The sequence below is a fragment of the Neorhizobium phenanthreniclasticum genome, from assembly GCF_040066075.1.
Lineage (GTDB): Bacteria > Pseudomonadota > Alphaproteobacteria > Rhizobiales > Rhizobiaceae > Neorhizobium > Neorhizobium petrolearium.
The window spans coordinates 282,577-397,919 of the sequence record NZ_JBEAAL010000001.1; the positions used below are offsets into that span (position 1 = coordinate 282,577).

A 115,343-nucleotide genomic window follows, 5' to 3' on the forward strand; every position below is an offset into this window, starting at 1 on the left:
GAAGGCCTATCAGGTTGCCGAACGCGAAGCCTTCGAAGAGGTCGGCGTCAAGGGCAAGATAGGGAAGGAACCACTCGGCTACTACAACTATCGAAAGACACTCACCAACGGTCTGAAGATACCTGTCCAGGTGCAAGTTCATGCGCTGGAAGTGACCGAATGCCTCAAGAGCTTTCCCGAAAAGGGTTCGCGAACCCTGGAATGGGTTTCCTGCGAGGAAGCCGCCAATCGCGTCCACGAGCCGGAACTGAAGATTCTCCTCCTGCAGTTCGCCGAAAAAATGCAGCCGCGCATTCCGCCGCTGCCGACCAAGGCGGCGAGCTAAGCTCCGCACGTTCCAATATTGCCTTCATGAGCCATTGCCATTAGGCGGTGGGCCACGATTTCTTCGCGAGGTGGAGAATGGCCGGGCCACCGTTTTACACCTCGCGTATCACCCAGGGATGATTAAATGGGCCAAAGACGGCCGCGTCTGGCGAAGCCGACGCTCGACAAGGATCTGGAAAAGTTATCCTCGGTGGAGGAAGCCGCGCGGCAGACGTCGCGCCGGCTTGCCGCACCGGGTACGGCACTGCTTTTCATCGTCCTCGTCGCGATCTTTGCCGCATCCTACGTGACGGGCAAGCCCGGTGCCGTGGTCGTCATCGCCGCATCCGGAATTGCCGCCTACATGGCGATGAATATCGGCGCCAACGATGTGACGAACAATATCGGCGCCGCGGTCGGCGCACGTGCCATGAGCATGGCCTTCGGCCTTGGGCTTGCCGCCGTCTTCGAGGTGGCGGGCGCGGTGATCGCGGGCCGGGGTGTCGCCAACACAGTCGCCAACAACATCATGCAAGGCAGCATGATAGCCAGCCCGGAAATCCTGATCTGGGCCATGATGGCGGCTCTGCTCTCCGCCGCCATCCTTATCAATGTCGCAACCTGGTTCGGCGCGCCGGTCTCCACCACGCATTCCATCGTCGGCGGCGTCATGGGCGCCGGAATAGCGGCCGCCGGCCTTTCGGCGATCAACTGGGGAACGATCGCCGGCATCACCGCCAGCTGGGTTTTCTTACCAATCCTCGGTGCGGTCATCGCCGCAGCACTGCTCTTCCTCATCAAGGAAACCATCATCTACCAGGAGGACAAGATCGCCTCGGCCAAGAAATGGGTGCCGGTGCTGATCGGTCTCATGACGGGGGCTTTCGCAGGGTTTCTCTCGCTGATCGGATTGGGCCAGCTCGTGCATGTGTCGGTTCCGGTCGCAACACTGATTGCGGTGGCGACCGGCCTGGCTGCATGGCGGCTCCTGATCCCGGTGATTGCCCGGCAGGCCGAGGGGCTCGAAAACCGCAATCAATCACTCAGGAAACTTTTCCGCGTCCCCCTCGTCTTTTCCGCCGCGCTCATGTCCTTTGCGCATGGAGCCAATGACGTCTCCAACGCGATCGGGCCGCTTGCGGCCATTGTCGCGGCGGCGCAACGCGGCGTCACCGGAAGCGTCCACGTCCCGCTCTGGGAGCTGGTGATCGGCGGGCTGGGCATCTCGCTCGGACTGCTGCTGTTCGGACCGAAACTGGTCAGGCTGGTGGGTACAGAGATCACCAGGCTCAATCCGATGCGCGCCTATTGCGTGTCGCTCTCGACCGCGCTGACGGTGATCATCGCCTCGTGGATTGGCCTGCCGGTGTCTTCGACGCATATTGCCGTGGGCGCTGTGTTCGGCGTCGGCTTCTTCCGCGAGTGGTATACGCGCTATTCCCGCCGTCGTCTCGACTATATACGGATGCGCTCCGGCAAGGAGCTTGACATGACCGAGCCCTTCGAACGCAACGACGAAGAGTTAAAACGGCGTTTTCTGGTGCGGCGCTCGCATCTGCTGACCATCGTCGCCGCATGGGTGATCACGCTTCCCGCCGCAGCCACCCTTGCGGCAATGCTCGCGACGGCTATGTTCGCGCTGTTTATCTGACCAGGACGAACGGAATATCCATGCGCGCCAACTTCCGGATGCAAAGGCTGTTCATCGAAGCGCCGCTCGGGGCCGGCGTCCGGCACGAAGTATCGGCCGAGCAGTTCAACTATCTCGCCAATGTGCTCAGGATGGCCGAAGGGGCGGAAATTCTCGTCTTCAACGGCCGTGACGGCGAGTGGAAGACGAAGCTCACCTTTCCGACGCGCAAGAAGATCATACTGGAAGCATTCGAACAGACCCGGCCGCAGCCGCCTGCGCCTGACCTTTATTACCTGTTCGCGCCGCTGAAGGTCGGGCGGCTGGACTATATCGTCCAGAAAGCGGTGGAGATGGGCGCCGGGCTCCTGCAACCCGTCATGACCCAGCACGTGCAGGGCAAGATCACCAGCCTGGACCGGCTTCAGGCAAATGTGATCGAGGCCGCCGAACAGTGCGGCATATTGTCGATCCCCGGCGTGGCAGCGCCGAAGAAGCTCGGCGACCTTCTGGAAAAATGGCCGGCGGACCGGCGCATCGTCTTCTGCGACGAGGGCGACGAAGGACAGAACCCGCTGCCGATCCTTTCCACCGTCAAGGAGACGAAACTGGCGTTGCTGGTCGGCCCGGAAGGCGGGTTTTCCGAGGAGGAAAGGACAGCGCTGCGGTCCTTGCCCTTCGTCACGGCCATCCCACTCGGACCGAGGATTTTGCGCGCGGATACCGCAGCGGTGGCCGCGCTTGCGGTCATCCAGGCGGCGATCGGCGACTGGCGGTGACACGCTTGACACAGTGGCTTTGAAATTCTGAATCTATCTTGAAAGAAATTCACTTGCACCGCACATCATTCCGGTCCAAGCAGCCGGCATTCGTACGATTTTGGCGTCCAGATCCGGCATTCCGAACAAGGTAAATTTCATGGCGCGTGACACCACCGACCAGACACCGCTCTCCTCGGTGTCCGAGCTTTCCGCCTACCTGGCCAAGGGACCGCGGGCGAAGGAAGACTTCCGCATCGGTACGGAGCACGAGAAGTTCGCCTTTTTCCAGGCGGATCACCGCCCTGTTCCCTATTTTGGCGATGCCAGCATCTCCGCACTCCTGAAGGGCATGGAGGCGAAGCTCGGCTGGGAGCCGATCATGGATGGCGAGAACATCATCGGGCTCGGCGAGCATTCAGGTATGGGTGCCATCTCGATCGAACCGGGCGGCCAGTTCGAGCTTTCGGGCGCGCCGCTCGAGACCATCCACCAGACCTGTCGCGAATCAAACCAGCATCTGGCCCTCCTCAAGGAGATCGCCGAGCCGATGGGCATCCGCTTCCTCGGCATGGGCGGCAGCCCGAAATGGTCGTTTGAGGAAACGCCGCGCATGCCGAAATCCCGCTACGGGATCATGACGCGCTACATGCCGAAGGTCGGCTCGCAAGGCCTCGACATGATGTACCGCACCTGCACGATCCAGGTGAACCTCGACTTCTCCTCCGAAGAGGATATGGCCCGGAAGATGCGGGTTTCGATGAAGCTGCAGTCGATCGCGACCGCGCTTTTCGCCTCCTCCCCCTTTACCGAGGGAAAGCCGAACGGCCTGCTTTCCTGGCGCGGCGACATCTGGCGCGACACCGACAATCGGCGTGCCGGCATATTGCCTTTCGTCTTCAAGCCGGATTTCGGTTTCGACGACTATGTCGAATGGGCGCTCGATGTGCCGATGTATTTCGTCGTCCGGAACGGCAGATATCACGACTGCACGCATGTCACCTTCCGCCAGTTCATGAACGGCGCCCTGAAGGGCGAAATCAGCGACTGGGAGCCCACGATGGGCGACTGGACCAATCATCTCTCCACTCTTTTCCCGGAGGTGCGGCTGAAGCGCTTCCTCGAAATGCGCGGCGCCGATGGCGGTCCTTGGCGGCGCATCTGCGCGCTGCCGGCCTTCTGGGTCGGCCTGCTTTACGACGACACCGCGCTTGCCGATGCCGAAGCCCTGACGCAGGACTGGACCGTCGAGGACGTCACCGCCATGCGTGATACGGTGCCGGCAAAGGCGCTCAAGGCCGAGATCAAGGGCAGACCTGTCCTGGATGTCGCGCGCGAGGTCGTCGCCATTTCAAGGGCCGGCCTGAAGGCGCGCAACCGGCTGAACGGCGAAGGCCAGGACGAAAGCATATTTCTGCAGCCGATCGAGGAAGTGCTCGCCAAGAAGGCGACGATGGCTGAAGACATGCTGGCACTCTATCACGGCCGCTGGAACGGTTCCGTGGATCCTGTTTTCGAGGAATATCAGTATTGAGCAACTGAGACCGGTTCTAAAAACCGGTTTCCGCTTACGCTTTTCCGGCTATAGTGTTCGTTACACGCAAGCGGAAAGGATTCTTCATGCTGCCACTGTTCGATGTGATGCTCAGGGCTCAGAACGGCGAAGGCATGGAGGCAATCGCCAAACAATTCAATCTGGCGCAGGAGCAGGCGACCCAGGCCATGGCCGCGCTGATGCCCGCCTTCTCTTCCGGCCTCAAGCGCAGCGCGACCAACCCCTACGATCTGACCGCGCTGATGAGCAGCATGTTCTCGGGCGCCTATACCAAATATTTCGAGGACATGACGAAGGCCTTCACGCCCCAGGGCGTCGCGGACGGCAATGCGGTTCTCGAAAAAATCTTCGGCTCGAAGGAGGTTTCCCGCGCCATCGCCGCGCAGGCGGAACAGTTCACCGGCATTGCACAGGACACATTCAAGAGGATGATGCCGGTGATGGCCGATACGCTGATGGGCGGGCTGTTCAAGCAGATGACCGGCCAGATGCCGACCGCCAACGAGGCCTTTGCCGCCTCGCCGATCGGCCAGATGGCACAACAATGGCTCGAAAGCATGGGGCTGCAGCCGAAGACCAAGCCTCAGGCGGCCATCAATCCTTTCGACAATCCCTTCACGCAGGCCATGCGTTCGATGTGGGGGCTGGACAAGCCGGAACAGCCGCAGCCTCCAAGCAGCAGCAATCCCTTTGCCGACAACCCGTTCGCCAAGGCGTTCCAGGATATGATGGCCGGCGCCTTCCCGTCCCAGGCTCCGTCCGCGCCCGCGCCCGAAAAGCCGACAGAAAAGCCGGCGCCCGAGGCTAATCCCTATCGCGACGTTCTGAACAGCATGTTCGACAGCGGGCTTGAAGTGCAGAAGACCTATCAGAAGAACATGGAGGCGATCTTCGCGACGCTGCGCAATGGGGCCGATGACAAGCCCACCCCTGCCGAGACCACGCCGGGAAAGTAGCGCGCCTTTTCCTGCATGCCGTTGCCCCGAAACCGGCAACCACTTTCGGGCGGCATGCGTACAAAAAAGCCCGGCACGGATCGACCGGCCGGGCAAGAGGCAGGGCTATTGGCTATCACCCTGCGGGGAAAAGCGTGAAATCAGCGGTTGGCGGACCTCGCAAAGCGGGTGCGTGCCCGTTCCCGGGCCGCGCGCGTCAGAAGGAGCGACGGATCCTGAAGAGCGCCGGACCGGTCGAGCGCCATCACCACATCATGCCGTGTGAGGCCGATATCGTTGAGCTGGCGGTCGTCGAGATCATGGAGGCAATTGGACGCCAGACGATTGCGAAAGGCACGCCATACGGATTGCACTCGCAGCATCGCAATGGCCAGGCGGCCTTCGGGAATACGCTGTTCGCAGACGAGGTCGAGTTCGGTTCCGTATTTGGTCGTGCTCATCGGACTTTCCTTTCATCAGGCACGAGTTTGGCCGCTCCTTCCGCGGAGGTCCTACGGAAAGGCAGCCTTGGGAGGCGCCTCAGGGAGAAGGCGCCGTATCGATCGTTGATTTGCGATCTTGTTATCGCTGAAAACCTATTGATCAGTCCAACGAATGTTTCTAATGATTAGCATCAAACACTCTGATGGATGCCCGCCATGTCCGCTCCGCTCGATATCGACCAGTTGCATACATTCCTTGCCATCGTGGATACCGGCAGCTTCACCAAGGCTGCGGACCGGGTGTTCAAGACCCAGTCGGCCGTTTCGATGCAGATGCGCCGGCTGGAGGAACGGATCGGAAAGCAGCTCTTTGCCAAAGACGGTCGCGGCAACCGGCTGACCGCCGAGGGCGAAAAGCTTTTGAACTATGCGCGGCGTATCATCCGGCTCAACAACGAGGCGATCGCCGCCTTCGACGACAACCGTCTGGAAGGCACGCTGCGCATCGGCACGCCGGACGATTATGCCGACCGCTATATGCCCGAAATCATCGGCCGGTTTGCCAAGACACACCCGAATGTCGAACTTTATATCGTCTGCGAGCCCTCGGTCAGCCTGGCGGAAAAGATGGCGCGCGGCGAGCTCGACATCGCGCTTGTGACGCACAACCCGCGCCAGCGGATCTCCGATGTGGTGCGGACCGAGCCGCTCTGCTGGGTCGGATCAGCCAATCATCCGCTCAAGGACGATGCGCCTGTGCCGCTCGCCGTCGGCCGTCGCGATTGCCTCTGGCGGCAGCTTGCCTGCTCGGCACTCGATGCGGACGGCCGCGAATACCAGGTTCTGTTCACAAGCTGGTCCTCGACGGTGGTCGCTGCTGCGGTACTTGCCGGCATGGCCGTTTCAGTGTTGCCGGAATCGGCACTGCGACCGGGCATGAAGGTGCTGACTGCCGCCGACGGTTTTCCGCCGCTGCCGCCGGTGCAGATCGGCCTCATGAAACGGCCGGGCCTCTCTCCCTCGCTGATGAACGCCATCACCGACCACATCACCGCCTGCCTCGACAACATCTCGCCCGCGGTCATCCCCGACGACCTCGACGGCGAGGTGAAGGCTTTCCCCCGCCTCGCCCGTGCGAGGGCAGGTCAAGCCATGACCGGGTGGTGACTGGCGACAATCCGGCCTTGCTTTCCCGACAGGCTTCAAGCTAGATCACACGTATTCTCAGGGCGGGGCGGAATTCCCCACCGGCGGTATGCGGCGCAGGTCGCGAGCCCGCGAGCGCCTTCCAATGGAAGGGTCAGCAGATCAGGTGCGATGCCTGAGCCGACGGTCATAGTCCGGATGGAAGAGAACGGACGTACAGCACCCGCCATCGCGGGGGCTGATGACGTGCGTGATCGCCTTGGGTGACGTGTCGAGCCAAAGGAGATCACATGACACACACCCGCTTCGCTTTCGTCAAGGCAAACTGGCATCCGGAAATTGTAGAGAAGGCACTTGAGGGCTTTCTCGAACTTATCCCTGGCGAAGAGGTCGACATCTTCGATGTACCAGGTGCCTTCGAACTACCTCTCGCCGCGCGCGATCTCGCGGCTACAGGCAGATATGCCGCCGTGATCGCGGCCGCGCTGGTCGTCGACGGCGGTATCTACCGGCATGATTTCGTCGCAGCCGCGGTCGTCGATGGACTGATGCGCGCCGGCCTCGACACCGGCATTCCCGTCTTGTCGGTATCGCTGACGCCGCACCATTTTCATGAAACCGAACACCACCGGGGTGTCTTCACCACCCATTTCCTGGAAAAGGGACGCGAAGCCGCGCGTGCTGCGATGATGATCGTGAAAACGCGCCAGCGGATCGCAGGATGATGTCGGCGCAGGTTGAATCTCTCCTCCGAAATCGATAATTCATGACCGCATCTCACAAGAAGAATGATCGGAAAAAGTTATCGTGCTCACTCTCCGCCAGATGCGTTATTTCGATGCGCTCGCCTCCACCCGGCATTTCGGCAGAGCGGCGGCGCAAGTGCATGTGAGCCAGCCGGCTCTTTCAACCCAGATCATGGAAATGGAGGAGCATCTCGGCAGCAAGCTCGTCGAGCGTAGCCGCTCGGGCGTGCTCCTCACCCGCAAGGGAATGGAGGTACTCCAGCGCATTCGCACGATATTGACGGAGGTGGAGCGGCTGGAGGAAGCGGCACGCGACAGCGGCGGCATTCTCGACGGGCTGGTGCGGATCGGCATCATCCCCACGGTTGCGCCCTATCTCGTGCCTCGACTGGTGCCGTATCTCAGGGAAAGCTATCCGGGCATCGAGATCGAACTCAAGGAGGCGATCACCGACCGCCTGGTTTCCGATCTCATCGATGGACGGCTGGATGCGGTCATTGCCGCTCTGCCGATCGACGCCGAGAATGTCGAAACAAGGCCGCTGTTCTCCGACCGCTTCTTCATGGCCATGACGAACAATGACCGCGAAGTCCTGATGTCGCCGCTCACCGAAAACCAAGTGGATACGGAACGGCTTCTGCTGCTGGAAGAGGGCCATTGCCTGCGCGACCAGGCGCTCGCCGTCTGTGGTACGGCGGGAAAACGCAGCCTTGTCAATTTCGGCGCAACCTCCATGGCAACACTGCTTCAGATGGTATCGCACGACATGGGCATGACGCTGATCCCGGAAATGGCGATCCCCACGGAGACGACACGCAACGATCTCAGGATCGTGCCATTCGCCGACCCCGCGCCCTGCCGCGAGATCGGGCTCATATGGCGGAAATCGAGCGGCCGTGCCGAGGACATGGCCGCTCTGGGACAGGCGGTAACGCTCTGCGCTCCTGCAGGGGGTGTCAAGCCAGGTATTTCTTGAAGAAGTCCACCGTGCGGCTCCAGGCCAGGTCCGCGGCCGCCTTGTCATAGCGGGCCGATGACGTGTCGTTGTTGAAGGCATGGTTGGCGCCCTCATAGACGAAGATCTCGAAGGTTTTTCCGCCCTTCTCCAACGCCTCCCGGAAGGCGGGAATGCCTGCGTTGATGCGTTCGTCGAGCCCACCATAGTGCAGCATGAGCGGCGCCTTGATCGCCGGCACGTCTTCTGCTTTCGGCTGCGATCCGTAGTAGGCAACACCGGCGTTGAGGTTCGGCGACTTCACGGCAAGATTATTGACGGCTCCACCACCCCAGCAGAAGCCGACGGCACCGACCTTGCCGTTCGCGCCGCTGATGCCGGCGAGATAGACGCGGCTTGCCTCGCCATTGGCCGCAACCCCGTCGGCGTCAAGCGACGAGAACATCTGGCGCGCCTGATCCTCGTCGGCCGGCGTGCCGCCCTGCGGCGACAGGAAATCGACGGCCAGCGCGTTGAAACCCTCAAGCGCCATGCGGCGTGCGACGTCCCTGATATGGTTGTTGAGGCCGCGGTTCTCGTGAATGACAATCACCCCGCCCAATGATCCGGAAGCATTCTTCGGGCGCACGAGATAGGCCTTCATCGTCGCGCCGCCGGCGCCCGGATAGGTGACCTCCTCGGCCGTCAACCGCTCGTCATCGGCAGGAATAATATCCGCCCTGGCGCTGTTGGCGGCAAGCATCGGCGCAATCGCCGCCGCGGCCGCACCTGAACCGGCAAGCTGCGTCAGCTTCTCCATGAAGCGGCGACGGTCAAGGGTGAGATGGGTATACTCATCATAGGCGTTGATCATCGCCTGGGTGATCTTCGGAACTTCGTTGTCCATAGCGCTTTCCTCCTAGCGATCGCTCGGAGGAAAGCTAACGCCAGTCGACTGGCTTTCAGATGAAAAACCCTGTGATTTTCGCAGGATAGGCTACACTTGTTCGTGAGCACAAGTTGATCGCAACTGGCCTTCTTCCGCTCTGTCAGTTCAGAGCCAGCCAGACGGCGAGCCAAATCCACATCGCCAGCAAGGAGAAGAAACCGGCGATAAACAGCGGACGGCGATAGCGCAGCCGGTTGCTGGTGAGATGTACATAGGAATGGACATAACGGGAAAGAACGAAGATCCAGGAGAGGGCGACGGTGCCCCAATTGTCTGCGGTCGAGGCGTAGAGAGCGAGGCAGGCGCCGTGAAACAGGACCGGCAGTTCGAACTGGTTCTTGAGGTTGTTATGAACCAGCAGACTTTCAGGCGGTTCCTGGCGGTTCTCCCGAAACTGCCCTGCCTCGGCGCTGCCTGCCTTTACCGCTTCGTCGCGTTTCCTCGACAAGAGCCAATAAAGAAAGAATACCAGCGCGGCATGCGCGATCATCGGCCAGAGGGTGGCATTGGTGGAAAGCATCAGTCCTCCGGATCATCCGGTAGAAGCAATACAGTTCGTCTGCGGGAGACACAATGACACCCTCTAAAAGAGAATGGCGCCAGTTGGGCGCCATTCGTCTTCAGCCCCTTCGGCCAGAATTTACACGCCGGCGCCGGGATAATTCGGGCTCTCGCGGGTGATCGTCACGTCATGGGCATGGCTTTCGCGCAGGCCGGCCCCTGAAATACGCACGAAGGTGGCTCGCTCCTGGAATTCCTTGATCGTGGCGCCGCCGACATAACCCATAGCCGCCTTCAGGCCGCCGCCGAGCTGGTGCAGCACGCCGGAAACCGGGCCCTTGTAGGGCACCTGGCCCTCGATGCCTTCCGGCACGAGTTTCAGCGTGTCGCGGACTTCCGCCTGAAAATAACGATCGGCCGAGCCGCGCGCCATGGCGCCGACCGAACCCATGCCTCGATAGGATTTGAAGGACCGCCCCTGGTAGAGATAGACTTCGCCGGGGCTTTCGTCGGTGCCGGCCAGCAGCGAACCGACCATCACGGCCGAGGCACCGGCGGCGATCGCCTTGGCCATATCGCCGGAGAACTTGATGCCGCCATCGGCGATGACCGGGATGTTCCGCTCACGGGCCGCTTCGACGGCGGCCATGATCGCGGCAAGCTGCGGCACACCGACGCCCGCGACGATGCGGGTCGTGCAGATCGATCCCGGCCCGATGCCGACCTTCACCGCATCCGCGCCAGCATCGATCAATGCCTTGGTACCATCCGCGGTGGCGACGTTGCCGGCCATGATGCGCACCGAATTGGAGAGCGTCTTGACGCGGGTGACGGCATCAAGCACGCGCTGGGAATGACCATGGGCCGTATCGACCACGAGAAGATCGACGCCCGCCTCGATCAGCCGCTCGGCGCGCTCGTAACCGTCATCGCCAACGCTGATCGCGGCGGCCGCGCGGAGGCGTCCCTGCGCGTCCTTCGAGGCATTCGGATTGAGCTGCGACTTCTCGATATCCTTGACGGTGATGAGGCCGACGCAGCGGCCCTCGCCGTCGACGACCAGCAGTTTTTCGATGCGGTGCTTGTGCAGCAGGCGCTTGGCTTCCGTCTGATCGACGCTGCTTTCCTTGACCGTGATGAGGTTTTCGCGGGTCATCAGTTCGTAGATGCGCTGGGTGGGATCGGAGGCGAAGCGGACGTCGCGGTTGGTTAGGATGCCGACGAGCCGACCCGCCGTGTGGCCGCCGGAGCCACCGTTCTCGACCACCGGAATGCCGGAAATGCCATGCGCCTTCATGAGCGAAAGCGCCTCGGCAAGCGTCGCATCCGGGCCGATCGTCACGGGATTGACGACCATGCCGCTTTCGAACTTCTTGACCTGCCGGACTTCCTCGGCTTGTTCGATGGGGGTCAGGTTGCGGTGGATGACGCCGATGCCGCCTGCCTGCGCCATGGCGATTGCCAACCGGCTCTCGGTTACCGTATCCATGGCCGCCGACAGGATCGGCAGGTTGAGATCGATATCCTGGGCGATGGTCGTGGAGATGTTGGTCTGCCCCGGCATCACCTCGGAATGGCCGGGCTGCAGCAGCACGTCGTCAAAGGTGAGCGCGTCCGCGCCGGTGGCTGTTTCGATGATGCGTGCCATAACCAATTTCCTTCAGTTAATAGAAAATCGTCCCGGCGGGGGAGTGGCCGGAAGCGATCCTCACGGATGGGAAGTTGGCGAGGGCTCGTACCACGTCTTGGTGGCGATGGGAACAGCCGGTGAGGGCAAAAATGCCGACACCGGCATAATTTCATCGCCGCGTCATTCATCACCAAGGGGCGGATGTCATTTGCGTGAAGCGCAACGCTCGAAAGCAGGAAGGTGGTTGTTCTGCGAAGCAGCGCTCAGACGCTCGAATACGACTGTGATATCGGCGTAGGACGAAACCGCCGGCAGAAGCTCTTTTTGATAGAGATCGCGATTGGCGATCTCCGCCTCCACGCCCATGCGACAGGCTTCCGCCAATGTGGCCGGGACCTGAGCCTTGATGGCAGCGGAATTCAACTGATCGTTTCGCGGCACGTCCAGACCATAAATGCGCATCAGGTCGGAAAGCATCGCCGAATGCGTCCTTTCCGATTCGACAATGTTGGCAAACGGCCGGATGCTTCCGAATCTGGCCATGACCGCTTCATAAAATGCTTCCGCATGATATTCGTCGGAGAGCGCGCGGCTCAGAGCCTGCGAAGCGGCCTTGTCCAGCGTTGCAGCCGCGAGCGTGGGACCGGGTGAAGCGAATGCCAGGGCAAGGCTTGCGATAATGGCGGGAATGTATTGCATGACAGTATTTCTCCTGAGTTGGCGAGGAAAGACTGCCGTGGGTACAAAAACTTCCGCTTGACCTAGATCAACATTACAAAAATCTAATAATCCTACGATTTCGTAACAAAATATTCCCCCACACCGGGGATGCGGGAGAAAGATCATCCAAAGCAGATTCCCGGTCAAATATCGAACTGATAGCTCTTCGGCACGAAACGGTAGCCGGTCTCCTGTTTCTCGACGAAGCCCGCCGCGGGGAACGGCATATGATAGCCGAGGAAGGCTACCTTGTCGGTGGCCACCATATCGAAGACCTTCTTTCGAGAAGCCGCCGCCTCTGCCTTGTCCATATCGAAACGCACTTCCCAATCGGGACGTTCGAGCGACAGAATGTAATGATTGGCCGTATCGGCCGTCAGAACCAAACGCCTGCCTTCCGACTCGATGTTGAAGATCAGATGACCCGGCGTGTGCCCGGGCGCCAACAAGGCCGTAATTCCGGAGACGACTTCCCCACCGTCCTGCAGAAAGGTCATCTTGTCCGCATGAGGCTTCACATTGGAAAGTACAGCCTTGTGATTGCCCTCGGCGGGCGTGCCGGCGCGAGCCGTATCGGTCCAGAAATCGTATTCCGCCTGACCGGTAACATAGCGTGCCTTCGGAAAGGCCGGCTTGCCGTCCTCCATGATGCCGCCGATATGGTCGCCATGCATATGGGTGATGACGACGATCGAGATGTCTTCCGGCATGTATCCGGCAGCCGCAAGCCCCTCCACCAGGCGCCCGCCGCCCTGGGCGCGGGCCGCCTTGCCGAGACCGGTGTCGAATAGGATGACATCGCTGCCGGTATCGATCAGCGTCGGGGAGAAGCTGTTCACGAACTGGTCCGTCGGCAGGAAGTTCTGCGTAAGCAGTTCGCCCACAGTTTCCGGCGACTGGTCGGTGCCGAAGGTTTCGCCCGGATTGCCGGAGGGACGGGCGCCATCCTTGACCACCAGAACCTGAAAGCCGCCGACCTTGAACTGGTGAATGTCCGGAGGCGTTACGCGATCGATCTCCAGCGGTTTGTTCTCCTGCGCGAAAACATGGCTCCTGATGATCGCGGGGGAAGCGATAATTCCCAGGCCGGCGGTGCCAAGCAGCGCACGCCTGCCGATTTCAAAAGACGTCATGATCTTGTTCCCTCTTGTGCCATCGCAGAACCCGCCCCGAATCCGCGGATGGGGAAGAACATAACCGCCGTCTGCGACAGGGAAATCCGATCTCACGCAGACGTGACACAAAATGGCAAAAGGTGAGATTCTGCAATTGGCAGAAGGGATCAACAGGTTTACAGGGAGGCCGTTGCGCTGACCGCTGGCCCCTCATGAACCGTATCATCCCGCTTATCCTTGCCGTCGCCCTCTTCATGGAGCAGATGGACTCGACCGTCATCGCGACGGCGCTTCCAGCAATCGCCGCCGACCTCAATGTCGGACCGATCACGCTCAAACTGGCCCTGACCTCCTACATGGTGGCACTCGCCATGTTCATCCCGATCAGCGGCTGGATGGCCGACCGCTTCGGTGCGAAGAAAATCTTCCGGCTGGCGATCCTGGTCTTCGTCATAGGCTCGATCTTCTGCGCGGTTTCATCCTCGCTGATCGAATTCGTGCTGTCGCGCTTCCTGCAGGGCATGGGCGGCGCGATGATGACGCCGGTGGGCCGGCTCGTGCTGCTGCGCACGACCAAGCGCAGCGAACTCGTCTCTGCCATGGCATTGCTGACCATTCCCGCGCTCATCGGACCGCTCACCGGCCCGCCGATCGGCGGCTTCATCACCACCTATTTCACCTGGCACTGGATCTTCCTGATCAACGTGCCCGTCGGCCTTCTCGGCATATACCTTTCCACCATCTTCCTGCCGGACGTGGAGGCCACCAATCCGCCATCGATCGACTGGCGGGGCTTTCTGCTCACCTCGATCACCGCGGCAGGCACCGTCTTCGGGCTCTCCGTCATCAGCCTGCCGGCACTGCCTCCCGCTGTCGGCATCTCAGCCACGGCCATCGGGCTCGCCGCCGGCATCGCCTATTTCGCTTACGCGCGAAACCATCCGGCACCGATCCTCAACTTCAGGCTCTTCCAGAATGAAGCCTTCCGTGCGGCAAGCACCAGCGGCACCCTGTTCCGCATCTCGACTGGCGCCATTCCTTTCCTGATGCCGCTGATGCTGCAGCTCGGCTTTGGCCTCAACCCCTTCCAATCCGGCCTCATCACCTTCGCAGGGGCTCTTGGAGCGCTGATGGTGAAATTCGTCGCCCGCCGCGTCTTCGCACTCACGGGCTTCAAGGTGACGTTGATTGTTTCGGGCATTCTCGGCGCCGCCACGACCGCCGCCAACGGCTTTTTCACGCCGGAGACGTCGCATGCCCTCATCGTCGCCTTCCTGCTGATGTCGGGCTTCTGCCGTTCGTTCTTCTTCACCGGTTCGAACGCGCTCAGCTATTCGGAGATCAGCGACGAGCAGGCAAGCCAGGCGACGTCGATCGCCTCGGTGCTCCAGCAGATCAGCCTCGCGCTCGGCGTCGCCTTTGCGGCCTTCATCCTCGAAGCGTCGGCGGCCGTTTCGGGAGCGCATCTCCAGCTTGCCGATTTCCACCTCGCCTTCTTCCTGGTGGCCGCCCTTTCGCTTCTCTCGATCGGCCCGCTGCTCAGGCTCGATCCGATGACGGGCGCGGCCGTTTCCGGCCATCGCGCCGGAAGGATGCAACCGGAAGCGGGCGAATAAATCAGGCTTGGTCGTCTGCGCCGGCGTCTTCCGCTTTGCGACCTTTGAAATGCTTGGCAAGCAGGAACATTTCCACCGATTCAGCGCGCGAGGCGGCGGGCTTCACATGGATGACCTGCCTGAAATTCCGCTTCAGCATGTCGAGCAGTTCGCGCTCCGTGCCGCCCTGGAAGGTTTTTGCCAGAAAATGGCCACCCTCGCCCAACACCTCGACCGCAAAATGCGCAGCCACTTCGCAGAGATACATGGTGCGAAGATGGTCCGTCCTCTGGTGGCCGGTCGTGGGCGCTGCCATATCGGAGATGACGACGTCCGGCGTGCCGCCGATTGCTTCCACCAGAAGCCGCGGCGCCTCGGGATCGAGAAAATCGAGCTGCAGGATCTTCACGCCCGGCAGAGGCGCCATTTCCAGGAAATCGATCGCCGCAACGCGGATATCCTCGTCCGTCGAATTGGTGACCTTTGCCGCGATCTGCGACCAGCTTCCGGGAGCGGCTCCGAGATCGATGATCCGGCGAGCACCCTTCAGGATGTGATGCTTCTCGTCGATCTCCAGCAGCTTGAAGGCCGCACGGGCGCGATAACCTTCCAGCTTGGCGCGCTGGACGTAAGGATCGTTGATGTGGCGCTCGATCCAGCGGCGGGAGGAAGCCTTGAGCTTGCCCTTTTTGACCTTCTGGCCGAGTTTACGGCCGGTGCGATTGCCGGCGCCGGGAGATTTGGAGGGTGGTTTCGTCATCGCCTCGCCCCCGCTTCCTCATGTCCGCCGATACCCGGCCTGCGCGGCCGTACGCGACGCCAGACGCCGTCATCCGCCATCATATCCGTCAACAATCCCTCGCGCAGGCCGCGATCGGCCACCCGCATGCGCGGGCTTGGCCAGCGGCGCCGGATCGCCTCGAGGATGGCACAACCGGCGAGCACCAGATCGGCGCGATCCGGTCCGATGCACGGGTTGGCCGCCCGGCCGGCGAAATCCCAGGAAAGAAGCTTTGCCTGCATTGCGGTCACTTCCGCATCGGTCAGCCACAATCCGTCGACCTTGCGGCGATCATAGCGCGGCAGATCGAGATGCACGCCTGCGAGTGTGGTCACCGTGCCTGACGTACCGATCAGGTGGAAATCTTCAGCGCCCGGACGGTAAACCGGACCGAGCGGCGGGCAATCGAAACTCGCCAGCATGCCTTCGACTTCCGCCACCATGGCCGAAAAGACTTCCGGCGTCACATCCCGCCCCCCGTGACGTTCCGACAGGGTAACAACGCCTACCGGCAGGGATGTCCAATGGGTGATGTGGTTGGCGAGCCGGCTCGAACGGTTGTTGCCGATGCGGATGACGGCGATCTCCGACGAGCCGCCGCCGATATCGAAGAGCACGACCGAGCGCGCTTCGCGGCCGACCAGCGACGAGCAGCCGGAAACCGCAAGCCGGGCCTCCGTTTCCCGATCGATGATTTCCAGCTCCAGCCCTGTTTCCACCGTCACCCGGGCGAGAAACTCCTCGCCATTCACGGCAGAGCGGCAAGCCTCGGTGGCGATCAGCCGCATCCGGCGTACCGGCTTGTTGGCAAGCTTGGCAGCGCAGATGCGCAAGGCCTCGACTGCCCGATCCATAGCCTCCAGCGACAGCCTTCGGCTCGCTGCAAGCCCCTCACCCAGGCGAACGATGCGCGAAAAGGCATCCACCACCCGGAACTGGCCGGGCCGTGTCGGCTGGGCGATCAGAAGGCGGCAATTGTTGGTGCCGAGATCCAGCGCAGCATAGAGATCGTTGACATAGATGGGCCTGTCGCCCTGCGTATCCGGCGCGGACGCCTCACTCCCTGCCCTGCCTCGCATATCCCTGGCTTGTGTCGGCGCCGTTGCGGCAGGCGCCGGCATCCTTACGGCATTTGGGACCGCCTTTGCGGGGGCAAGCGGGCGCCCTTGCGGGCCACGACCACCACGATTCTTCTTGCGCCGGTTGCGGGATTTGCCGGAAGGCGGCTGGGCTTCGTTCTGGCCGTGGGCACGCTCTCCCGATACCGGAAATCCGGAGGCATGCGACGCCTCCTGAGAACCGCCGGATTTTGCGCGCCGACGCTTGCGCTTGCGCGCTGGCGGGCCTGTTTCCTGGGTATGGGGACGTCCGGCAGACGCGGCCGAATCGACCGAGTCCAAATGACCGAGCGACGCCGCGTTACGGCGTTTGCCGCCCCGCTTCGCCTTCTTGCGCCGGGAGGATCGCCCCTCTCCATGCGCTGCCGCCGACGCCCCGCCTTCCGGCGGCTTTGCGCCGCTATCGGGGTCCATCACTGTTTAAGTCCATCTTGCCGCGCAAAGCCTCAAAAAGGTATGCCGCTGGCGTCTGATTGTTTCGTTGGCGCAAAGATAACAGCATGATGCGCTTTCGCCAACGGCTTTTTGCCGGCTATCGCATAGCCTTCGATCCTCGCCTTTTTGGTGCCCGGCGAAGCCGGGCTTCGAAAGCCTGTTCGGGCGCTCAATTTTTTCGAAATCGGTATTTGCAATCCGTCCGCTTTTGTTTATAAGCGCCGCACACCAGCCGAGCCGCTTCACCGGCCGCTTCTGCTGGGGAATAGTTCAATGGTAGAACAGCGGACTCTGACTCCGTCGATCTTGGTTCGAATCCAGGTTCCCCAGCCACACCATCATCTTATTTATTTTTCAAAGGTTTATGGGGTCGAGGACTAGAGCGACCGGAACAGTTCTCCGCATCATTTTTCCGTATCACCGCTGATGTCGTATGATAGACATCATGGCTGATCTTCAGACCACGACCGCGATTTGAGCCAAAGGCAAACATTCGAGCGTGATGCAGTCGGAGTCCGCTTCCATCTTTACGCCCGTGCCTGAGCTGCGCTAGCCTGTTGGTGAGGTCGGCACATCTCCGGAAGTTATTGCTAGGTTTCGAAGCAATATCGAACTGATCCACTTCGCACCACTCGGAACCTGTTCCTCGTCTCCGGACTTGCCGGGTTGCTCAGAGGCAAAACCCGCCAGCGCGACGGCTCGAATACGAAGGGCACATAGAGAATGCGATAACGGCGTTTCCTTTCGAGGCTAGCGCTTCCGGCAATCTCTAGTTCTCGCGCGCTCAACTCGAATTCGCCACCTTGGTCAAGTGCTGATTTGACTTCATAGAGATATTCGTGTCGAGCGGTTTCGACCCGAAAGTCAAATCCGAGGCTGTCGTTGCCTTCGCCTCCAGTACAGAATGCGGCGCGGTTCGAGGAGACCCAGCACTCGTCAGTCATCTCCCTTGGATGTCGGCGCCGAAGATACTCCCGGGCCAACCATTCACTCGCGATCCCCATGGCTTTTCGCACGGATTCGGGCGGCTGATTGCGCCAATCAGTCCCGCCACCTCCACCTGTGCCAGCCCCCCGGCGCTCGCTGGTCAGTTGCTGTTGAATAGCAAGCCGGGGCGGGCGGCTGCGATTAAACCAACCTGTGTCCTTGGCAAGCGCAGCATCGGCGAGCCGCTCGAATACGGCGGCGAAGTCCTCCCCGCTCGCATCCAGCTTCGTTCCGCTAAATTCGATCGTGCGCTTTGCGACTTCAGCCTGACGCCGTGCATCACGCGCTTCCCGCTCCTCATGATTGAGGTCTGACTCAGTCAGACCGAGCTCCCCGATATCGTCCGATTCCGGCATATCGATCGGCCACGCTTCGACCGTTTGGAATAATGAAGGCAGCGATTTGACGTTAATGATTTCAAAATCGGTAAGCCCACGATCATGGAGCGCTCGCACGAGTGGCTGTGGATCCCCTGTATTCATCAACAGGGGTCGATCGCGACCCTCTTTGCGGCACCATGCGCGTATCACGCTTGCGAGGCGCGCGAAGTTCGAAACGATAATCCTCCGATTAGCAGAAACAACTGCCTCCAAATCCGGCAGCGCAATCGAAATATCGTCGGGACCGAGACGGTCATCAGCGCAGGAAATCGCGAAGGCCTCCACGAATTCCCGGTCTATCGTCTCGTTCTCCATCGGCCAGGCCGAATCGAACTGGATGAAATCAAGCGTCCGGAGAGCTACATACTCATGGAGCTTTCGCCCTTCGCGCCAATAAGCTGTGAACCGCCGACGAACGCGATCGACAAGTGCTGGCCTGAGCTCCACCATGAACACCGCGAACAACCGTCGGAAATCGGCTTCGCTGTTGAGGGGCAGGTACCCCAAAGCAGCTAGGGCTTGGCCGTATTCTTTAAAGTCAAAACCCATCCGACGGCGTATAACGGCCTGATCCTCCGTGTCCTCAATCGCAGAAAGTGCTCTGTCGGCGACGTCAGCGCCAAGCGCTTGGACGAGCCAATCTCGAAGCTTGAATGTCGGTCCCTGCCGTTCGTGTCGCTCCGACAACCTTTGCGCAGCCGCAGTACCCTGCAGAATTGCGATGATGGGTAGGATCGTGCGCACCTGCCGCTCGACACCACAGCGAGCTGCGGCGAAATGGTCCCGTACGACGCTGATATCCCGCCGAATTGCGCGCGCCAGCATGTCTTCGCTCGGGCTTGTCGATGCGTCCGAGTATCCTTCGCGTAGCAGCCGGCCTAGCACGGGTTCCAACGTATTGCGGCGAGAGCCGAGGAGCTTGGTAATCGCGGGCGCGGCGTCGAGTAGGAGATCGAGGTTTATCTCACCCTGCCTGCTCACCAGCAGCGTCGGCGTGCGCGGATGAGGCACCGCTTGGATGCGATCGCCACCCTGCGCCGCAACCTCAAGATCATCAATGATAAGCGAGAAATGCCCGCAGCGACGAAGTCTGATTTGCCTGATGCGACGGTCGATCTCATCGGCTGGCAGCGTGCGCAATTCGAGGGCGTCGCCGAGATACTCGTGCGCGAGGATCGCCACATCACTCAGCCAGGAAAGGCTACCACTCACGAGGTGGGGGTCGCTTGGGTCGGGCTGAAACACCTCACCGTCCACCAGAAGTTGGACATCCCCGGAATCCGCTGGCCTTGGGTCAAAACCTCCTGTCGCTGCCAAAAGGTCCCGTATCGTCTTGCCGTCGATTTGACCGATATCCAGCACGGGCTCGCCCCTATCTGCCAATGCTCGAGCCGCAAACCCTTCGCGTTCTGTAGTGACATGAATCACAGGCGGCGCCGACGTATTTCCCAGAAGAAGGTCCAAGCCGCCGGATCTTTCGACGACCAGCTCCAGGTCAGGCGGAAGGTTCAGCCGGTGTTCCGCTATATCGTTCCACGCGCGCCTCAGCTGATCACGAAGGTCTCGGCGCTCGGCTGCGGAAAGGTCAGGAAGAGCGACCGCCAGAGAAGCAAGGCGGGCGGGGGCAGACTGGGGCGCCGACCAGTCGCGCAACGCTATCCGCTCGTCGAAAAGAACCTGTGGAATGGATGAGCGACTTCCGGGCTCGGCCCAAAAACGCGGTACAAATCTGGGTGGAATCTGACGTAGGGCAGAGGTTGACCAACTTTGTCGGGGGGTATCAAAGGCCATTTCGTCGCGAAGAAGGCTCATGGGCCACTGGCCTTCTTGCAAAAAAATCAGCAGCGGGGTCGGTAGTTCGATCTTCTCAAATCCGCGCCAGTGCATGATGCTGAAGTTGAAATGCGCGTCGCCATTATCGCGTAGATATCCAACAATGAGATCCGAGAGCGCTTCCCGTGCCGGCAGAGGAAGCTTGTCATGTTCGATCTGCCCGGGGAGGCGCCACACTTCTCCGTTTAGGCGATACTCGGTCTGCGGATAGCCGAAGTTCAGCTTCCGCGCATGCGATATCCAATGAGCGCCCAGACCTAGCCTCGTTTGCACCGAGCGGAGAAAGTTATTCCAGTAGTTCGAAGGGGTGCCTTCGCGGCGTACCCGACCCGCTATCGGTTGAAGTCCGTCGCGAACTCCCAGAACAGCGAGGAATCGGAGCCAATCCTCGCGCCTATCGTCGGAGGCGCGCGGCCAGTCAGCAAAGCTAACGATCAGCTTGCCTTTTTGATCGTTTACATCCGCAGAGTGAGGTGCCGCTTCGTGCAAAAATCCCTCGAGGGTACGGCCTACCGTGGTCCAAGACGCAGATAACAGCGCTTCCGAGGCAGCGCACCAACCAGCGAGACATGGAACGGAGAGATTCGCCGCGCGCAGCGCAATCTCAACGGCTTTTCCGCCCAGATTTTGCCAGACGCGATATGCCCAGATAAGCGTCTCGCGCCGTTGTATGTCAGTCGCCGATGATCCTGACGCGCTCTTGAGACTGTTGAGTGTCTCAATGGGATCATAGCGCCGGAGCAGACCCGCGCGCTCGAACGAGAGCAGACTCGACTCTGAGATTTCTATCGATGGGCCGAGGAAGCGAAACTTTCGGGCCAAGGAAGACGGCGGGCTTGGCGGGCCTGCATTTCGCTTACCTCGCTCCCTTCCAATGCGGTGAAACACTGGAGGAGCACCCTGCATACCTTCAGCAGTCGCAATCAGAAGTTTGCCGTTGCTGTCGGGGAAAAGCTCTTCACCTTCAAGGGATGAAAGCGGGATGTTCGCTGTCGAATACAGCAGTGCCACATCATCGTAGAAGTTTCGCCATCGGCGCGCAGCTTGACTTCCCTTCCCTCCGATTTGCTTGATGATAGCTTGAACCCAACAACGGAGGATATCTTCTGTCAGTCTGAGGGGCAACGATACGGCCGAGGCCAGCGCATGAACCCGCGCGCGACGCCCCTCACCAATGGAGTTCAATAAAATCGAGGCGGCGGCAGTAGACGCTAATTTTCGCGGCGTGACTTGATTGGTGCGCACGTCCGGCCATGCGTAGAGGTCGTTGAAATTGGCCCACCGGAGCGGACCGCCGTCGACAATCGGCCAGATCGCGGCCTCAGACAAGGGGCGCTTCAGCGCCGCGAACGCTTCGACGATTTTGTGCATGTGTCCACCGGACCAGGCGGCAAGGTCAATGACAGAGCTTGCCGGCACGTCTATATCGCTCTCGACGATTGTAAGGGCGGCCAGCGCCGCAGTGCGTGCCGCTGCCTCCAGCAAGTGCTTGTTGAGGGGCAAATCTGATTTGATCGAGCGTCTATCAATGTCGGCAAAGAATGGCGCATCGATGTGTCCGGCCATAGGGGATATGGAATGGTCATCCATTGGCAGGAAGTTGAAGAGCCTCGGGGCGTCAAGCATGGGTGCGGCGAGCGGAACAGCGATCGACACTACCGCGTCACCCTTCCAATTCAACCAGCGTTTCAAAGGAGGAGCGGCAGTCATACTCGCTCTAACCGCGTCAAGGACCGCGGCTTTAGGCAGAGTCTGTCGGACGACCAAGAAGTCTTTGCAACCGTCGAGAGTGACCCTTTCCATCCGATAGTTTGGAGGTAGCGGAGCTTCGACCGTCTCGACGTTTCGAGTGAGACACTTCCGTTCTATAAGGGTGCCGGGGGTGATCACAGCAGCGTCGAGTACGACCAAACGATCAAGAAAGAGCAGCACCGGCGCTGACGACTCGAGGACTTTAGTCACCTGTTTTCGCGCAAGTTCGATTGCCTCTTTGGATCCAAGCGGAAGCGCGACTACCGTTACATACCCTTCTTTGCAAAGACGGCGGACTTCGTCTGACTGATCATCCACTGTGATCGGCACGAGATAACGTGGCACACTTGTGGCTAGTTTCCCGGCGACTTCCATCGTCGCGCCCAGCTCGCGCAGTTTAGCTGCGATCTCGGCTACCGTGGCAAACCGAAAACAGTAGCCGTCAAAGCACGAGGTATCACCCGATGGGCCAGACGAGTAGATGTGAACGCTGTCCGTCAGCGCCTCAACGCTTCGGAAACCCAGGCCCTTGTTCCCGATCCCTTCGCCGATCTCCTTGTCACTCGTGCCGATATTCCGAATCGCTTCAAGATTAGAGGCTGTGAACGCTCGGCCTTTGTTGGCGACCAATAGCGTGCCGCTCTCTGGTCCCTCAACGATCAGGCGAATCGCTATCTGGCCGTCTTCTTCAGGATCATGAGCATCGTGGGCGTTCTGGAGGAGTTCGAAGAGCACTCGATCGCCGTATTGGGCTCCGATGACGTCGTTTAGGCTTTTAAGGCTCTCGTAGACGCGGAGTCCACGTCGGTGGGCGTCGATAACGTGCTCAAGTTGGGAACGTGTCGCGGCCCCAATCGCATCAGCGGCGGAGGCAGTAGGTGGGATCAGATCCAAGGTTTCAACTGATGCTTCTGCGTAGGCCATAACTGAACATCCATTGGCAGCCGATCATGGTCAAGCGGCAGCACTTTGGGGTTTGGGTGAGGGCTGCGCGCGGCCGCTCCGCACAGCCCATACTGCTCGCTCTAAAGCCTCTGACTTAGAGACTTATAGTATTTTGGAGCCGTTCCCGACGCGGGAACGAAGGTGAAGCAGTCACAAAAGGCATCGATAGCTGCCATCACACCCTGGAGCGCGGGTGCCGAGAAGGCCAAGGCCTGGCCTGTTCCCCAGTGACTCAGGTAGTTACCTACAATCGTCGCCATGTTCGAGTTGAGACCCGCTTCCTGCGCAGGCTCCAAGACCAGCGTGTTCGCTGCCTTATGCAGCTTCACCGCCGCCTCAATTGCGTTCAGGAAGTCACCTGCAAGCTGCTTATTCTCGTTAAACGCCAGGTCGATCGGCACCGGTATCCGGAGTTTCGAAATCAAGTCGCTAAGGCGGTATTCGAGATATTGGCGCACGCCCTCTTTGGCCGATTCGACCTGACCGGCCAGCAGCATGCTCAGTGTGTGGTCCTTTACTTTGTTAACGGCTCCCGCCTGAGGCAGTACAGCTACCTGAGGGGCCCCCTCTAACCGTTGATGCCACCATGAGCCCGTGCTGACGTGGCGATTGAACAGCTTCTCCAACATCGTGTCATGGCTCAGCAGTATGACCTGCAGCCCAGCCGGGTTGCCAGGACGCGCGAATTTGGTGCGCAGCAGTTCCACAAGGAAATACTGATGGCCCGCATCCAGGCTGGACGTGATGTCGTCGAGGATGAGGAATTTGGGCATGCCGCCGTATAGGGAGGCGGCGGCTAGGTAGAGCGAGATTGCGAATGCGTTCCGGAAGCTCTCCGATAGTATGGCTTGGGGCGATAGGTCCGTGAGGCCATGGAATTCGGCGAGGTGGATATGGAGATCCTCCCCGGAAGTCTTTTTCGATACGGCGGGGGTGACGCCAAAAAATGCCAGGTCAGCGTAGTTTTTCTGGAAGACCGGCTCCACAGCTGTCAGGCGGGCCTTGCTGATGGCGGTCTCGGCAGCGGAGAAATCCGAATGAGCTCGGTCAAGAAAGGTCTTCAGACGTTTGGTCTTTTGCTCCCAAGTCTTCTCGACTTCCAAGGCATCTCTCGCGGACGTCCATTTTGACAAGCTTTCTTGCAGCCGGCGCCCGGCTTCGATCTTTTTCGTGACCTCGACCGCAGACTGCGGAAGCTCTTTTTCCAAACCCGTCTGCTCCTCCTGGAGCAGCTGGTCGCACTCGCCGGCGCGTTGCCGAAGTTGTTTCAGCCATTCGACCAGGCCTTTCGCCTCATCAACGGATATCATGCCGCGCTGAGCTTTCGGGCCTAGCTTCGCAATGAGTCGATTAGCGACCGTCGTTTCCAGTTTGGCTTCGAGACCCACAAGGTCGGTCCAACCTGCCGCGCTCCACTCGACTGCGAGCGAACGGGTGGCTTCATCCAGGGTCGTGAAATTGGCCAGCTTTGCGCTGACATGGGCCTGCAGATTATGGGGCACCTTAGTATCGCAGAGCGGGCAAAGATCCGACGCGGACCATTCCGGGAGTTCCAATGCTTTTGCGCCGGCCTGAAAGAGCTGCAGCATTACCTGCCCCGCTGTTTTGCCGGCAGCATCCTCGCGGATCTGTGCGCGCTCGACCAGGGCCTCGGCGCGATCAATATGCGGCGCCTCCAGATTGACTTGGGCCAACTCCTTCCGTTCGCGAATGCAAGCACTCAGGCGCTCGCGCTTCGGCCCGCCCTCGGCCGCTTTCACGGCCTCGATACAGGCGTCGATGTCAATCCCGGCGAACTCTTTGCCGTCGCAATGGGAAGCGATGATCGCGATCTGACTCAAGGCTTTGTGGCAGTTATCAAGTGCCACTTCCGACGCCATGCTCTTCCACTCTTCGCCGGTGAGGATTACATAGTCGCGATGAAAGGCTTCTGAGGCATCCTGGCCGCTTTTCAGCTCATGCGCTTTCTTTTGAGCATGTAGCGTGGTTTCGAAATGATTGTTGAAGGCCCGCGTGTTGGAGAGCCCCGCAAGTGCCTGCCTGAACCGACTATATTCTGACAGTCCGAGAAGGCCTGCGAAAGTCCGACCGCGATCGAGTGGCTTTGCCGTTATGAAGTCCTGGAATGTCGGTCCGTCGAGGAGAACAAACTCCCGGTCAAGCGAGCGTAGTATATCGTCGGCATTCCATGGTGCTGGCGCCGAGGTCGTACGGCTGCCCACGGCGTCAAGAGTTACCGTGATTTCGCATTTTTGGCCGCTGCTTTCTTCGACCAGGCGCAGCTTGATGATGGCCCGTCCGGATTTGTTGAACCGATTGACGTAGTAATCAGCGCCCCGTTCGCCGGCCGGTAGGTCCTCGAGCCACGGCAAGCGGCCGGATATCGCATAGCGAATGGCGTCGTAGATCGAAGATTTGCCGACGCCATTCTGTGCTGAAATGCTATTGATCCTGTCCGCAAAGAACCTCAGCTCGAGAGGATTACCTTGGTTGTTAACACCTCGAAACCCTTCAATGCTGACGCCCTCCAGCAGCCAACCTGACGCTATGGGGACGGCTGCAGACGTGGCGTGTGGCAGCGGCGATGCCGGCGATGGATTGGCCGGAGGTGCTGCGGAGTCGTCGATCGAGGCTTCCTTTGGCTCAAGAGCTTCCGCCAACGCATTCCAGACGCCCGGCTGATCGACGTTTTCGCTGCGAAGCGCTGCGAAATGCACGGCCAGAGCGGCACCTGCAATGTCATCAAGGGTCGAAAGATGTGTTTCAAATCTCCCAAGGTTCGTCTCGATATCCGCATTTTCATCGAATGCGAAAGTAATACTCGTAACAGCCATATCGTTCCCTCCCCATGGGGACGCTATTACGTCCGATCCTCATGATCTACCATCAGTTGTAGTGATTGATTTTTTTTAGTGAGTTTAAAAATTCGGCGAGAAAGCACCAGCTTCCCGAGGCCGGTGTCCGAGAGCACATTTGGACGTCAATCCTAGAGAGCCGACCGGCAATATTCTGCATTCAGAAACTGTTGCTTCTGAGGTCGAGCCTGAGCTTGTCTTGATAGATCCGAATACGTTTCTTCGCGCGTTCAATCACATCACTGAAATGCAGGATCTCGAAGTAGGTCTCACCAAGTGGAAGCCGGGTGTTGGGGTCCAACAACGGGCTGGACTGGAACCAGCCCTTTCCTGTTGGGAATGGCGTCCAATTCCCACTAAGACGCAATGTGTTAACCTCGTTACCGATAAGATAGCCGTAGAATTTCTTAAGTTTGCCACCTGATTTCGCGGCTAGCAGCTGCGCATATTCCGACAGATCACCGATATGTTCGTCAGTCGAGACCCCAGGTGCCTTAAATTCCACAATGATCGCAGAGCCCTCCCTACTGAACACCGCAATGTCGGGGCGCTTGCCACCGTTCTCCGCTACCCTCTTGGCAAGCACATTTTGCATCGCGGCATCGACGTCGCTCTCAAAGACAGCCTTGTCACCATTCCACTTGATGTCGGCCAAAGGCATGTCCGAGGCGATATAATCGTAATATTGATAATCCTCGCTGAGGAGCCAGACGTCATGATCGGTAACCCGGGTGCTGTCCTTACGCATAGGAAAGAAGATGCTATGGATGATCTGCTCGTCCTTACGCCGGACACCTTCGGCAACATTTTGCATAGCGAGCCGCTTGCCGCAGGCAAGATCGAGAATCTCGACAATGGCTGCGCGGCGCACGACGAGCTGCGAGAGCGTTGCCATGTCGAAATTCTTGAGCGATGCGGTGTATTTCCAAGACAGTTCGTTGATCTTGCTACGGAACTCGTCTGAATCTGGTTCGGCTTGCATGATCTCCTGCTTGAGCGTGAAAATCTCAGCGGTCTCGTCGAGCACCCGTTCCTGGTATTTTTTGAGCACGCGCTCGGCAACTTTGTAGGCCGGCTCGCCATAGACGATACGCGTCGAGGTATCCTGTAGCATAGCCTCGCTGATGCCGAACTGGTTTATGACCTCCTTCAGCAACTCTTCCTTATTCCAGTCCGCGGGCGTTACCATTTCCTCGATCACCGGGTCGATCGTGCGATAAATATCACCGTAGGAAATCTTCTCCAAGGAAAAGAGATCACCGCTAGGTATCTCAGCCGGTATATTATCGAAATCGTCGCGCTGCTCGTTGACGCGGTTGTCGAGATAGTCGCCTTCGATAAGGACGATATGGTGGAAGCCGCCCAGGGGGTTATTTTGTTCGGTGCGTGTGCGAAGATACAGAGCGGTGATATCTTTCACTGGCGAGGATTTCGCGCAGAAGGCTATTGCGTTTCGCGGCAAGTCATAAAGGCTAGCGTCAAGTTGGTAGTGCGATAGCTTCAATTGCTGAAAGCTGCCTAGTCCTCGGCCAGTTGCGGGATCGCGCTCCTCAACGTCTACCGTACGTTCGGCGGTAACCACGGGCAGGTCGGAACGCTGCAGGATCTCCGTTTCATCGCTGTGCAACCAGTGGCGGCTCACAAAGCGGATTTCAAAATCACCCAACTGGTCACCGAGACCAACTAGCCGTTGGAGAAAGGCGACAAGCATCTGCTTGCGTAGCACGGGCGCCGAGAAGAGGCTGCTCAGCGGCTCGCCATGGGAGATCCGTGGACGAACAGCCTCCTTAAACCGGTCGAGTTGGATAAGAGTGCCAATGTCATTTTCCTCTCCCGGTCCCGAGATAAAATCATCGACGTCGATCTGTTTCGTAGGCTCTACATAACGCAGCTCGCGCTTAAGGACAGCGTCCCCCTGTCGGTAAAAACTGTCGATTGAGAGCGCGGCGAAATGATGGAAAAACTGAACTCGTCCTGAGCCCTTGCACTTGCCGATGCCGGCAATGAGCAGATCATCCTTGTAAGAGGTATCCTTCGTTAGGAAGGCCTTGATCTGATCGTCGCCCAAACCGCAACCGTTGTCCTTGCAAGATACCGACATAACCTCGCGATCGTCCAGCAGATCCGCCGCCGAAAAGGCCACCACAACTTCGATTGCCATGCTCGGCACTTTGGCGTCAGTATGCCGGCGGATTAGATAAGCATCGATAGCATTGGAGAGGAGTTCTTCGAAAATGACGTACTGATTCGAGCTGAGCTTCGTGTTTTTTATGCTTCCCCGAATGTCGAGCGTCATTTTCGTTCCAATCCACGCCTTGAAAACTGCCTTCGCTACTGGCCATCGACGCACATTCAAGTCAAGGAGCTCGATAAAGTGAGATAATCTCCTGGGTGCTGCGACGCGCGTGGAACGAGTGATCTAGGCATTCATCAAATCCTACCATTTCGGTTTGGAGAAAGGACTGCGATAAGTTTTTGATCCCTCCGACAAGCGGCGGGACCTGCCTGGAGCGGGGACGGGGAACGGCAGCTATCCTAGGGATCGACGGGCGGGACTCAGCTCAGGAGGAACATCACGTCGCCTATCTGGAACCTGTCGCGAAAAAGACACGTCAGCAATCCCAGGCTTGCGGGAACCAAGTGGATCGCGCATGGTCGGCTACCATGCCCGGGCCGGCAGACGTCCGAATTCCCCGCGCCCTTACCGCTTGTCCCTTTTGTAGTGGCGTTTGAGCTTCTGGTAGGCGAGAAGTGCCAATGCCATCACGAGGATCACCAAGCCCATGGCCGTGTGAGCGTCGAGGAAATCCATAGCTCCTTTACCTCGCGTAGTTCGCACATGCGGTTACAGTTTAGGGCAATCGCCATGGAAATCCAGTTGGAAGAACATTTCGAACCCTGGGCTGCCACTGAGGGCACCCCGCCGGAACAGGGTTCTGTAGAGTAGTCTGGAACGGAAAGGAGGAATGGCCGTGATCCGAGAGATAGGTCGTCCGCCCTACACAGGTTGAGAAGCGACTACTCCGAGGCGGAGGGATTTGCCAAGGCACGAAGGAGACGCCTGGCCATCCCGCTAGGCTCAGCGACAGGCCCATCGGCTGCCGATCGAATTGCATCAAGCCACTGCTGTTCCTCATGGGTCACGGGCGTGCGAAGCATCCGCTCGAAGAGGCTTACAGACTCTTCGTCGTAGAACTGGCGCATGGCTAAGCGGAAAAGCAGTTGTATATCAACGCCCATCGCGCGCGCCACCTGCTCCACCCGGTCGAGGGGAAGCTTTGCCTCTCCCCGCAAGATCAGCTGGAAGAGCGGGCTTACCAGATAGCTTTCCGAAGAGGCCGGAACCGACATCTCTGCGATCTGCTTCTGCAAGAATGCTACGAGATTAATGGTACTGCCAGTCATTGATCGCTCCTGCGCTTGCATCGATACTTCAATTATAGCGAGCCAACGTTGGGGCAGCTGAACTCCCGTCAGCTTGAACGAGAACCCGTTGATCGCATTGATTAAACTGGTTACCGTCGGGAGCGTATATGCCGCTTGAACATCGCCAGGACTGAGGCGTCTTGGGATTGCGCGAGACACATCATCAACAGGCGCCGTTCATCAAGCTGCAGGGTGCGAGCCACATAAGGGACCTGCCAGAGCAACAGGTTGGAATAGCCCCGGAGGTAGCAGGTAAACGTAGAGTCCTTGGTGAACCCCGTCGCCCTCATGAAATCCCCGCGCTCAATACCAAGCTCTACTATCCGGTCGGCTATCAGCTTAGCAAGCGCAAGGCGCGCCTCGGGGTTAGACATTGCCTACCTCTCCCACCTTCTTACCCTTGTGGGCTTTCGGTTTCTTTCGCCAAATTTTTAACATAGCGTCGATCCGCGGCTGGACGCGCCGGCGAGCCTCAGCGCGTTCCATGCCATGCAGAAGTAGCGTGTCGTAGTCTGTCATCTCGTGACGGAGAAATGACTGCATGGTGATGCCGACAGCCTGGCCCAACGGAGCATCCAGCCATTCCTTCTGAGCGATTTCATTGGAAAAATATGAAACAGCGAAATCGGGGCAACCCGGATGATGGTATCGGATGTGCTGCTCGATGGCAGCCAAAGGGAACTTCGCCATATTACCCTCCAGTAAAGAGGATGTTTATATATTATGATATGCGGGCGAATGATACGAAAGTAAGTATTTACTTAAGTAGTTTTTCCACAGTTTTATCACGGTCCGATCAATACTTAATACAAGTAGCTTTTGAGATGCCGATGAGCATCAACGTGAAAAACACGAAGTCCTAGATAAAGTGCCCTCGCGCGATGGGGATGCCTTCCGCGTCGGCAAGCTCCGGGCATCCTATCCTCCTCAGCCGGCGAACAGACGCACTCTTTGATTGCATGCGGACCTTTACATGCAATCGATCCGACCTTTACATATGTAAAGGTAAGAGGCGTGAAATTGGCAAAAACAGCTATTCATGGGGGTAAAAGTGTAAAGGTCCGACAGATCAAAAACCCTGCATTTCCGGGGGAGACCTTGACAAAACCTTCCGAAAACTTGACAGAAACGGTGATTTTCGCAGTTTTCCGAAAAATGTAAAGGTCACTTTTCTTGTACGCTCCGTTGAACAGCTTGCATTTCGTTCTGAAAACCAGTTCGTCGCAGCACAGTCGCCGATAGCGTCTACGTATGAAACCAAACTTGCCGGGAACGGATTGCGCATTCCTGGAACGCCTTACCAGGCCAAGCCGAAAACATATTGGCTGATCCGATCAGATTGGCCTCAGTCGGAGCAGACAGGAGCTTGAAAGCGCCGGCAGCCAGAACACATGAAGGGCCCGGCAACCATCCTGTCGAAATCGACCACTATATTTCCGCCGGTATTCAGAGGAGCATCCGAGGGCGCAAGCAGTATCTGTCCGGATCAAAAGTGCCGCGCCTTACCTCCTTATGCAGCTGGCCGGCTTAAAGCCGGCCAGCTTAGGATCGCTTAAAGTGAAATCTCGCTGAGCTCCCGACGCACGCGCGTCACGTCGTCGTCAGTATCGTAATCGTAGATGGCCTTTTCCAATTCGTGGCGCAGCCAATCGAGCGTGGCAATTGCGGCGTTTGCGTTTCCACGATGGATCTTCTGCTCGTCGGTCAGTTCATCCCAATCGTTGGCGTCACCAACCATGTTACCACGGCTATCACGCTCGACGAGCTCCCCGCCGTCTACGTCAGGGTAATAGTCGGCGATCTCCCTGAGCGTAGCAGCCTCCTGCGGATCAGTATCGTCGACCTGGCGAGCGAGAAGCAGATAAAGCTCCCGGATAGAGAAAATCATTCCTGATGAACCCGTCCTCTTCGCAATCTCTTCCGGATAAGGAAGGATGAAGTTGGCGCAGTTCATGTTGGGAACGAGAGGTTCGGACATTTCAATAATCCCTATTGGACACTAAGGTCCGGCACCATGCCGGAAACCTTGCGTGTTCAACCCATTCCGCCGCACCTGGCGGGAGCAACTTCCTTCGGGGCTTGATGCGATCTGCTGCCTCATGACTGTCCAGTCTCCGTTCTATGTTTGCAGTTATAGCGAGGTGCCTACGCAGGCGCGTCGATAGTTGTGGCTTTCGGGCAACAATAGTGGGTTACGACGGAAGGTCGCGAACGCACCGAGGTGCCTCGCGCGGATATCCAACCTGTTTCCCCGGAGGGAATCAGCTTAACGACGCCCGGGAAGTCACATAGGCGACCACCGCGGAGAAACGCGTTGATGCATCAGGTCATCCTCTATCGGGACAAGGGCTACAAAGACCCGGTAAACCTCACTTACATCGAGCAGAGTCTCAGGAGCCCACAGGCTCGCTTGGTTAATCGGACGACTCTCATCCCTCAGATTGGCCTCGAAGCCTATCAGTGCCGCGCTGTGGTCGATTGGATCGATATCCATCTCGAACTGGCACGACGAACGCAATTTTGGAAGCTTAATGAGCGAATTGAAAGGCTGACGGGCCGGAAGGAATTCCCTGAGGCATTGGATCTCGCCGTAGGAAATACAGCGACCAAATACAGGCTTCGTGTTCAGGAGCCAGATTTTCAGGCTGTCCGGGAGGTGCTCAAGGACATTGAGCGCCAGTATGGGTTCGTGGCGCCCGCCCACATCACTGGGATCGAGATCAGCATCGACTTCTACCCGGTCACGCCGAGTGAAGAAGCGCGCGCGCGGATGCACGGTGTCCTGGTCCGGCACTTCTATCCGACCACCCAAGTATTGAGGAGCAATCGGATGTGGCCGCGGTTCACGCCAGGTAGCATCAAGAAAACAGACTACACCATCGGCCGCAACGAGGGCGACGATAGCCTCGACGTTGGAGACCGAATGACGCCAGGCCTGGACCGGCCGGCACTCTACGGCTCAACCTATTATGTTGGTGAGCGAGACGATCCTCGAGCATTCTGGCGCATCCAGAATAAGGGGCTCGACAAACAGAACATTGCCGCGGGCACTCGGGATGAACTGCCGGAAGACAAGAAACGGATCCGTATTGAGGTCACGCTTGGACGTAGCGGGTGCCAAGAGATTGGGCTCCGGAAGTTCATCGATCTCGATACGCTGCCCTTTACTCGCCTGCAGAAAGATTTCTTTCAGTTCATGAAGCCGACCTTCGCAATTGTCCGACCCGGAGGTGCTCGGCCAGGATCAGCGGCAGTCAAGCGGAAGATAGAAGAATACAGAAGGGAGAGGTTCCTGAACGCCGGCGTGCTGGGACTGCAGATCCGCGAAGACGCAAAGGAACAGCTGCGCGCCTTCGAGATGCCGACCATCAGGAGGCTACACCGTAGAAACAGAACCAAGATGCCGGCAAAGATGAGGACGGGCACCGGTGCGTACGGAACGATGATCGCTTACGAGGAGCTGACGAGGATGGTGGAGCGGGCGCTGGCTGGGCTTCAGAGGAAGGTGAGGAGAGAGATGGGTGTGTAGGATAAGGCCTAAATGCGGATAAGCTCTCGTATGACAAGTTATTAGGCTTCGCTCCGGTCGCTTCGCCAATAACTTTGAAAATAAGCGCATTAGCCGATCATCCGCATTCATCGGCTCAATGTTTTTCGGGAAAAACTTGCTTCCTTATAGAGCTAACCAAGAGAACAACGAAATCCATCCTCTCCATTACCGTGACTATTCTTCGCTGAAGAAGTCTTCGTCTAGCCGCTTAAACTCTATCGTTCGGTAACCTCGCACTCCAACATCATGCTCAATCATTAGATCAGCCAGCTCATGGCCGTCAATCAGAATGACCCGCTGTGCGAGGTGCTTGACGTAGTCGCGGGCAGGCTGGCTGAAAGTCGAGGTGGTGACGAAGACACCTTTGGTGGCCCCAAGGCCGACGAGGCTGCCGACGAAGCCATTGACGTCAGGGCGGCCTACCGGATTGCCGGGAGCGTAACGCTTCGCTTGCACATAAATGCGGTCTAAACCCAGTCGGTCCTCGTTTATGATCCCATCTACTCCACCATCACCCGTACGTCCGAGTTGGGCCGCGGCGTTTTTATGGCTGCCGCCGTACCCCATAGACACCAGTAGATCGACGATCAGCTGCTCGAAGAAGGTTGGGCTGTTAGAAAGGATTCGTTCGAGAAGCTCGTCACGCAGGGAGGCCGATAATGCGGCGTTGGCAGCGTCGATCTGCTCTTCCGGGGTCGTGCTGGCAGGAACTACTGCGCCGGTGTCAGCGGTGGCACCTTCTTCGTCAATGGTGGTGCCCTCGTTCCTGTAGAACTCGCGGAATTGCGGCTCACGCATCAAAAGGGCGACGTCGATCCGCTCAGGCTGGGTAGCGAGGAGTGCTTTGCCCTTGTCAGTCGCGATAAAACGGCCACGCGCAGGCGACGCGATTAGGCCTGCCTTACTCATGTAAAACTTGGCCCAGTGAATTCGGTTATGCAGAATACGCTGGCGCCCACTTGGCAGAAGCTCATCCCGTTGCTCTGGTGTTAGCCCTAGGCTGTCGGCTATCCGCTCTGCAACGTCCGCGACTCGGGTTTCACCGTCAGCAGCGGCTCGCAAGACCGGTAGCATGAGCGTTTGGTAGTCCGGAATCATACTTCACTTGCCCTATGCGAGGGATGGGCGGCGCTTTTCAAGCGGTCCTCACCACATCCATAAGCCGAGAATAATCTGTGACGACATCATACTTCACTTTATGGGTTGTCACCTTGCTGCCGACCTCCTCGAAGAACCGTCGAGCGCACTCGATCTTTGTGGTCTCGAATTCTCGCAATTTCAGGGATGACAGGGTGCCCTTGGTCTCAGCCACGAAATAGATGTGCCTCACGGAGCCTTCCTTGAACGAGATTGCCCAGTCCGGATTGTAATCGCCCACGGGCGTTGGGATCGCGAAACCCTTGGGAAGCTTGGCATAGACGACGATCTCATTGCTGGTATCCAATTGCTCAACGAAGCGCCGCTCAATATCGGAATCCAGGATTGCATAGTCGTAGACGTGCTTCTTCAGCTTCTCGCTAGCCCTGGAGAAGTCCTGAACGGTCTGGCTGGCCGTGAAGATGTCAGACTCGTAGCGCTCGGCAACAGCATCGTAGGTCAGGCGCTCGATGACCATCGTCGCCTTCTGCTCGATGATCAGGCGGGACGCTTCGCTGATAAAGTGCTCCGGGTTCTGCTTGAATTGACCGAAGACGGTCGGCTGAATCCCCGACAGGATCTCCGCGATTGTCTGTCGGGTAAGCTGCGTCGCTTCTGCAAGCTTCGCCAACAGATCGTACTTGACGAGTGAGACGACCGTTTCGGCCTGGTAGGTCTCCTGCTCGTTTTCGCGGAAACTCTTGCCATCCCCGACGGCGTCATAGGTCAAGCCATCGCGTTGAATGCCAGCGGTGACCGTATATTGCAGCGGCGTCACCCTCAGATGGCTGTCGAGCGCGCTGACGCTCTTGCGAATCAGTTCCGACGGCTCGAATTCGACCCTATAGACAGCCTTCTGGTTGATACGACTCCAGAGCTCCTGGAACTCCTTTCGGTGGAAGTTGTCGTTGAGCGGGTTGCGCTTGGATCGGCGATCGTCCTGTATCTTCGGCAACTGTCGTTCGTTGAAGACGCCGTCAATCAGCCCCACGATCTGGTCGGAGTAGGGCTTCAAATCTTCCGGCAGTTCTGCCAGCGTCCCGTTTTCACGGGCGCTTTGATACTTCTCCGTGATGTTCTTCTGCCTATCGACATATCCGCTTTGAACCAGATAGAACTCGATCCCCGCAGCCATGTCGGACGACACCTCGATCGACGCGCCGTCCGCTTCTATGAGCTTGCCCTTGAAATATTCTTCGTTTGCCTGGCGCGGTCGGGCGGTCAGCGCTTCGACCATTTCTTTCTGAAGCGCCTCCACGAAATTCTTGTAGCTCTCGCTGGCGACAACCGTCAGCACATTGATGTCGTGGACGGTGACCGGATTGTCCATGCGATCGCCGTTTTGATCGACGCTCAAACGCAGACCACGACCGACCTCCTGGCGCCGCGAGATCTGGTTGTCGCTGTGTTTCAACATGCACATCACGAAGACGTTCGGATTATCCCAGCCTTCGCGCAGCGCCGAGTGGGAAAAGATGAACCGAGTCGGCTCTGCAAATGAGAGAAGTCTCTCCTTGTCCTTCAGGATGAGGTCATAGGCATCCGGATCCTCTGACTGCCCTTTGTTGTCCCCCGTTTTGGCGACGTCCGGGTCCTTGAGGCGGCTGGTCTTCTTGTCGATCGAGAAGTAGCCGTTGTGGGTCCTCGCGGGATGGATGCCGGCCAGATATCCACGGTAGGCCTCGTTGTCGACGGCAAGCTCCGACAGATATTCGTCCTTGAGAAGCGCATACTCCTCCTCGAAAACACGGGCATACTCGCCGCGCTCGTCAGCTTGCGTGTAGTCTCGATATTTCGCCACTTCGTCGATGAAGAACAAGGACAGGACCTTGATGCCGCGCGAAAAGAGCTGCTTCTCCTTTTCGAGATGCGCCTTGATCGTCTCACGGATCTGAATGCGGCGAATGTCACGTTCCAAGACGTCGCCATTGGGCTCACCCGCCTTGAGGACGACACCGTTCGTGAATTCTACCGTTTCACTCACCGCGTCGATTTGGCTGGCCGTAAAGCCTCGATACTGATCGAGATCGCCGGAAAGGGCGAAGAGGTCGTCCTTGAATTCCACACGCCGAAGCTGGCGCTTGATCTCGCCCGACGCCAGCTTCAGCTCTAGCTCGATCCGGGCGACAGGGGCCTTTTTTGAGATCTCGATCCCTTCGAGGTAGAGGTAGGCGTTGGTGCCTGCGAGTCCGCGCGCCTGGATACCGCGTACGGCGATCTTCTTCACCAGCTTCTGGTTAAAGGCGTCGAGCGCGTCGAGGCGGTGGATGCGGTTGTGCTGCGTCTTGTGCGTTGCCGAATATCGCAGGATCATCAGCGGCTTGAACTCCACGAGTGCTTTCAGCGTTGCCTCGCCTTCCATTTTTTGCGGTTCGTCTAGAATTAGAACTGGCCGATTGGAGGCTATAACGTCGATTGGCCGACGTGACTGGAAATCGTCCAATTCACGGAAGATCCGCCTGGCCTCCTCACTTGCGTTTGACTTCGTTGCAGCATTGAACGCCTGAATGTTGATGATCATCACATTGATGCCGGCGTCAGACGAGAAACTCTCCAGCTCATGCAAGCGCTTCGAGTTGTAGATGAAGAACCGCGCCTTCTTGCCATATCCTTCGGTGAAGTGATCTGCGGTAATCTGCAGCGACTTGGCCACGCCCTCGCGGATGGCGATCGAGGGCACCATGATGATGAACTTCGACCAGCCATAGCGCTTGTTCATCTCGAAGATGGTCTTGATATAACAGTAGGTCTTGCCCGTGCCGGTTTCCATCTCGACGTCGAGATGCACACGGGTCGCCGCAACCGCGTCCTTCTTATATGAAGCGGCAGCGGCCACGCGTTCACCACGGGTATTGAACGTGGTGAAATCGGTCAGCGACTGTGACAGCGGCAGGTTCTGACGCCGTTGAACCTTACGGATGTTTTCAAAGATCTGCGCCTCGCTGATCGAGAAGTCGGCATTCTTGAAGCCCTCTTCGAAAGCACTCGTCTGCGCCTTGCGACCCGGATCGATCCGGTAGCTGAGCGCGTCGGATTTGACCTGGCCTTCGAAGCAATCGACGACTGCCTCAACGGCGTTTGTCTGGTATGGCTGAACCTTGAATTTGAGCTTCATAGAACGTCGGCTTTCTTAAATTTCTTTCGTAGCTCTCGTAGAGCTTTCGTAGGATGTTCGCTCTTTATTCCACGAGACGCCACTCAGGAGATGCTGTCGAACCGAAATTACGAATTCGCCCTTTCCTCCGTAAGGCACTCAAAAGATTACCAATTTTATGCGTCTTTTGCGTTTCGTTCAGCACGTCGCTCAGCTTTTTCCTCAGAAGGTCATCCAGCTCCTTACGTGAAGCGTGTCCGAACTCTCGTAGATATCCGACGACCAACTCTTCGTAATGATAATCGTCGAATGCCCGCGACTTGATGTATTGGGCTTTCTGCGAGGTCGCGTCGGCGACCCTGGCTGATATGAAGAAGTTGGGTTTGCGCCCCTCGATTAAGCGCGCCTGCTTGAGATGCCGTACGGCGTCTTCGGTAATCGGCAAATGCTTCTGAACCCGGTCCAAAGCCAAGACGTCGGCAAGCGGCAGTCGGGTCTGCTGCATCAGCAACTGGCTGTAGGCCTCATCGACAACGCGGCCGTGGATGGTCAGGCGAACCACCTCCGGTTCTGTCAGATCATAGTCAGGCAGGGGCAGAAAACGCTCACGCTGACGGCGATAGATATCCTGAATGCCATAGCCCATGTGATCGATCATGTTCAGTTCGGTCATGGCATTGATCAGAAAGGGGTTGCGATACCGACGAGGCACCCGATCTCCCAAAACATAATCATCCGGCTGCCCTTCAAAGAAGGTCCCTTCATTCTCCAGGATAAGCCGATCCAGCCGCTCCGTAACAACAATCCTGGCGGAGCGAGCGTAATCCTGATGGGCTATGCAGTTGTGGAGCGCTTCGAGCACGACCCTCTGATCGTACTTCGCCACCTCATGCGGAAGCAGCTCATTTTCCGGCAGCAAGCGCAGTTGGATGTTGCGAATACGGCTGAAGATCTGGGAGGTGGCCAGCAGGAAGGGCGGACCGAAGTGCTCGTAGGCACGCTCTTCGCCTTCAAGCTTCCAGGTGATTTCGGCAGGATGCGGACTGAGCCTCCAGGCAGACTCTGCTCTGCCGAGCAACAGAAGAGTGGCACGCGTGATCGCGCCATTCTGTGTCAGCTTGGCTCGGTCCAGGAAGGCTACATCGCTCCAGCCAGCAATGTCCTCAGCTTTGAAACGGTTGGCATGTTTGGCGGCAAAACGTTGCCGCGCAACCTTCAGCGCCTCGGCGTCTAAGTCCGCGATACTCGCGCCCTCGACAAGCTGCGCTGTCCAATCGGTTGCGAGAGTCTGTGCCCGGATCTCGTCCAGCTTGTCCTGACCCAAGGCAACGAGACTCTCACCTGCCCGACCGTAATAGTGACCGTTCCAGTTGATCGGCATGCCACGCGGCGCCGGCGGTATTTCGAACAAAACCACCCGGCCGTCCGGATGGTTCAGCACATAGATTTCACGAACTGTGAAACTGCCGGTGCCACTGAGAATGGAATTTTTGTCAACCTCAAGATGGGTCGGGTTTTCCTTGTAGGACGTGCCGACAACGTCGCGCTTCTTGTCGTCAACACCGAACACCAACCAAGCCCGTTCACGGCCCCGGAGATTGGCCTCGTTTGCAAGTGCCGAAACATATTTGCCAAGATCGCTGCTCGAAAAGCCGTCCTTTCCGCGCTTGAACTCGACCACCTCGCTCTCCCAATGGGAGATGAGCTGGTTCAACAGGGCGGAAAGCGCAGCATGATCCATGGCGGGACCTCAGATCGACTTGACGTCGGTGGTCGGGGAGAGCTGGCGGAAAATCTGTTCGACATTGATCTTCACCGCGTCGGACACAAAGCCATTGTCGCGGAAGACGACGCGGAGCGGTTCGCGCTTTGCCAGGTCCTTCACCAGATCCTCGGTCACACCCTTGTCGAAGCAGGCAACAAGGGCGTTGCCGTCGACGAAGAATACGGTCTTGCCTTGTATAATCTCGCGGCGGATCGGCAGCGTCAGGTCCACGCCCCAATCAACCAAAACCTGAAACAGCAGATCTTCGGTCGTGCGGTCTTCCTTGACGTTGTCGACTATGTTGAGCAGGTCGGTCTGTTTGAGCTCGTCAGGACGGTAATAGACATCCTTCATGTTCGACGCGTCCACTTTGAGCACGCGGAAGCCGACGTCTCGGTTCCAGTCTGGATGGCACTCGCCTTGAAGGATTCTCCTACCAGCCCGGCGAATACGTTCTTTTGAGAGCTCGGCAATGGTCGCATATCCTTGCTTGAAGGCATCTTCTTTCGAGTTAATTTTCTCCGGAACCTGAACACAGATCCAACCAAGGTTCTTACCTGTCTCGGCCGCCTGAGCCATCACGGCATGTGCTGTCGTCCCAGACCCAGCGAAAAAGTCGAGAACGACATCGCCCGCCTCTGCGCAAACGAGCTCGGTGAAGAATTTAATCAAGTCGGTCGGCTTTGCGAATTCGAAGGGGATCTCAAGCTTCTTCAACTCTGCAGAGCTATGACGACTTTGGAACTTTTCCAAGATATTTCCGGGGAGTTGCCCGTCTCTAAGGCGGTCATTAAGCCATATCTTATAGTAAACGTTCCATTTAGCAGGAGACCCATCAGGGTGGATTAGCGAGCTTCGTTCAGACGCTACGAATGATATGTTTCCCTTGCTTTTTTCTTCCTTGAAACGATCGTAGGTCCAGCGCCAAACACCGTCGCCATCGAGTGGCGCCACTTTAAACCCCTCTTCCTTCACTTGTGGAAATGTGGACCCAGGAGGTATGAGCAACTTTCCATCGGGATCTTCTATGAAGTATCGCTGATTTGCGCGCGCATCGAGCATCGCTTGATACAGCCCCATCGATCTGTAACGCTCGCCCTTGCGAGGACCATCCGCTTCGACGCTGGTATATACCGTGTCTATTACGTTTTGACTGATCGGCTCCCTAAAGGGAGCCAGCTCAAATACATTCTTCGCAAACACGAGCACGTAATCTACTGAGGGAGAAAAATGTACGCCCTTCTGCCCCCCCGTTTTCATTACCCGCGAGCATATCGTTACAAAATTTTTCTCGCCAAATATTTCAAAGCAAATTTGAAGTAGAGTTCCGGCTTCTTCCTGTCCGATAGATATAAATATAGCACCATTGTCCGCCAAGAGGTTTCTGGCGAGCCGAAGTCTCGGATAAATCATGCTCAACCAGTCCGAATGAAACCGCCCATTCGAATCAAGATTGGCAATCATCCTTCCACCGTCATCATTCACCTGTCCTGAGATACTAAGCCAATCCCCTCTTGTTGCCGAATATTTGTCATTATATATGAAATCGTTTCCGGTGTTATATGGCGGATCGATGTAAATCATCTTCACTTTACCAAGGAGGCTTGATTGAATAATCTTCAGGGCTTCAAGATTATCACCTTCTATGAACATATTCTTCGTTTGATCGAAGATGACGCTTTCGTCTACGGCCGGACGTAGAGTTTTCATGATCGGGGCATTTGAAGTTATCAAAGCCTCGCGCTTGCCCGGCCAATCAAGTCGATAGCGCTCCTGCGGCCCCTCAACAATACTGTCGCTCAACTCCTGGCGAAGCTGATCGAAATCCACGGCCAGGCGGAGTTTGCCAGTCACCTCGTCACGCGCTTCGGTCACGCAGCCTGGAAACAGACGGCGGATCCTGGCGATGTTCTCTTGGGTCAGATCCGGGCTATGCATCTTCAGCTTGTCCATTGTCGTTCTCTTGGTCCTTGCTTGGTGCGCTTGCCGCACGTGCGTTCAACAGCCGCTCCAGCTCCTGCGTGGCGGCGCGCAGCTCTGCATTGATGGCGACACGTTTATTGAATTGTCTCTCGCGGGCCAAGCGCGTCTTGATCCGCTCGATCTCGCGTGTCTTCGCCTTGACCGCCTCCGCATGGGCAATCCTCGCCTCGAGCGACAGTGGACCGTCCGAGCGGGGCACGGCGAAGGGTGATTGCGGATCTTCTGCGAAACCTGACGCTGGATTAGACAAAAGCTTGACCGCCTGTCGCTCAACCAGCGGGCTTAAAAGCAGCTCGTACAGTGCGCCCATGCTCAGCGCCACCGGTAACGGCATGCGCGGCGCGTCCTCCGGCTGCCATTCCCCCTCGAAATAGTCGCCGAGGACCCATTTCGAGCTGTCCGCTTCGCTCGGCCGCTTATAGGCCGCCGCGAACTTCACTCTGCCGTTATGGGTGAGCTCGAACAGCAAGGGGAAGGGAATGGCGCGATCAATCGCGCGCAGGGCCTCCAGATCAAGACTGCTCTCTCGCTGGCTGACATGGAAGACCTGGATTTCGCTCACGGACTTCGAGGCTGGCAGGTTAATCGTTTCCGGCGCCAGCTTGTGCGCCCAGACGATCTGATCGACCTCGCGCACGAACAGATCCTTGAGCGCAGTACCCGCGCCTGCGTGTTCATAGATCTTGTTCTTGGGGATCACCCGCCCGAAGGCGGTCGCCCGCGGCCAGTCGTAGAGCATCACCGCTCCGTCTCCTCGACCCGCAGGAAGGCGATGAGTTCGAAATCATCCAATCCGCGGATCGTATGCGTCAGTGCCGTCGTTCGCCCGCCACTGAACAGGCTGTCGATGTCCTTCTCTTCCTTGACCTCGATCATCGATCGAATGGCCTGGCTGAGCAGATCGGAGTAGCGCCCCATCTGGCGGCCATCATCCGTCCGTTCGTTGAATAGACGGCAGACTACCGGGATCGGTTCGGAGCGCCCCTTGCAGCTTGTGCGGATCAGGTCGAGCAGCCGTTTGACCTCCGTATGATCCGCGACGATCTCACCGGGGTCATCGATATAGACCAGGTAGAAGGGATGCAGGCGGTTCTGCTGATTGATGTTGACGCTGTCGTGGATGTTCTTGAGCGCGAAGATTATGCCCGGGCGCAGCCCCAGTTCCGGTGCTGCCGGCACGACGGCATGCATGCCATAAGGCATGCTTTCGAGGTCGCCATGATCCTTGACGTAGTTCAGAAGGTCCATCCTGAAGTCGTTGAGCCCAAGATCGGTGATCGAGATACCGGCCTTGACGTCCTCAAGCTCAATAACCTCGTCCTGCAGACGCTTCAGTTGCTCCTTTCGGTAGGCGATGTCACTCGACTTCGCGGTCAAGACGTTGTCGTCGCCGGTCGCAGTCACGTCGGCGATAACCATCCGGTTTTCGACGCGTTCCTTGAGATTGATGTATTCGTCGAGCGTGATATCAGGCCAGTAGTTGACGAGCTGGATCTGGTCGTTGGGCGAACCGATGCGGTCGATACGGCCGAACCGCTGGATGATGCGGACCGGGTTCCAGTGGATGTCATAGTTCACCAGGAAGTCGCAGTCCTGCAGGTTCTGGCCTTCGGATATGCAATCCGTGCCGATCAGGATGTCCAGCTCCGCCGTCTCATGCGGCAGCACGACAGCCTTCTCTTTCGAGCGCGGGGAGAAGAGGGTCAGGACGCTCTGGAAGTCATAGGATTTCCTCAGCGTGGTTTTCGGCGAGCCGGAGCCGGTCACCTCGCCCACGTGGAGCCCGAGCTCCTGCGCAACGGGCGCCAGGTTCGCGAACAGGTAGTTGGCCGTGTCGGCGAAGGCGGTGAACACGATGACCTTCCGGTTACCCGGATTGAGAGGCTCGGCAACCTTCTGCTTCAGAAGCGTAATGAGGTGCTGAAGCTTGGCGTCGTCCGCAGGCGTCACCTTATCCATCGAAGCAATCAGTGCATCGATTAAGGTTCGATCGGCCGCGAGATCATGTCTCCAGGAAGGCAGATCCATGTCGGCGAGGCTGATCTGAACCTTCTTGCCAACGGTGAACTCATCGAGCCCTGCGAGGTCTTCATCCTCCGGATCGAAATTACTGATGTCCTCTAGATGATCGCTGATACTGCCGCTACGCCCGGTTCGCTCATATTCCGCAATGGCGTCGAGTGCCCGCGTGATGTTGCCGCCAAGCGCCCGCAAGGTGAGGCGGAACGCTTCCACCGAGCTTTCCAGGCGCTTCAGCAGATTGGTCGTCATCAGAGCCTGAAGGCTTCGCTCGCGGTCTGCCTGCCGTAGCTTGCCACGACCGCCCTCAACTTGCGTGTCGTAGATCGCCTCGTACTTCGGGAGGCGGCTGGACAGGATGTAGCTGATCGGCGCATAGACCGCGAGCTTGAGCAGGGACAGTTGGCCGAAGATCTCGTTCAAGCCCATCACATCCGGTCGCTGTGTGATCGGGCAATGGAACGACAGAGGTTTCCGGCGTTGGGGAAATTTGCCGATGTCCTTGGTGTCGTAGAAGGTCTCGATATGCTTGCGCGACCTGGCGATGGTGACCGCATCGAGAAGCTCAAAGAAATCGAAATCAAGCGTGCGCAGGATCGACGCTGCGGTCCGCTCGTTGGGCGGCAGGGCGGACCATTCGTTGAACGCCTTCTGTGCGCGGCGAAAGATCTCCTCGATGCTAGTCTGGGACTTCAAGCTCTTGCTGAGCGCATCTGACTGGCCCTCATAGGCAAGTGCGAGCTGATTGCGCAGATCGTTGAAACGGTTATTGACCGGTGTCGCGGACAGCATCAGGACCTTGGTCTTGACCCCAGCGCGGATGACCTTGTTCATCAGCTTCTGATACCGCGTCTCCCGGTCCTTGTAGACGTCATTGTTCCGGAAGTTATGAGACTCGTCGATCACCACCAGGTCATAGTTGCCCCAGTTCACCCGGTTCAACGGTATGCCGAAGGACTCGCCCGACGTGCGCGACAGATCCGTGTGGCAGAGGACGTCATAGTTGAAGCGGTCCTTGGCGAAGATGTTCGTGGTGAGATTGGTGTTGTAGTTCCGCCAGTTATCCGCCAACTTCTTCGGGCAGAGAACCAGTACGGACTTGTTTCGCAGCTCGTAGTATTTGACGACAGCCAGTGCGGTGAAGGTTTTGCCCAGACCGACAGAGTCGGCCAGGATGCAGCCGTTGTAGGTTTCGAGCTTGTTAATGATCCCCGTTGCCGCGTCTCGCTGGTAGTTGAATAGCTTGTTCCAGACGATGCTGTCGCGATAGCCGGTCAGATCATTCGGCAGAACGTCCTCGTCGACATCCTCGAGGAATTCACGAAAGATGTTGTAGAGCATCAGGAAGTAGACGCGCTCGGGCCCATTCTCCTGATAGACGGACTCAATGTGGTCGCACACGGCGTCCGTTACATCCCGGAGTTTGTCTGCGTCGTTCCAGATCTGGTTAAAGAGCTGGAGGTAGACGCTGGCGTGGGCCGGCTCATCCATACGGGTCACGAAGTTCGAAACGGCATTCCCCTTTTGGTAGCCGAGATCAACGGCTGTGAACCCGCTAATCGGCATGTAGGCCACTGCGGCGCCATTCGTCTCCACATGAGCGAATGGCTGCATGGCGGCCTGGGTCGCGTTGGATTTGAACCGAGCCTTCTTTCGGATCCACGCTGCACATTCCCGAGCCACCGCGCGTTGAGTCAGCTTGTTTCGAAGCTTGATCTCAAATTCGCTGCCGTAAAGGCTGCTTTCGCGCCCGGCCTTTGGAATGAAGAACTCGCGTTTCTCTTTCCTCAATTTGTCGGTGGCTTCCGTCGGCACGAATGTCGGAGCCGTGAAAATGAACTGCAGGCTCTCAATCTTGGATAACTCAGACTTCAGGGCCTCATAGGCGTAGATCGAGAAGCACGACGCCGCGATCTTGACGCGAGATCCTCGGCCGATCGTTTCCTTCAGATCGTCACCGAGGAGCTGGGAGGTGCTGTCGATGATCTTCATTCGGTAACACCCTGCAACGCAGCCAGCCTTAAAAAAATGCACCCCCCGCAGATCATCACCTCTCCCCCAAATTCTCCGCGCAATTCTGTAAAAACTTCCAAGTAGTTATAGCGGTAAAAATTATTCCTCGGGTCTCTTTGATCAGCACGCAAAAGCAACGTTTAAAGAGCAATCAATAAGTGCGTCAGAACCACAAGTCTAGGGATCAGAGGTGCCCTCGATGGGCAGCCTGCACGATCTATAATGCCCGCTATTCACGAAGATGCTCAAGCTCCAATCCCGGGTACGCAATCGCATTGATCAGCTCAGAACGCTGGTCCAGCATGCCCTGGGTCAAGACACCATAGCCCCTGGTCACGCGATTGCCGCTGACATGACCGAAGATGAAGTTAAACTGCTCGTCGAGATAGCCTGCGCGTCTCAGCGCATCAAATGCCCCATGGCGAAAGGAATACAGAGAAAGCCCTCTGCCCTTTTTCAAGCCGATCTTCTCCAGATATCGCCCAAAATCGCGACTGAAGTCGGAAATCATTTGACCGCGGGAGTTGCGGGTAGCGGACGGGAAAACGCGCGAATGCCCCGCACTCCTAATGTTCGCGAGGTAGTCGAGGAGGCCGAGCCGTACGAGTTCATTGTGAATGGGCACCGCACGACGCGATCCATCGGTCTTCAGGCTCTTGATATCCTGGTCGTCGTCGTCACCGGTTTCCGTTATGTCGAGGATCCACGTGTTACCTTCTTGGCGAACATCTGCGAGAGATAGTTGTGCAATCTCCGCCGGCCGGGCACCGGAATAGAGCATGATAAGCGGAACCCAGAAGCGGTGATCCCTAATGCGAACCGCGCCCGGCTTGTTCCAGAAGCGAGGCGCGTCATCGCTTTCGCAACCAGTGAAGAGTGGTGATCGGAAGAGCGCGTTCATCTGGTCGGACGTGAACGGAAATACCTTCTTACGCTTGTCCTTCGCGAGGAACATGCCCTCGGTCGGATTGCTCTCAATGTATCCGTGAGCTGCGAGCCAATTGCAGAAAGCCGCGAGACTGGAAAGGTAGCGGTTTATAGTGCGCGTGCTCAGCACCGGCTTACCGACTGTCTTATTGTGTTCGACTATCTGGGCGATCTTCATACCGTCGAACGCCTTGGTCTCGGTCGCCTTGACGGGGTAAAGCATCAAGAGCGCTTTCCATTCTCGGACGGCCTTCTTGTCGATCCTTGATGCCGGGCAAGTGGCGCCGACATGCTGCACAAATGTGCCTATGTCGCGCCTGGCCTGAGCGATGGTGTCCTTGGCAATGCTCTTTGGATTTTCACGGACGTATGTCTCGAACAATTCCATGATGGTTTCGCCAGGGGCGGCGACTTGCCGCGGTTTCGCGAAAGCCGGCTTCACGATTGGATCTGTCGGCACTCCGGAATAGTTGCCGGCGTCGCGCTCCAACGTGCGTTCGAGCGCCTGTATCTCGGCTCGGATCATAAGGAACGCGAGTTCACGGAATTCGCCTGAGCCATCGTTAACCAGCAGGCCATGCCGCTGGATGAATTCCCGAGTGGCACGCTCGATCAGTTTGTCATCGCCGCTTGCCAGATCTCGTCTGAGAGCGGCAAGACGCCGTGCCCGGAGGTTTGCATTGTCTTCGCGGGCTCTTTTCATCAACTCGAGGTCTGCATACCCGTTGATCATGCCAACCATGTCACCGGAATGGATCTCACCGCGGTCGATGCGCTGCCAAACCCTGGAAACCTCTTCTTCCATTTCGCTGGCAGTCGGCATGGTGCGGCGTGTCTCCGCATCCTCGAAAAGGTGGGTTTCATAATGTTCCCAGACCGCGAGAGCCTTGTCCTGATCTGTCACTTCGCGACGAGACCGGATCTCCTCGAACAGGGCGTCCCATTTCTGGAGTTCAGGATAGAGCCGCTGCTTCGCAACGGCCTCGTCCTTGGTGCGCAGCGATATCTTCTTGTCCTCGCTTTGGAAGTGGTCCCTGAGATCTGCGGGGAAGTAGATACGGGCATAATAGGTGCCGCCTTCGCGACGGATGAGATTGGAACGTCGGGCCATTGAGGAACTCTCGGAACACCTTTCCGGAACAGGTAACCGGAACAGGTAACCGGAACACCTCTAGACGAGAAGTGCCTTTTAATGCAATATGTTGAACTGGAGCAAAGCATTAGAAAAAGTTGGATTATGTTCCAGGTTCCCCAGCCAATTCTCGCTAGATCCCCTTAATTCCTTGATTTTCCAGTCGTGCCGGATCCCGTTTTGGCGTCATTGGCGACCTGATGCCCAGAACTGATGCCCAAAGGTGATGCCCATAGCCGAGGAGGAGTGTGGCGTCGCTGGTGTTGCCGGTTCCCAATGAGCTGATCCGTTTAGGGTTTGAAGATTATTGCATCGCCGTAGTGCTTCGCGACCATGCCGGCCGCATCCTGATGGCGACCCGGCGGGACGCCACGGATGTGGCGCTCGACCGCGTTTGGACCTGCCATATCGAAGCGCCTCGAGATAAGCACCGAGGAATTGCCGACTGCGGATAGGCACAACGGCGACAACGGCATAGATGCGCCTCGCTCCAATGCTACCTGTAATTGTAAATCACCTTACCCTGAAGCCAAAATTTGACACTTGATCGTCGATGCTGTAAGCAACATTCATCGATGCTTTGTTTGCCGATATTTTGTTTTTGCTGCGCCTCGCGCTTCTTGACGAACTTTCCCTCTCAAAAGTCGAAACAACCGTCGTGCGTCGCCCGGCGGTAGGAACAATGTTGCTATGAAAGGATTCGTCATGACCACTGGCACAGTTAAATGGTTCAACGCCACCAAAGGCTTCGGCTTCATCCAGCCTGACGACGGCAGTGCCGACGTCTTCGTTCACATCTCTGCCGTCGAGCGCGCCGGCATGCGTTCTATCGTCGAAGGCCAGAAGCTTAGTTTCGAACTGGAACGCGATCACAAGTCGGGCAAGATGTCCGCCGGCCAGCTGCAGGCCGCTTAAAGCTCTGGTTCGTCATGACCGCGGATGTACCGGCATGGCGGCAAAAGTTTGCGAGGGCCAGGCTATTGTCTGGCCTTTTCTGTTAACGGCATGGCCGGCGCGGATATCCGCGCGACTTTCGGCCGGCCTGTATACCGGCCTTTGACGGCTTGTTGACGAGGAAGACAAGATTGAGACACCCTAACGACAACAGCTTTGCGGAACGCCGCAAAACCGCGGCGGATGCCAGGCGGGAGCTTTTGGCGAAATTCGCGTCCGCTCCGAAACCGAGCGATCCCGCGATGCAGGAACGGCGCGCCGCGCGTGAAGCCATTGTCGCAGCCCGGGAGGCTCGCCGTGCCGAACGCGATGCCCTGAAGGCGGCGGAGAGCGAACGTATTCTGATGGAAGCGGCAGCCTTGACGGCAGCCGCGGAAGCCCATGAGAAGGCCGAGGCGGAAGCCCGGCAGGCGGAAATCAACGATCGCATTTCCCGCGTCGTCGCCGATGAAGCCGCCCGCAAGGCCGAACGCGATCGCCGCTACGCGGCCCGTAAGGCCCGTCAACGCTGACGGTTGAAAGATGTGCCTTGAAGCGGGCAGGTAAATCCCGCTTCGATGGCGCTCACGCCGAGGCCAAGAAAAGCGAATGGAATTCCATGAACGCCAATGTCTATGCAATTGACGCGGCTTCCGGAGACGATGCCGGTATCTGGCTGAAGATCCTTTCGAAATACCGGCAGCCGCATTCCGGGCGGAGCGTTTTCGAGCTCCTCGTGACGGTTTTCCCTTTCGCAGCCTTCTGGGCCGGGGCCTATATCTCCGTCTTCCAGGGGTTCTGGCCGGGACTGATCCTTGTCCTGCCGGCTGCCGCCTTTTTGCTGCGCCTTTTCATGATCCAGCATGATTGTGGACATGGCTCGTTTTTTGGTCGCCGGCGTCTCGATACCTGGACCGGCCGTGTCATCGGCGTGCTGACGTTGACGCCCTATGACTACTGGCGGCGGGCGCATGCCGGCCACCATGCCTCGGCGGGAAACCTCGATGAACGGGGTGTCGGCGACATCACCACGCTGACTGTCGCCGAATATTATTCCCTTTCCTGGTCGAGACGTCTGGCCTATCGGCTCTATCGGCACCCGCTCGTGATGTTCGGCGTCGGACCTGCATGGCTTTTTCTCCTCAAGCAGCGCCTGCCCTTCGGCATGATGGGCTCCGGGGTCATGCCATGGATGTCCACCATGGCAACGAACCTGGCGGTCGCAATTCTGACCGTCCTTATGATATGGGCCGTCGGGCTCATCCCGTTCCTGCTGATCCATCTGCCGGTCGTGCTTATCGCGGGAGCGGCCGGCGTGTGGCTTTTCTACGTCCAGCACCAGTTCGAGGAGACGCACTGGTCGAAAACAGCCGAATGGCAGTTTCCTGAGGCTGCGCTTCATGGCGCCTCCCATTACGATCTGCCGCCGGTGCTCCGCTGGATGACCGGAAATATCGGCGTTCACCACGTCCATCACCTGTCGAGCAGGATTCCCTATTACAGGCTGCCGGAGGTATTGCGCGACCATCCAGAACTGGGGGATATCGGCCGCATAACCCTGTGGCAGAGCCTGCAATGCGTCAGGCTCGTGCTCTGGGACGAAAGGAGCGGCAAGCTGGTTTCGTTCCGGGATGCCGCCAAGGTGGCCAGGCCGCCAGGTTGCGGCCTCAATCCCCGAACACAACCTTAATTAATTGCCGCCACATCTTGTTCTCACCACAGTTGAAGCCTATACGTATCTCATCGACTTTGCTTGTTGAGCTACGTTTCTGCACCGCAGGTGCCCGAGCTGATCTTCCCTCTCAAACTCGATTATGACCGCATTCGGCGATCGGCCGGTTGCGAACCCTTGTGATTGAAAGGAAGTCGGCATGAACGATGGTATCGTGAAATTCTTCAACACGGCAAAAGGCTTCGGCTTCATTCAGCCCTCCGATGGCTCCAAGGATGTGTTCGTTCACATCTCCGCCGTCGAACGCTCGGGCATGACCTACCTCAGTGAAGGCCAGAAGGTCAGCTATGACCTCGTGACGGACAAGCGCTCGGGCAAAAGCGCGGCCGAAAACCTTCAGACTGCCTAACCCACCAAGCTTCCGGTCTTTGACCGCGGATGTACCGGCACAGATCGTCGAAGCCTTGAGGAGGCCGGGTTCTCACCCGGCCTTTTGTTTTTCTTTCACGAAAGCGATTTTTATGAAAAAGACAGACGCACAACAGCAATCGAAGAGAGCTGAACGCCAGGTGGCGAATACCAGCGGAGGCGGGCATCTCGGCGGCACGAATTTCGGCCAGGCTTATGATGCCAAGACATCGTCGGCGAAAGGCAAGCAGGACAAGGGCCGCAGACATACCGGCAAGAACTGACCGGCTTCCCCCATCACCGGTCGGAAGATGAGCCCGCCAGAAATGGCGGGTTTCTTTGTCGGCGAATCCGCCTGATCCGTCGAAGCCGTATTCCCGGGCACTATCACGACGATAATCCGGGGAAACTTCGCATTGGCGCGACATTTGCCAAACAAACGGCCGCCCCGGCCTTTGTTAAGACTTAATCACACTTCATCATTGATAGTCGGCAACAACTGATACGGGCGTTGTCGTAAGGGCGGCCAAAGTGCCCTAGCCCCAATCAAGGAGGACAACATGTCTTCCAGATCCCGACATTTTCTGCACAATTCATATGACATGGTGGCTCCCAGAGCGGTGGCAGGCCTGAGCTTTGCTCTCGTCATCTTCATGTTGTCGGAGGGATGGCTATGGTGAGAGTTCAACTCAGCCGGCCGGGAGGAAAACCATGCTGCTGACAGCACGATGGATGCCCCCGGTGAAAATCGGAAATGCTTCGATCGTCGGCCCTTTGGAGGCTCATCACTTCATGATGAAATCCTGGCCCCATGTGAAAGGGGCGCAGTTTGCGCTGGCGCATATGGCGATACTGGCAGCCCTGGACGGACGCCAGACGCCCCAGGAAGCCCGGGTCTCCTTTGATGGGGCGGTAAGGGAAGCCTGCCTGAATAAGAAGCACTCCATTTGAACATTTAAAAGACGGGCAGCTCCGCGACCCGTCATATTGGCGACGGCACCATATCAGCGATCAGTTATGGAGAACCCGTGGACTCGGACGTCATACGAATTGAATTTAGAACCCGCTGGAAAGTGCCGGTTTATGTGGCTATCGGAGATGAGCCGACCCGAAAGGTCAGTGGCCCTCAAGATGCCCTTCAATATCTGAGTGACAATAGGGCCATCCAGACAGGATTTCCTTACTGGAGAGCGCGCCATCGTTGTTACGATGCGTTGAAAGGCTTGATCACGCCTGAAGAAATGCGCGATGACTTCATCGCGGCATGCGCGCAGGCGGATTTTCGCCTGAGATAGCCGTAGCGTAGCCGGGTGCGTGCGCACTTTGCATTCCGGGTGGCCCTGGACCTTCGCAGGGCACCTCCCGGAGACCGCAAGAGCTAGCCCAGATCCGCAGCTGTGAGCGTATAGGTCGTTCCGCGCTTGGGGTGATAAAGTCTCGTCGCGGCTTCCTGAATATCGGGGCGGGCCGCATCGAAGGCCTTGAGATAGTCCGTCTCCGACATTCCGGCCGACGTCTTTGCGAGCGCGGCCGCCTCCACAAAGAACCGAACCTCGAACATGCCGTCATAGCCGAGAAAGCGCACCACTTTGCGCACATCGTCGAAGCTGCGGCTCGTGTTCGGAAATAGAAGGGTCATGACGGCTCCGCTTCAAAAAATCAGGAATGCCGAAAGACCGGCGCTCTCGATGGATTACTTGTTCTTCAGAAGCCACATCTTGCCAGCCATGGTAATCCCGTGGGCGGCCTCTTGCGTCTTCCCGTCGGGATCGAGACTGCGCAGAAGTCCGAACTCCCGCAATGTGGCCAATGTCGACGACGTGAGAAACTTGATCTTTTGCGGCCGCTCCCGAAACCGGTCGTTCTTTGCATAGGTGACGGCGGCATCAAGGTGCGTCCATTTATCGTCCTCCCGCGGAAACAGGTCCCCTTCCTTGGCGAGTTTCAGGCCCCTGATCTGGGCGGGTGTAAGCGTGATCGTATTCACTGTTCAGTCCTTGCGTGGATAGAAAGATCTTTGAAAATTGTCGCCTATGGTCCCTCTGCCTGCGCTCGGAGGATTATGCGGACATAGCTGTCGGGCAAATCGCATCAGCACCGCCGCTTCAGAATTTCCGTCGCGTCAGCGGATATGCTTCGGCTTCGTAGAGCTTGCGCATCTGCATGCCATCGAAACGCGATTCATCGATTTCCAGCACGGACCCTCGAAGGAGAGAGGCCGGCATATCCTCGATCGCGAAGCGAAGAGCTTCTGCGGCGGAATCGAACCTCTTGTAGCGGAGGCGGCTCCTTCTGTTGATGGTCTTGCACGGGTAAAGCCCCGCACCTGCATTATAGTCGAAAGCCGCCATAAGTCCTGTTCCTTGCGATCGGGGGGAGATTTTGTCGAGGGCGGTCGGGCTTCACCGCTCTGGTGGCGTCAACGGAAAAACGAGGTCAGCCCGACGGTGTCCGTAGCCCGCTTTTCGAGACGCTGCTGCATCTCGGCGAGTTTCGTTTCCCGCTTCCGGAGAACTTGTCTGCTGCGAAAATCCTGCAGCTTCGCGGCATCGGATCCCTCTGCGGGATCTGGACGCTTGAACAGGCCTTCGGCGGCATGGCGGGTTGTCTTGATCATGATTGGCATCCTCAGTATGGCCGCCAGACGAGGGCGTCCGGCACAAACCTCTCCTCCAGCCGGGGGGCCGGAGTTCGCAACGTTCGCAAAATCAGGGTTTGCCAAGCAACCGGCTCAGCCGGGAGGATCAGGTAGCCGAAAGGCTGAAAACGTACCTTTTATATAGTGTTGCAGTGCGTCGCTTTCAAGACGCAGCACGAAGGGTCAAAGCCTTGCTTGCCAAAGGCAGAAATGAAGCTCAAGGTATTTTGTCGGCTGCAACTGGTCAGGGCGCTGCCGCCTGAGGGACGGATGTGCCCTAGCCCCGACAAGAGGAGGACGCGATGTCGTCCCGATCCTCGCATGCCAACTTCCTGCTTTATTTTCAGAAAATGCTCCTGAACGCAGACTGCGAAAGCGGGCGAAATCCAGGAAACCGTAAAGTTGGGATAGTCTCTGCCGCGGCTCGCAGGAGGCGGCACCTTCAGGGCCTGCCGCTCGTCGGTCCGGTAATATCGCCCGCACCCGCCGCTCCCCTGGAAACTCCGGAGAAAAAGCCGAAGCTTCGGTAGCCCCGCAATGCTCTTGGCTATTTCCCGCCCATCCGCGTCGCATCTCGGACCTTCGGCCTGAGATAGGCGGATACGGCCTATTGGAGACAAACTCATGCGCCAACCATCTTACAGGGCACTGGCCCTGACGATAGCTATCCTCCTGCTTTTTGCATCGGTGCTCAGTTCCCAAGCGTTTGGCCAGTCCGCGAAGCCGGTACCTGCAAATGCTCAGGCCAGCCGCTTCGGCTCCGGCTGGGACTGCAACCGTGGCTTTCGAAAGCAGGATGATGCCTGTCATGAAGTGAAGCTTCCGGACAACGCCTTTCTGACGAACACCTCTTACGGCAAAGGCTGGGATTGCCACTATGGCTTTCTCGAAAAGGCTGATCAATGCCTCGCCGTTCAGGTTCCGGAGAATGCCTACATCGACCCGTATTCCGGCGATCGCTGGAGATGCCTGCGTGGTTACCGTCAAAGCGACATGGGCTGCGACCTTATCAAAGTTCCGGAGAACGCATTCTTGTCGGACACGACCCAAGGATCCGGTTGGGAATGCGAGAGGGGTTATCGGACAACCCAACAGGCATGCATCAGGCTCGAAGTCCCCGCCCACGCCTATCTGACAACCGGCGGTGACGAGTGGAGGTGCGATAGAGGCTTTGAGAAGAAGGAGCAGGCGTGTGTCGCCGTCCAGGTTCCGGAGAACGCTGTTTTCGTCGATACGTCCTACGGGCAGAAATGGAAATGCGACCGAGGCTTCGAAACGAGGGCCGATGAATGCTTACGGATCGAGCTTCCTGAGAACGCGCATCTCAACTCGACCGGCAATGGCTGGGACTGTAGTCGTCCCTATCGGCTACGCGGCGGTGTCTGCATCATGGATTGAAAGATAGTGGAGGCGCCATACGGTGCCCCCATCGAATTCATTTGGATTTCTTCCCCAGGCCAAGGCCGCTCTGAGCAAGCTTGACTTGTGCCCCCTGGGCCGCAGCCACTGGAGTTGCGCTCTTATCCTTCTTCGGTTTTCGAGCTTCCCGATTGCTGCGTATTTGACCCTTGGCCATTTTAGTCTCCCCTGTACCGGTGGTGTATGATTATTTCTGTTCGCGACGGATGCATCAGTCGCCTCGATATCGATCGAGGCCTCGTTATAGCAAAGGTTGTGCTGTATCCCTGCGCTCGCCCAGATAGGCAACGATACCCACGGATCGCGGCTTGCTAAAATCGGCTAAGCGGGACAGCGTGATGCCTGCTCCGGTGACGCCCGCCTGAAAGCGGCTGATGGCAACCTCCGCATGTCGAGCGCGCTCACCGGCTTCCTTGAGTTCGATATTCTCCCGGTATCCCGATCCACTAACCCGGACCAGATTACGCGCGATGTTCTTGGGATGAAGGATGGCAGACATGGCCTCCTCCTTTCATTGGGGCCAGGGTATGGATGCCCTGAAGCAGCAGCGCCCTTTAAACGGCTACTGAAGTTCGAAGCATGCGCTTATGTCCGGGCAAAAGCAACGGATAAGCGGCCTCGACACCGGAGCTGAAAGCTCAATCAGTCATGCTCTCCGCGGCGAGCGGCATCTTTTGCATTGACTATGGTGCAGTACATTTCAGCTTGCTTTTCGGACAGCTCCACAAGAAACCACGTTGAGGGTTTTGCGGGCAGGCCTGTGAAGACATCATAGACGGTCCAACTACGATCTATTTCTTCACGGACGGCATACCGCGCTGTCAGGTCTGCCATCCAATCCCCTTGAAGGATGGCAGCAGCCAGGACGGCATTTGCATCATCGATCATCCTCAAACTAGCATACAGGAAGTCGTGAGTCCTTCTCGCCACGTTTCTTTTCGCAATTGGTTGCGCTCCCCGGGAATCCGGGAAAGATTTCTCCCTGACCTCGGCATTCTGCGGGCCGAGCATGGCCACGCCAGACGTCTTGGGCTGAAAGGCATGCCTGTCGAGGGCACGAACCAGATAGTATTTCTTCTTCTGTGATTATTCGAGATCAGCGTCGATGCGCGTGATGAGCCCATCTGCATTGACCGAGATGTCGAGGAGACCGATCTCGTGACCGAAGTCTCCGGTGAAATCGACGCGCAGGCGGGCCTGGGTCCCGCTGATACTCTCGATCGAGAGGAAGCGGGTCACCGTGTAATAGCCGATGAAATATCGCTCGATGTAATCGTGGATGCCTGGGTGGCCGTCAAAACGGTGGCCGGTCGACGGGTCGTCGATCACCGCATCCGTGGTGAACAGGGTCAATGCCGCGTCGGCATCGAAGGCGTTGGTAGCGGCGATCAGCGCATCTGCCGTCTCGCGCAGTGTATCTGCGGTCATCGCATCAGCTCCCGTGCTGCCAGCTCTTGTAGACGAACTCGAGGCTGTAGCCGTCCGGGTCGCGGACTTGCGCCGCATAGTAGCGGGGATCGTAGTGGAGCTGCGGTCCGGGTACATGGATCTCGGTCGCCCCGGCCGCCAGAGCCTCGGCATGGGCGGCATTCACGATTGTCTCGGAGCCCGCGATAAAGCCGACATGCACGGCGCCGGGTGCAGCCGTGCCCTCTCTCAGCCAGAAGAACATTCTGCCTTTGGCACCGAAACCCTTGAGGTCGGGATGCCCCGCCGGGCCTTGGCTGCCGTCATAGTCATGGCGAGCGGTGATCCCGAGGATCGGAAGCACCCTCTCGTAAAAGGCGATCGAGCGCCTGACATCGCTGACGGTCAGGAAGATATGATCGAGCATGGGAGCCTCCTCAGATGATGTAGCCGCCGGCGACTTCGATGTTCTGGGCATTGATCCAGCGGTTCTCATCCGACAGCAGGCTCGCGACCATGCAGCCGACATCGTCCGGTTCGCCGACGCGACCGAGCGCGATCTGCCCGGCGAGCAGCGTCTCGAATTCTTGGCTGAGGCCTCCGCCGAGTTCGGTACGGATCGGTCCCGGCGCAACGGAGTTGGCGCGGATGCGGCGCTCGCCGAACTCCTTGACCATGTAGCGGGTCAGCACTTCGAGGCCGCCCTTGAACGAGGCATAGGGCGCAACGCCGACGGTGGCCACACGGCTGGTCGCGCTCGTCACGTTCACGATGTGACCGCCATCAGTCATCAGGGGAAGCAGTGCCTGCGTGAGGAAGAACGGCCCCTTGAGATGCACGCGGAACAGCCCGTCGAACTCTTCTTCCGTCACCGTCGCAATCGGGTTGTAGAGCCCGTATCCCGCATTGTTGACGAGGAAGTCGAAGGTCTGGGCTTTCCAGGTATTTGCCAGCGCTTCGCCGACTGCGTCGCGAAACGCCGGGAAGGTCGCGCTGTTGCTGACGTCCAGTTCCAGAGCGACTGCCTTGCCGCCGTCAGCCTTGATCGTGCTGACGACCTTCTCGGCCGCTTGCCCGTTGCTGTTGTAGGTGAGGATGACGTCCATGCCGCGCCTGGCGCACTGGGTTGCGATGCTGGCGCCGAGGCCGCGACTTCCGCCGGTGATGATGACGATGCTCATTGGGTGCTCCTTCGATCGGATACCTGAGTGATAGCCGGCAAGTCCGCACGGCCGCTCGCACGATCCTCTTCGAATCTTGCCTATTGCTGCTTTCCCGTTGAATGTGAGGTACCCCTATGAAACAACAAACCCATGGACACGCAGCTTCAGGAACTGAGAAAATTGGCATCCCGGGCGGAGAACCGCCGCACGGAGACGGGTATTCCGCGGGTCGCCATGGTGCAGGGAGAGATTCCCGAACATCGGCTTGCCGCGGTCTACGATCCCATGGTCAATCTGATCTTGACGGGTTCGAAGACCATGACAGTCGGCGACCGCACGTTTCGCTACGATCCCGCAACGTATTTCGTCATGTCGGTCGATCTGCCGGCGGTCGGCTCCGTGTACCCGTCGGATGACGGAGATCCCTATCTTGCCATCAGCCTGACGCTTGAGCCGGTGATCGTCGCGAACCTGCTGGCGGACCTGCCCAAACCTGCCGGAGGTGAGCTCTACAGCCCCGGCTTCTCCGTCGCGCCTGTAACTCCGGAACTGCTTGATGCCTGGCTTCGGATGCTGCGCCTGATGGAGCGCCCGAACGAGGTCCCCGCCCTTGCTCCCGCCTATGAGCGGGAAATCCTCTTCCGGGTGCTGCAGGGGCCGCTCGGATGGATGCTGCGGGATATCGCGACACCTGACACTGCTCTTTCGCGGATCGGCATTGCCATCCAATGGATCAGGCAGAACTTCGCCAAGCCCCTGCGTGTCGAGACCCTGGCGGAGATGGCGGCGTTGAGCGTCTCAGCCTTTCACCGTCACTTCAAGGCCGTGACCGCGCTCAGTCCGCTCCAGTACCAGAAGCACGTGCGGTTGCTGCACGCGCGATCCCTCCTCATCGCGGGCGAAGGCAACGCCACATCCATCGCGTTCGGTGTGGGTTACGAAAGCCCGACGCAGTTCAGCCGCGAATACGCCCGGCAGTTCGGCCTGCCGCCGTCGAGAGACGCGGCGAGACTGCGCGAGAGAAATATTGCGGGTCCGATCATCGATTTCCATCACCTCGATTGACGACATCCTCAACGAAGTCCGCGAATGCCCGTGCCTTCGCACTCGCAAGCCTTCCGGTGGGAAAGACGGCCCATAAGCCGACATCCGGAAGCTCCCAATCCTCCAGCACACGACGAACTGCTCCCGTCTCAAGCTCGGGCCAAAACATCCAGTCGGAGGCGACCGCAAGTCCCATGTCAGCCAGAACGGCGGCCCGTATTCCTTCTGCGGCGCTGAAGCGGGCCCGGCCGCTCACCACGACGGATGCCTCAGTCCCCTGTCTCCGGAAGGTCCAGTCATTGCGGAGCTGGGTGTAGATGACCGCCTGATGCTCAGCGAGGTCCGCAGGTGTAGCGGGCACGCCATGTCGTTCGAGATAGGCTGGCGTCGCGATGACAGAACGGCGCCCGGACGTGACTCGCCGGGCGACCGCCGAGGAATCTGCAAGGTCGCCCATCCGAAGCGCGATGTCGATGCCTTCCGAGACGAGATCGATGACGCGGTCGTCGAGGATCACGTCCACTTCAAGTCCTGGATGCGCTGCCATGAACTTCGGCAGGTGCGGCAGCATCATCAGTCTGGCAAAGGTCGTTGCCGCGCAGACTCGAAGGCGTCCCGAGAGGCCGGCACCGGCGCCTCTGGCCTCCAGTTCGGCCTCGTCGGCCTCCTGGATCGCCGTCTTTGCGCGTTCGTAGAAGCGAACGCCGGCATCCGTCGGCGTCAAGCCGTGGGTGGAGCGGACGAGAAGGCGGACCTGAAGCCTATCCTCCAACTGGGCGATCGTCTTCGAGATCGCGGGCTGGCCGACGCCGATCTGCCTCGCCGCGCTCGAAAACGAGCCCGTTTCCACAACCCGCACAAACGCGGTCATCGCCTGTAGCCTGTCCATGCCTATTCCCTTTTGGAATAAGCATTATCGCCTCGACACGGCTGCCGCAATAGATCGGGAATGGCCATAACTCTCTCCAACGATAACATCGCCGATGGAGATGAACATGATCGAAGTGCATGCCTTCGCGACACCCAACAGCGTCAAGGTGCCGATTGCTCTGGAGGAGATGGGGCTTGACTACGATCTGAAGCCCGTCAACGTCCGCGAGGGCGAGCAGAGGCAAGCGGCGTTCCTCGCCTTCAATCCGAACGGCAAGGTGCCCGTCCTGGTCGATGACGCCGACGGCGAACGCCTCGTCCTGACGGAAAGTGCCGCAATCCTCGTCCATCTCGCGGAAAAGACGGGCAAGCTGCTGCCGACGGATGCAACAAGCCGTGCGCGAGTCTTCGAGCAACTCTTCTTCCACGCCTCGGGCCTGAGCCCCTCCTTCGGCAATGCCGGACTCTTCAAGCGCTCGTCGCCGGAGCCGCAGCCGATTGCGGAAGCCCGCTTCATCGGCGAGGCCGAACGTATCCTCGCGCTGCTTGAGGAAAAGCTCTCCGGCCAGGCTTTCGTCGCGACCGACAGCTTCACCATCGCCGACATCGCCCATTTCGGCTGGCTCTGGCGTCGCCAGTTTCCCGGCCTGGTGCTCGACGGCCTGCCCAACCTGTCTCGCTGGTACGACACGGTCGCATCCCGTCCCGCCGTCCAACGTGCCATCTCCTGCGTCGAGGCTCTTGTCCCCGCCGCCTGATCCAATCCCTCCCGCATCCTCATCCCACCAAATAGGAGAATGACCATGCCCAACTTCGATAACTACAGATACGCCTTCCCGAATGCTCGTTTGACCCGCTCAGCAAACGGCGTCCTAGAGGTCGCGCTGCACACCGACGGCGGCAAGCTCGTCTTCAACGGCCACACCCACGAGCAGTTCGTCGACCTCTTTCATCAGATCGGCTCCGATCCTGATAACCGCGTCGTCATCCTGACGGGTTCCGGCGACGCCTTCATGGACGCGATCAGCCCCGAGGGCTTCGATTTCTTCTCGCCGCGCGGTTACGACAAGATCTTCCGCGAGGGCAGGAAGGTCCTCATGAACATCCTCGATATCGAAGTGCCTATGATCACGGCGCTGAACGGACCGGTCCTGCTGCATTCCGAATATGCCCTGTTGACGGACATCATTCTTGCAACGCCCGAAACCGTCTTCCAGGACAAGCCGCATTTCGACTTCGGCATCGTGCCCGGTGATGGCGTCAACCTGCTCTGGCCGGAAGTGATCGGCAGCATCCGCGGCCGGCATTTCATTCTCACCCGGCAGATCCTCGATGCGCAGACCGCCAAGGACTGGGGCGCCGTCAACGAGATCGTGCCGGCCGACAGGCTGCTCGCCCGCGCCTATGAGATCGCCGAAGGCCTTGCCGCCCTGCCGCCGCTGACCAGCCGCTACACCCGCATCGCGCTGACCCAGAAGCTGCGCCGGATCATCGACGACGGTGCCGGTTATGGCCTCGCGCTCGAAGGCATCAGCGCCGCCGAAGTCGCCCGCTCCCTGGCGGACAACGGCTGACCATTCTCGCGTCCGTCATTCATCCAAACCAAGCTTATCAAGGAGATTCCATCATGACCCTGCAATCCAGGCTCGACGCCTTCAAGGCCGATTTCGAAGCCGGCAAACCGCCCTATAACGTGCCTTACTCCGTTATCGAAACCATGCGTCGCGCCACCGCAGAACTGATCGCCTCGGGTGCGGCCCAGCGTGCGCTGAAGGCCGGCGACAAGCTGCCGGCCTTCACGCTCTCAGACCCGGAGGGCAACACGGTCTCGTCCGACGGTCTCCTGTCGAAGGGACCGCTGGTCATCAGCTTTTACCGCGGTGTCTGGTGCCCCTATTGCAACATGGAACTGCAAGCGCTGCAGGAGGCGCTGCCGCAGTTCCAGGAACTCGGCGCAAGCCTGGTGGCGATCTCGCCACAGAATCCGGCCAACAGCCGCAAGTCCGTCCGACAGAACAACCTCGCGTTCCCGATCCTGTCGGACCCACACAACGATGTTGCAGCCGCCTTTGGCCTGCGCTTCGAAATGCAGGACTATCTGATCGAGCTCTACAAGTCGCTGAAGAACGACCTGCCCGCCTTCAACGGCGATCCGAGCTGGACCCTGCCGATGCCGGCTCGCTACGCCGTCGGCCAGGACGGAGTAATCCTCTACGCCGAGGTCAACCCGGACTACACCCGCCGTCCGGAACCTGAAGACATGCTGCCGGCGCTGCGCCGCGCCGCCTCGCTCTCCGCCTGATCGACATCCATTCAACAAGGCCTCGCTGCAGCAAGCGGAGAGGCCGAAAGGAGATCCCATGAAAAGAACGTTTCTGATCACCGGGGCCAGCAAAGGCATCGGCCTTGCCCTATCAAAGCGCCTCGCGGATCACGGAGACGCCGTTATCGGTATCGCACGCCATGCGTCCGAGGGATTCCCAGGCGAACTCCATCCTCTCGATCTTGCCGATGCGGCCTCCGGCGACAGGCTCGCGGCAATCGTCCGGGAAGCCAGAGTCGACGGCGTGGTCAACAATGTCGGCCTCGTTCGTGCGGAGCCCCTCGGCAACATCGCGGTCGCGACGCTTGAGGAAGTCATGCGTGTCAATCTCCACCCGGCGTTGTGCGCAGCGCAGGCGGCACTTCCGGGCATGCGCTCGCGGGGATGGGGCCGGATCGTCAATATCTCCAGCCTTACGGTGCTTGGCAGCGTCGAGCGAACGAGCTATGCGGCTGCCAAGGCTGCACTCGTCAGCTTCACCAGAAGCTGGGCGCTCGAGCTTGCCGTGACTGGTATAACGGTCAATGCGGTATCGCCAGGCCCCACCGAGACCGAACTATTCCGAATGAACAATGCTCCCGGCAGCGCGGGTGAGGCGCGTTATCTTGCCGGTGTTCCGATGCGGCGGTTCGGCAAGCCCGAGGAGACCGCCGCTGCCACTGCCTTCCTCCTATCCGACGATGCCGCATTCATCACCGGGCAGACCCTTCATGTCGACGGTGGAGCATCGATCGGGAAGGCGTCAATATAACCCAGATGTCAGTTATAACTAAGCCTTTGCAATCAGGTGATAATCCAGTTTCCCAAGCCAATCTCGATCTTTGTCTGCCGATGATCGTGAGAAACGCGTGTGACATCACATTTCAGTGTGTCGCGAGGATGTGTGTAACCAATCGCATCCCGCTTCCGTAAATGTACAGGAAAGCAGAGCTTGGCATCCGAGGCCATGCGCCTGTTCGGGGATCAGCCCACGCATCCGTTTCGGTTGAGGAGACCGTCATGCAACGCAGATCAAAAATGCCGAGGCTTGCCGGTGCAGCATCCGTTCTGGTGGTTCTGGCGTTCGGCATGGGCAGCGCCTCCGCGCAGGAAGGAATTGCCATCCCTGCGCCGGCGATCGACCATGCGCCAAACACAACCGACATGGAAACGGCGATCTTTGCCGGCGGCTGCTTCTGGGGCGTTCAGGGCGTATTCCAGCATGTCGAAGGCGTCACGAATGCCGTTTCCGGCTATGCCGGAGGCACCAGGGAGACGGCCCATTACGAGATGGTCGGATATGGCAGGACGGGTCATGCGGAATCCGTCAAGGTGACCTTCGATCCGAAGAGAGTAAGCTACGGACATCTCCTGCAGATCTATTTCTCGGTGGCGCACGACCCGACCCAGATCGACCGGCAGGGACCGGATGCCGGCCCGCAATATCGCTCGGCCATCTTCCCGGTAAATGACGAACAGGCGCGCATTGCCAAGGCCTATATCGACCAGCTCGACAAAGCGAAACTCTACGATACGACAATCGCAACGACAATCGAACCGGGCAAGGCCTTCTATCCAGCCGAAGACTATCACCAGGATTTCCTGGCCAACAACCCGACCTATCCCTATATCGTCTTCAACGACCTGCCGAAGCTTTCCAATCTCCGGAAACTGTTCCCGAAGGATTATCGCGCCGATCCGGTTTTGGTCACAGAAGCGGGCGTCGCGAATTAAGTGCCCAGAAGCGTCTGCCGCCAAGCTGGCAGGATGTGGTGTTCGGTGAGCTCCGCCAGGACAACATCGGCTGGATCGATCGGCGATATCCAGCGGATTTCCTCGATCTCGGCGGCTGGGGCAACTATCCTGTCGCCGCTTTCGAAAACAAACACATCCGCCGATACGAGATGATCCGGCTCGTTGGCGGCCGTCGCCTCAAACCGGCCGAGCGACCGGAACTGTTCCGGGGAGGCCCGCAAACCGATTTCCTCTTCAAGTTCACGGACCAGCGCGGCGGCCGGGCTTTCGTCCGGCTCCATCTTGCCGCCGGGCTGCATGAAGGCTGTCGTACCGCGCTTGCGAACGAGAAGTATCTTTCCGTCAGCACGGACGATCAGAGCGGCGGAGATCCGGATGATCCTCATGCGTTGCCCTGGGCGTCGAGGACGGCGAAATCCTCGTCGGACAACACGATGTTCACCGCCGAGAGGTTTTCTTCCAGATGCTTCACCTTTGACGTGCCGGGAATCGGCAACATGACCGGGCTGCGCTTCAGCACCCAGGCAAGCGCAATCTGACTTGGCGCGGCATCATGCTTCTTCGCGATCGCGTCGAGAACCGAGCCGGGCCTGGCGAGATTGCCGGCCGCCAGAGGATGCCATGGAATGAAGCCGATGCCGTGCTTTTCGCTGTATTCCAGCACGGCCTCGCTCTTGCGGTCGACGAGATTGTACTGGTTCTGGACGGTTGCGACCTTGAAATATTTCGAAGCCTCCTCGATCTGGGCGACCGAGACTTCGCTGAGCCCCGCGTGACGGATCACTTTCGCATCGATCAGCGATTTGACGGCATCGAACTGTTCAGCCGCGGGAACCTTCGGATCGATGCGGTGAAGCTGCCAGAGGTCGATCTGCTCGACACCGAGCCGGCGCAGGCTCTTGTAGGCCTGCTGGATCAGGTATTCCGAGCGGCCGAGCGGAATCCAGCGGTCGGGGCCGATGCGGGTCAGGCCGCCCTTGGTGGCGACGACGATCCTGCCATACGGATGGAGCGCCTCCCGGATCAGTTCCTCCGAGACGTCGGGGCCGTAGGAATCCGCCGTGTCGATGAAATTTATGCCGAGCTCCGGCACGCGCTTCAGCGTGCGGATCGCCTCATTGCGATCGGCGGGTTCCCCCCAGATACCCTTGCCGGTAATGCGCATGGCGCCGAAGCCGAGGCGGTTGATCTCAAGCTCCCCGCCAATCCTGAACGTGCCGGACGTGGCCGCATTTAAATCAGACATGATTTCCATCTCCCTTTCCGGGTCAATTTGCCAATCGACTTTTCAGCGCCCGGAACTCATCGGGCCACCTTGAAAGAAACCGCTCCTTGAAACTCAACCTTCCCGCACGGCTTCCGCCCGCCGTATGACGCCCGGCACGTAAAGGCAGGCGAGGATGATCAGGGTTGCGATAAGGAACATGAAGACAAAGGTCAGGTGAAGGGCGTTCTGCAGCACCAGCCGGATCGACGATTGGGCGGCAAGCGCCGTTCCCGCGCCATCCAGAAGACCGCGCAACTGATCCGGCGTGACGGCATCGGCTCCGCCGGAATTGGCAAGACCGTAGCTCAGCACCGCGCCGAGGACCGCAGCTCCAAGCGTACTGCCGAGATTGCGCGCAAAGATGTTGGATGCCGTAGCACTGCCGCGCTCCGACCAGCCGACACTTTCCTGGATGATGACCAGCGAGCAGATGCTGATGAGGCCCATGCCGAAGCCCATGACGAGCGAGCCGGCGCCGGCTTGAATGGGCGAGCTGCCGGGCATCAACAGGACCAGCAGAAAGGCGCCTATGGGAATACAGACGCTGCCGAAGATCATGATCCGGCGCAAGCCGAAGCGCGGGAACAAGCGGGAGGCGAGCGTTGCCGCCGCCGGCCATCCTATCAGGAGCATGGTCAGCGCGAAGCCTGCCACGACCGCCGACCGGTTCAATACCGTCTGCACATACATGGGCAGGAAGGTCGTAAGTCCCATAATCGCCATGCTGGCGAGAAAAGTCGCCACATTGGCGGCAGCTATCGGCCTCTGCCGCCAGAGGTCGAGTGACACCATGGGCGCCTCGGAACGACGCTCCTGCCTGAGGAAAAGCATAAGACTGACGGCGAAGATCGCGACAGCGAACATTGTATGGGCCGCAGTGGCTCCCTCGGCTTCCGTCAAAGCGATCATCAGGGCCGCGATCGAAACGGCAAAAAGACCCGCACCAAGGATGTCCACCGAAACGCCGCGGGATTGTTTCTCCTCATGAAGGAAAACGACAAACCCGAGAGCAGCCGCAAGTCCGATCGGCACATTGATCCAGAATATCCAGGCCCAGGGCAGATTGTGGACGATGACGCTGCCCAGCAGAGGCCCAACCACCGCCGAAAGCGCCCAGACGCTGGCGAGATAACCCTGGACTTTGCCGCGTTCAGCCCCGGGAAAAAGATCTCCTACGACCGTCATGGTGACCGGTTGAATAGCGCCGGCGCCAATGCCCTGCAACAGCCGGAAGGCGATCATCGAAGGCATGGACCAGGCGAAGCCCGCAAGGACGGAGGCGGCGAGAAAGATCGCGATGCCGAGCAGGATGATCGGCTTCCGGCCGTAGATGTCGGAGAGTTTGCCGAAGATCACCGTCGTCGCAGTCTGCGCCAGCAGGAAGGACGAGAAAACCCAGCTATAGAGATTCAACTGGCCAAGCTGGGCAGCGATTTGCGGCATGGCCGTTGAAACGATCGTCGCCTCGATGGCGATCATCGCCATGCTTGCCATCACGGCCGCGATGACAAGCGCCCGATTCGAGCCTGGGTGGGTCATGATGTCTTACCTGAGAACGCCGCTCGGCGAACACGATGGGAATGGACGTTCGGCGGTCGGATGGCCGTCGGTGCGGGATGGTTTTAAGTATCCCCATGGCGAGCCGCGTCAAGAGGCAAGATTTGACACTTATCAAACCAGCGCTGTGCCGGAAACGCAGCAGCCGTGCGCTGTCACGGTCATGCCTCCGGCGGGCAGAGCCTGACATAGACTTCTTCCGGACTTGCCGCCCGGCGGATTGCCGCAACCGTCTCCTCCTCGCGGATGCGCCGGGCGATGCAGGAGAGGATGTTCAGGTGTTCCGGGCGGCTTTCGGGATTGAGAAGCAGAAAGACGAGATCCACCGGCTGATCGTCCACCGCCTCGAAGTCCACCGGCTTCACCAGCCGCGCGAAGAGGCAGAAATGCCGGTCGATGCCTTTGACAACCGCATGCGGAATGGCAACACCGGCGCCGATGCCCGTCGAACCAAGGTTTTCCCGATTGATCAACACTTCGGCGATCTCGCTTGCGTCAAGCGCAAGCCTTCCGGCAGCAAGTTCGGAAAGCTGCCTGATCAGCGCCGCCTTGGACGGCGCCCCAAGGTCGAGCACGATATTCTCCGGCAGGAGATAATCACGGAGTTTCATAGCAATGTCCATCGATTGAGGGCAGCGCCTATTGACCTTCCTGCAGCCGATAACCGACCCCGGTCTCGGTGAGGATATACTGTGGCTGGTCGGGCGTCTTTTCGATCTTCTGACGAAGCTGGCGCACATAGACACGCAGATACTGCACGTCCGTCAGCCCGTCCCAGACATGTTCCAGCAGGAAACGGTGGGTCAGCACCTTGCCGGCATGCTGCACCAGGATTCGGAGGATGTCATACTCCTTCGGCGAGAGCTTGACTTCCTTGCCGGCCACCTTGACGATGCGCTTGACGAGATCGACAGAAAGATCGCCGGTCTTGAAAACAGGCTTCTCGCCCTGGCTCTGCAGGCGGTGGCGGAGCGCCACGCGGATGCGCGCGACGAGCTCGTTCATGCCGAACGGCTTGGTGATGTAGTCGTCCGCGCCGAGTTCGAGCGCCTTGACAATGCCGGCCTCATCCGTGCGGCTCGAGAGGATGACGATCGGCAGGTCGAGCCCCTCCCCCCGCCACCTAGCGAGCAGATCATGGCCGGGTATGTCCGGCAGGCCGAGATCGAGGATGATCAGGTCGGGCTTTTCGGTCCTGACGAGCTCCATCGCGACCTTGGCATTCATCGCTTCGCTGACGGAATATCCCTGTGTGGAAAGTCCGACGCGAAGCAGCTTGCGGATCGGCGGCTCATCCTCGACGATGAGTATATGCACGGCGGTATTGGTCATTCGTCTTCTCCCAGGGCCTTTTCTCCCAGAAGGGGCATCTCGGCAGGCACCGGCATGCGGATCGTGAAGACTGCCCCTGAACGGTCGGACCGATTGGCCGCCCTGATGGTGCCGCCCATGGCCTCGATGAAGCCACGGCAGATGGAAAGACCGAGCCCGGTGCCGGCCCGGACGTGATCCCCCTTCCGGACACGATAGAAGCTGTCGAAAATACGCTCCACGTCGTTGAACGGGATGCCAGGCCCTTCGTCCATGACGGACAGCAGGACCGCATCTCCATCCCGAAAGCCGCGGATATCGATCACGGTCTCATCGGGCGCATATTTGGCAGCGTTGTCGATGAGATTGAAGAGGACCTGCTCGAACAGAACCGGATCGATCTTCAGCATCGGCAGGTCGGCAGGAATGCTCACCTTCACCCTGTGCCTGGCGGCGATCTTCGCCGCCCGGCTGAGCGCCGTGCCGACGATGTCGCCCACGAAATGGAAAGCGTAGTTCGGCTCCATGGCGCCCGAGCCGATGCGGGTCATGTCGAGCAGATTGGAGATAAAGCGGTTGAGCCGCTCCGACTCGTCCACGATGCTCGTCAACAATTCGGTCCGCGCCTCTTCCGGGATATCGGCTCCGAAATCCTTGAGCATGCCGGCGGAGCCCATGATCGCCGCAAGCGGGGTCTTCAGATCATGCGAGATCGACGTCAGAAGCGCGGTGCGCAGCCGGTCGGTCTCGGCCGCGAGCTTGGCCTTGTCGACATCCGAGACAAGCTGGACGCGCTCGATCGCCAGCGCCGCCTGATCCGCCAGCGCATCGAAGAGCCGCTGCTGTTCGGGCGTCAACAGAGGGCCCTGCTTGTCGTTGTCGAGGCCGATGACCCCGACCGGCTCACGGCCGGTCCGCATCGGCAGATAGAGACGTTTCGCGCCGGGCAGCGTATCGGCGGCGCGGCCGGCCGGGCGGTTGTGTTCCCAGGCCCATTTGGCGGCGGCGATGTCCGCATCCACCAGCGTGTCGTCCGGGGGATAACCGGCCTTCACGGCGATGGAGCCATTTTCCGGCAGCAGGATTACCACACGGACCTTGAGCATGGAGGCCATCTGGAAGGCCGTCGCCCAGAGCACATCGTCAAGCGTGCCCGTTCCCGCCAGTTTCTTCGAGAAGAGATAGAGGTCCTCGGTGGTGCGCGCCCGCTGGCGGGCGGCGACAGCCTGCCGTTGCACGGCCGCCGTGAGGTTCGATGCGACAAGGGCGACGCCAAGATAGAAGAACAGCGCGACCAGGCTTTCCGGGTCGCGCACGGTCAAGGTGTAGCGCGGCTCCAGGAAGAAGAAGTTGAAGGAAAGGGCACCGAGCAGAGAGGCGTACAGCCCCGGCCCCAAGCCGCCACGCACTGCGGCGGCCAGCACGGCCATCAGGAAAACCAGAGCCAGATTGCGGACGTCGAGCGTCTGGTCGAGGGCGATGCCGGCAATGATCGCCAGCCCTATGAAAACGGTGCTGTGAAGGTACGGCTTGATGCGGAAGGCTTTAAGCGGCTGAGCGGCCTTCACGCCTCGCTGCGGTTCGCTCTCCCTCGCATTACCGGAAATCACATGGACGCTGATATCGCCGGCGTAGCGGATCAGATCATGGGTGACGGAACCCTGCCAAAGTTGACGCCAACGCGGCTTGCTCGGCCGGCCGACGATGATATGGGTGAAATTGTTGGCATTCGCATAGGCAATGATCTCGCGCGAGCGATGGAGCGCCGGCAGTGTCACCGTCTCGGCGCCGAGTTGCTCTGCAAGCCGCATATTGGTAGCAAGCCTGTCCTTGTCCTCATCCGGGAGATTGAGTGATTGCGGCGTTTCGAGATGCAGCGTCGTCCAAGGCGCCCGTAGGCGATCAGCCTGACGGCGGGCATAGCGGACGAGGCTTGCGCCGCCACGGCTGTGATCCAGGCAGACCAGCACCCGGTCGCCCGCCGCCCAGGGGCCGGAAATCGCATGCGCCTGCATGTGATTGAGCAACTGCTCATCAACCCGCTGGGCCGTACGGCGGAGTGCAAGCTCGCGGAGCGCCGTCAGGTTGCCGGGTGAAAAATAGTTCTCGATCGCCCGCCGGGCAGTCGTCGGCACATAGACCTTGCCGTCCTTCAGCCGCTTGATGAGGTCGTCGGGCGTAAGGTCGATGATCTCGACGTCATCCGCCCGATCGATGATCGAGTCGGGAACGGTTTCACGAACCCGGATGCGGGTGATCTGCGCCACAACATCGTTCAGGCTTTCAACATGCTGGATATTGAGTGTCGAATAGACGTCGATCCCCTGGGCGAGAATCTCCTGCACATCCATATAGCGCTTCGGGTGGCGGCTGCCGGCGACATTCGTATGCGCCAGTTCGTCGACGAGGACCAGTTCCGGGCGTCTCGCCAGAATGGCGTCGATGTCCATTTCCTCAAGGGGCTGGCCGCGGTAATCGATCCGCTTGCGAGGTATGGCCTCGAACCCCTCGATCAGCGCCTCGGTCTCCTGCCGGCCATGGGTTTCGACGACGCCGATCACCACATCGACGCCATCGGCCTTGCGAGCGCGGCCGGACATCAGCATTTCATAGGTCTTGCCGACGCCAGGCGCCGCACCGAGAAAGATCTTCAGACGCCCGCGCCCCTCGCGCTCGGCATGCTCCAAAAGTGCATCCGGCGATGGCCTGTTCTCGATCTCATGACTGACGTCGGGCATCTACTACCTGTCTTCCGTCCGGGAAAGCGGCGGCCCTCCCTCAAGTGGCCACAACCATTTCAGTTTATGGGAGAGCCTCGTCAAGCGCCAAACTGAGCGCGAACACACTTGGCTGACGCCATCCGGGATCGGAGCCGCAGGCGAGACCGGAAAACGGCACCTCGCGCTTTTCGACCCAGAGATGTTCTTGAACGACGACACGTACGGGAATATGCGCTGTGATCGCATATAGGTTCGAGAGCGCCCGCAGGGGAAAGAAATAAAAATCCTATAGGAATTCTACCCCTTTCCGCGAGCCACAGCCGCAGTCGCTCTCACGCCGATAATGCCCGGGATATCAGCGTCATGGCATAGGCCAGGCCGAGTATCGCCAGCATGACCAGAAGTATGCCGAGGATGATTTCGGAGGCATGCAGGCGGCCTGAATTGCGCGGATCGAAGACACGGAAACGCGGGTAAACATGACCGCGTATGTGATTGAGGGGATGCAGCATGTGTTCACCTCACGCCCGGCCGGCAATCTTCATCCTCGGGCTCATCGCCCGGTTCTCGAAGGCCGGACCGAGGCTCAATATCATGTGATCCGGCAGGCAATAAACGGCGCCCGGAAGATGATCGCTTTCGAACATGGCGAAATGCACTGCCGAGGCGCGATCGGTGAACAAGCCGCCGACGCGACCTTCGCGATCGGAGACGACCCAATGGCCGCCCGCATCACGGCCGACCATGAAACGCACGCCGAACGCAGGAAGCTCGGTCTTCGCCATCGCTCTGTTATTCATCGTAATTCTCCTTCAAGCAGCCATGAGGGCGATTGCACCGGCCGCGCAGAACCCGATGCCCATGACACCGAGAAGCCTCATGAAGATGCCGAGGTTCTGATCGGCGGGGCTGCGATCCGGAATGCGCTCCTCACGACGGCATGCGTCCTGTTCCGCAAGATGCTGCGCCAGATAAAAACTCCCCAAACGGCCAAACATTTCAGGTCACTCCTTCTTGGGACTTGGCCCACGCGGCGGAGATGTCGCGGGGCGGCATCGAATCCGATGCACATCCGAAAAGGTAGCGATGGCCTCATAGGCTTTCGATTGGACGCTGAAGGCGAAGAAATAGGGAACTCATAGGAGCCTTGTTGATTTTTCATTTGCGCTGCAACATCGAGGGCGGCATGTTCGAAATCTTCGAACTATAAAAGAATGGGAATGGAAATCAGATCATGACAGCGGATGCGATCGTGCTGGGGGCCGGCATCATCGGCGTTTCAACGGCATTGCAACTGGCGCGGCGCGGTAAATCGGTGGTGCTCGTCGACCGGAAGGAATCGGGCCTGGAAACCTCTTACGGCAATGCCGGTCTCATCCAGCGCGAGGGTGTCGTGCCTTACGGCTTCCCGCAGCAGTTCGGCCTGATCCTGCGCTATGCATTGAACAATCGCATCGATGCGCATTACCACTGGAGCGCGCTGCCGTCCGTCTCGTCCTTCCTGGCAAAATACTGGTGGCACTCCAATCTCACGCGGCATCAGCTCATTGCGCGGGCTTACGCGCCCCTGATCGAACATTCGATCTCGACCCATAACGAATTGATCGAGGAAGCAGGGGCGCAGGACCTGATCGCCAAGAACGGCTGGACGGAGGTTTTCCGAACCCGTGCGAAACATGATGGGGAGATCAGGGAAGCGGAACGGCTGAAGGCCGAATACGGCGTGGCATTCAAGGAGCTGTCTCCTTCCGAGATCGCGGCCCAGGAACCCAACCTTTCGAACGATTTCGTCGGCGGACTGAAGTGGGAAGATCCCTGGTCAGTCAAAGATCCGCTTGCGCTGACGCGCGCCTATGTGGCGCTCTTCGAAAAGCTCGGCGGACGGGTGCTGAAGGGTGACGCGAAGAGTCTCTCGAAGACAGCGACCGGCTGGCGCGTCGTTGCCGGAGACGGCACCGTCGAAGCGAAGGACGTCGTCGTGGCGCTCGGCCCCTGGTCGGACACGGTCACCAAGCCGCTCGGCTACAATTTCCTGGTCGGCGTCAAGCGCGGCTATCACATGCACTATGGCACACAGGGCAATGCCAAGCTTAACGGCTGGACCATGGATGCCGAGCGCGGCTATTTCCTGGCTCCCATGAACCAGGGCATAAGGCTGACAACGGGAGCGGAATTTGCTCGACGCGACGCGCCGAAAACGCCGGTCCAGGTGGAACGTGCCGAAGCGGTCGCCCGCACTGTCTTCCCGCTTGGCGAACGCCTCGACAAGGAACCGTGGATGGGCGCCCGCCCCTGCACGCCGGACATGATGCCGGTGATCGGCAAGGCGCCGCGACACGAGGGCCTATGGTTCGCCTTCGGACACGCACATCACGGCCTCACCCTCGGGCCGGTGACGGGGCGGGTCATTGCCGAAGCAATTACAGGCGAGAAGACGCTGATCGACATTTCTGCCTACCGCCCGGAGCGTTTCAACGCCTAGCTCTGCTCAAGAGAGTGGGCTATCTGATATCGCATGGATGATATCAGCACCGCCCAGATCTTTTTCGAGAGCAACCCGGACATCGAGGTCCTCGAGGCCTTCGTCGTCGACGTGAATGGCGTGCCGCGCGGAAAGTGGATTCCGCGTGAGCGCGCGCTGGATGTGCTGGCCAAGGGCATGGCGATGCCGCGCTCGGTCTATGCGCTCGATGTCTGGGGCCGCGACGTGAATGCCGCCGGACTAGCCGAAGGTACGGGCGATCCGGACGGCATCTGCTTTCCAACCGCCGGGACACTTTCGCGTGTCACCTGGCTCCAGCGACCGACGGCACAGGTGCTGCTCGGCATGCGGGAGCCGGATGGCAGCGGCTTTTACGGCGATCCGCGCCAGGTATTGGCCAATGTGCTCACGGGATTTTCCAGGCTTGGGCTGACGCCGGTCGTTGCAACCGAACTCGAATTCTACCTGATCGACCCGGTACGCTCGGCGCTCGATCCGGTGCGCCCGCCGAATTCGCGCGAAGGCCGCTGGCACACGGGGCAGACACAAGTTCTCTCGATCTCCGAACTGCAGGATTTCGAAGAGGTCTTCCACGGCATTGCAAGCGCCGCCCGCGCGCAGGGCATCCCCGCCGATACGACACTGCGTGAAAACGGTCCCGGCCAATACGAGATCAACCTCAACCACGTGCCGGATGCGCTGAAAGCCGCCGATTACGCCGTTCTGCTGAAGCGTATCGTCAAGGGCGTGGCGCGTGCGAACGATCTCGATGCCACCTTCATGGCCAAGCCCTACGGCACCCAGGCCGGCAGCGGCATGCATGTGCATTTCTCACTGATCGACGAGACAGGCCGCAACGTCTATGTCGACGAGGACGGGCCATCGGAAATGCTGCTCCATTCCGTCGGGGGGCTGCTGGAGAACATGAGCGAGAGCATGGCGATCTTCGCCCCGCATGCCAATTCCTATCGCAGGCTCAGGCCAAGCGAGCATGCGCCAACCTACGCGTCCTGGGGTTTCGACAACCGTTCGGCGGCGGTGCGCGTCATCACCGCCTCGAAGCCCGCAACCCGCATCGAACATCGCGTCGCGGGAGCGGATACGAACCCCTATCTGGTGCTGGCGATGATCCTCAATGCGGCGCTTTCCGGCATCAAGGAAAAGCGCAATCCCGGCGGCGCGATCACCGGCGACAAGCATGCGATCAGCCACGAGCCGCTGCCGACCAATTGGGACTATGCGCTCCAGCAATTCTCCCGCTCGACTTTCGCCTATGCCACGCTCGGACCCAAATACCGGGCGCTCTACACAGCCTGCAAGCAACAAGAAATTTCGGAATTTTCGCTGCGCGTCACCGACGTGGAATACGACGCCTATATCCGGACGGTGTGAGATGGCCTTCAAGACCAGCGATAACCCTCGGCACACGGATTCCTGGTACGCCGCATCCGCGAAAGACAAGCGCATCCGCCCTCCCCTCGAAGGCGAGGTGGAGGCTGACGTCTGCGTGATTGGCGCCGGTTTCACCGGCATCTCGGCGGCACTCGAACTTGCCGAACGCGGATATTCCGTGGTTGTCCTAGAGGCCGAACGCATCGGCTTCGGCGCCTCCGGGCGCAATGGCGGTCAGATCGTCAACGGCTACAGCCGCGACCTCGAAACCATCGCCGCGCGCTACGGCCGCGACAAAGCCGTGAAGCTTGGCGAAATGTCACTTGAAGGCGGCGAGATCATACGCGGACGCGTCACCAAATACGGTATCGACTGCGATCTCGTGCACGGCGGCTTTTTTGCCGCCTTCACGGAAAAACAGATCCGGGAGATGGAAGCCCACAAGGCGCATTGGGAAGAGCACGGCCATACAGGGTTGGACATGGTCTCAAAGGCAGATGTCGGCAAATACGTGAAGACCGACCGCTATGCCGGCGGCATGATCGACAGGCTCGGCGGCCATATCCATCCGCTCAACCTCGTGCTCGGCGAGGCGGCGGCGGTCGAATCCCTTAACGGGCGCATCTTCGAAGGCTCGCGGGTGACTGGCGTCGACGCGGGCGAAAAGCCGATAGTCCGAACTGACAGGGGCTCGGTCAGGGCGTCCTACGTGCTCGTCTGCGGCAATGCCTATCTGGCACCCCAGTTTCCGGAAATCAGCGGCGGGATGATGCCGGTCTCCAGCCAGGTCATGGCGACCGAGCCGCTCGAACCGACGCTGATCGAGCGCCTGCTCCCGGCCAACTACTGTGTCGAAGACGCCAATTATATTCTCGACTACTACCGCCGGACCTCGGACAACAGGCTGCTGTATGGCGGCGGTATCGGCTACGGCGGCCATGACCCGAAGGACCTGACGAGCGTCATCCGTCCCAACATGCTGAAGACCTTCCCGCAGTTGACGGACGTAAAGATCGACTATGCCTGGAGCGGCAATTTCGCCCTGACGCTAACGCGCATCCCGCATATGGGCCGGGTTTCCGACAAGATTTACTTCTCGCACGGCGATAGCGGCCATGGCGTCACAACCACGCATCTCCTGGGCAAAATCCTCGGCGAGGCGGTTGCAGGGCATGCGGAACGCTTCGATATATGGGCATCGCTACCCAACCTGCCCTTCCCCGGCGGCCGGACGTTCCGCGTGCCGCTTACCGTGCTCGGCGCCTGGTGGTACGGGCTTCGTGACCGGTTTGGTTTTTAATCGGAGAGATCAGGCGGTGGCAGGAAAGCTCCCGATGAAATAATAGGTCGTTTGGGTGCGAATGATGGACTTGAACTGCGTCATGATCTGCCTTGCCTCGCCGTCCGGCACCGAGAGAGCCAGACGGAGCGTTGCGCCGGCCATGTGGAACATCACGAGCAGCGCGCGCGAATAGTTCTCCCGAAGAGCTTCGCTCACGAATTGCTCCGTCGCCTTGTAGAAGGCTTCCGCCTGAAGGCGTGTTTCCGTGATATCCGGATCGCCCAGAGCCTTATCCGCCTGGATGGCGTTCAGAAGGTCCTGGGTCGACGGTTCTCGACGGATCTTATGGTAATAGAGATCGAAGAGGCTCTCCGTCGCATCCAAGGCGTCCTCCGCCGTGGCGATCTTTTCGATCTGCTCAACCGCGAACGAACGCACTTCCTCGACATAACGCTCGTAGAGCATCGCGATGATGGCGGATTTGTTCGGAAAATACTGGTAGACCGATGCGATTGGCCCGCCGGAAAGAGCGGCGATTTCCTTCATGGTCACTGAATCGATGCCTTTCCGGCCGATCAGTTCCATCGATACCTTCAATATCTCATCTATACGCTCACGACTTCTTTCCTGTTTCGGTATCCGGCGAAGGGAGCCCCGCCTCGGCCCTTGCGTCGAATCTGGCATCCGCAAACCGTCTCCTCAAACACCTGCCACTCGATGCGTTCACGGAGACCCCGGCAATTTTCCGCGGTCCTCATGAAATTGCATAGACACAAAAAGTGTTTCTTCATACGGCGGCCGAAGAGCTTCGGATCATAAGCCACTAAATTTTTTTAAGAATACTTCCCTGCTGACGCCCAAGACATGGAGTCAAGAAAATGTGATTATAAATCATATTATTAATGCGCGTCATATCTTGGCGAGCTGGTCCAAAGCCTTGTCGACGATGGCGTCCAGACTTGCATCGATATCCACCGTCACCACCCCCGGCTCCCCTTCCGGGCTTTCCAAAGTCGCAAGCTGGCTCTGAAGCAGCGACGCAGGCATGAAATGGCCGGTGCGGGCGCCCATCCGCTCTTCGAGCACCTTCGGATCACCAGTGAGGAAAACGAAACAGAGAGAGCCGCCACTCGCCTGCTTCAACCGGTCCCGATAGGCCCTCTTCAGCGACGAACACGTGGCCACGACACTTTCACTGCGGCTTCGTGCTTCGGCAACTTCCTTGCCGACCAGATCGAGCCAGGGCCACCGGTCATCATCGGTGAGCGGAATGCCCTCAGCCATTTTCGCGACGTTTGCTGCGGGATGCAACCGATCCCCCTCCACGAAGCTGCAATCGAGCCGCTTGGCGAGCAGTTCGCCGACCGAAGTCTTTCCCGATCCGCTGACGCCCATGACCACGATGGCTGTCGGTTCTTTCAAGCTCATGGATTGATGCACTCTTCTCATATTTCAGGATCAATAACGGATATCCGGCTTTGCCGATGCGTCACAAGCCCCTGGGCATGCGAATTTCGCAATCTCAGCGCTGCCGGGCCTCCTTGCCGAGTACCAGAGGCATCAACACCGAAAGGAACATCAACCGCAGGACATGGTGAGCACCGACATAGGTCGGGTCCGCGTGCAGCATCACCGCCATGGCCGCCATGGTTTCCAGCCCGCCAGGTGCGAAAGCGATCAAGGCAGCATCGAGCGGGACGCCGGTGAGATAGGACACACCGCCGGCGATTGCCGCCGCAAGCACGGTCACCACGACCGTCACGACGCCGCCGGCCACGAAAGCGACGCGCAGCTCGCCGATCGACACGCCACAGAAGCGCGTGCCGATGACCGAACCGAGGATGACATAGGTAGGAATCAACAGCCAGTTCGGTACGCCGCCACTGACAAACCCCGTTATATGCGTGCTGATCGAAACCGCCACGCCACCGAGAAGCAGCGCCGCCGGCAATCTCCAGCGCAGGAAAAGCATCCCGAGAAGAGCCGACACCGCAAGCGTCGCAATGAGGACGGGCACACTCATGACATGGGGCGGCAGGGCAGGTTCCGCGCCGACAAGACCGAAAATTTCCACGATCAGCGGGGTGGTGATCGTCAACGCCAACACCCGTACGCTCTGGGCAACGCTGACAGTCCGCAGGTCGCAATGGGTTTCGGCCGCAAGGCTCAGCACATAACTCAGATGACCTGGAGAGGACGCGAGAAGCGCTGTAACTCGATCGTAGCGGAAGAATCTCTGCAGCATCCAGCTACTGACGTAAAGCAGAATGACGACCGCCACCGGGACCATGACGAAACTCGCCGGCCAGGTGCGGGCCGCGACAATCACCTCGGGCGTCACGCTGGCCCCCATCGACACGCCGATGATGACAAAACAGACATTGCGGACCTCGGCCGGTACCGTCAGCCGCAAACCAGTAAGTCCGGCAACGGTGATGGCGACAGCAGGCCCGATCAGATAGGGAGCCGGAAAGGCGACGGCAATTGCGATCAATGCGCCGGCGGTTCCGATCAGCGCAGTCAGCGCAGATGCGCGCAGTTCCGAAAACGACATTCCGAAGATCCTGAAGGCGCCACAGGAAAGAAGGCAAAGAGGGTCAAACGCCTCGCTTCTTCTATTGCAATTGCGAAGAAGGTCAACCTCGGGAGAGCCCAAATCAAAAGGCGCCGCTCTCGGAGACGGCGCCTCAAAAATTGATCTTGCCTGGATCAGGCGGCCGGTGCGGCCAGCTTTGGCATGTGCAGATTGTCAAGACCGAGCAGGAAATTGATCTGCGGACGCGCCTTGACGAGATCATCGATCGTGTATTCCGCAAGCACGTCGAAGAAAGCGTTGAGCGCCTTTCGGAGAGCCGAATTCAGTCCGCAGCTATCGACAAGCGGGCATTCCGCGACGCCATCCTCGAAGCATTCCGCCATCGCGAAACTATCTTCCGTGACCTTCACGACATCGAAAAGCGTGATGCGATCAGCGCTGCGGCCAAGCCTCACGCCGCCGTTGCGGCCCCGTACAGTCTCCACCAGACCGGCCTTGGTGAGTGGCTGGAGGATCTTGAAGAGGAACAGTTCCGAAACTCCATAGGCCCTGGCAATCTCGGGAATGCGGCTCAGATGGCCTTCATTGGCAGCGCAATACATCAGCATCCGCACTGCGTAATTAGTCTGTTTGGTCAAACGCATGCTGGTCTCCCGAGTGTCGTACCAACCCTATATAGAGGCTTACCTAGTTTTGAACAATTCCAAAATAGAAATTTGTGATCAAGTTTTCCGCCTTCCTGAGGGCGCCACCATTGACGCCGAATTCAAATCATGAATTTGTCCATCAACATAAAAGCAACCCAAGGAGGATTTTCGATGTCCATTTTTCCGATCATTCGGCTTTCTGCACTTTTAGGTATGTCTTCGCTGACGGCAGCGCCGACCGCATTGGCTGACGGTGAAGTCAACATCTATTCCTACCGGCAGCCGGACCTCATCAAACCGGTACTGGACGCCTTCACCAAAGAGACCGGGATCAAGACCAATGTTCTCTTCCTCGACAAGGGCCTTGTCGAACGCATTCAGGCGGAAGGCGCCAATTCTCCGGCCGACGTGATCATGACGGTCGATATCGCGCGACTGATGGAAGCGAAGGACGGCGGCGTCACCCAGCCGGTGACGGACAACGAAACCATCAACAAGGACGTGCCGGCGAACTTCCGCGATCCACAGGGCGAATGGTTCGGCCTGACGACCCGCGGCCGCGTCGTCTACGCCTCCAAGGAACGTGTTTCGGAGGATGCCATCACCTATGAAGAGCTTGCCGATCCGAAGTGGAAGGGCAAGATCTGCATCCGCGACGGCCAGCATTCCTACAATATCGGCCTCTTTGCCTCGATGATCGCCGCCCATGGTGAGGACTATACCGAGAAGTGGCTGACCGATCTCAAGAACAACCTCGCTCACAAGCCAAGCGGCGGTGACCGTGACCAGGCCAAAGCCATCCTGGCAGGCGAATGCGACATCGCGCTCGGCAACACCTACTATGTCGGCCTGATGCAGACCAACGAGAAGGAACCGGAGCAGAAGGATTGGGCTGCCGCAATCAAGATCCTCTTCCCCAATGCTGCCGATCGCGGAACCCATGTAAACATTTCCGGCATGGCACTCGCCAAGAATGCGCCGAACAAGGACAATGCGCTCAAACTGATGGAATTCCTGGCTTCCGGCGACGCGCAGAAGATCTATGCCGAACAGGTCTACGAATATCCGGTCATGCCGGGCGCGGAGCCTTCCGATGTCGTCAAAGCCTGGGGGCCGATCAAGCCCGACACGCTGCCGCTTTCCGACATCGCCGGCAACCGCAAGAAGGCTTCGGAACTGGTCGACAAGGTCGGCTTCAATGAAGGCCCGGAAACCTGAGGAACGCCTCGCACCCGGAAGCCGCCGGGTGGCCGATTTACCGTGAACCTGACGGCCGGCGCTATCACAGCGCCGGCTTTTTCGTATCGTGACGCCGGTTTCGGAATAACTGCATATTTACCGGATCAGCGTGGCCGCTACCCACACCGGAATTGCGGTGACGCATGCAAAGATCAGGAAACCAAGACCTTTTCTGATCCAGTAGGCGCGCCGGGCGCGCTTCTCATCCCACTCGTAAACCATGGCACTCCCCGTCCCAGCCGAACGCTAAATTAGGACAGAGAAATTAAACGTCAACGGTGGAACGCAAGCGGGCTCCCGAAGGAGCCCGCACAGGAAGGAACTGCGATACCCGCCTCGCCTACCTCATTACCGGCATCACGAACTCCGCACCGTCCTTGATGCCGGATGGCCAGCGGGCCGTGATCGTCTTGGTCCTGGTCCAGAACTTGATTGAATCCGAGCCGTGCTGGTTCAGATCGCCGAAGCTCGAGGCCTTCCAGCCGCCGAAAGAATGGTAGGCGAGCGGTACCGGAATCGGCACATTGATGCCGATCATGCCGATATTGATACGGCTTGCGAAATCGCGGGCGGCATCGCCGTCGCGGGTGTAGATCGCAACGCCGTTGCCATACTCGTGTTTCATCGGCAGCGACAGCGCTTCCTCGTAATTGTGGGCGCGTACGACCGAGAGGACGGGACCGAAGATCTCGGTCTTGTAGATCTCCATCTCGGGAGTGACGTGGTCAAACAGCGTACCGCCGACGAAGAAGCCGTTTTCATAACCCTGCAGCTTGAAGCCGCGGCCATCGACCACCAGCTTGGCGCCTTCCTCGACGCCCTTGCCGATCAGGCCGTTGACGCGGGCATAGGCTTCCTTGGTGACCAGCGGACCCATATCGGCCTTCTCATCGGTATAGGGGCCGATGCGCAGCGACTCGATCTTCGGGGTCAGCTTCTCAACGAGGCGATTGGCCGTTTCTTCACCGACCGGAACGGCAACCGAGATCGCCATGCAGCGTTCGCCAGCCGAACCGTAACCTGCACCCATCAGAGCGTTGACGGCCTGGTCCATGTCGGCATCCGGCATGATGATCATGTGGTTCTTGGCGCCGCCGAAGCACTGGGCGCGCTTGCCGTTCATCGCCGCCGTGCCATAGACGTAACGGGCGATCGGGGTGGAGCCGACGAAGGAGACCGCACCGATATCCGGGTCGGCCAGAATCGCGTCGACGGCGGCCTTGTCGCCGTTGACGACGTTGAGGACGCCAGCCGGCAGACCTGCCTCGATCATCAGTTCGGCAAGCCTCAGCGGCACGGACGGATCGCGCTCGGAAGGCTTCAGGATGAAGGCGTTGCCGCAGGCGATCGCCGGCGCGAACATCCACATCGGGATCATGGCCGGGAAGTTGAACGGCGTGATGCCGGCGCCGACGCCGACCGGCTGGCGCATGGAATACATGTCGATCTGCGGACCTGCGCCCTCGGTGAACTCGCCCTTCTGCAAATGCGGGATGCCGCAGACAAATTCGCAGACTTCCAAACCGCGGACGATATCGCCCTTGGAATCCTCGACCGTCTTGCCGTGCTCGCTCGAAAGAAGCGTCGCGAGCTCATCCATATGCTGGTTCAGCAAATCGACGAACTTGAAGAAGACGCGGGCGCGGCGCTGCGGATTGGTGGCAGCCCATTTGACTTGCGCCGCCTTGGCGTTCTCGACCGCCGCGCGGATTTCCGAAACATCGGCCAGCGCGACCTTGGCCTGGACCTCGCCGGTCGCCGGGTTGAAGACATCGGCCGTACGGCCGCTGGTACCGGCGACACACTCGCCGCCGATGAAATGTCCGATCTCACGCATGGTGGTTCCTCCGATCTGTTCTGACCTTGGAGGATACCCCCGGAATTACACAAGGCAACGCCGTAGTTCACGCATCCGTTGTGCAAATTTCGACATCATGGCGGTCAGTTTCACTCCATGACAAGCGAACGATGCGCATTGACGCCGGCCCGGACACCCGCTGCACTGGCCAGCGTCCCATTGTGCATCGGGCTTGCGGCATCCCCCGCCGCAAACAGCCCGTCGATGCTGGCCGCACCCCATTCGTCAGTGCGGATATACGGCCCCTGCGGCCCCTCCTCCATCGCCGCCCCGAGCATCTCGGCGAGCGGCGAGGCTGGCCTGACTCGCGTCTGCACGAACAGCGCCTTGACCGGAACAGAGCGGCCGTCGGCAAGCTCGGCAGCTTTCAGCGCCCCGCCTTCGGCGACGAGCCGAACCAGTTTCGAGTGCTCCAGCTTCGCTCCTCGACCTTCGATCGCCTGGAGATCATCGGCGGAAAACTCCACGCCCGGCTCGACGAATACGGTCGTCTCACCCCAGTCGGGGAGCAGCATCGCCTGATGCTGGGCAAGCACCGAGGATGCCAGGAGGCCGATCGGCCCGCCGCCGATCTCGTAGCCATGGCAATAGGGGCAATGCAGAACGTACCTGCCCCAGAGTGATGCGAGACCGTCAACTTCCGGCAGGATATCCTCAACCCCGACGGCAAGGATCAGGCGGCGGGCACCAAATATCCGGCCGTCATCAAGCGTCACCCGGAAGCCACCGGTACTCCGCTCTGCTGCCCTTGCCACGCCGGTAATCTCGCTAAAGGCCGGATACCGTCGCAATTGCATGAGCGCGGTCTGCCGGATTGCCGCCGGCGAAACCCCATCCTGTCCCAGGAAACCATGCGAGGCTTCGGCAAAACGGTTTCGCGGCTTGTCCGCATCGATCAACAGCACCCGGCGGCGAGCGCGTGCGAGCTGCATGGCGGCTGAAAGGCCGGCAAAACTGCCACCGACAACAATCACATCAAAATCCATGACGATCCCTTTCGATTTCACGTATCTTTTTATGTTACGATTCTCCTGCTGACACAAGACATGTAACAAAACTTGTTGCAAGATTGACGTTGCCCTAAGGTGGACAACCAACATTGCGGAAGGACGTTAGATATGAGAGGCGACAGCCGGCTATCACGCATGCTGCACGTGTTGATTCATCTGGAACGCGGCGGCGGCCCGATGACATCCGAGATGATCGGCCGCATGCTGAACACCAATCCGGTCGTCGTGCGCCGGACGATGGCGGGCTTGCGTGAACGGGGCTACGTGCAGTCCGAAAAGGGCCATGGCGGTGGCTGGACGCTCGCCCGCCCCTTGGACAAGATTACCCTGCTTGACGTCTACGAGGCGCTCGACCGGCCGGAATTGTTCTGCCTCGTGCCCTCCTCGGACCATGCCGAGTGCCTGGTGGAGATCGCCGTCAACGACGCCCTGGACAAGACCCGCCGCGAGGCGGAGGAACTGCTTCTCAGCCGCTTCGCAACTATCAGGCTCTCACAGATCGCCGACGACTTCGAGACAAAGATGGCGGCTCTCGCACGCTGATCCAGCTTGCCCTCCTTCCGGCTGCTGCTAAAACGGCTGTGCAAAATTCGACATCCGGAGGCCGATTTGAACTGGGATGATGTGCGTATGTTCCTGGCGGTTGCGCGTAGTGGCCAAATTCTGGCCGCCTCGCGCCGGCTCGGCATCAACCATGCGACGCTCGGACGCCGGGTGACGGCACTGGAGGAAGACCTGCGCACGCGGCTCCTCGTCCGCCGCACGAACGGCTGCGAATTGACGGCCGAGGGCGAGATCTTCTTCCGCGCCGCCGAGCGGATGGAAACCGAAATGCTGGCCGCCCAGGCCTCGACCGGTCGGATCGACACGGCGATTGCCGGGACGGTGAGAATCGGCGCCCCGGACGGTTTCGGCGTCTCCTTCCTCGCTTCACGGCTGGGGCGGCTTACGCGCCGGCATCCGGAACTGAAACTGCAACTCGTGCCGGTGCCACGGTCCTTTTCGCTTTCCCAGCGCGAGGCGGATATCGCAATCACCATCGAACGCCCGGAACAGGGACGACTCGTCTCATCCAAACTTACCGACTATACGCTCGGGCTCTACGCCTCAAAGGCCTATCTCGACCAAGCAGGCATGCCTCATAACGTCGAGGATCTCAAAGGCCATCCGCGCATCGGCTATGTCGAGGATCTGATTTTTTCGCCCTCACTTAATTTTACCGGTGAGGTGATGCGCGACTGGGATGCGAGTTTCGAGATATCAAGCGCCATCGGCCAGACGGAAGCAGTGCGTTCCGGCGCCGGCATCGGCATCCTGCACGATTACGTGGCGCGGCAATATCCGGAACTGATCCGCGTGCTGCCGGAGATCGTCATCCGGCGATCCTACTGGACCACCTACCACGAAACGACGCGCGATTTGATGCGGCTGCGCACCGTCGTGGCGTTTCTGAGGGAACTGGTGGATAAGGAAAGGTCCATTTTCGTGTGACCGGGAAGCACAGGAATGCCTATGGGTCAGGCCCGCGGTCACCAGGAGCCGCTGCGGAAAAAGGGGGCCGGCCGCCGACGCGGCCGGAAAACCTGAAAATCAGACAGGCAGAAATTTAGAAACAGGAACCTGCAGGGCTGCCGCGATGCGCCTCAACTTGGCCGGATCGGCATCCATGCCGTTCTCGATGCGGACGATCTCGTCACCGACGAGACCGGTCGTAATGGCGAGTTCCTCGATACTGTAGCCCACGGCACGGCGCGCTTCGGCAACGGCGGCGGCAATATGCTGAGGAGAAAGCTGGGTTCCGTTCGCGGATGCGAAATTATTGATAGAAATCGTCATGCTGGTGACTCTCCTTCTGGAAAGGCCTGCCGGATAAACCGGGCAGGTGAAGGGGGCGGCTGCCCAAGACGCAGGTGTCCAAAAATTTAGGCACCCGCTGGCGCATAGATAGGCATGCTGGCGATCTTGACAAGATCTTATACTGCACTGCACAAAAATGTGTTCGATTTTGGCTTAAAAGATGGCGACGAGAGAAAAAGCGCCAAATTCACAAGGGGTAGACAGATAAAATGGTACGGTTGGGTGGAGTTGAACCACCGACCTCAGGTGCCACAAACCTGCGCTCTAACCAACTGAGCTACAACCGCACAAGAAGCCGCCGAAGCGGTATTGTGGGTCACATACGGCCATCGAGTTTTTTTTGCAAGCCCCCTCCCACAAATAGAAGAGGCCGGAGCGGGCTCCGGCCTCTTCTTAAAAAACCAATTCCAACATCAAGCAGCCTTGAAGGTTGCCATGACCTTTTCGGCAGCGTCCTTGCCCGGCTTCGCAACGTCTTCGGCGAGCTTGCGGGTGGCGTCCTGCAGGGACTTGGCCTGCTCGACGGTGACTTCAGCCTGCTTGCGGATGTAAGCTGTCTGCAGTTCGATCAATTCGGAAACCGACTTCACGCCGAGCAGCGCTTCCATATGCGAGAGCGACATGTCGGCATTGGTGCGCATTACGTCGATGGCCTTGAGGCCGAGCTCGACAGAGCCCGCCTGGGCCGACTGCAATGTGGTCTCCACCGTTTTGGTGGCTTCCTCGGCAGCCGTCTTCATCTTAGCATAAGCTTCGCGAGACTGGGTGGCGCCCTTTTCAGCAAATTCACGGAAGCCTTCAGTCAGCTTGGCCGGATCGAAAGCGGAGAAAGAAAAGATGTCGTCAGTCTTGTATGCCATCGTTTCAGGTCCTCGTTGGCGTTTTCTTCGGCACAACCGAAGCTCTCGTGCCTCTTATATAGTCGATGTCATTGTGCGTTGCAATATCATTGTGCGCTGCACAATTAACAATTTCCGAAATTAACCCTATCGCAGGTTTGGGTATCGCCGCTCTCGACCCGAATGCGGTGGGGGGTTATTAACAATCTGTTAAATTCCGCAGAAATACGGTCACAAACGCCCTATAGGTTTCACTCATGTCCGCAGTTCAATACCCGTTCATTGATATTGCCGTGCATGAACGCGTGCGCGATCGCTTTGCGGCGGGCGAAGCGATCGTGCTGTTCTCCCCCGACATGAAGAGCCCGCTCTGGGCCAATGGTCGGGGTGCCGATCTTTTCGGCTTCGACTCCATCTACGACTTCCTCGACCAAGGACCGAATCGCGTCGACATCGCCTTCCGCCAGACGGAAGTGGCGGCGCGACAGCTTGGCATGGTCGGCGATATCCGCCATTTCACCATCCGTGTCCCCTCAGGCTTCCAACGCGTTCCGGTACAGGCCGTCTGCGAGCTTATCCAGGTCCAGGGCAAAACGGCGGTCTTGTTCAGTGCGCCGGTGGAAAAGGGGCAACTGTCGCCGCTGGCCTGCGCCACCCGCATGATCGAGGGCTTCGATGACCCCGACACCCATATGGCGGTCATCGACGAGAATGGCGACGTGCTTGCCGCATCCACCGAGTTTGCTGGTCTCGGCGTCACGGCCCAGACGGCAAGGATGCTGACCATCATGGCAGGCAGCGATCCCGCCCGTCTCGTCAAGCGGCCGATCCCCACCACGAAGGGCTATCTGCCGGCCGCCATCGGTAAACTCTCCGACAAGCCGGCTCTGCACCTCCTCTTCACCGTCGAGACCACGCATGGCCGATCCGCGACGGAAACCGGCTATGAACCGAGACAGGCGGCACCGGCTATCCCGGCCAGTGATGCAGCTACGGAAAGCGTGACTGATCCTGCCGCCACAGAGGAACTTGCTCCTTCCGTAGCCGTCGAGCAGAACGATGATTTCACGGTTGAGGCCGTGCCAATCGATGCCTATGAGGAAGCGATTGCCGCCGTTTCCGAGATCGAAGACCCAGAGGAACCGGAAGAGGAAATCTCGCTCGAAACCGGTGGAGATCTGCAAGCCTCTCAGCCGGCGCCTGCCCATCAGGAGCCCATGATACAGGCCGCACAGGAGACGACCGACCAGACCTTATCCACCGCATCCGCCGATGGAACGGCAGACATAGTGGAACCGACGGAGGAACTCGTTCCGGACACGGAGACTACAGAGGTCGTTGCGGTCGAACAGGCTGCACCCGCAGCAGCAATCGATGCCGAGTCCGCACCGAGAACACCCGTGGTCCGCACTCTTACATCCGAACCGTCGGCCTTCGCCTTCCGCCGCGACGGCCGTGCCACCCGTTTTGTCTGGAAGATCGATGCGGAGGGCCGGTTCAGCGAGGTTTCGAGCGAATTCGCCGATGCAGTCGGCCCGCATGCGGCTGATATCAACGGCATGGCCTTTACCGATCTCGCTGCGCTCTTCCATCTCGATCCGGACGGAAAGATCGCAGAACTGCTCAACAAGCGCGATACCTGGTCCGGCAAGACCATCTGGTGGCCGGTCGAGGGAACATCGCTCATGGTGCCGGTCGATCTTGCCGCCTTGCCGACTTATACGCGCACCCGCGAGTTCGACGGTTTCCGGGGGTTCGGCATCGTGCGGATCGGCGACGCGACCGAGGACCCGAACGCAATCGGCCTCACGCTGACCCGCACCGTACCGGAGGACGCCGTCGGGCCGGAGACAGATACGACCGCAGAACCGATTGAGACCTTGCAGGAAGCGCCTGAATTGCAGGCGGAAGAGATCACCCTCCAGCCTGACGAAGAAAACGCCGCCGAAGAGCGCTCTTCGGATCGGCCATCGGAGGAGGCTCAGGCGCCCGCGTTCGGCGGACAGGCCCCCTCCCTGCTCGACTGGCCCGAAGGCGAACGCCCTGCGCTTAAGATCGTGGAAAATCCTGGCCGTCGCCATTCCGACAAGGTGATCCAGCTCGAAGAGCGGCGCTCCAATCGCCGCGATGGATTGACGCCCGGCGAGCAGGCTGCATTTCGTGAGATTGCCCGCCAGCTTGACGATTTCGTCGGCCGACGCGACGAGGAAACGCCTGAAACTCCGGCTGAACCGGAAACTCCCGCCGTGGAGCGGACCGAACCGGTTGCAAAGGGGGCCGAAACGCCGCAGGGCGAAGGCTTCAACCTTACAGCACCCGAAGCGGTTGACGATGCTTCGCCGGAAAGCCTGATCGAGGCGCAGGACACATCGAAAGAGCAGGCCGCTCTCGAAGAAGAGATTTCCGACGCCGAAGCGGCGGCTTTCGCAGGGGCAGCGAACGAGGCTTTGGCCGATATGCCGAACGGGCCAGCCGAGGACAGTGAGACGGCTGCGGAAGAGCCGGCAGACCTGCAACCGGAGTTTTCCGACCGCGAGATCCTGAACCGGATGATCCCGGTGCGGGAAAGGATCGGTTTTTCCGCCGAAATCATCGACCAGATGCCGGTCGCGCTTCTGATACATAGCGGCGACCGGCTGATCCACGGCAATCCGGAATTCCTACGGCTCACCGGCTATGCGTCTATCGATGCACTGGTGGAAGTCGGCGGCCTTGACGCGCTCCTGCAGCGCCAGGATTTGGAAGGCAAGACGACGGAGGCCGGCGGCATGGTCGTCGTGCGGGCCGACGACGTCATCGTACCGGTGACGGCCCGCCTGCAGTCCGTCCGCTTTGACGATACAACCGCGCTGATGCTGGCCCTGATGCCCGTCTCCGCCGAAAGTTCGGCAATATCCGAGAGCGGCGAAGCGAGCGAGGTCATCCCGATTCGGCCCCTGCGGCCCGCCGACCAACTGGCAAGGCTCCAGGTCGAAGTGGAGGAGTTGCGCGCCATCCTGGAAACGGCGACCGATGGTGTCGTGATCATCGGCGCGGAAGGCGATATCCGTTCCCTGAACAGGGCGGCGAGCGCGCTTTTCAACTACGACAACGAAGAAATCAACGGCAAACCCTTCGTCACGCTCTTTGCGCATGAAAGCCAGCGGGCCATTCTGGATTACCTCAGCGGGCTTTCGGGCCACGGCGTCGCGAGCGTGCTGAACGACGGCCGCGAGGTGATCGGCCGCGAGGCATCGGGCGGATTCCTGCCGCTCTTCATGACGATCGGCAAGCTCACCTCCTCCAACGGCTACTGCGCCGTCATCCGCGACATCACCCAGTGGAAACGCACGGAAGACGAGTTGCGCACCGCCAAGCGTGCCGCCGAAACGGCGAATGCCCACAAGAGCGAGTTCCTCGCCCATGTGAGCCATGAGATCCGTACGCCGCTCAACGCGATCATCGGCTTCGCCGACATGATGGCGACCGAGCGCTTCGGGCCGATCGGCCACCCGCGCTACGTCGAATATGCCAACGACATCGGCCGCTCGGGCCGGCATGTACTCGACATCGTCAACGACCTGCTCGATATTTCCAAGATCGAAGCGGGCGAGATGGAACTCGATTTCGTCTCCGTCGGCCTCAACGAGACTGTTTCGGAAGCCGTTTCGCTGGTGCAACCGCAGGCAAACAGCCAGCGGGTGATCATCCGCACCGCGCTGTCGCATGCCGTGCCGCCTGTCGTCGCCGATCTTCGCTCGATCAAGCAGATCGTGCTCAACATCCTGTCGAACGCCATCCGCTTCACGCCTTCGGGCGGGCAGATCGTCGTCTCGACGGCCTACGAGTCGAACGGCAACGTGGTGCTGCGCATCCGCGATACGGGTATCGGCATGACCCGCTCGGAACTCGAGCTTGCCATGAAGCCGTTCCGGCAGGTAGCAGGCAGTTCCCGCAGGCGTGGCGACGGCACCGGGCTTGGCCTGCCGCTCACCAAGGCGATGGTGGATGCGAACCGGGCCGCCTTTGCGATCACCTCCGCGCCGAACGAGGGCACGCTGGTGGAAATCAGCTTCCCCTCGCCAAGGGTGCTTGCGAACTGAGCCGGCGCGCTTTAGCACTCCTCCTATAAAGAGGAGTGGAGTTTGCAGGTTTCAGTATCTCCCGTCGTGGCGCCAAAAGCGCGTCAGCCACGCCGATCGTTGTCCTTGATCGCGATGGGGATAGCGGTCATCGTCGCGATGCCGATCCTGGCCATCATCTGGATTGCCGCATCGGGCGGCGACGACACTTGGCAGCATGTGATCGCCAACGTCGTGCCGCGCGCCGCTGGCAGGACTATCCGGCTGCTGTTCTTCACCGGAATGGTGACCGCCATTTTCGGCATTCTTACAGCCTGGCTGGTGACGAGCTTCGAGTTTCCCGGTCGCCGGCTGCTCTCCGCCGCCCTGGTGCTGCCGCTTGCGATCCCTTCCTATCTTGCCGCCTACGCTTTCGGAGAATTCCTGGATTTCACAGGGCCCATGCAGACCTGGTACCGGCAAATCTTTGGTTACCGGACAGCCCGCGACTATTGGTTTCCGGATATCCGCTCGCTCGGCGGAGCGGTGCTCGTGCTTTCTTCCGTGCTTTACCCCTATGTCTATCTCGCCTGCCGATCGATGTTCATGATGCAAGGACGCGCGGCCGCCGATGTCGCGCGCACGCTCGGTGCCGGACCGCTTCGCGTATTCCTCAAGGTGCAGATACCGATGGCACGGCCGGCGATCATGATCGGCCTGACGCTGGTGATGATGGAGACGCTGAACGATATCGGCGCGGTGGAATTCCTCGGCGTCAATACGCTGACCTTTGCGATCTATGATACCTGGCTCAACCGCGGCAGTCTTTCCGGCGCAGCGCAGATCGCCGCCATCCTGCTGCTCTTCGTCGCTGTGGTGATCCTCATCGAGCGCACCGCCCGCCGCCAGCAACGTTTTGCAGGCAACAGGACGACCGCGCCTGCCAGTGGCGTCACCCGGCCGCAGCTTCCCCGAACAAGGGCCTGGCTCGCGACCGCCTTCTGCGCCCTGCCTGTGGCGATCGGCTTCCTCATCCCGTTCCTGGTCATGGGCCGCTTTGCAGTGGCACGCATCCAGGACTTTGCCGATCCGCGGCTCATCAATGCATTCTGGAACAGCGTCGCCGTCTCGGCGGCGGCGGCTCTCTGTGCGGTCTGCCTTGGCTTCATCCTCTCCTATGCCGCCCGCAGCGAACGATCCGCTTTGACGGGCTTTGCCGGACGGGCTGCTTCTCTCGGCTACGGAGTTCCGGGTACGGTGCTGGCCATCGGCGTTCTCATTCCGCTTGCCGGCTTCGACAATGCCGTCGACGGCCTCCTGCGGACCAGCTTTGGAATTTCGACCGGACTTCTGCTTTCGGGCACCGGATTTGCGATCGTCTATGCCTGCACGGTACGGTTCATGACCATGGCGGAGGGCAATCTCGATGCCGGCTTTCAGAAACTTTCGCCGCATCTCGACATGGCGGCTCGTGCGCTTGGTCGGAACCGCCGCCAGACGCTGTGGTCAGTGCTTCTACCCAACATGCGCCCCGCACTGCTGACCGCTGCACTCTTCGTCTTCATCGAAACGATGAAGGAACTGTCCGCGACGATCCTGCTTCGCCCGTTCAACTTCAACACACTTGCGACACTCGTCTACGAAGACGCCTCGCGAGCGAGGATCGAAGATTCATCTGTCGCCTCAATCATCATCGTCCTGGCCGGACTCATTCCCGTAGTGCTGGTTTCGCGATCCCTGGACAAATTGCATTAAGTCACGACAGCAACCTAAAAGTGCAGACCATTTCAAAAGAAAGGCAGCCAAAGCTGCCTTTAAAGTTAAATGCTGTCCAACGAGGGTCGGTGGAGACATCATGTCTATGAAAGCTCGCGGCTACGCGCCTTCCATACACCGGATGAGTCCATGTTGCGCCACTTTTGATCAATGCGGCTTAACGGGAGGTTAACGGCGCCCATTTTTGGGAATTTCCCTCCGGGATGCATCATCCTGACACACCTTGATGCCCGCATTCAGTTCTTCAATTCGGCAAGGCCGGCGAACAGGTCGAGCGCTTCCGGGTTGGCGAGAGCTTCCTTGTTCTTGACCGGCCGGCCATGCACCACGTCGCGGACCGCCAGTTCGACGATCTTGCCCGACTTGGTGCGCGGAATATCGGTTACCTGGATGACCTTGACCGGCACATGGCGGGGCGAGGCGCCGGTGCGGATGCGGTTCTTGATCGCCTTGACGAGATCATCGTCGAGCGTGAGGTCACGGGCTAGGCGGACGAAGAGAATGACGCGCACGTCATCATCCCAATCCTGGCCGATGCAGATCGCTTCCGCGACCTCTTCCATCTGCTCCACCTGATTGTAGATCTCGGCCGTGCCGATGCGCACGCCGCCGGGATTGAGCGTCGCGTCCGAGCGGCCGTGGATGACGATGCCGCCATGCTCGGTCCACTCGGCGAAATCGCCGTGGCACCAGACGTTGTCGAAACGCTCGAAATAGGCTGCGCGGTATTTCTTTCCATCCGGGTCGTTCCAGAACATGACCGGCATGGAAGGGAAGGCCTTGGTGCAGACGAGTTCTCCCTTCTCTCCCCGTACCGGTTTGCCGTCGTCGTTCCAGACATCGACGGCCAGACCGAGACCAGGCCCCTGGATCTCGCCACGCCAGACGGGCTTCAGCGGATTGCCGAGCACGAAACAGGAAACGATATCGGTCCCCCCCGAGATCGAGGCCAGATGCACATCACTCTTGATGCCTTCGTACACAAAGGAAAAGCCTTCCGGCGAGAGCGGCGAACCCGTCGAGGTCATCAGCCGAAGCGCCGAGAGATCATGGCTCTCTTTCGGCACGATACCACCCTTGCGCACGGCATCGATATATTTTGCCGACGTGCCGAATACCGCAAACCGCTCATCCTGCGCATAGTCGAACAGCACATTGCCGTCCGGTGCGAAAGGCGAGCCATCAAACAGGCAGAGCGTGGCGCCGACCGCAAGGCCGGAGACCAGCCAGTTCCACATCATCCAGCCGCAGGTGGTGAAATAGAAGAGCTTTTCGCCGGGCTCGATACTGCAATGGAAGCGATGTTCCTTCAGGTGCTGCAGGAGCGTGCCGCCGGCCGAATGGACGATGCATTTCGGCACCCCCGTCGTGCCAGACGAAAAGAGGATGTAAAGTGGATGCGAGAAGGGCAGCGGCTCGAATTCGATCGCCTTCGCCTCGAAGGGCGCCGTGAAATCCGCAAGCGTCCGGCCATCGGCAAGCGAGGCGGCCAGCGCCGGCGCATCGCCGGCATAGGGCACGACGAGGACCGGTGCCTTCAGGACCACGGAAACCGCCTTCACCTTGGCGGCGACATCCTGAAGTTTGCCGTTGTACCAGTAGGCATCGCAGGTGATGAAGAGCTTCGGACCGATCTGGCCGAAACGGTCGAGCACGCCCTGCTCGCCGAAATCGGGCGAACAGGAGGACCAGATCGCGCCGATCGAGGCGGTGGCGAGCATGCATGCGATCGTCTCCGGCATGTTGGGCATCATGGCGGCGACACGATCGCCCTTTTCTATGCCGAATGCCCTGAAAGCCTGCTGGAGGCGGGAAACTTCCTCGCGCAGCCTGTCCCAGGACCAGCGGTAGCTCACTTTGTCCTCACCGCGGAAGATCAGCGCGTCACCCGCGCCGGTTCCGGTCAGAAGGTTCTCGGCGAAGTTCAACCTCGCATCGGGGAAGAACCGGGCGGCGAGCATATCCTCACCGTCGATCAGCGCGCGAGCCCCCCGCTCGCCTCTGACGCCACAGAATTCCCAGACCGCCGACCAGAAATCGCCGCGCTCCATGATCGACCACGTGTAAAAAGAATCGTAATCCGGAAAGCTCTTTCCATAGCGCTCCGCACACCATTCCATGAACTGAAAAAGCGGCGTCTTCTGCTGCGCTTCCTTCGAGGGGCTCCATAGCGGCTGTTCGTTGCCCATTCCCAATCCTCCTCCCATCCGTGTACTGCGAGCGCGAAGCCCAAGCGTCGGCCTGTATAGCATGTTGCACCGCATGATAAAGAGGACAGCAGCAGGACGTGGCGCGGATTTGCGCAGGGTCGTCATTTCCTATATTCGCCTGGAACATGCACACCAACGGGTTTGGAAATCTCTTGAAAAACTTGCGCCGCCCGCTTGGCCGGCGGTGGCGACGCTTGCTGATGACCGCCCTCTCCGTATTGAGCCTTTTTGCGCTTTTTCAGATCGTCGCGCCATTCCTCATCTCCTCGACCGCCGTGCGGGAGGGCATGGAGCGGGCGGTTGCCCAATGGACAGGCCACAATGTAACGATCGAAGGGCAACCGGACATCCGGTTCTGGCCCGAGCCGCGCATCACGCTGCGAGACATCACAATCCGCAAGCCGACAGAGAGCGGCGAGCGGGTACTCGGGCGGGTGTCGCGGCTTTCCGCTTCATTCGATCTTTTCGAAGCCGTGATTGGCAAGCCAGAGTTCCAGGATTTTCGCCTCACCCGTCCGGAGATCTACGTTTTACGGGATGCGAGCGGGCGACTTGATTGGGCAAATGACGGACTGCTCAGTCGTGCTGTTCGGGACGCCAAGGCGGACGGCAATGGTCAGGCACTCGCTTCCGATGACGACGCCCAAATGGGCGAGGTCCGCATCACCAACGGGATTCTGGAAATTTCCGATGTTTCGAGCAGCCACGTCACGCATTTCTCGGCCATCAATGGTACGCTGCAATGGCCCTGGCTTTCCCGTCGCCTTGAGATAATAGCCGATGCGGAATTCAACGGTCGCAGGCTGAGCCTGGACATGAGTTCAACGCAACCTCTGCTGCTGCTCTCCGGCAAAAGCGGCAATGCATCCGGCACAATCCGGTCCGATCTATTCCACGGTCGCTTCGATGGCGTTGCCAACCTTGCGATTCACGGTTTCCTTTCCGGCGAGGCCGATTTTACGGTTCCCGATCTTCCCGCGCTCATGGACTGGGCCAGCGTAAGACTCGCCGGTGCTGAACGGTTAAAAAGCCTTTCGTTCAACGCCCGGTTGGTGACCAATGACGATTTCCTGCGCTTCGAGAACCTGTCCCTCGGCCTCAATGACGCGAAGGCGACGGGCATCCTCGATCTTCTGCTTCCGCCGAACCGATTGCCGAGACTGACCGGCACACTCGCATTCGACCGGATGGATCTTTCCGGGATTCTTGATGCGATCGCCCCCTCGGGCATGAAAGATGCCAATGGCAATGTTGATCTGCACAATGGCCTTGAACTCGACCTCAGACTTTCCGCACAGCAGGCAAGGCTCGGTCCCTTCCAGATCTCCGAGGCTGCCATCAGCGTGATGAAGACCGCAGACCAGTCTCGTATCGACATTGCCGACAGCGATTTCGAAACCGGGCGCCTCACCGGCCGGATCGCCACGATCAAGAACGAAGGGGCCGGCGGGATCGCCTTGCGGCTTTCCGTTCAGAGTGCCGACTTCGGCAACATCGTCCGCGAACTCGGATTGGCCGGGCCACTCCCCATCGCGCGCGGATCGCTGGACCTGTCGCTTGATACCGACCAGCCGCTGACTGCCACGGCGTGGCGGGACGGAAAGGGAAGCATCCGCTTGCGCACGGAACGTGGTTTCCTGCCAGGCGTGAACCTCGCGGGCGTCCGGCAGCTTGCGACGCAGAAAACTTACTTCCCTCTCAGCGAGGCCGGCAGCGGCAACTTCGAGTTCGACAGCATCGACATATCGGCCAATCTTGAAGGCGGTTCGGCCGATATTCTGGACGGCAAAGTCATTAGCGGCGGAGAAACACTCTCACTTTCCGGCGTTATTCCCTATGCCAGCAACAGTCTGGCGCTCTCCGCCAGCATTGAGCCAACGACCTCGACCCCGAACGTCACGCCGTTCATCGTCTTCATCGGCGGGTCCTGGCCGAACCCGGTCATCTGGGCGATTTCGCAAACTCCAGCCAAGCCCGCTCAATAAACGGTCCTGCTGCACTTGCCCCATCAGGTCGCCCCGCGCAGCGCGACATGCTCGTCACGGATACGGCGAAGCTCGGCCCGTTTTGTGCTGATCGACGCGGCGATGACACCCAGCGTGACCAAGCCGATGAGAATGGTACAGATGGCGTTGATTTCCGGCGTCACGCCCAACCTCACCTGGGAATAGATCTTGATCGGCAGGGTCGTCGCGCCGGGGCCGGTCGTGAAACTCGCGATCACCAGATCATCAAGCGACAGCGTGAAAGCGAGCATCCAGCCGGCGATCACCGCCGGCATGATCAACGGCAGAGTGATCCTGAAGAAGGTCTTGACCGGCGGGCAGCCGAGATCGAGCGCCGCCTCCTCCAGGCTGCGGTCGAAGGTCATGAGGCGTGACTGCACGACGATCGCCACATAACACATGGTGAACGTCGTGTGCGCGATGACGACCGTCCAGAAGCCGCGGTCGACCCCAACCGCTACGAACAACAACAGCAACGACAGGCCGGTGATGACCTCCGGCATGACGAGCGGCGCATAGATCATGCCCGAAAACAGCATCCGGCCCGGAAAGCGGGAAAAACGCACGAGCGAAAGAGCAGCAAGCGTGCCGAGAACGGTACCGATCGTGGCGCTAAGGACACCGACCCGTGCCGTAATCCAGGCGGCGTCCATCAGGCCCTGGTTCGACCACATCGTGCGGTACCATTGAAACGAAAAGCCGCCCCAGACCGTCACCAGACGGGAAGCATTGAAGGAATAGATTACCAGGATGATGATCGGGATATAGAGGAAAGCGAAACCCAGCGTCAGGACCGTGGCGTCGAAACGAGACGATTTCATTTCAGGCCACCTTCTTCTGCTGGTTCTGGAAGATCGCGATCGGCACGACCAGCAGGATCAGGAGGATTACCGCCACGGCCGATGCGAGCGGCCAGTCGCGGTTGCCGAAAAACTCCGTCCAGAGCGTCTTGCCGATCATCAGCGTATCGGCGCCGCCCAAAAGATCCGGAATGACGAATTCGCCGGTAATCGGAATGAAGCAGATCAGCGAGCCGGCGACGACACCCGGCAGCGACAGCGGGAACGTGATCTTCCAGAATGCCTTCAGCGGCGTGCAGCCGAGATCGCTCGCGGCTTCCAGCAGCGTATTGTCCATTTTCTCCAGCGCCGAATAGAGCGGCAGGACCATGAAGGGCAGATAGGAATAGACGATACCGATGAAGACGGCGATATCGGTGCGGAATATCTGCACCTGCTCGTTCGGTCCCATGAGGCCGATCGTCTGAAAGAGCAACGTCAGAAGGCCGTCCGGCTTCAGGATGCCGATCCAGGCATAGACCCGGATCAGGAACGAGGTCCAGAAGGGCAGGATGACGAGCATCACCAGGGTCGGCCTGAGCATCGAAGGCGCGCGGGCCATGGCAAGCGCCATGGGATAACCGATCAGCAGCAGCAGGAGGGTGGAGATCAGCGCGATCCTGAGCGACGACAGGTAGGACCTGATGTAGAGCGGGTCCTCCGTCAGAAAAAGATAATTCTCGAAATCCAGCCTGGAGATAAAATCCCCGATCGCTCCCTGGAAGACCGGCACATAGGGCGGCATGGCGATCGCCGTATCCGACAGCGAGATCTTCAAGATGATCAAAAAGGGCGCCACGAAGAAGAGCAACAGCCAGAGATAGGGCACCAAGACCACAAGCCAGCGGGCGGGGCCAGGCTTGTTGGCGGCATGGGTTTCGGAAACGCTCGCCATATCCGTTCTCTCCCGCTCAGCGTGTCAGAACAAGGCCGGCATCGAGCGGCCAGGTGAGCCACACCATGTCGCCGAAGGTTATCGGCCGGTCGACAAGGCGCGAGACGTTGGCCTGGGCGGCGCGGACGATGCGATCGTCGGCAAGCTTGACCAGAAAGACGGAAAAATCCCCGAGATAGCCGATGTCCCAGACTTCGCCGTAGACGGCGTTGACGGAGGTATCGGACGGCTGGTCAGGCGAGATACGCACCTTTTCCGGCCGGATCGCGAAGGTCACCCTGTCGCCCTTCACCGCCTGGCATTCCTGTTCGACGGCCACCGTGATGCCATCGCAATCGATCCGCACGGCCCCCGGCGCGCCAAGCGCGCTTTCGGTCGATGAGACGGTGCCTTCGAAAAGGTTGATGTCGCCGATGAAATCCGCGACGTAACGGCTGTTCGGCGCCTCGTAAATTTCCGCCGGCGTCGCCACCTGCATGATGACGCCCTTGTCCATCACCGCGATGCGGTCGGACACGGTCATCGCCTCCTCCTGGTCATGGGTGACGATCAGGAAGGTGAGGCCGAGATTCGTCTGGATGTCCATCAGCTCGAACTGCGTCTCTTCGCGCAGCTTCCTGTCGAGCGCGCCGAGCGGTTCGTCGAGCAGCAGCACTTTCGGACGCTTGGCCAGCGAACGGGCGAGCGCGACGCGCTGACGCTGGCCACCCGAAAGCTGCGCCGGCTTGCGCCTGGCGAAGGGTTCGAGCTTGACGAGCTTCAGCATTTCCTCGACGCGCGTGGCGATCTCCACTTTCGAGAGACCATCCTGTTCGAGGCCGAAGGCTATGTTTTTCTCAACCGTCATGTGCGGGAAGAGCGCGTAGCTCTGGAACATCATGTTGGTGGGCCGGCGATAGGGCGGCACGCCGGAAATATCCTTGCCTTGCAGCAGAATGCGCCCCTCCGTCGGTTCCTCGAAGCCGGCCAGCATGCGCATCAGCGTCGTCTTGCCGCAACCGGAAGGGCCGAGCAGCGAGAAGAATTCCCGCTCGTAGATATCCAGGGTCAGATTGTCGACGGCAGTGAAATCACCGTAGCGCTTGGTGATATTCTCGAAACGGATGAAAGGAACGGCCGAGGGATCGGTCCAGGGAGAGAATTTGCGCTTTACCGGTCCAAGAGATTTCGCCATGCCTTGCCCCATTTCGCCCCATCACAGCCTGAAAGCATTCGGGGCAGACGTTTCCGCCTGCCCCGCCTTTGTTCAGCTACCGGTCTTGATCTGCGTCCAGACCCGGTTCAGCACGCGCTGCTCTTTAGGCCCGTAGGGCGAGATGGTGAAAAGTTTCGAAACGACGTCTTCCGGCGGATAGACGGACGGGTTTTCGAGCACTTCCTTGTCGATAAATTTCTGGGAAGCAAGATTGCCGTTGGCATACTGCACGTAGTTCGAGGCCTTGGCGATGATTTCCGGCTTCATCAGATAATTGATGAAGGCATGCGCCTCTTCGACGTTCTTCGCATCCGCGGGGATCGCGAGGTTGTCGAACCACATATAGGTGCCTTCCTTCGGAATCACGTATTCGACATTGACGCCATTCTTGGCTTCCTCGGCGCGGCTCTTCGCCTGGAGGATATCGCCCGACCAGCCGATCGTGACGCAAATGTCGCCATTGGCGAGTTCATCAATATAGGCTGAAGCGTTGAACGACCTGACGTTGGGCCGAATTTTCTTATAGACCTCGCCACCCGCTTCCAGATCGGCCGTCTCCTTGCTGTCAGGGTTCTTGCCGAGATAATTGAGCGCGATCGCAAAGGTTTCGTCGGAAGCGTCGAGGATGTTGATACCGCAGGATTTCAGCTTCTCGGCATTCTCCGGCTTGAACAGCACATCCCAGCTATCGACAGGCACGTCGCCAAGGGCGGCCTTAACCTTGTCTACATTGTAGCCGATGCCAGTGGTGCCCCACATGTAGTTGACGGCATATTCATTGCCGGGGTCGTATTTGGCGAGACGTTCCGTGACCTGCGGCCACATATTCGAAAGGTTCGGCAGCTTGGATTTGTTAAGTTTCTGGAAGACGCCGGCCTGGATCTGACGTGCGAGGAAGGGAGCTGTCGGAACGACGACGTCGTAACCCGAACCGCCGGCCAGCAGTTTGGTTTCGACAAGATCGTTGCTGTCAAAGACGTCATATACGACCTTGATGCCCGTCTCCTTGGTGAAGTCCTCCAAGATCGATTCATCGATGTAATCGGACCAGTTGTAGACATGGACTTCCCGCTCCTGCGCCATGACAGCATTCGCGGAAAATGCCGACGCGGCCAGGGCTGCGGCGAGGCTGAGCAAACGGTTTTTCATGATCTCTCCAGTTCCAGTTTTTCCGCGCGGTTATGGAGCCGTGCGCAAATTCCCTTATCGTTTTTGCGAGAGTAGAAAGGAATTTTTCTCCCCACAAGGGGGAATGTGCAGTGCCGAAAAGGTCACTGGAAATCAAAGGCACTCAAGCCGGTTACCATTTCGTCAAGTCCGAGCGGTCGAGTGACCGGCGGCTCGGCGCGCGAAAGACAGCCCTGCCGCTCGCAAAGACGGCAGGCCGTGCCGGCAAGTACAGTACCGGTCGCTCCGGAAAGCGCCTCGCCATAAACGGTGTCACCTGCGCTCGAAAGATCACAACCGAGCAGGACCGCGGTGCGGCGGATGCGCTCACCGAACCCCGCCTGCGGCCCTTCGAGCGTGCGCGAGAGTGTCAGAAACGCACTCCCGTCGGGCATTTCGACGCGATCGGCAAGAATCTGGCCCGGCTGAGCAAAAGCGGAATGAATGCCGAGCTTCGGACAGAGACCGCCGAAACGGGCCTGCGGAAATCCTTGCGCGCCGGCCCGCCGGATCACATTGCCCGCATGATCGAGTTCGAGCAGGAAGAACGGTATTCCACCGGCATCCGTGCGGACCAACGTGGTCAACCGGTTGGCGGCCTGCTCAAAGGAAACCTCGAAGCGCGAACGCAGCACCTCAAGGTCATAGCGGGCACGGTGGGCTGCCGCGAGAAACGCGCCATAGGGCATCATCAGTGCATGGGCGGCATAGCGGGCAAGTTCAAAACGGCCGATGCGCCGCGCCTCGTTGGTGGAGAAGGAGAGTTCGTCGAGCTCCGCCGCGATCTCCTGCCCCAGCGCCAGAAGCGCCGCCTCCATGGCCAGTTCCCGGGTGCGATCGAAAGGCGACAGCCGCTCCGAAAGGAACAGCCGCATCGAATGGCGGTCGTAGCGGCGGCGCAGATTCGGCATGGCATGGACGGGAAGCGTGCGCACGACGATGCCATGCTCGCTCTTCAGCCAGGCCTTCAGGGCGCCGGGCAGTTCGTCACCCGTTCCAAGTCTCGCCGCGAAAGCCTCCGCAGCATCCTCGATGCGCGCGAAGAAATTCGGCCGCCGCTCCAGGGTCTCCCGCACCTCGTCGATCGGCAGGCGCGTGCCGGCAATCGAGGTTTCATGCCCTTCCCGCGCCAGAAGATCGGAAAGGTCGGAAAGCCGGGCCGCCTGTTCGCGATAGGCGCGGTAGAGCTTCATCATGCCAAGCGCCGCATTCGGCGCAGCCTCGGCGACCTCGATGATTTCCTGATCGCCGGGGATTTCGCCAGCCAGCAGCGGATCGGCGAACACTTCGCGAAGCTGGCTCGCCAGGCCGCCGCCCTCGCCCTGCAGCGCATCGAGATCGACCTTATAGACGGAGGCGAGCTTCAAGAGGAGCTGGACCGTCAGCGGCCGCTGGTTGCGCTCGATCAGGTTCAGGTAGGAAGGCGAGATGCCGAGTGCCTCAGCCATCGCCGTCTGTGTCAGCCCGAGACCCAGACGCACCCGCCGCACGCGCGGGCCTGCAAAAATCTTCCGCTCGGCCATTTGTCACCATTTTTACAAATTCGGGTCATCACCCGATTTTACAATTTTGACATTTTCACCGAAGTCTTTGTGAAAGACAAGACATCCTAACTTCTTTCCCAATCCATATTTCGCTTATTTTCTGGCAGTGCAGCATTCTTCTCTGTAAATTCAGTCACATCAAAATCAGATTGACTCCGTCACCGGTTTTACATGGGAGAAAGAAATGACAGATTTTTACACGCTGATTCCAGGGGCATCCAAAGGCCGTTTCGACGGTATTGAGCGCCCCTATGGCGCCGAAGAGGTCAAGCGACTGCGCGGATCGGTCGATATCCGATATTCGCTGGCTGAAATGGGTGCGAACCGGCTCTGGAAGCTCATCAACGAGGAAAACTTCGTCAACGCGCTGGGCGCGCTCTCGGGCAACCAGGCCATGCAGATGGTGCGTGCCGGCCTGAAGGCGATCTACCTCTCGGGCTGGCAGGTCGCAGCAGACGCCAACACGGCTTCCGCCATGTATCCGGACCAGTCGCTCTATCCGGCCAATGCCGCGCCTGAGCTTGCCAAGCGCATCAACCGGACGCTGCAGCGCGCCGACCAGATCGAGACAGCGGAAGGCAAGGGCCTGTCGGTCGAAACCTGGTTCGCACCGATCGTTGCGGATGCGGAAGCAGGCTTCGGCGGGCCGCTCAACGCCTTCGAGATCATGAAAGCCTTCATCGAAGCGGGCGCCGCAGGCGTCCACTACGAAGACCAATTAGCCTCGGAGAAGAAGTGCGGCCATCTCGGCGGCAAGGTGCTGATCCCCACCGCTGCGCATATCCGCAACCTGACGGCCGCGCGGCTAGCCGCCGACGTCATGGGTGTTCCGACGCTGGTCATCGCCCGTACGGATGCGGAAGCGGCAAAGCTTCTGACCTCCGACATTGACGAGCGCGACCGCCCCTTCGTCGACTACGATGCCGGCCGCACGGTCGAAGGCTTCTACCAGGTCAAGAACGGGCTCGAACCCTGCATTGCCCGCGCCGTCGCCTACGCCCCCTATTGCGATCTCATTTGGTGCGAAACCTCGAAGCCGGACCTCGAGCAGGCGCGGAAATTCGCCGAAGGCGTGCACAAGGCTCACCCGGGCAAGAAGCTCGCCTACAACTGCTCGCCCTCGTTCAACTGGAAGAAGAACCTGGACGATGCGACGATCGCCAAGTTCCAGCGGGAACTCGGCGCGATGGGCTACAAGTTCCAGTTCATCACGCTCGCGGGCTTCCATCAGTTGAACTACGGCATGTTCGAATTGGCCCGCGGTTACAAGGACCGGCAGATGGCCGCCTATTCGGAACTGCAGGAAGCGGAATTCGCCGCCGAGGCCAACGGCTACACGGCGACCAAGCACCAGCGCGAAGTCGGCACCGGTTACTTCGATGCGGTCTCGCTCGCCATTACCGGCGGCCAGTCGTCGACGACCGCCATGAAGGAATCGACCGAGCACGACCAGTTCCGCCCGGCCGCGGAGTAATAGCGTTCCCTCCCGCTCGCCCCCTGCTTTCCTCCCGGAAGCGGGGGGCGGCGAGGACGGAAATTCCATTCAAAAACCCCGACCAAAAGAGAGGAGAAATGCCATGAACGTCCAGACCCGCGTCAAGGAACGCGCAGAAGAACAAGCCAGCAGCATGACCGCCGAACAGCAGGCAGCCATCCGAACGCTCGCCAATGACCTGCATCGCCTCAACCACGCTGTCATGAAGGCAGTCGAAGCCGGTGTTTCCGTCGAACTCGTCCGCTCCGCCCGGCATCACGGCGGCGACGGCCACTGGGGCGACCTGATGATCCCCGTCATCGTTACCAACCGCACCGTAAATTAAGGCCTGCGCCCGGCAAAGAGCTCGGCATGGCCCTTGATGAACTTCACCATGCGATCGACCACCGTGCGGATTTCCCGGCGGTGGCGATCGTCGTTGTTCATTACGGTCCACTGACTATGGCGGAGGCCGGCGATCTCCTCGCCGACGCGCTCCAGCCGCATGTCCTGATCACCTACGAAGCACGGCAATACTGCCGTGCCGGCGCCTGCGAGCGCAAGATCGCGTAGCGAACGAGGCCGGTTGACGGTGACGACCACCTGATGCGGCCGGTTCTCATGCGGCCAGCGCAGGTAGGCGGAAATGGCATCCTCCTCCGAAACCGCGAGCCATCGGTCTGCAATGGACGGATGGGCGCTGCGGGCGCGATAAGCAGCATAGGCGACTTCACCCAGCTTGATTGCCGCCAGGTTGGGCTCCTGGGGTTCGAAGGCCCTGATACCGATATCGCTTTCCCGATGCGCGAGGCTCGCACGCCGCTCGGCGATATTGAAATCCAGGCGGAAACGATCCTGCTCCGTGCGGACAGCCGAGAAGTTCCGGGCGAACATCCAGGCGAGCCACGTGCCGCAGGCGACCCTTACGAGCGGCGAACCGGTGCCTTCGCGCTTCCAGCTTTCAATGCGGCGAGCCGCCCCCTCCATTTCCAGAATCTGGGCAAACAAGGCCGAACCCTCGGCGGTGAGCCGATAGCCCGTGCGGCTGCGAAGGAAGAGCGGGCGACCGATCGCCTCTTCAAGATCAAGCATGCGGCGGCCGATCGTGGCGGGGCTCAATCCCGTGGCGACGGCGCCACCGGAGAGCCCGCCATGGCGCGCCACCTGCATGAAGAGCTCGTAGGCATCCCAATTGATGTTTTTCATGGGTGAAAAACATAGCCGGATTTATTCCGTACAAGAAGCATATTTTTATCTATAGGAAAGGAGACGGCTTTTTTCGAACGGAGATTTCCGATGTATGAGAATGTCGTCGCTATCCATCTTGCCAGGCAATTCCGTGCAAGGGGCGAGATCTACTGCCGCCAGGCAGAAGATCGCTTTTATGAGCAGTTTAGCGAACCGTTGCCGCGCTGGCTCACCGGTCCAATCCTACTCCTCGGCGGACGAAGAACGGCAAGGAGCGGCATCGCTGCCGCTCCTTCCGATCCTGTTGACGGTCCTCAGGCCACGCGAGAGGCCTGCGGGTGCGCCGACCTTTCTTCGTCGATACGGAACTGCTGCACAAGCTGAAGCAGCGCATCCGCCTCATCCGCCAGGCATCGGCTCGCCTCACTGGTTTCGCCGACCATGGCGCCGTTCTGCTGAGTCATCTGGTCCATGCGGTTGACCGAGTTATTGATGTCCTGCAGTGCCGCCGACTGGTCCTGGCTGGCGGTGGCGATCATTTCCACATGCTGGCTGATACCGGTGATCTGCTGGCTGATCGACGCGAGTACCTCACCGGCCTGCTGGACGAGCGAAGCACCGGAACCGACCTCGGCACTCGACTGGCTGATGAGTTCCTTGATCTCCTTGGCCGCACCGGCGGAGCGCTGCGCCAGCTCCCGCACTTCCTGCGCCACGACGGCGAAGCCTTTGCCGGCCTCACCGGCGCGTGCTGCCTCGATACCGGCATTGAGAGCAAGCAGGTTGGTCTGGAAGGCGATGTCGTCGATAACCTCTATGATGCGCTCGATCTTCTGCGAGGCTTCCTCGATCCGACCCATTGCGTCTATGGCATTGCTGACGACCGTCCCGGAACTGTCGGCGCTCCTCCTCGTCAGTACGACCGCATTGTTGGCTTCGTGCGCCCGCTCGGCGGAGGACCGGACCGTTGCCGTAATCTCCTCCACAGCGGCAGCCGTCTCTTCCAACGAGGCAGCCTGGGTCTCGGTGCGGCGGGCCAGTTCCGACGACGAATGGCTGAGATCGGCGCTACTCTTCTGTATGGCGAGCGTGCTTTCCCGAATATGGGAAAGAGTATCGCGCAGCCGGACGATGGAGCCGTTGAAATCGGTCCGCAGTTGTTCCAGCCGACCGGAGAATTCCGTCTCGATGGTGCTGGAAAGGTCGCCCTGCGACAACCGCGCGAGCGCGGCACCCAACTCATTCACGGCGACGTCGATCTGCCGGTCGACACGCTGCTTTTCCATGTCGTTGCGATTGCGTTCGGCCTCCGCCTCAGCGCGCTCCTGCGCACTACGGCTTTCGATCTGCAGCTTTTCCCGCGCGTTGTCCCGGAATATCTCCAGCGCGCGAGCAATATTGCCGAATTCATTGTGTCGCTCGATATACGGGATTTCGACGGCATCGTTTCCGCCGGAGAGCGTATGAACCGTACCCGTCAGCACGGCGAGCGGACGGAGCAGCACCCTGAGGGTAAAGAAGCTCACCAGACCGACCAGAATCAGAGCGGCGAGCGACGTGCCGACTACGACGTAGCCCGAAGCAGCAATATGTTCGAAATAGACTTCCATCGGGATGCCGATGAAGAGGAGCCCGGTCACCGCGTTGGAGGCATCGGTGATCGGGAAATAGCCGGTCATGAAATCCCTGCCGAACAGGACTGCAGGCCCGAAATAGGCCTCGCCGCGCGCCAGGATGGGCTGCGCCGGGTGATCGGCGGCGAGCTTCGTGCCGACCGCACGTTCGCCCTTCTCGGTCTTCACATTGGTGGAGACGCGGACATAGTCGCTACCGCGCTTTTCGAAAACGGTCGCAACACCTCCGATTGCGCTCGCGGTACGGTCGACCATCCCATGATCGTTCAGAGTACCCTCACCTTGGGTGATGCGAACCAGAGCCCCGTTCTTGATTTCACTCACCGAACCCGGCAGTTCCAGATCATAGAACAGGCTCATGGTGCGCATGGCGTTGCGGGCGTCGGCCCTTGCCGTCTCCATGATGTCACTGCGCAGATAGGCATAGGCAAGTCCGCCCACTGCCATCACCGCGATGAAGATCATAAACAGACAGAGGAATACGATCCGCGACACGACGGACGGCGGCAGTAATCTCGGCATGACTAGTCTTCCCCAATATGACCAGCTAATCGTTTTAATATTGAGGATATACGTAAAGATTTACTGAATTTGAATGTAACTGCTACGTGCTGCCTCAAGCAGACCTGTATCAGGCGGAGATATGATATTTGCCTTGCAGGGCTGCATTCGATCGGATCGAAGCAGAAGGCGCCTTAATGGAAAAGCGCCGCAACCGACAGAAGCGCTGCGGTGGCGCCGATCGCGATTGCCAAAAGCCTGAACCACTTCATCCTTGCGTCGTCCTGGACCAGAGCGATGGCAATTGCGCGGGCACGGCGGGTTTTCTGCATAGGTCTTGAACCCCAAAACACTGTTGCTCTTGGCGTCCTGCGGCGAGCCGACAGGCAGCGCATGCCAATACTAAATCGCAGAATTTAGCTGGCATTAAGGCAGGATGGCGAAGGCACATTAAGAAGTGCTGAATCGCGCGATACTACAAAGCCTCCCCACAAACATGGCCCGAGGCCCAGGCCCATTGGAAATTGTAGCCGCCGAGCCAACCCGTCACGTCGACGCACTCGCCGATGAAATAAAGCCCCGGCACCGCCTTCGCCTGCATGGTCTTTGAATCCAGTTCGAACGTATCTATGCCGCCCAGTGTGACCTCTGCCGTGCGGTAACCCTCCGAGCCGGCAGGCCGGATCGTCCAGCTCTGGATAGAGGTGGCAAGCCCATCGATCGCCTTGTCGGAAAGATCTGCGAGATGGGTATTCTGCAGACCGCGACTTTCAGCGAAAAACTGCGCCAGGCGCTTCGGCAGCGTCTCGGCAAGCACAGTCTGCGCCGCTTGCCGTCCATTTGTCTTGCGGGCCGCCCTGAGGATCGCCGCGATGTCGAGATCCGGTTCGATAACGAGCGTAATATCGTCCCCCTCGCGCCAGTAGGAAGAAATCTGCAGGATCGAGGGACCGCTCAGCCCCCGGTGGGTAAAGAGCAACGCTTCGCGGAAAGTCGTCTTGCCGTGACGGACCTCGGCCGGCGCGGCGATGCCGGAAAGCGGCGCGAGCTTTTCCAGAAGGTTCGGGTCGAGCGTCAGCGGTACCAGCGCCGGACGCGGCTCCACGATCTTGAAGCCGAATTGCCTGGCGATCTCATAGGCAAAACCGGTGGCGCCCATTTTCGGGATGGACTTCCCACCGGTCGCGACCACCAGCGCACCGGCCTCAACGGGACCATCCGATGTCACGATGCGAAAGCCGTCCGGCGTCTTCTCCACCGCCGTAATCTGCTTCTGCAGTTCGAGAACGACGTTTGCCGCCTTCATCTCGGAAAGCAGCATGCGGATGATATCTTTGGCGCTCTCGTCGCAGAAAAGCTGACCGAGCGTCTTCTCGTGCCAGGCGATCCTGTGCGCTTCCATCATGTCGAGAAAATCGCGCGGTGTAAAACGCGCAAGGGCAGACTTGGCGAAGTGTGGATTGGCGGAGAGAAAGTTCCGCGCGCTCGCGTGGATATTGGTGAAGTTGCAGCGGCCGCCGCCGGAAATACGAATCTTCTCGCCCGGTGCCCTGGCATGATCGAGCAGAAGTACGGAACGGCTTCGTCTGCCTGCACGGATCGCGCACATCATTCCCGCCGCGCCTGCGCCCAGGATCACCACATCGAATTTCCGCACCACCCGCCGCTCCTTGACTTCTTCCGCTCCGCTCTTTGCGATCCTTTATTCAAAGTCAATGCCGCCCCCTCGCCAATCGCCAATCCGTGGTTATGATGGGAACTCCGATCAACCCTACCGGTGTCTCATGCCGCGCAAGAAATCCAATCCCGCTCCCGAAACAGGCAAGGTGCTGAAAGCAGCCACGTCCCAACCGACACTCACTTCGCTTCGAGGCGTGTCGGGCTGGCGGGAGGCTACTGCGTGGCTGCGGGCGCGCGGGATCGAGGACGTGGAATGCATCACGCCCGATCTTGCGGGCGTTCCGCGCGGCAAGATGATGCCGTCCTCCAAGTTCACCTCCAACACGTCGCTGGCACTGCCGTCCGCCCTCTACCGGCATACGATCTCAGGTGAATATCCGGAGGAAACCGACACTTTCCGCTACGAGCCTCGCGATAGCGATCTCAAACTGATGCCGGATCTTTCCACCCTCTCGGTTGTACCCTGGGAAACCGACCCGACGGCGCAGGTGATCTGCGATATCATTGATACGAATGGCAAGGCCGTCTCCTACACGCCGCGCAACGTTTTGAAGAACGTCGTCAGGCTCTACAACGAGCGCGGCTGGAAACCCGTCGTGGCGCCGGAAATCGAATTCTACCTCGTCGCCAAGAACGACGACCCTGACTATCCGCTGCATCCGCCGAAGGGCAGGTCCGGGCGCTCCATCCTCGGCGGCCAGGGCTATTCGATCGCCGGCATCAACGAATTCGACGAACTGATCGACGACATCTATCATTTCTCCGAAAAGCAGGGGCTGGAGATCGACACTCTCATTCATGAGGAAGGCCCGGCGCAGCTCGAGATAAACCTGCGGCATGGCGATCCGGTCGAGCTTGCGGACCAGGTCTTCCTGTTCAAGCGCACCATCCGCGAAGCGGCGATGAAGCACGGCATCTATGCCACCTTCATGGCGAAGCCGATGCAGGGCCAGCCGGGTTCGGCCATGCATATCCACCAGTCCGTCGTCAACATCGAGACCAGGAAGAACATCTTCTCCAATCCGGATGGCTCGGCCTCGAAGGCCTTCTTCCACTTCATCGGCGGCATGCAGACCTATGTGCCCAAAACACTGGCGATGATGGCGCCTTACGTGAATTCCTACCGCCGCCTGACGCCGGACATGTCCGCTCCTGTCAATAATGCCTGGGGATACGACAACCGAACAACGGCCTTCCGCGTGCCGGTCTCCGACGCAGCGGCCCGCCGGGTCGAGAACCGGCTGCCGAGCTCGGACGCCAATCCCTATCTCGCGCTTGCCGCCTCGCTCGGCTGCGGACTGCTCGGCATCCTCAACGAAGTGGAACCGGAGCCGCCGACGGAAGACACCGCGAATGAAGGATCGATAGACCTGCCCCGCGGCTTGCTCGAAGCCGTCTCCCTGCTCGAATCCGAGCCGGCGCTGGCGGAAGTCTTCAGTCCCGAGTTCATCGGCATCTATGCCGGCGTCAAACGCGGCGAATTCGAGACCTTCATGCAGGTGATCAGCCCGTGGGAGCGGGAATTCCTGCTTCTCAACGTGTGAGGACCAAGGCCTTGGATTCGTGGCAGAGCCCGATCGCACCGGGAATTTCCTGGTATCAGGCAACCGTTGGCGAGCGGGCGGCCTATCCGGCTCTCGACGGGTCGAAAACCGTCGATGTGGCCATTGTCGGCGGCGGCTATACCGGCCTCCAGGCGGCCTGCAACCTTGCCAAATCGGGTGTTTCGGTCGCCCTGATCGAGGCGCATCGTTTCGGCGACGGGGCCTCGGGGCGCAACGGCGGCCAGATGGGCACTGGACAGCGCTGGTGGCCGGAGGACCTGGAAAAGGAACTGGGCTACGAACGTTCCAAGGCGCTGTTCGATATGGCGGAGGATGCCAAGCGTTATCTTCTCGACTTTGCCAAAATCCACGGCATCGAGATGGATTATATGCCGGGGCAGATGAACGTTTCCCATAAGCCCGGGCATGACAAGGAGTATCGCGCGAACGCCGAGATCGCAGCGGAGCGCTACGACTATCCGCACATCTCCTTCATGGACCGGCGGGAGACCGCAGAACGGCTCGGCACGAAGGACTATTATTGCGGTGTCCGCGATATGGGCACCGGCCATATCCATCCGCTGAAGCTGCTGGTCGGTCTCGCCCGTGCGGCACAGGAAGCCGGCGCGCAGCTTTATGAGATGACGAAGGCGACCGCCATTCGACGCACCCGGAATGGGCCGGACGGCAAGATCGTAATCGAGACACCTTCAGGTGTGCTGACGACTGATCGCGCGCTCGTCGCCACCAATGCCTATGTCGGCAACCTCGAACCGGCCACTGCCGCGCATATCATGCCAATCGGCTCCTTCATCGCCGCCACAGCGCCGCTCGATGATTTCCCAGACGTTATTCCGGGCGGCGAGGCCGTAGCCGATTCGCGCTTCGTGGTGCGCTATTTCCGCAAATCGCGCGACAATCGCCTGCTGTTCGGCGGGCGAGAGGTCTATTCCTCACGCGATCCAAAGGACACGGCCAATGCCATCCGCAAACAGATCGTCGCCACCTATCCGGCATTGAAAAATGTCGAAATCATCCACGCCTGGGGCGGCAATGTCGGCATCACCCTGCCGCGCCAGCCCTTCGTGAAGGAGGTCATGCCGGGCGTCACCTCGATCGGCGGCTATTCCGGCCATGGTGTGATGCTGTCAAACTATTGTGGCAAACTCTATGCTGATATGGTCGCCGGCAAGGCAACGGAACTCGATCACCTCGCGGCGCTCGACATTCCGGCCTTCCCGGGTGGTCAGCGCCTGCGGACTCCGCTGCTTTTCCTTGCCTTGACGTGGTTTGCGCTGCGCGACAGGCTTTGGTGACGCACCCGCCTTAGTAATCCGTCCGAGCCATTTCGGGCTAGCCATTTTAAATCGATTAGATTAAACATGCCCCCAACCATGCGAGATGAAAGAACAGCGATGAGCAGCCAGATCATCCCAGTCGAACCTTTTGATTGTATCGTCTTCGGCGGAACCGGCGACCTTGCCGAGCGGAAGCTTCTGCCGGCGCTCTATCACCGTCAGGTCGAGGGCCAGTTCACCGAGCCGACCCGCATCATCGGCGCCTCCCGCAGCAACCTTTCGCATGAGGATTACCGCAAGTTCGCCGAGGATGCCCTGAAGGAGCATCTGAAGAAGGGCGAATATGATGAGGCCGAGGCCAAGAAATTCTGCGAGCGGCTCTATTACGTCTCCGTCGACGCGAAGGCGGATCAGGGCTGGGACGAACTTAAAAAGTTGCTCGACGACGGCAAGGAACGCGTTCGCGTCTTTTATCTCGCTGTAGCGCCCGGCATTTTCGGCGCGATCTCGGATAAGATCCGCGACCACAAGCTGATTACCAGGGCGACCCGCATCGTCGTCGAAAAGCCGATCGGCCGTGACCTCGCCTCGGCGCTCGAACTCAACGACACGATCGGCAAGGTCTTCCGCGAAGAGCAGATTTTCCGCATCGATCATTATCTCGGCAAGGAGACGGTGCAGAACCTGATGGCGCTGCGCTTTGCCAACGCCCTCTACGAACCGCTCTGGAATGCCCAACACATAGACCATGTGCAGATCACGGTCGCCGAAGCGGTCGGCCTCGAAGGCCGGGCCGGCTATTACGACACGGCCGGCGCATTGCGCGACATGGTGCAGAACCATATCCTCCAGCTTCTCTGCCTCGTCGCCATGGAAGTGCCCTCCTCCATGTATTCCGAGGCCGTGCGTGACGAGAAGCTCAAGGTCCTTCGCGCTCTGAAGCCTATTACCGAAGCCAATGTCGAGCAGATGACCGTGCGCGGCCAGTATCGCGCAGGCGCTTCCGCGGGCGGTCCCGTCAAGGGCTATCTGGAAGAGCTTGAAGGGGGTGTTTCCAACACCGAGACCTTCGTCGCCATAAAGGCCGAGATCGGCAACTGGCGCTGGGCGGGCGTGCCCTTCTACATCCGCACCGGCAAACGGCTTGCCAACCGCGTTTCGGAGATTGTCATCACCTTCAAGCCGATCCCGCACAATATCTTCGATTCCTCTGCCGGCCGCATCGCTGCAAACCAGCTCATCATCCGCCTGCAGCCCGATGAAGGCGTCAAGCAGTCGCTGATGATTAAGGACCCCGGCCCGGGCGGCATGCGGCTGCGCGAAGTCTCGCTCGACATGAGCTTCGCCGAAGCCTTCAGCGTGCGCAATCCCGACGCCTATGAGCGACTGCTCACAGACACGATCCGCTCCAACCAGACGCTGTTCATGCGCCGCGACGAAGTGGAGGCCGCATGGCGCTGGGTCGATCCGATCCTGAAAGGCTGGGAGGAAACCGGCCAGCAGGTGCAGGGCTATACTGCCGGCACCTGGGGCCCGAGCCAGGCCATCGCCCTCATCGAGCGCGACGGTCGCACCTGGCACGAAGGTTGAGACGATGGCTGCGAACCTTCATGAATTTCCCGATGCCGCAACGCTCGCCGCCGCCCTGGCGGACGAGGTCGCGGCACGTCTTGCCGCGGCAATCCGCGAACGAGGTTCCGCCTCGATCGCGGTTTCCGGCGGCTCGACGCCGAAGCGTTTCTTCGAAACGCTTTCCACCTGCGATATCGATTGGGGCAAAGTCACGGTGACGCTGGTGGACGAACGTTTCGTGCCGGCCGACAACCCACGCTCCAATCACCTTCTGGTCGCAACCCATCTCCTGAAGGACAGGGCGGCAGCAGCGAAATTCATCCCGCTCTATTACGACTGCTCCTCGATCTATGAGGCGGCCGTGATCGCGACAGAGAAGGCCGCCGGCATCGGCAAGCCCTTCGATGTGGTTATCCTCGGCATGGGAACGGATGGCCATACCGCCTCGTTCTTCCCGCATGGCAACAACCTGGGACAAGCGCTCGACCTTTCCGGTCCGCGCGGCGTGCTGACCATGGAGGCGGAGGGCGCGGGAGAAGAACGGCTGACCTTTTCCTTCGCGAGCCTTTCGGATGCGCGTTTCCTCGCGCTTCATATCGAAGGCCAGGGCAAGAAGGACGTGCTCGACAAGGCGAAAGCCGGTTCCGACGAAACCGAAATGCCGATCCGCGCCGTGCTCAACCGCGCCCAATCGCCGCTCGAGATTTACTGGGCGCCTTGAACGCCCGCATTTTTTAACAGGAGCAATCCCGGTCGGCTTTCGCCACTCCCAAGCCGGGATTGACGACAGAGGACAAGACCATGGCCGCCCATTCCAGTATCGAGGCGATCACCGCCCGCATCGTCGAACGATCGAAGCCGCTTCGCGAAGCCTATCTAGACCGCGTGCGACGCGCGGGTTCCAGGGGGCCTCACCGCGCTGTCCTTTCGTGCGGCAATCTCGCGCATGGCTTCGCGGTCTGTTCCCCCGCCGAGAAGGCGGCACTCGCGGGAGACGTCGTTCCAAATCTCGGCATCATCACCGCCTATAACGACATGCTCTCGGCCCACCAGCCGTATGAAACCTTCCCGCCGATCATCCGGGAAGCGGCAAGGGAAGCAGGCGGCATCGCCCAGGTCGCCGGCGGCGTGCCGGCCATGTGCGACGGTGTCACCCAGGGCCAGCCGGGCATGGAGCTATCGCTCTTCTCGCGCGATGCGATCGCCATGGCGGCCGGCATCGGCCTCTCGCACAACATGTTCGATGCGGCCGTCTTCCTCGGCATCTGCGACAAGATCGTGCCGGGTCTGGTAATCGCAGCATTGAGTTTCGGCCACCTGCCCTCCGTCTTCATTCCGGCCGGACCGATGACTTCGGGCCTGCCCAACGACGAGAAGTCGCGCATCCGCCAGCTTTATGCGGAAGGCAAGGTCGGCCGCGCCGAGCTGCTCGAAGCCGAGTCCAAATCCTATCACGGGCCGGGCACCTGCACCTTCTACGGCACAGCCAATTCCAACCAGATGCTGATGGAGATCATGGGCTTCCATATGCCCGGCGCATCCTTCGTCAATCCCGGCACGCCGCTGCGCGATGCGCTGACGAAGGAAGCCGCCAAGCGGGCGCTCGCCATCACTGCGCTCGGCAACGAATTCACGCCGGCCGGCGAAATGATCGACGAGCGCTCGATCGTCAACGGCATCGTCGGCCTGCATGCGACGGGAGGCTCGACCAATCACACGCTCCATCTCGTCGCCATGGCGCGCGCCGCCGGCATAAAGCTTACCTGGCAGGATATTTCCGATCTTTCCGACGTCGTGCCGCTCATCGCGCGCGTCTATCCGAACGGCCTTGCCGATGTGAACCATTTCCATGCGGCCGGCGGCATGGGTTTCCTCATCAAGCAACTCCTGAAACAGGGCCTGCTGCATGACGACGTCCGCACCGTCTTCGGCCAGGGCCTGGAAGCCTATACGGTCGAGGCAAAGCTCGATGCCAATGGCCAGGTCGTGCGCGAACCGGCACCGGAAGAGAGCGGCGACAAGAAGGTACTTGCCTTGATCGAAACGCCCTTCCAATCGAACGGCGGGTTGAAGATGCTGACGGGAAATCTCGGCAAGGCGGTCATCAAGATTTCCGCTGTCAAGCCGGAACGGCACATCATCGAGGCACCGGCAATCGTCTTCCATGACCAGCAGGAGCTGCAGGATGCCTTCAAGCGCGGCGAGCTCAACAGGGATTTCGCCGCCGTCGTGCGCTTCCAGGGTCCCAAGGCGAACGGCATGCCGGAACTGCATCGGCTGACCCCGCCGCTCGGCGTGTTGCAGGACCGCGGCTTCAAGGTGGCGCTCGTCACCGACGGCCGAATGTCCGGCGCATCCGGCAAAGTACCTGCGGCAATCCATATAACGCCAGAAGCCTCTGATGGCGGCCCGATCGCCAAGATCAGGGATGGCGATATCATCCGCCTCGATGCGATCGCCGGAACGCTGGAGGTACTGGTGGATGCGGCGGAATTTGATGCCCGCACGCCTGTCGTCGCCGATCTTTCCGACAACGAGTTCGGCATGGGCCGCGAGCTCTTCGCCGCCTTTCGCCGCAATGTCGGCCACGCCGACCAGGGAGCGAGCGTCTTCGCTTGACATGTCATATGGTTGTCTTCACCGGTTTCTATGAAGCGCAGGAACCGCCGAGAACCGAGGAGACACCCGATGCGTGCAGCAATCACCCGCCGTAACCTCATGGCCTTGCTGGCATCGACTGCCGCCATGCCGGTCTTTCCGACGATTGCCATGGCCGCCGGCGAAGGGTTTCAGGCAATCATCCTTTCGGACCTGCATTCGGCCTACGAACGCATGGGCCAGCTTCTTTCCGTCGTCGAGAAGCAGGTTACCGGCGCAGGCATTCCCCAGGTCATCCTGATCAACGGCGACATCTTCGAACTCGGAAATGTGGTTGCCTCCCGATCCGGCGGCGAAATCGACTGGACTTTCCTCGACGCTCTGGCGAAGCTTGCCCCGACCATCGTCAACATCGGCAACCATGAGCCGGACCTCGACAACGACCTCGCCCATTTCGTGGCGCGCGCTCGCGGGCTTGGCATTACCGTCCTCAGCAACATCATCGACAAACGCAGCGGCAAACCCTACACGCAGGCCGGCACGACGATCGAAGCCAGCGGGCTCACGGTGAAAATCGCCGCGCTGGGCACGGACGCCATCAACACCTATCCGAAGACGGCGCGCGACAAGCTGGACATTCCGAAGCCAGTGGAATGGGCCAGAGCAAACCTGCCGACACTGCTTGGCGGCGATGGCGTCAACATCGTGCTTAGTCATGCCGGCGTCGTGCCGGACCGCGATATCCTGCCGGTCGTGCCCGACGGCACGCTGATGATCGGCGGCCACGACCACCTGACGCTGACGCACGAGCAGGGTGAAACCCGCTATGTCCATACCGGATCGTGGTCTTCCGCCATCACGATCGCCACCTTCACGACTGCGGGCAAGGCTGCCGAACTGACGAGGATCGAGATCGATCGCAGCGGCCCCACCTCCTCCGTGCTCAAGGATCTCATTCCGACCGTGCTCGCCAGGCATCTCAAGGAAGAGGAGCGCGCCGTCGTTGCGCATACCGCGAAAACCATGACGCTCGGCGAAACCGCCCGGTTCGCGGCGGAAGCCATGGCGGCCAAGGCGAACGCCGATATCGGCTTCATCGGCCATACGTCGTTCGGCACCGGTCTGCCTGCCGGCGATATCAGCCGCTTCGACTTCAATGCGGCGCTGCGCTTCGAAGGCAAGCTCATGACATCGGAAGTCGATGCTGCCGTGCTCTCCGCCATATTGGCACGCTGCAATCAGGACGGCGCAATCCCGCTTGTCGCCCGCACGGGCGACTTCCTCTATGCAGCACCGAACGCTCCAGAAGGCAGTCAGCGCTACAGAATCGTCTGCAACGACTGGTCGGCCATCAATCAGAAGAGCTATTTCGGCCGCGACGACATCGCCTTCGTCGAAGTGCCCGATATCAAGCTGAAACAGCTCGTCATCGAAGCACTGGCGGACGGCTAAATCGTCACCGCAGCCCTCTCACCAGGA

102 protein-coding genes, 2 tRNA genes and 1 riboswitch (2 of these 105 only partly in view) are annotated in these 115,343 nt (G+C 59.5%); of the genes, 43 read left to right on the forward strand and 61 right to left on the reverse strand.

Annotation, left to right across the window (positions count from 1 at the left end):
- From ABK249_RS01380 to ABK249_RS01400, 5 genes are all read left to right on the forward strand, one after another.
- On the forward strand, positions 1-325 hold the 3' portion of the coding sequence (locus ABK249_RS01380) for an NUDIX hydrolase (protein WP_200884015.1). 182 nt of this gene lie to the left of the window's left edge; the window shows 325 of its 507 coding nt (coding positions 183-507); its start codon lies beyond the left edge, outside the window; its stop codon occupies positions 323-325.
- Between the two features lie 126 nt (positions 326-451).
- Complete coding sequence (locus ABK249_RS01385) at positions 452-1,957, forward strand: inorganic phosphate transporter (RefSeq protein ID WP_227701994.1); 1,506 nt, start codon at positions 452-454, stop codon at positions 1,955-1,957.
- Positions 1,958-1,977: 20 nt separating this feature from the next.
- Positions 1,978-2,715 (forward strand): 16S rRNA (uracil(1498)-N(3))-methyltransferase, encoded by a 738-nt coding sequence (locus ABK249_RS01390; protein WP_348861991.1) that lies wholly within the window; start codon positions 1,978-1,980, stop codon positions 2,713-2,715.
- A 139-nt stretch (positions 2,716-2,854) separates the two neighbouring features.
- A complete protein-coding gene (locus ABK249_RS01395; RefSeq protein WP_037158471.1) occupies positions 2,855-4,228 on the forward strand; it encodes a glutamate--cysteine ligase in 1,374 nt (457 codons plus the stop codon).
- 86 nt (positions 4,229-4,314) lie between these two features.
- A complete protein-coding gene (locus ABK249_RS01400; RefSeq protein WP_037158474.1) occupies positions 4,315-5,205 on the forward strand; it encodes a DUF937 domain-containing protein in 891 nt (296 codons plus the stop codon).
- A gap of 140 nt (positions 5,206-5,345) precedes the next feature.
- Here the strand turns inward: ABK249_RS01400 and ABK249_RS01405 are convergent, their stop codons facing one another.
- Positions 5,346-5,645 carry a DUF1127 domain-containing protein gene (locus tag ABK249_RS01405; protein ID WP_348861992.1) on the reverse strand — a complete coding sequence of 100 codons (300 nt, stop codon included), beginning with the start codon at positions 5,643-5,645 and terminating at the stop codon, positions 5,346-5,348.
- Positions 5,646-5,843: 198 nt separating this feature from the next.
- Between ABK249_RS01405 and ABK249_RS01410 the strand changes: the two genes are divergently transcribed.
- The 3 genes from ABK249_RS01410 to ABK249_RS01420 all read left to right on the forward strand — a co-directional run bounded on the left by ABK249_RS01410 (position 5,844) and on the right by ABK249_RS01420 (position 8,495).
- Positions 5,844-6,794 (forward strand): LysR substrate-binding domain-containing protein, encoded by a 951-nt coding sequence (locus tag ABK249_RS01410; RefSeq protein ID WP_037158480.1) that lies wholly within the window; start codon positions 5,844-5,846, stop codon positions 6,792-6,794.
- Between the two features lie 49 nt (positions 6,795-6,843).
- Positions 6,844-6,987: riboswitch (FMN riboswitch) on the forward strand.
- A gap of 76 nt (positions 6,988-7,063) precedes the next feature.
- A complete protein-coding gene (locus ABK249_RS01415; protein ID WP_037158482.1) occupies positions 7,064-7,498 on the forward strand; it encodes a 6,7-dimethyl-8-ribityllumazine synthase in 435 nt (144 codons plus the stop codon).
- A gap of 82 nt (positions 7,499-7,580) precedes the next feature.
- A complete protein-coding gene (locus ABK249_RS01420) occupies positions 7,581-8,495 on the forward strand; it encodes a hydrogen peroxide-inducible genes activator (protein WP_037158483.1) in 915 nt (304 codons plus the stop codon).
- Here ABK249_RS01420 and ABK249_RS01425 read toward each other — a convergent pair.
- From ABK249_RS01425 to ABK249_RS01445, 5 genes are all read right to left on the reverse strand, one after another.
- Positions 8,476-9,360 carry a dienelactone hydrolase family protein gene (locus tag ABK249_RS01425; protein ID WP_227701990.1) on the reverse strand — a complete coding sequence of 295 codons (885 nt, stop codon included), beginning with the start codon at positions 9,358-9,360 and terminating at the stop codon, positions 8,476-8,478. The two genes, ABK249_RS01420 and ABK249_RS01425, sit on opposite strands and share 20 nt — an antisense overlap.
- 142 nt (positions 9,361-9,502) lie before the next feature.
- A complete protein-coding gene (locus ABK249_RS01430; RefSeq protein ID WP_348861993.1) occupies positions 9,503-9,922 on the reverse strand; it encodes an MAPEG family protein in 420 nt (139 codons plus the stop codon).
- A 120-nt stretch (positions 9,923-10,042) separates the two neighbouring features.
- The gene (guaB, locus tag ABK249_RS01435) at positions 10,043-11,551 is read right to left on the reverse strand and encodes an IMP dehydrogenase (RefSeq protein ID WP_037158489.1); all 1,509 of its coding nucleotides are present in this window, start codon (positions 11,549-11,551) and stop codon (positions 10,043-10,045) included.
- Between the two features lie 186 nt (positions 11,552-11,737).
- Positions 11,738-12,379 (reverse strand): ferritin-like domain-containing protein, encoded by a 642-nt coding sequence (locus ABK249_RS01440; protein WP_348861994.1) that lies wholly within the window; start codon positions 12,377-12,379, stop codon positions 11,738-11,740.
- A 17-nt stretch (positions 12,380-12,396) separates the two neighbouring features.
- The gene (locus ABK249_RS01445) at positions 12,397-13,386 is read right to left on the reverse strand and encodes an MBL fold metallo-hydrolase (protein WP_348861995.1); all 990 of its coding nucleotides are present in this window, start codon (positions 13,384-13,386) and stop codon (positions 12,397-12,399) included.
- Between the two features lie 194 nt (positions 13,387-13,580).
- On the opposite strand from ABK249_RS01445, the gene ABK249_RS01450 reads away from it, so the two are divergent.
- Positions 13,581-14,984 carry an MFS transporter gene (locus ABK249_RS01450; protein WP_348861996.1) on the forward strand — a complete coding sequence of 468 codons (1,404 nt, stop codon included), beginning with the start codon at positions 13,581-13,583 and terminating at the stop codon, positions 14,982-14,984.
- A 1-nt stretch (position 14,985) separates the two neighbouring features.
- Here the strand turns inward: ABK249_RS01450 and ABK249_RS01455 are convergent, their stop codons facing one another.
- Both ABK249_RS01455 and ABK249_RS01460 read right to left on the reverse strand, forming a co-directional pair.
- Positions 14,986-15,723, reverse strand: a complete 738-nt coding sequence (locus ABK249_RS01455; protein WP_348861997.1) for an RlmE family RNA methyltransferase — start codon at positions 15,721-15,723, stop codon at positions 14,986-14,988.
- Entirely contained in the window at positions 15,720-17,276 is a 1,557-nt protein-coding gene (locus ABK249_RS01460; protein ID WP_415926420.1) for a Ppx/GppA phosphatase family protein, read from the reverse strand. Before ABK249_RS01460 ends, ABK249_RS01455 begins: the two co-directional genes overlap by 4 nt.
- Before the next feature lie 280 nt (positions 17,277-17,556).
- Here ABK249_RS01460 and ABK249_RS01465 point away from each other — a divergent pair.
- Positions 17,557-17,630, forward strand: a tRNA-Gln gene (locus tag ABK249_RS01465).
- Between the two features lie 257 nt (positions 17,631-17,887).
- On the opposite strand, the gene ABK249_RS01470 is transcribed toward ABK249_RS01465, so the two are convergent.
- From ABK249_RS01470 to ABK249_RS01495, 6 genes are all read right to left on the reverse strand, one after another.
- Positions 17,888-23,173 carry a sacsin N-terminal ATP-binding-like domain-containing protein gene (locus ABK249_RS01470; protein ID WP_348861999.1) on the reverse strand — a complete coding sequence of 1,762 codons (5,286 nt, stop codon included), beginning with the start codon at positions 23,171-23,173 and terminating at the stop codon, positions 17,888-17,890.
- A 101-nt stretch (positions 23,174-23,274) separates the two neighbouring features.
- On the reverse strand, positions 23,275-26,028 hold the full coding sequence (locus tag ABK249_RS01475; RefSeq protein WP_348862000.1) for an ATP-binding protein: 2,754 nt from the start codon (positions 26,026-26,028) through the stop codon (positions 23,275-23,277).
- A 181-nt stretch (positions 26,029-26,209) separates the two neighbouring features.
- Positions 26,210-28,345, reverse strand: coding sequence for a hypothetical protein (locus tag ABK249_RS01480; RefSeq protein WP_348862001.1), 2,136 nt, complete (start codon positions 28,343-28,345; stop codon positions 26,210-26,212).
- Positions 28,346-29,067: 722 nt separating this feature from the next.
- Positions 29,068-29,454: a hypothetical protein gene (locus ABK249_RS01485; RefSeq protein WP_348862002.1), complete on the reverse strand. Its 387-nt coding sequence runs from the start codon at positions 29,452-29,454 to the stop codon at positions 29,068-29,070.
- A gap of 387 nt (positions 29,455-29,841) precedes the next feature.
- Positions 29,842-30,165 (reverse strand): DUF2293 domain-containing protein, encoded by a 324-nt coding sequence (locus ABK249_RS01490; RefSeq protein ID WP_348862003.1) that lies wholly within the window; start codon positions 30,163-30,165, stop codon positions 29,842-29,844.
- Positions 30,166-31,027: 862 nt separating this feature from the next.
- Positions 31,028-31,453: a hypothetical protein gene (locus ABK249_RS01495; RefSeq protein ID WP_348862005.1), complete on the reverse strand. Its 426-nt coding sequence runs from the start codon at positions 31,451-31,453 to the stop codon at positions 31,028-31,030.
- 339 nt (positions 31,454-31,792) lie between these two features.
- On the opposite strand from ABK249_RS01495, the gene ABK249_RS01500 reads away from it, so the two are divergent.
- A complete protein-coding gene (locus ABK249_RS01500; RefSeq protein ID WP_348862007.1) occupies positions 31,793-33,004 on the forward strand; it encodes a hypothetical protein in 1,212 nt (403 codons plus the stop codon).
- Between the two features lie 195 nt (positions 33,005-33,199).
- Here ABK249_RS01500 and ABK249_RS01505 read toward each other — a convergent pair whose 3' ends face one another.
- From ABK249_RS01505 to ABK249_RS01535, 7 genes are all read right to left on the reverse strand, one after another.
- Positions 33,200-34,123, reverse strand: coding sequence for a restriction endonuclease (locus ABK249_RS01505; protein ID WP_348862009.1), 924 nt, complete (start codon positions 34,121-34,123; stop codon positions 33,200-33,202).
- Between the two features lie 37 nt (positions 34,124-34,160).
- Complete coding sequence (locus tag ABK249_RS01510; RefSeq protein WP_348862010.1) at positions 34,161-37,277, reverse strand: type III restriction-modification system endonuclease; 3,117 nt, start codon at positions 37,275-37,277, stop codon at positions 34,161-34,163.
- A 64-nt stretch (positions 37,278-37,341) separates the two neighbouring features.
- A complete protein-coding gene (locus tag ABK249_RS01515; RefSeq protein WP_348862011.1) occupies positions 37,342-38,997 on the reverse strand; it encodes an RNA-binding domain-containing protein in 1,656 nt (551 codons plus the stop codon).
- 9 nt (positions 38,998-39,006) lie between these two features.
- Positions 39,007-40,974 carry a site-specific DNA-methyltransferase gene (locus tag ABK249_RS01520; RefSeq protein ID WP_348862012.1) on the reverse strand — a complete coding sequence of 656 codons (1,968 nt, stop codon included), beginning with the start codon at positions 40,972-40,974 and terminating at the stop codon, positions 39,007-39,009.
- Positions 40,952-41,743, reverse strand: a complete 792-nt coding sequence (locus ABK249_RS01525) for a DUF4391 domain-containing protein (RefSeq protein ID WP_348862310.1) — start codon at positions 41,741-41,743, stop codon at positions 40,952-40,954. Before ABK249_RS01525 ends, ABK249_RS01520 begins: the two co-directional genes overlap by 23 nt.
- Positions 41,743-45,015 carry a helicase-related protein gene (locus ABK249_RS01530; protein ID WP_348862013.1) on the reverse strand — a complete coding sequence of 1,091 codons (3,273 nt, stop codon included), beginning with the start codon at positions 45,013-45,015 and terminating at the stop codon, positions 41,743-41,745. The genes ABK249_RS01525 and ABK249_RS01530 overlap by 1 nt, the downstream gene beginning before the upstream one ends.
- 250 nt (positions 45,016-45,265) lie before the next feature.
- Positions 45,266-47,074: a site-specific integrase gene (locus tag ABK249_RS01535; protein ID WP_348862014.1), complete on the reverse strand. Its 1,809-nt coding sequence runs from the start codon at positions 47,072-47,074 to the stop codon at positions 45,266-45,268.
- A gap of 269 nt (positions 47,075-47,343) precedes the next feature.
- Here ABK249_RS01535 and ABK249_RS01540 point away from each other — a divergent pair, with 269 nt between their 5' ends.
- The 8 genes from ABK249_RS01540 to ABK249_RS01575 all read left to right on the forward strand — a co-directional run bounded on the left by ABK249_RS01540 (position 47,344) and on the right by ABK249_RS01575 (position 51,403).
- A complete protein-coding gene (locus ABK249_RS01540) occupies positions 47,344-47,550 on the forward strand; it encodes a hypothetical protein (RefSeq protein WP_152601291.1) in 207 nt (68 codons plus the stop codon).
- A 250-nt stretch (positions 47,551-47,800) separates the two neighbouring features.
- Complete coding sequence (locus ABK249_RS01545; protein ID WP_037159894.1) at positions 47,801-48,010, forward strand: cold-shock protein; 210 nt, start codon at positions 47,801-47,803, stop codon at positions 48,008-48,010.
- Positions 48,011-48,180: 170 nt separating this feature from the next.
- Positions 48,181-48,561, forward strand: coding sequence for a DUF6481 family protein (locus ABK249_RS01550; protein ID WP_037158504.1), 381 nt, complete (start codon positions 48,181-48,183; stop codon positions 48,559-48,561).
- Positions 48,562-48,647: 86 nt separating this feature from the next.
- Positions 48,648-49,718 (forward strand): fatty acid desaturase, encoded by a 1,071-nt coding sequence (locus ABK249_RS01555; RefSeq protein ID WP_348862311.1) that lies wholly within the window; start codon positions 48,648-48,650, stop codon positions 49,716-49,718.
- 181 nt (positions 49,719-49,899) lie between these two features.
- On the forward strand, positions 49,900-50,109 hold the full coding sequence (locus tag ABK249_RS01560; protein WP_037158507.1) for a cold-shock protein: 210 nt from the start codon (positions 49,900-49,902) through the stop codon (positions 50,107-50,109).
- A gap of 112 nt (positions 50,110-50,221) precedes the next feature.
- Positions 50,222-50,392: a hypothetical protein gene (locus ABK249_RS01565; RefSeq protein ID WP_348862015.1), complete on the forward strand. Its 171-nt coding sequence runs from the start codon at positions 50,222-50,224 to the stop codon at positions 50,390-50,392.
- Positions 50,393-50,819: 427 nt separating this feature from the next.
- Entirely contained in the window at positions 50,820-51,059 is a 240-nt protein-coding gene (locus ABK249_RS01570) for a DUF982 domain-containing protein (RefSeq protein WP_037158510.1), read from the forward strand.
- A 77-nt stretch (positions 51,060-51,136) separates the two neighbouring features.
- Complete coding sequence (locus tag ABK249_RS01575) at positions 51,137-51,403, forward strand: DUF982 domain-containing protein (RefSeq protein WP_052183153.1); 267 nt, start codon at positions 51,137-51,139, stop codon at positions 51,401-51,403.
- Between the two features lie 83 nt (positions 51,404-51,486).
- Here ABK249_RS01575 and ABK249_RS01580 read toward each other — a convergent pair whose 3' ends face one another.
- The 4 genes from ABK249_RS01580 to ABK249_RS01595 form a co-directional block, all read right to left on the reverse strand.
- Positions 51,487-51,747 (reverse strand): DUF1488 family protein, encoded by a 261-nt coding sequence (locus ABK249_RS01580; protein WP_037158513.1) that lies wholly within the window; start codon positions 51,745-51,747, stop codon positions 51,487-51,489.
- A gap of 54 nt (positions 51,748-51,801) precedes the next feature.
- A complete protein-coding gene (locus ABK249_RS01585; RefSeq protein WP_081953021.1) occupies positions 51,802-52,095 on the reverse strand; it encodes a hypothetical protein in 294 nt (97 codons plus the stop codon).
- Positions 52,096-52,213: 118 nt separating this feature from the next.
- Positions 52,214-52,459, reverse strand: coding sequence for a hypothetical protein (locus ABK249_RS01590; protein ID WP_037158516.1), 246 nt, complete (start codon positions 52,457-52,459; stop codon positions 52,214-52,216).
- 68 nt (positions 52,460-52,527) lie between these two features.
- On the reverse strand, positions 52,528-52,725 hold the full coding sequence (locus ABK249_RS01595) for a hypothetical protein (protein WP_037158519.1): 198 nt from the start codon (positions 52,723-52,725) through the stop codon (positions 52,528-52,530).
- Between the two features lie 645 nt (positions 52,726-53,370).
- Here ABK249_RS01595 and ABK249_RS01600 point away from each other — a divergent pair.
- Positions 53,371-54,144, forward strand: coding sequence for a hypothetical protein (locus tag ABK249_RS01600; protein ID WP_227701980.1), 774 nt, complete (start codon positions 53,371-53,373; stop codon positions 54,142-54,144).
- 262 nt (positions 54,145-54,406) lie between these two features.
- On the opposite strand, the gene ABK249_RS01605 is transcribed toward ABK249_RS01600, so the two are convergent.
- The 5 genes from ABK249_RS01605 to ABK249_RS01625 all read right to left on the reverse strand — a co-directional run bounded on the left by ABK249_RS01605 (position 54,407) and on the right by ABK249_RS01625 (position 56,753).
- Complete coding sequence (locus ABK249_RS01605; RefSeq protein ID WP_037158526.1) at positions 54,407-54,664, reverse strand: hypothetical protein; 258 nt, start codon at positions 54,662-54,664, stop codon at positions 54,407-54,409.
- Positions 54,665-54,807: 143 nt separating this feature from the next.
- Positions 54,808-55,182, reverse strand: coding sequence for a hypothetical protein (locus ABK249_RS01610; protein WP_348862016.1), 375 nt, complete (start codon positions 55,180-55,182; stop codon positions 54,808-54,810).
- 69 nt (positions 55,183-55,251) lie between these two features.
- Positions 55,252-55,593: a nuclear transport factor 2 family protein gene (locus tag ABK249_RS01615; protein ID WP_348862017.1), complete on the reverse strand. Its 342-nt coding sequence runs from the start codon at positions 55,591-55,593 to the stop codon at positions 55,252-55,254.
- 4 nt (positions 55,594-55,597) lie between these two features.
- The gene (locus tag ABK249_RS01620; protein ID WP_348862018.1) at positions 55,598-55,999 is read right to left on the reverse strand and encodes a VOC family protein; all 402 of its coding nucleotides are present in this window, start codon (positions 55,997-55,999) and stop codon (positions 55,598-55,600) included.
- Positions 56,000-56,009: 10 nt separating this feature from the next.
- Positions 56,010-56,753: an SDR family NAD(P)-dependent oxidoreductase gene (locus tag ABK249_RS01625; RefSeq protein ID WP_348862019.1), complete on the reverse strand. Its 744-nt coding sequence runs from the start codon at positions 56,751-56,753 to the stop codon at positions 56,010-56,012.
- A 132-nt stretch (positions 56,754-56,885) separates the two neighbouring features.
- Here ABK249_RS01625 and ABK249_RS01630 point away from each other — a divergent pair, with 132 nt between their 5' ends.
- Positions 56,886-57,800 (forward strand): AraC family transcriptional regulator, encoded by a 915-nt coding sequence (locus tag ABK249_RS01630; protein ID WP_037158538.1) that lies wholly within the window; start codon positions 56,886-56,888, stop codon positions 57,798-57,800.
- On the opposite strand, the gene ABK249_RS01635 is transcribed toward ABK249_RS01630, so the two are convergent.
- A complete protein-coding gene (locus ABK249_RS01635) occupies positions 57,775-58,668 on the reverse strand; it encodes a LysR family transcriptional regulator (RefSeq protein WP_348862020.1) in 894 nt (297 codons plus the stop codon). The genes ABK249_RS01630 and ABK249_RS01635 overlap by 26 nt on opposite strands.
- Before the next feature lie 106 nt (positions 58,669-58,774).
- Here ABK249_RS01635 and ABK249_RS01640 point away from each other — a divergent pair, with 106 nt between their 5' ends.
- From ABK249_RS01640 to msrA, 5 genes are all read left to right on the forward strand, one after another.
- Positions 58,775-59,407 (forward strand): glutathione S-transferase family protein, encoded by a 633-nt coding sequence (locus ABK249_RS01640; RefSeq protein WP_348862021.1) that lies wholly within the window; start codon positions 58,775-58,777, stop codon positions 59,405-59,407.
- Positions 59,408-59,452: 45 nt separating this feature from the next.
- Complete coding sequence (locus ABK249_RS01645; RefSeq protein WP_348862023.1) at positions 59,453-60,223, forward strand: enoyl-CoA hydratase/isomerase family protein; 771 nt, start codon at positions 59,453-59,455, stop codon at positions 60,221-60,223.
- Between the two features lie 53 nt (positions 60,224-60,276).
- Complete coding sequence (locus ABK249_RS01650) at positions 60,277-60,951, forward strand: peroxiredoxin-like family protein (protein ID WP_037158547.1); 675 nt, start codon at positions 60,277-60,279, stop codon at positions 60,949-60,951.
- 58 nt (positions 60,952-61,009) lie between these two features.
- A complete protein-coding gene (locus tag ABK249_RS01655) occupies positions 61,010-61,723 on the forward strand; it encodes an SDR family oxidoreductase (RefSeq protein WP_348862025.1) in 714 nt (237 codons plus the stop codon).
- A 248-nt stretch (positions 61,724-61,971) separates the two neighbouring features.
- Positions 61,972-62,685 (forward strand): peptide-methionine (S)-S-oxide reductase MsrA, encoded by a 714-nt coding sequence (msrA, locus tag ABK249_RS01660; RefSeq protein ID WP_415926412.1) that lies wholly within the window; start codon positions 61,972-61,974, stop codon positions 62,683-62,685.
- On the opposite strand, the gene ABK249_RS01665 is transcribed toward msrA, so the two are convergent.
- The 9 genes from ABK249_RS01665 to ABK249_RS01705 form a co-directional block, all read right to left on the reverse strand.
- Positions 62,682-63,092, reverse strand: coding sequence for an NUDIX hydrolase (locus ABK249_RS01665; RefSeq protein WP_037158552.1), 411 nt, complete (start codon positions 63,090-63,092; stop codon positions 62,682-62,684). The genes msrA and ABK249_RS01665 overlap by 4 nt on opposite strands.
- The gene (locus tag ABK249_RS01670) at positions 63,089-63,952 is read right to left on the reverse strand and encodes an aldo/keto reductase (protein ID WP_348862026.1); all 864 of its coding nucleotides are present in this window, start codon (positions 63,950-63,952) and stop codon (positions 63,089-63,091) included. The genes ABK249_RS01665 and ABK249_RS01670 overlap by 4 nt, the downstream gene beginning before the upstream one ends.
- Positions 63,953-64,045: 93 nt before the next feature.
- Positions 64,046-65,512 carry an MFS transporter gene (locus ABK249_RS01675; protein ID WP_037158555.1) on the reverse strand — a complete coding sequence of 489 codons (1,467 nt, stop codon included), beginning with the start codon at positions 65,510-65,512 and terminating at the stop codon, positions 64,046-64,048.
- A gap of 179 nt (positions 65,513-65,691) precedes the next feature.
- Positions 65,692-66,141, reverse strand: coding sequence for a PTS sugar transporter subunit IIA (locus tag ABK249_RS01680; RefSeq protein ID WP_037159913.1), 450 nt, complete (start codon positions 66,139-66,141; stop codon positions 65,692-65,694).
- Positions 66,142-66,169: 28 nt separating this feature from the next.
- A complete protein-coding gene (locus ABK249_RS01685) occupies positions 66,170-66,862 on the reverse strand; it encodes a response regulator transcription factor (RefSeq protein ID WP_037158558.1) in 693 nt (230 codons plus the stop codon).
- Positions 66,859-69,579 (reverse strand): sensor histidine kinase KdpD, encoded by a 2,721-nt coding sequence (locus ABK249_RS01690; protein ID WP_348862027.1) that lies wholly within the window; start codon positions 69,577-69,579, stop codon positions 66,859-66,861. Before ABK249_RS01690 ends, ABK249_RS01685 begins: the two co-directional genes overlap by 4 nt.
- A 314-nt stretch (positions 69,580-69,893) precedes the next feature.
- On the reverse strand, positions 69,894-70,073 hold the full coding sequence (locus ABK249_RS01695; RefSeq protein WP_037158564.1) for a hypothetical protein: 180 nt from the start codon (positions 70,071-70,073) through the stop codon (positions 69,894-69,896).
- A 9-nt stretch (positions 70,074-70,082) separates the two neighbouring features.
- Entirely contained in the window at positions 70,083-70,361 is a 279-nt protein-coding gene (locus ABK249_RS01700) for a hypothetical protein (RefSeq protein ID WP_227701964.1), read from the reverse strand.
- A 12-nt stretch (positions 70,362-70,373) separates the two neighbouring features.
- The gene (locus ABK249_RS01705; protein WP_348862028.1) at positions 70,374-70,559 is read right to left on the reverse strand and encodes a hypothetical protein; all 186 of its coding nucleotides are present in this window, start codon (positions 70,557-70,559) and stop codon (positions 70,374-70,376) included.
- A 236-nt stretch (positions 70,560-70,795) separates the two neighbouring features.
- Between ABK249_RS01705 and ABK249_RS01710 the strand changes: the two genes are divergently transcribed.
- Genes ABK249_RS01710 through ABK249_RS01720 form a run of 3 tightly spaced genes read left to right on the forward strand, consistent with a single transcriptional unit; the run spans position 70,796 to position 74,735 of the window.
- Entirely contained in the window at positions 70,796-72,043 is a 1,248-nt protein-coding gene (locus ABK249_RS01710; RefSeq protein WP_348862029.1) for an NAD(P)/FAD-dependent oxidoreductase, read from the forward strand.
- Between the two features lie 33 nt (positions 72,044-72,076).
- Complete coding sequence (locus ABK249_RS01715) at positions 72,077-73,435, forward strand: glutamine synthetase family protein (RefSeq protein WP_348862030.1); 1,359 nt, start codon at positions 72,077-72,079, stop codon at positions 73,433-73,435.
- A 1-nt stretch (position 73,436) separates the two neighbouring features.
- Complete coding sequence (locus ABK249_RS01720) at positions 73,437-74,735, forward strand: NAD(P)/FAD-dependent oxidoreductase (protein ID WP_348862031.1); 1,299 nt, start codon at positions 73,437-73,439, stop codon at positions 74,733-74,735.
- A gap of 9 nt (positions 74,736-74,744) precedes the next feature.
- Here ABK249_RS01720 and ABK249_RS01725 read toward each other — a convergent pair whose 3' ends face one another.
- From ABK249_RS01725 to rirA, 4 genes are all read right to left on the reverse strand, one after another.
- Entirely contained in the window at positions 74,745-75,401 is a 657-nt protein-coding gene (locus ABK249_RS01725) for a TetR/AcrR family transcriptional regulator (RefSeq protein WP_037158583.1), read from the reverse strand.
- A 225-nt stretch (positions 75,402-75,626) separates the two neighbouring features.
- A complete protein-coding gene (locus tag ABK249_RS01730) occupies positions 75,627-76,145 on the reverse strand; it encodes a gluconokinase (RefSeq protein WP_348862032.1) in 519 nt (172 codons plus the stop codon).
- 94 nt (positions 76,146-76,239) lie between these two features.
- Positions 76,240-77,271 carry an AbrB family transcriptional regulator gene (locus ABK249_RS01735; protein ID WP_348862033.1) on the reverse strand — a complete coding sequence of 344 codons (1,032 nt, stop codon included), beginning with the start codon at positions 77,269-77,271 and terminating at the stop codon, positions 76,240-76,242.
- A gap of 155 nt (positions 77,272-77,426) precedes the next feature.
- Positions 77,427-77,897: an iron-responsive transcriptional regulator RirA gene (gene rirA / locus ABK249_RS01740; RefSeq protein ID WP_037158592.1), complete on the reverse strand. Its 471-nt coding sequence runs from the start codon at positions 77,895-77,897 to the stop codon at positions 77,427-77,429.
- A 216-nt stretch (positions 77,898-78,113) separates the two neighbouring features.
- Between rirA and ABK249_RS01745 the strand changes: the two genes are divergently transcribed.
- Positions 78,114-79,118, forward strand: coding sequence for a Fe(3+) ABC transporter substrate-binding protein (locus ABK249_RS01745; protein ID WP_415926421.1), 1,005 nt, complete (start codon positions 78,114-78,116; stop codon positions 79,116-79,118).
- Between the two features lie 117 nt (positions 79,119-79,235).
- Here the strand turns inward: ABK249_RS01745 and ABK249_RS01750 are convergent, their stop codons facing one another.
- The 3 genes from ABK249_RS01750 to ABK249_RS01760 all read right to left on the reverse strand — a co-directional run bounded on the left by ABK249_RS01750 (position 79,236) and on the right by ABK249_RS01760 (position 81,983).
- Complete coding sequence (locus ABK249_RS01750; protein ID WP_265105653.1) at positions 79,236-79,361, reverse strand: hypothetical protein; 126 nt, start codon at positions 79,359-79,361, stop codon at positions 79,236-79,238.
- Positions 79,362-79,479: 118 nt separating this feature from the next.
- A complete protein-coding gene (locus ABK249_RS01755) occupies positions 79,480-80,976 on the reverse strand; it encodes a CoA-acylating methylmalonate-semialdehyde dehydrogenase (protein WP_227701958.1) in 1,497 nt (498 codons plus the stop codon).
- 110 nt (positions 80,977-81,086) lie between these two features.
- The gene (locus ABK249_RS01760) at positions 81,087-81,983 is read right to left on the reverse strand and encodes an NAD(P)/FAD-dependent oxidoreductase (protein WP_348862034.1); all 897 of its coding nucleotides are present in this window, start codon (positions 81,981-81,983) and stop codon (positions 81,087-81,089) included.
- Positions 81,984-82,115: 132 nt separating this feature from the next.
- On the opposite strand from ABK249_RS01760, the gene ABK249_RS01765 reads away from it, so the two are divergent.
- Both ABK249_RS01765 and ABK249_RS01770 read left to right on the forward strand, forming a co-directional pair.
- Complete coding sequence (locus tag ABK249_RS01765; RefSeq protein WP_037158598.1) at positions 82,116-82,550, forward strand: Rrf2 family transcriptional regulator; 435 nt, start codon at positions 82,116-82,118, stop codon at positions 82,548-82,550.
- Positions 82,551-82,616: 66 nt separating this feature from the next.
- The gene (locus ABK249_RS01770; protein ID WP_348862035.1) at positions 82,617-83,498 is read left to right on the forward strand and encodes a LysR family transcriptional regulator; all 882 of its coding nucleotides are present in this window, start codon (positions 82,617-82,619) and stop codon (positions 83,496-83,498) included.
- A 99-nt stretch (positions 83,499-83,597) separates the two neighbouring features.
- Here the strand turns inward: ABK249_RS01770 and ABK249_RS01775 are convergent, their stop codons facing one another.
- The 3 genes from ABK249_RS01775 to ABK249_RS01785 all read right to left on the reverse strand — a co-directional run bounded on the left by ABK249_RS01775 (position 83,598) and on the right by ABK249_RS01785 (position 84,724).
- Complete coding sequence (locus ABK249_RS01775; RefSeq protein WP_037158604.1) at positions 83,598-83,843, reverse strand: helix-turn-helix domain-containing protein; 246 nt, start codon at positions 83,841-83,843, stop codon at positions 83,598-83,600.
- A 231-nt stretch (positions 83,844-84,074) separates the two neighbouring features.
- Positions 84,075-84,151, reverse strand: a tRNA-His gene (locus ABK249_RS01780).
- Positions 84,152-84,277: 126 nt separating this feature from the next.
- The gene (locus ABK249_RS01785; RefSeq protein ID WP_037158607.1) at positions 84,278-84,724 is read right to left on the reverse strand and encodes a phasin; all 447 of its coding nucleotides are present in this window, start codon (positions 84,722-84,724) and stop codon (positions 84,278-84,280) included.
- A 236-nt stretch (positions 84,725-84,960) separates the two neighbouring features.
- Between ABK249_RS01785 and ABK249_RS01790 the strand changes: the two genes are divergently transcribed.
- Positions 84,961-88,785 (forward strand): ATP-binding protein, encoded by a 3,825-nt coding sequence (locus ABK249_RS01790; RefSeq protein WP_348862036.1) that lies wholly within the window; start codon positions 84,961-84,963, stop codon positions 88,783-88,785.
- 114 nt (positions 88,786-88,899) lie between these two features.
- Positions 88,900-90,498 carry an ABC transporter permease gene (locus ABK249_RS01795; protein ID WP_348862314.1) on the forward strand — a complete coding sequence of 533 codons (1,599 nt, stop codon included), beginning with the start codon at positions 88,900-88,902 and terminating at the stop codon, positions 90,496-90,498.
- A gap of 257 nt (positions 90,499-90,755) precedes the next feature.
- On the opposite strand, the gene ABK249_RS01800 is transcribed toward ABK249_RS01795, so the two are convergent.
- Positions 90,756-92,708, reverse strand: coding sequence for an acetoacetate--CoA ligase (locus ABK249_RS01800; protein ID WP_348862037.1), 1,953 nt, complete (start codon positions 92,706-92,708; stop codon positions 90,756-90,758).
- Between the two features lie 221 nt (positions 92,709-92,929).
- On the opposite strand from ABK249_RS01800, the gene ABK249_RS01805 reads away from it, so the two are divergent.
- Positions 92,930-94,714 carry an AsmA family protein gene (locus tag ABK249_RS01805; protein ID WP_348862038.1) on the forward strand — a complete coding sequence of 595 codons (1,785 nt, stop codon included), beginning with the start codon at positions 92,930-92,932 and terminating at the stop codon, positions 94,712-94,714.
- 23 nt (positions 94,715-94,737) lie between these two features.
- Here ABK249_RS01805 and ABK249_RS01810 read toward each other — a convergent pair whose 3' ends face one another.
- From ABK249_RS01810 to ABK249_RS01830, 5 genes are all read right to left on the reverse strand, one after another.
- Positions 94,738-95,556, reverse strand: coding sequence for an ABC transporter permease (locus ABK249_RS01810; protein ID WP_037158616.1), 819 nt, complete (start codon positions 95,554-95,556; stop codon positions 94,738-94,740).
- Position 95,557: 1 nt separating this feature from the next.
- On the reverse strand, positions 95,558-96,469 hold the full coding sequence (locus ABK249_RS01815; RefSeq protein ID WP_037158619.1) for an ABC transporter permease subunit: 912 nt from the start codon (positions 96,467-96,469) through the stop codon (positions 95,558-95,560).
- A gap of 16 nt (positions 96,470-96,485) precedes the next feature.
- A complete protein-coding gene (locus tag ABK249_RS01820) occupies positions 96,486-97,643 on the reverse strand; it encodes an ABC transporter ATP-binding protein (protein WP_037158622.1) in 1,158 nt (385 codons plus the stop codon).
- 72 nt (positions 97,644-97,715) lie between these two features.
- On the reverse strand, positions 97,716-98,813 hold the full coding sequence (locus ABK249_RS01825) for a polyamine ABC transporter substrate-binding protein (RefSeq protein ID WP_348862039.1): 1,098 nt from the start codon (positions 98,811-98,813) through the stop codon (positions 97,716-97,718).
- Between the two features lie 122 nt (positions 98,814-98,935).
- Complete coding sequence (locus tag ABK249_RS01830) at positions 98,936-100,354, reverse strand: helix-turn-helix domain-containing protein (RefSeq protein WP_348862040.1); 1,419 nt, start codon at positions 100,352-100,354, stop codon at positions 98,936-98,938.
- Positions 100,355-100,559: 205 nt separating this feature from the next.
- On the opposite strand from ABK249_RS01830, the gene aceA reads away from it, so the two are divergent.
- Together aceA and ABK249_RS01840 are read left to right on the forward strand one after the other, a co-directional pair.
- Positions 100,560-101,849, forward strand: coding sequence for an isocitrate lyase (gene aceA, locus ABK249_RS01835; protein ID WP_348862041.1), 1,290 nt, complete (start codon positions 100,560-100,562; stop codon positions 101,847-101,849).
- Between the two features lie 103 nt (positions 101,850-101,952).
- Positions 101,953-102,195 (forward strand): SMc00767 family acetate metabolism repressor, encoded by a 243-nt coding sequence (locus ABK249_RS01840; protein ID WP_037158634.1) that lies wholly within the window; start codon positions 101,953-101,955, stop codon positions 102,193-102,195.
- On the opposite strand, the gene ABK249_RS01845 is transcribed toward ABK249_RS01840, so the two are convergent.
- From ABK249_RS01845 to ABK249_RS01860, 4 genes are all read right to left on the reverse strand, one after another.
- Positions 102,192-103,055 (reverse strand): LysR family transcriptional regulator, encoded by an 864-nt coding sequence (locus ABK249_RS01845; protein ID WP_348862042.1) that lies wholly within the window; start codon positions 103,053-103,055, stop codon positions 102,192-102,194. The two genes, ABK249_RS01840 and ABK249_RS01845, sit on opposite strands and share 4 nt — an antisense overlap.
- Positions 103,056-103,351: 296 nt before the next feature.
- Entirely contained in the window at positions 103,352-105,193 is a 1,842-nt protein-coding gene (locus ABK249_RS01850; protein WP_348862043.1) for a methyl-accepting chemotaxis protein, read from the reverse strand.
- 173 nt (positions 105,194-105,366) lie between these two features.
- Positions 105,367-105,504, reverse strand: a complete 138-nt coding sequence (locus ABK249_RS01855; protein ID WP_348862044.1) for a hypothetical protein — start codon at positions 105,502-105,504, stop codon at positions 105,367-105,369.
- Between the two features lie 143 nt (positions 105,505-105,647).
- On the reverse strand, positions 105,648-106,832 hold the full coding sequence (locus tag ABK249_RS01860) for a BaiN/RdsA family NAD(P)/FAD-dependent oxidoreductase (RefSeq protein WP_348862045.1): 1,185 nt from the start codon (positions 106,830-106,832) through the stop codon (positions 105,648-105,650).
- 124 nt (positions 106,833-106,956) lie between these two features.
- Here ABK249_RS01860 and ABK249_RS01865 point away from each other — a divergent pair, with 124 nt between their 5' ends.
- The 6 genes from ABK249_RS01865 (at position 106,957) to ABK249_RS01890 (ending at position 115,316) form a co-directional block, all read left to right on the forward strand.
- Entirely contained in the window at positions 106,957-108,396 is a 1,440-nt protein-coding gene (locus ABK249_RS01865) for a glutamine synthetase family protein (RefSeq protein ID WP_227701945.1), read from the forward strand.
- Positions 108,397-108,407: 11 nt separating this feature from the next.
- Positions 108,408-109,712, forward strand: coding sequence for an NAD(P)/FAD-dependent oxidoreductase (locus ABK249_RS01870; RefSeq protein ID WP_348862046.1), 1,305 nt, complete (start codon positions 108,408-108,410; stop codon positions 109,710-109,712).
- 99 nt (positions 109,713-109,811) lie between these two features.
- Positions 109,812-111,284: a glucose-6-phosphate dehydrogenase gene (gene zwf, locus ABK249_RS01875; protein WP_037158651.1), complete on the forward strand. Its 1,473-nt coding sequence runs from the start codon at positions 109,812-109,814 to the stop codon at positions 111,282-111,284.
- Between the two features lie 4 nt (positions 111,285-111,288).
- Positions 111,289-111,987, forward strand: a complete 699-nt coding sequence (pgl, locus tag ABK249_RS01880) for a 6-phosphogluconolactonase (RefSeq protein WP_348862047.1) — start codon at positions 111,289-111,291, stop codon at positions 111,985-111,987.
- Positions 111,988-112,067: 80 nt separating this feature from the next.
- Entirely contained in the window at positions 112,068-113,885 is a 1,818-nt protein-coding gene (edd, locus tag ABK249_RS01885; RefSeq protein ID WP_348862048.1) for a phosphogluconate dehydratase, read from the forward strand.
- A 69-nt stretch (positions 113,886-113,954) separates the two neighbouring features.
- Positions 113,955-115,316: a metallophosphoesterase gene (locus ABK249_RS01890; protein WP_037158659.1), complete on the forward strand. Its 1,362-nt coding sequence runs from the start codon at positions 113,955-113,957 to the stop codon at positions 115,314-115,316.
- Positions 115,317-115,334: 18 nt separating this feature from the next.
- Here the strand turns inward: ABK249_RS01890 and ABK249_RS01895 are convergent, their stop codons facing one another.
- Positions 115,335-115,343, reverse strand: the 3' end of a protein-coding gene (locus ABK249_RS01895) for a hypothetical protein (protein WP_037158662.1). The gene runs 348 nt beyond the window's last position; only the last 9 of its 357 coding nucleotides appear in the window; its start codon lies off the right edge, out of view — the gene reads right to left on this strand; the stop codon is at positions 115,335-115,337.

Coding starts and splice junctions, on each gene's coding strand:
- ABK249_RS01775 (WP_037158604.1), bottom strand. CDS start 83,843: ATGACGATTTCTATCAATAATTTCGCATCCGCGAACGGAACCCAGCTT.
- ABK249_RS01635 (WP_348862020.1), bottom strand. CDS start 58,668: ATGGACAGGCTACAGGCGATGACCGCGTTTGTGCGGGTTGTGGAAACG.
- ABK249_RS01790 (WP_348862036.1), top strand. CDS start 84,961: ATGTCCGCAGTTCAATACCCGTTCATTGATATTGCCGTGCATGAACGC.
- ABK249_RS01715 (WP_348862030.1), top strand. CDS start 72,077: ATGGATGATATCAGCACCGCCCAGATCTTTTTCGAGAGCAACCCGGAC.
- ABK249_RS01450 (WP_348861996.1), top strand. CDS start 13,581: ATGAACCGTATCATCCCGCTTATCCTTGCCGTCGCCCTCTTCATGGAG.
- ABK249_RS01655 (WP_348862025.1), top strand. CDS start 61,010: ATGAAAAGAACGTTTCTGATCACCGGGGCCAGCAAAGGCATCGGCCTT.
- ABK249_RS01590 (WP_037158516.1), bottom strand. CDS start 52,459: ATGGCGGCTTTCGACTATAATGCAGGTGCGGGGCTTTACCCGTGCAAG.
- ABK249_RS01570 (WP_037158510.1), top strand. CDS start 50,820: ATGCTGCTGACAGCACGATGGATGCCCCCGGTGAAAATCGGAAATGCT.
- ABK249_RS01545 (WP_037159894.1), top strand. CDS start 47,801: ATGACCACTGGCACAGTTAAATGGTTCAACGCCACCAAAGGCTTCGGC.
- ABK249_RS01500 (WP_348862007.1), top strand. CDS start 31,793: ATGCATCAGGTCATCCTCTATCGGGACAAGGGCTACAAAGACCCGGTA.
- ABK249_RS01580 (WP_037158513.1), bottom strand. CDS start 51,747: ATGACCCTTCTATTTCCGAACACGAGCCGCAGCTTCGACGATGTGCGC.
- ABK249_RS01520 (WP_348862012.1), bottom strand. CDS start 40,974: ATGGACAAGCTGAAGATGCATAGCCCGGATCTGACCCAAGAGAACATC.
- ABK249_RS01765 (WP_037158598.1), top strand. CDS start 82,116: ATGAGAGGCGACAGCCGGCTATCACGCATGCTGCACGTGTTGATTCAT.
- ABK249_RS01625 (WP_348862019.1), bottom strand. CDS start 56,753: ATGAGCATCGTCATCATCACCGGCGGAAGTCGCGGCCTCGGCGCCAGC.
- ABK249_RS01390 (WP_348861991.1), top strand. CDS start 1,978: ATGCGCGCCAACTTCCGGATGCAAAGGCTGTTCATCGAAGCGCCGCTC.
- ABK249_RS01840 (WP_037158634.1), top strand. CDS start 101,953: ATGAACGTCCAGACCCGCGTCAAGGAACGCGCAGAAGAACAAGCCAGC.
- ABK249_RS01815 (WP_037158619.1), bottom strand. CDS start 96,469: ATGGCGAGCGTTTCCGAAACCCATGCCGCCAACAAGCCTGGCCCCGCC.
- ABK249_RS01825 (WP_348862039.1), bottom strand. CDS start 98,813: ATGAAAAACCGTTTGCTCAGCCTCGCCGCAGCCCTGGCCGCGTCGGCA.
- ABK249_RS01685 (WP_037158558.1), bottom strand. CDS start 66,862: ATGACCAATACCGCCGTGCATATACTCATCGTCGAGGATGAGCCGCCG.
- ABK249_RS01805 (WP_348862038.1), top strand. CDS start 92,930: ATGACCGCCCTCTCCGTATTGAGCCTTTTTGCGCTTTTTCAGATCGTC.
- ABK249_RS01530 (WP_348862013.1), bottom strand. CDS start 45,015: ATGAAGATCATCGACAGCACCTCCCAGCTCCTCGGTGACGATCTGAAG.
- ABK249_RS01475 (WP_348862000.1), bottom strand. CDS start 26,028: ATGGCTGTTACGAGTATTACTTTCGCATTCGATGAAAATGCGGATATC.
- ABK249_RS01750 (WP_265105653.1), bottom strand. CDS start 79,361: ATGGTTTACGAGTGGGATGAGAAGCGCGCCCGGCGCGCCTACTGGATC.
- ABK249_RS01600 (WP_227701980.1), top strand. CDS start 53,371: ATGCGCCAACCATCTTACAGGGCACTGGCCCTGACGATAGCTATCCTC.
- ABK249_RS01495 (WP_348862005.1), bottom strand. CDS start 31,453: ATGTCCGAACCTCTCGTTCCCAACATGAACTGCGCCAACTTCATCCTT.
- ABK249_RS01440 (WP_348861994.1), bottom strand. CDS start 12,379: ATGATCTTTCTCCCGCATCCCCGGTGTGGGGGAATATTTTGTTACGAA.
- ABK249_RS01535 (WP_348862014.1), bottom strand. CDS start 47,074: ATGGCCCGACGTTCCAATCTCATCCGTCGCGAAGGCGGCACCTATTAT.
- ABK249_RS01470 (WP_348861999.1), bottom strand. CDS start 23,173: ATGGCCTACGCAGAAGCATCAGTTGAAACCTTGGATCTGATCCCACCT.
- ABK249_RS01490 (WP_348862003.1), bottom strand. CDS start 30,165: ATGGCGAAGTTCCCTTTGGCTGCCATCGAGCAGCACATCCGATACCAT.
- ABK249_RS01665 (WP_037158552.1), bottom strand. CDS start 63,092: ATGAGGATCATCCGGATCTCCGCCGCTCTGATCGTCCGTGCTGACGGA.
- ABK249_RS01645 (WP_348862023.1), top strand. CDS start 59,453: ATGCCCAACTTCGATAACTACAGATACGCCTTCCCGAATGCTCGTTTG.
- ABK249_RS01725 (WP_037158583.1), bottom strand. CDS start 75,401: ATGCCAGATTCGACGCAAGGGCCGAGGCGGGGCTCCCTTCGCCGGATA.
- ABK249_RS01845 (WP_348862042.1), bottom strand. CDS start 103,055: ATGAAAAACATCAATTGGGATGCCTACGAGCTCTTCATGCAGGTGGCG.
- ABK249_RS01630 (WP_037158538.1), top strand. CDS start 56,886: ATGGACACGCAGCTTCAGGAACTGAGAAAATTGGCATCCCGGGCGGAG.
- ABK249_RS01810 (WP_037158616.1), bottom strand. CDS start 95,556: ATGAAATCGTCTCGTTTCGACGCCACGGTCCTGACGCTGGGTTTCGCT.
- ABK249_RS01800 (WP_348862037.1), bottom strand. CDS start 92,708: ATGGGCAACGAACAGCCGCTATGGAGCCCCTCGAAGGAAGCGCAGCAG.
- ABK249_RS01510 (WP_348862010.1), bottom strand. CDS start 37,277: ATGAAGCTCAAATTCAAGGTTCAGCCATACCAGACAAACGCCGTTGAG.
- ABK249_RS01735 (WP_348862033.1), bottom strand. CDS start 77,271: ATGTCGTTTTCGGAACTGCGCGCATCTGCGCTGACTGCGCTGATCGGA.
- guaB (WP_037158489.1), bottom strand. CDS start 11,551: ATGGCACGCATCATCGAAACAGCCACCGGCGCGGACGCGCTCACCTTT.
- ABK249_RS01680 (WP_037159913.1), bottom strand. CDS start 66,141: ATGAAACTCCGTGATTATCTCCTGCCGGAGAATATCGTGCTCGACCTT.
- ABK249_RS01425 (WP_227701990.1), bottom strand. CDS start 9,360: ATGGACAACGAAGTTCCGAAGATCACCCAGGCGATGATCAACGCCTAT.
- ABK249_RS01455 (WP_348861997.1), bottom strand. CDS start 15,723: ATGACGAAACCACCCTCCAAATCTCCCGGCGCCGGCAATCGCACCGGC.
- ABK249_RS01855 (WP_348862044.1), bottom strand. CDS start 105,504: ATGCAGAAAACCCGCCGTGCCCGCGCAATTGCCATCGCTCTGGTCCAG.
- ABK249_RS01595 (WP_037158519.1), bottom strand. CDS start 52,725: ATGATCAAGACAACCCGCCATGCCGCCGAAGGCCTGTTCAAGCGTCCA.
- ABK249_RS01830 (WP_348862040.1), bottom strand. CDS start 100,354: ATGGCCGAGCGGAAGATTTTTGCAGGCCCGCGCGTGCGGCGGGTGCGT.
- ABK249_RS01405 (WP_348861992.1), bottom strand. CDS start 5,645: ATGAGCACGACCAAATACGGAACCGAACTCGACCTCGTCTGCGAACAG.
- ABK249_RS01670 (WP_348862026.1), bottom strand. CDS start 63,952: ATGTCTGATTTAAATGCGGCCACGTCCGGCACGTTCAGGATTGGCGGG.
- ABK249_RS01505 (WP_348862009.1), bottom strand. CDS start 34,123: ATGATTCCGGACTACCAAACGCTCATGCTACCGGTCTTGCGAGCCGCT.
- rirA (WP_037158592.1), bottom strand. CDS start 77,897: ATGCGTTTGACCAAACAGACTAATTACGCAGTGCGGATGCTGATGTAT.
- ABK249_RS01560 (WP_037158507.1), top strand. CDS start 49,900: ATGAACGATGGTATCGTGAAATTCTTCAACACGGCAAAAGGCTTCGGC.
- ABK249_RS01410 (WP_037158480.1), top strand. CDS start 5,844: ATGTCCGCTCCGCTCGATATCGACCAGTTGCATACATTCCTTGCCATC.
- ABK249_RS01445 (WP_348861995.1), bottom strand. CDS start 13,386: ATGACGTCTTTTGAAATCGGCAGGCGTGCGCTGCTTGGCACCGCCGGC.
- ABK249_RS01615 (WP_348862017.1), bottom strand. CDS start 55,593: ATGACCGCAGATACACTGCGCGAGACGGCAGATGCGCTGATCGCCGCT.
- ABK249_RS01415 (WP_037158482.1), top strand. CDS start 7,064: ATGACACACACCCGCTTCGCTTTCGTCAAGGCAAACTGGCATCCGGAA.
- ABK249_RS01865 (WP_227701945.1), top strand. CDS start 106,957: ATGCCGCGCAAGAAATCCAATCCCGCTCCCGAAACAGGCAAGGTGCTG.
- ABK249_RS01620 (WP_348862018.1), bottom strand. CDS start 55,999: ATGCTCGATCATATCTTCCTGACCGTCAGCGATGTCAGGCGCTCGATC.
- pgl (WP_348862047.1), top strand. CDS start 111,289: ATGGCTGCGAACCTTCATGAATTTCCCGATGCCGCAACGCTCGCCGCC.
- ABK249_RS01745 (WP_415926421.1), top strand. CDS start 78,114: ATGTCTTCGCTGACGGCAGCGCCGACCGCATTGGCTGACGGTGAAGTC.
- ABK249_RS01690 (WP_348862027.1), bottom strand. CDS start 69,579: ATGCCCGACGTCAGTCATGAGATCGAGAACAGGCCATCGCCGGATGCA.
- ABK249_RS01675 (WP_037158555.1), bottom strand. CDS start 65,512: ATGACCCACCCAGGCTCGAATCGGGCGCTTGTCATCGCGGCCGTGATG.
- ABK249_RS01555 (WP_348862311.1), top strand. CDS start 48,648: ATGAACGCCAATGTCTATGCAATTGACGCGGCTTCCGGAGACGATGCC.
- zwf (WP_037158651.1), top strand. CDS start 109,812: ATGAGCAGCCAGATCATCCCAGTCGAACCTTTTGATTGTATCGTCTTC.
- ABK249_RS01785 (WP_037158607.1), bottom strand. CDS start 84,724: ATGGCATACAAGACTGACGACATCTTTTCTTTCTCCGCTTTCGATCCG.
- ABK249_RS01485 (WP_348862002.1), bottom strand. CDS start 29,454: ATGACTGGCAGTACCATTAATCTCGTAGCATTCTTGCAGAAGCAGATC.
- aceA (WP_348862041.1), top strand. CDS start 100,560: ATGACAGATTTTTACACGCTGATTCCAGGGGCATCCAAAGGCCGTTTC.
- ABK249_RS01890 (WP_037158659.1), top strand. CDS start 113,955: ATGCGTGCAGCAATCACCCGCCGTAACCTCATGGCCTTGCTGGCATCG.
- ABK249_RS01850 (WP_348862043.1), bottom strand. CDS start 105,193: ATGCCGAGATTACTGCCGCCGTCCGTCGTGTCGCGGATCGTATTCCTC.
- ABK249_RS01460 (WP_415926420.1), bottom strand. CDS start 17,276: ATGGACCCCGATAGCGGCGCAAAGCCGCCGGAAGGCGGGGCGTCGGCG.
- msrA (WP_415926412.1), top strand. CDS start 61,972: ATGCAACGCAGATCAAAAATGCCGAGGCTTGCCGGTGCAGCATCCGTT.
- ABK249_RS01525 (WP_348862310.1), bottom strand. CDS start 41,743: ATGCTCTACGACTGGCCGCGGGCGACCGCCTTCGGGCGGGTGATCCCC.
- ABK249_RS01760 (WP_348862034.1), bottom strand. CDS start 81,983: ATGGATTTTGATGTGATTGTTGTCGGTGGCAGTTTTGCCGGCCTTTCA.
- ABK249_RS01820 (WP_037158622.1), bottom strand. CDS start 97,643: ATGGCGAAATCTCTTGGACCGGTAAAGCGCAAATTCTCTCCCTGGACC.
- ABK249_RS01705 (WP_348862028.1), bottom strand. CDS start 70,559: ATGTTTGGCCGTTTGGGGAGTTTTTATCTGGCGCAGCATCTTGCGGAA.
- ABK249_RS01400 (WP_037158474.1), top strand. CDS start 4,315: ATGCTGCCACTGTTCGATGTGATGCTCAGGGCTCAGAACGGCGAAGGC.
- ABK249_RS01730 (WP_348862032.1), bottom strand. CDS start 76,145: ATGAGCTTGAAAGAACCGACAGCCATCGTGGTCATGGGCGTCAGCGGA.
- ABK249_RS01430 (WP_348861993.1), bottom strand. CDS start 9,922: ATGCTTTCCACCAATGCCACCCTCTGGCCGATGATCGCGCATGCCGCG.
- ABK249_RS01720 (WP_348862031.1), top strand. CDS start 73,437: ATGGCCTTCAAGACCAGCGATAACCCTCGGCACACGGATTCCTGGTAC.
- ABK249_RS01700 (WP_227701964.1), bottom strand. CDS start 70,361: ATGAATAACAGAGCGATGGCGAAGACCGAGCTTCCTGCGTTCGGCGTG.
- ABK249_RS01755 (WP_227701958.1), bottom strand. CDS start 80,976: ATGCGTGAGATCGGACATTTCATCGGCGGCGAGTGTGTCGCCGGTACC.
- ABK249_RS01695 (WP_037158564.1), bottom strand. CDS start 70,073: ATGCTGCATCCCCTCAATCACATACGCGGTCATGTTTACCCGCGTTTC.
- ABK249_RS01710 (WP_348862029.1), top strand. CDS start 70,796: ATGACAGCGGATGCGATCGTGCTGGGGGCCGGCATCATCGGCGTTTCA.
- ABK249_RS01385 (WP_227701994.1), top strand. CDS start 452: ATGGGCCAAAGACGGCCGCGTCTGGCGAAGCCGACGCTCGACAAGGAT.
- ABK249_RS01650 (WP_037158547.1), top strand. CDS start 60,277: ATGACCCTGCAATCCAGGCTCGACGCCTTCAAGGCCGATTTCGAAGCC.
- ABK249_RS01515 (WP_348862011.1), bottom strand. CDS start 38,997: ATGGATCATGCTGCGCTTTCCGCCCTGTTGAACCAGCTCATCTCCCAT.
- ABK249_RS01480 (WP_348862001.1), bottom strand. CDS start 28,345: ATGACGCTCGACATTCGGGGAAGCATAAAAAACACGAAGCTCAGCTCG.
- ABK249_RS01395 (WP_037158471.1), top strand. CDS start 2,855: ATGGCGCGTGACACCACCGACCAGACACCGCTCTCCTCGGTGTCCGAG.
- ABK249_RS01640 (WP_348862021.1), top strand. CDS start 58,775: ATGATCGAAGTGCATGCCTTCGCGACACCCAACAGCGTCAAGGTGCCG.
- ABK249_RS01795 (WP_348862314.1), top strand. CDS start 88,900: ATGGGGATAGCGGTCATCGTCGCGATGCCGATCCTGGCCATCATCTGG.
- ABK249_RS01605 (WP_037158526.1), bottom strand. CDS start 54,664: ATGTCTGCCATCCTTCATCCCAAGAACATCGCGCGTAATCTGGTCCGG.
- edd (WP_348862048.1), top strand. CDS start 112,068: ATGGCCGCCCATTCCAGTATCGAGGCGATCACCGCCCGCATCGTCGAA.
- ABK249_RS01565 (WP_348862015.1), top strand. CDS start 50,222: ATGAAAAAGACAGACGCACAACAGCAATCGAAGAGAGCTGAACGCCAG.